This is a genomic window from Armatimonadota bacterium (assembly GCA_013314775.1).
In the GTDB taxonomy this organism is placed as follows: Bacteria; Armatimonadota; Zipacnadia; order Zipacnadales; family JABUFB01; genus JABUFB01.
This window is the reverse complement of the sequence record JABUFB010000015.1, coordinates 1-115,343: the sequence shown is the minus strand read 5'-3', so window position 1 is coordinate 115,343 and position 115,343 is coordinate 1. Positions and strand designations below refer to the sequence as shown.

At 63.5% G+C, this 115,343-nt stretch carries 91 protein-coding genes and 1 pseudogene (1 of these 92 running past the window's edge); 27 read left to right on the top strand and 65 right to left on the bottom strand.

What is annotated here, in order from left to right; translation table 11 throughout:
• From HPY44_18995 to HPY44_18915, 17 genes are all read right to left on the bottom strand, one after another.
• Positions 1-173, bottom strand: the 5' portion of a protein-coding gene (locus HPY44_18995; protein ID NSW58098.1) for a heterodisulfide reductase subunit A-like protein. 214 nt of this gene lie to the left of the window's left edge; 173 of the gene's 387 nt are visible here — the first part of the coding sequence; its start codon is at positions 171-173; its stop codon lies beyond the left edge, outside the window.
• Positions 170-568, bottom strand: a complete 399-nt coding sequence (locus HPY44_18990; GenBank protein ID NSW58097.1) for a putative zinc-binding protein — start codon at positions 566-568, stop codon at positions 170-172. Before HPY44_18990 ends, HPY44_18995 begins: the two co-directional genes overlap by 4 nt.
• A gap of 27 nt (positions 569-595) precedes the next feature.
• On the bottom strand, positions 596-997 hold the full coding sequence (locus HPY44_18985; GenBank protein NSW58096.1) for a putative zinc-binding protein: 402 nt from the start codon (positions 995-997) through the stop codon (positions 596-598).
• 41 nt (positions 998-1,038) lie between these two features.
• Complete coding sequence (locus tag HPY44_18980) at positions 1,039-2,265, bottom strand: hypothetical protein (protein ID NSW58095.1); 1,227 nt, start codon at positions 2,263-2,265, stop codon at positions 1,039-1,041.
• Positions 2,266-2,290: 25 nt separating this feature from the next.
• Complete coding sequence (locus HPY44_18975; protein ID NSW58094.1) at positions 2,291-3,094, bottom strand: prephenate dehydrogenase/arogenate dehydrogenase family protein; 804 nt, start codon at positions 3,092-3,094, stop codon at positions 2,291-2,293.
• Positions 3,095-3,135: 41 nt separating this feature from the next.
• Complete coding sequence (locus HPY44_18970; GenBank protein ID NSW58093.1) at positions 3,136-3,378, bottom strand: TM0996/MTH895 family glutaredoxin-like protein; 243 nt, start codon at positions 3,376-3,378, stop codon at positions 3,136-3,138.
• 18 nt (positions 3,379-3,396) lie between these two features.
• The gene (locus HPY44_18965; protein NSW58092.1) at positions 3,397-4,575 is read right to left on the bottom strand and encodes a permease; all 1,179 of its coding nucleotides are present in this window, start codon (positions 4,573-4,575) and stop codon (positions 3,397-3,399) included.
• Positions 4,576-4,755: 180 nt separating this feature from the next.
• Entirely contained in the window at positions 4,756-5,064 is a 309-nt protein-coding gene (locus tag HPY44_18960; protein NSW58091.1) for a winged helix-turn-helix transcriptional regulator, read from the bottom strand.
• A 305-nt stretch (positions 5,065-5,369) separates the two neighbouring features.
• A complete protein-coding gene (locus HPY44_18955) occupies positions 5,370-6,854 on the bottom strand; it encodes a metallophosphoesterase family protein (GenBank protein NSW58090.1) in 1,485 nt (494 codons plus the stop codon).
• 101 nt (positions 6,855-6,955) lie between these two features.
• Complete coding sequence (locus HPY44_18950; protein ID NSW58089.1) at positions 6,956-7,705, bottom strand: DUF1559 domain-containing protein; 750 nt, start codon at positions 7,703-7,705, stop codon at positions 6,956-6,958.
• Positions 7,706-8,062: 357 nt separating this feature from the next.
• Entirely contained in the window at positions 8,063-11,278 is a 3,216-nt protein-coding gene (locus HPY44_18945) for an AAA family ATPase (GenBank protein ID NSW58088.1), read from the bottom strand.
• A gap of 64 nt (positions 11,279-11,342) precedes the next feature.
• Positions 11,343-14,924, bottom strand: coding sequence for a CHAT domain-containing protein (locus HPY44_18940; GenBank protein ID NSW58087.1), 3,582 nt, complete (start codon positions 14,922-14,924; stop codon positions 11,343-11,345).
• Between the two features lie 659 nt (positions 14,925-15,583).
• The gene (locus HPY44_18935) at positions 15,584-15,724 is read right to left on the bottom strand and encodes a hypothetical protein (protein NSW58086.1); all 141 of its coding nucleotides are present in this window, start codon (positions 15,722-15,724) and stop codon (positions 15,584-15,586) included.
• A gap of 137 nt (positions 15,725-15,861) precedes the next feature.
• Complete coding sequence (locus HPY44_18930) at positions 15,862-18,267, bottom strand: DUF4838 domain-containing protein (GenBank protein NSW58085.1); 2,406 nt, start codon at positions 18,265-18,267, stop codon at positions 15,862-15,864.
• Between the two features lie 129 nt (positions 18,268-18,396).
• Positions 18,397-19,869, bottom strand: coding sequence for a DUF4091 domain-containing protein (locus tag HPY44_18925; GenBank protein NSW58084.1), 1,473 nt, complete (start codon positions 19,867-19,869; stop codon positions 18,397-18,399).
• Between the two features lie 347 nt (positions 19,870-20,216).
• The gene (locus tag HPY44_18920; protein ID NSW58083.1) at positions 20,217-23,819 is read right to left on the bottom strand and encodes a hypothetical protein; all 3,603 of its coding nucleotides are present in this window, start codon (positions 23,817-23,819) and stop codon (positions 20,217-20,219) included.
• Between the two features lie 201 nt (positions 23,820-24,020).
• Positions 24,021-24,353 (bottom strand): hypothetical protein, encoded by a 333-nt coding sequence (locus HPY44_18915; GenBank protein NSW58082.1) that lies wholly within the window; start codon positions 24,351-24,353, stop codon positions 24,021-24,023.
• A 71-nt stretch (positions 24,354-24,424) separates the two neighbouring features.
• On the opposite strand from HPY44_18915, the gene HPY44_18910 reads away from it, so the two are divergent.
• Positions 24,425-24,502, top strand: a complete 78-nt coding sequence (locus tag HPY44_18910) for a hypothetical protein (GenBank protein NSW58081.1) — start codon at positions 24,425-24,427, stop codon at positions 24,500-24,502.
• A 947-nt stretch (positions 24,503-25,449) separates the two neighbouring features.
• Here the strand turns inward: HPY44_18910 and HPY44_18905 are convergent.
• From HPY44_18905 to HPY44_18855, 11 genes are all read right to left on the bottom strand, one after another.
• A complete protein-coding gene (locus HPY44_18905; GenBank protein ID NSW58080.1) occupies positions 25,450-25,824 on the bottom strand; it encodes a hypothetical protein in 375 nt (124 codons plus the stop codon).
• Positions 25,805-26,842, bottom strand: a complete 1,038-nt coding sequence (locus HPY44_18900; GenBank protein NSW58079.1) for a hypothetical protein — start codon at positions 26,840-26,842, stop codon at positions 25,805-25,807. The genes HPY44_18905 and HPY44_18900 overlap by 20 nt, the downstream gene beginning before the upstream one ends.
• Positions 26,843-27,835 (bottom strand): CRISPR-associated protein, encoded by a 993-nt coding sequence (locus tag HPY44_18895; GenBank protein ID NSW58078.1) that lies wholly within the window; start codon positions 27,833-27,835, stop codon positions 26,843-26,845.
• Positions 27,823-28,623, bottom strand: a complete 801-nt coding sequence (locus HPY44_18890; protein NSW58077.1) for a CRISPR-associated RAMP protein — start codon at positions 28,621-28,623, stop codon at positions 27,823-27,825. The genes HPY44_18895 and HPY44_18890 overlap by 13 nt, the downstream gene beginning before the upstream one ends.
• Positions 28,544-29,044: a hypothetical protein gene (locus HPY44_18885; GenBank protein ID NSW58076.1), complete on the bottom strand. Its 501-nt coding sequence runs from the start codon at positions 29,042-29,044 to the stop codon at positions 28,544-28,546. The genes HPY44_18890 and HPY44_18885 overlap by 80 nt, the downstream gene beginning before the upstream one ends.
• 25 nt (positions 29,045-29,069) lie before the next feature.
• The gene (locus HPY44_18880) at positions 29,070-29,849 is read right to left on the bottom strand and encodes a hypothetical protein (GenBank protein NSW58075.1); all 780 of its coding nucleotides are present in this window, start codon (positions 29,847-29,849) and stop codon (positions 29,070-29,072) included.
• A gap of 491 nt (positions 29,850-30,340) precedes the next feature.
• Positions 30,341-31,051: a hypothetical protein gene (locus HPY44_18875; GenBank protein ID NSW58074.1), complete on the bottom strand. Its 711-nt coding sequence runs from the start codon at positions 31,049-31,051 to the stop codon at positions 30,341-30,343.
• Positions 31,052-31,064: 13 nt separating this feature from the next.
• Positions 31,065-32,420, bottom strand: a complete 1,356-nt coding sequence (locus HPY44_18870) for a hypothetical protein (protein ID NSW58073.1) — start codon at positions 32,418-32,420, stop codon at positions 31,065-31,067.
• Entirely contained in the window at positions 32,417-33,190 is a 774-nt protein-coding gene (locus HPY44_18865) for a hypothetical protein (protein NSW58072.1), read from the bottom strand. The genes HPY44_18870 and HPY44_18865 overlap by 4 nt, the downstream gene beginning before the upstream one ends.
• A complete protein-coding gene (locus HPY44_18860; protein NSW58071.1) occupies positions 33,171-34,901 on the bottom strand; it encodes a hypothetical protein in 1,731 nt (576 codons plus the stop codon). Before HPY44_18860 ends, HPY44_18865 begins: the two co-directional genes overlap by 20 nt.
• A gap of 884 nt (positions 34,902-35,785) precedes the next feature.
• Positions 35,786-36,829, bottom strand: a complete 1,044-nt coding sequence (locus HPY44_18855) for a hypothetical protein (GenBank protein NSW58070.1) — start codon at positions 36,827-36,829, stop codon at positions 35,786-35,788.
• A 116-nt stretch (positions 36,830-36,945) separates the two neighbouring features.
• On the opposite strand from HPY44_18855, the gene HPY44_18850 reads away from it, so the two are divergent.
• Complete coding sequence (locus tag HPY44_18850; GenBank protein NSW58069.1) at positions 36,946-37,983, top strand: Gfo/Idh/MocA family oxidoreductase; 1,038 nt, start codon at positions 36,946-36,948, stop codon at positions 37,981-37,983.
• A gap of 51 nt (positions 37,984-38,034) precedes the next feature.
• Here HPY44_18850 and HPY44_18845 read toward each other — a convergent pair whose 3' ends face one another.
• The gene (locus tag HPY44_18845) at positions 38,035-39,099 is read right to left on the bottom strand and encodes a Gfo/Idh/MocA family oxidoreductase (protein ID NSW58068.1); all 1,065 of its coding nucleotides are present in this window, start codon (positions 39,097-39,099) and stop codon (positions 38,035-38,037) included.
• Between the two features lie 169 nt (positions 39,100-39,268).
• On the opposite strand from HPY44_18845, the gene HPY44_18840 reads away from it, so the two are divergent.
• Positions 39,269-40,213 carry a hypothetical protein gene (locus HPY44_18840; protein ID NSW58067.1) on the top strand — a complete coding sequence of 315 codons (945 nt, stop codon included), beginning with the start codon at positions 39,269-39,271 and terminating at the stop codon, positions 40,211-40,213.
• A gap of 67 nt (positions 40,214-40,280) precedes the next feature.
• On the opposite strand, the gene HPY44_18835 is transcribed toward HPY44_18840, so the two are convergent.
• Together HPY44_18835 and HPY44_18830 are read right to left on the bottom strand one after the other, a co-directional pair.
• Positions 40,281-42,425, bottom strand: a complete 2,145-nt coding sequence (locus tag HPY44_18835; GenBank protein ID NSW58066.1) for a family 10 glycosylhydrolase — start codon at positions 42,423-42,425, stop codon at positions 40,281-40,283.
• Position 42,426: 1 nt separating this feature from the next.
• Positions 42,427-42,579, bottom strand: coding sequence for a hypothetical protein (locus tag HPY44_18830; GenBank protein ID NSW58065.1), 153 nt, complete (start codon positions 42,577-42,579; stop codon positions 42,427-42,429).
• Between the two features lie 41 nt (positions 42,580-42,620).
• Here HPY44_18830 and HPY44_18825 point away from each other — a divergent pair, with 41 nt between their 5' ends.
• The 3 genes from HPY44_18825 to HPY44_18815 are packed head-to-tail and all read left to right on the top strand — an operon-like array spanning position 42,621 to position 44,916.
• Entirely contained in the window at positions 42,621-42,929 is a 309-nt protein-coding gene (locus tag HPY44_18825; protein NSW58064.1) for a hypothetical protein, read from the top strand.
• 21 nt (positions 42,930-42,950) lie between these two features.
• Positions 42,951-43,994, top strand: a complete 1,044-nt coding sequence (locus HPY44_18820; GenBank protein ID NSW58063.1) for a YeiH family putative sulfate export transporter — start codon at positions 42,951-42,953, stop codon at positions 43,992-43,994.
• A gap of 31 nt (positions 43,995-44,025) precedes the next feature.
• A complete protein-coding gene (locus tag HPY44_18815) occupies positions 44,026-44,916 on the top strand; it encodes a hypothetical protein (protein NSW58062.1) in 891 nt (296 codons plus the stop codon).
• Between the two features lie 38 nt (positions 44,917-44,954).
• Here the strand turns inward: HPY44_18815 and HPY44_18810 are convergent, their stop codons facing one another.
• The 11 genes from HPY44_18810 to HPY44_18760 all read right to left on the bottom strand — a co-directional run bounded on the left by HPY44_18810 (position 44,955) and on the right by HPY44_18760 (position 58,344).
• The gene (locus HPY44_18810) at positions 44,955-45,899 is read right to left on the bottom strand and encodes a hypothetical protein (protein NSW58061.1); all 945 of its coding nucleotides are present in this window, start codon (positions 45,897-45,899) and stop codon (positions 44,955-44,957) included.
• A gap of 194 nt (positions 45,900-46,093) precedes the next feature.
• The gene (gene murG, locus HPY44_18805) at positions 46,094-47,185 is read right to left on the bottom strand and encodes an undecaprenyldiphospho-muramoylpentapeptide beta-N-acetylglucosaminyltransferase (protein ID NSW58060.1); all 1,092 of its coding nucleotides are present in this window, start codon (positions 47,183-47,185) and stop codon (positions 46,094-46,096) included.
• Complete coding sequence (locus HPY44_18800; GenBank protein NSW58059.1) at positions 47,176-48,393, bottom strand: FtsW/RodA/SpoVE family cell cycle protein; 1,218 nt, start codon at positions 48,391-48,393, stop codon at positions 47,176-47,178. Before HPY44_18800 ends, murG begins: the two co-directional genes overlap by 10 nt.
• Positions 48,368-49,789 carry a UDP-N-acetylmuramoyl-L-alanine--D-glutamate ligase gene (murD, locus tag HPY44_18795; protein NSW58058.1) on the bottom strand — a complete coding sequence of 474 codons (1,422 nt, stop codon included), beginning with the start codon at positions 49,787-49,789 and terminating at the stop codon, positions 48,368-48,370. The genes HPY44_18800 and murD overlap by 26 nt, the downstream gene beginning before the upstream one ends.
• Before the next feature lie 89 nt (positions 49,790-49,878).
• The gene (mraY, locus tag HPY44_18790) at positions 49,879-50,859 is read right to left on the bottom strand and encodes a phospho-N-acetylmuramoyl-pentapeptide-transferase (GenBank protein NSW58057.1); all 981 of its coding nucleotides are present in this window, start codon (positions 50,857-50,859) and stop codon (positions 49,879-49,881) included.
• Positions 50,852-52,225, bottom strand: a complete 1,374-nt coding sequence (gene murF, locus HPY44_18785; GenBank protein NSW58056.1) for a UDP-N-acetylmuramoyl-tripeptide--D-alanyl-D-alanine ligase — start codon at positions 52,223-52,225, stop codon at positions 50,852-50,854. Before murF ends, mraY begins: the two co-directional genes overlap by 8 nt.
• Before the next feature lie 69 nt (positions 52,226-52,294).
• Positions 52,295-53,803 (bottom strand): UDP-N-acetylmuramoyl-L-alanyl-D-glutamate--2,6-diaminopimelate ligase, encoded by a 1,509-nt coding sequence (locus HPY44_18780; GenBank protein NSW58055.1) that lies wholly within the window; start codon positions 53,801-53,803, stop codon positions 52,295-52,297.
• A gap of 141 nt (positions 53,804-53,944) precedes the next feature.
• Complete coding sequence (locus HPY44_18775; GenBank protein ID NSW58054.1) at positions 53,945-55,900, bottom strand: penicillin-binding protein 2; 1,956 nt, start codon at positions 55,898-55,900, stop codon at positions 53,945-53,947.
• A 92-nt stretch (positions 55,901-55,992) separates the two neighbouring features.
• Positions 55,993-56,445, bottom strand: coding sequence for a hypothetical protein (locus HPY44_18770; GenBank protein NSW58053.1), 453 nt, complete (start codon positions 56,443-56,445; stop codon positions 55,993-55,995).
• Positions 56,446-56,921: 476 nt separating this feature from the next.
• Entirely contained in the window at positions 56,922-57,890 is a 969-nt protein-coding gene (gene rsmH / locus HPY44_18765; GenBank protein ID NSW58052.1) for a 16S rRNA (cytosine(1402)-N(4))-methyltransferase RsmH, read from the bottom strand.
• Entirely contained in the window at positions 57,847-58,344 is a 498-nt protein-coding gene (locus HPY44_18760; GenBank protein NSW58051.1) for a hypothetical protein, read from the bottom strand. Before HPY44_18760 ends, rsmH begins: the two co-directional genes overlap by 44 nt.
• Positions 58,345-58,648: 304 nt before the next feature.
• Between HPY44_18760 and HPY44_18755 the strand changes: the two genes are divergently transcribed.
• The 4 genes from HPY44_18755 to HPY44_18740 all read left to right on the top strand — a co-directional run bounded on the left by HPY44_18755 (position 58,649) and on the right by HPY44_18740 (position 62,124).
• On the top strand, positions 58,649-59,368 hold the full coding sequence (locus HPY44_18755) for a hypothetical protein (protein NSW58050.1): 720 nt from the start codon (positions 58,649-58,651) through the stop codon (positions 59,366-59,368).
• Positions 59,369-59,477: 109 nt separating this feature from the next.
• Positions 59,478-60,506, top strand: coding sequence for a GHMP kinase (locus HPY44_18750; protein ID NSW58049.1), 1,029 nt, complete (start codon positions 59,478-59,480; stop codon positions 60,504-60,506).
• Positions 60,503-61,234, top strand: coding sequence for a CPBP family intramembrane metalloprotease (locus tag HPY44_18745; protein NSW58048.1), 732 nt, complete (start codon positions 60,503-60,505; stop codon positions 61,232-61,234). The genes HPY44_18750 and HPY44_18745 overlap by 4 nt, the downstream gene beginning before the upstream one ends.
• A 143-nt stretch (positions 61,235-61,377) precedes the next feature.
• Positions 61,378-62,124 carry a carbon-nitrogen hydrolase family protein gene (locus HPY44_18740; protein ID NSW58047.1) on the top strand — a complete coding sequence of 249 codons (747 nt, stop codon included), beginning with the start codon at positions 61,378-61,380 and terminating at the stop codon, positions 62,122-62,124.
• Positions 62,125-62,194: 70 nt separating this feature from the next.
• Here HPY44_18740 and HPY44_18735 read toward each other — a convergent pair whose 3' ends face one another.
• The 5 genes from HPY44_18735 to HPY44_18715 all read right to left on the bottom strand — a co-directional run bounded on the left by HPY44_18735 (position 62,195) and on the right by HPY44_18715 (position 68,848).
• Positions 62,195-64,246: a hypothetical protein gene (locus HPY44_18735; protein NSW58046.1), complete on the bottom strand. Its 2,052-nt coding sequence runs from the start codon at positions 64,244-64,246 to the stop codon at positions 62,195-62,197.
• Positions 64,247-64,721: 475 nt separating this feature from the next.
• Positions 64,722-65,783, bottom strand: a complete 1,062-nt coding sequence (locus HPY44_18730; GenBank protein ID NSW58045.1) for a YjgP/YjgQ family permease — start codon at positions 65,781-65,783, stop codon at positions 64,722-64,724.
• A gap of 19 nt (positions 65,784-65,802) precedes the next feature.
• The gene (locus tag HPY44_18725) at positions 65,803-66,804 is read right to left on the bottom strand and encodes a M20/M25/M40 family metallo-hydrolase (GenBank protein ID NSW58044.1); all 1,002 of its coding nucleotides are present in this window, start codon (positions 66,802-66,804) and stop codon (positions 65,803-65,805) included.
• Positions 66,805-66,987: 183 nt separating this feature from the next.
• Positions 66,988-68,472 carry a zf-HC2 domain-containing protein gene (locus tag HPY44_18720; protein ID NSW58043.1) on the bottom strand — a complete coding sequence of 495 codons (1,485 nt, stop codon included), beginning with the start codon at positions 68,470-68,472 and terminating at the stop codon, positions 66,988-66,990.
• A gap of 160 nt (positions 68,473-68,632) precedes the next feature.
• A complete protein-coding gene (locus HPY44_18715) occupies positions 68,633-68,848 on the bottom strand; it encodes a hypothetical protein (GenBank protein ID NSW58042.1) in 216 nt (71 codons plus the stop codon).
• Between the two features lie 307 nt (positions 68,849-69,155).
• On the opposite strand from HPY44_18715, the gene HPY44_18710 reads away from it, so the two are divergent.
• A complete protein-coding gene (locus HPY44_18710; GenBank protein ID NSW58041.1) occupies positions 69,156-70,586 on the top strand; it encodes a sulfatase-like hydrolase/transferase in 1,431 nt (476 codons plus the stop codon).
• 157 nt (positions 70,587-70,743) lie between these two features.
• Here the strand turns inward: HPY44_18710 and HPY44_18705 are convergent, their stop codons facing one another.
• From HPY44_18705 to HPY44_18670, 8 genes are all read right to left on the bottom strand, one after another.
• Positions 70,744-71,598: an SMP-30/gluconolactonase/LRE family protein gene (locus HPY44_18705; protein NSW58040.1), complete on the bottom strand. Its 855-nt coding sequence runs from the start codon at positions 71,596-71,598 to the stop codon at positions 70,744-70,746.
• 24 nt (positions 71,599-71,622) lie between these two features.
• Positions 71,623-72,561, bottom strand: coding sequence for a nucleoside hydrolase (locus HPY44_18700; protein ID NSW58039.1), 939 nt, complete (start codon positions 72,559-72,561; stop codon positions 71,623-71,625).
• Positions 72,562-72,665: 104 nt separating this feature from the next.
• On the bottom strand, positions 72,666-72,881 hold the full coding sequence (locus tag HPY44_18695) for a hypothetical protein (protein ID NSW58038.1): 216 nt from the start codon (positions 72,879-72,881) through the stop codon (positions 72,666-72,668).
• A 334-nt stretch (positions 72,882-73,215) separates the two neighbouring features.
• Entirely contained in the window at positions 73,216-74,064 is an 849-nt protein-coding gene (locus HPY44_18690) for a hypothetical protein (protein ID NSW58037.1), read from the bottom strand.
• Between the two features lie 19 nt (positions 74,065-74,083).
• The gene (locus HPY44_18685; protein NSW58036.1) at positions 74,084-76,309 is read right to left on the bottom strand and encodes a hypothetical protein; all 2,226 of its coding nucleotides are present in this window, start codon (positions 76,307-76,309) and stop codon (positions 74,084-74,086) included.
• A 66-nt stretch (positions 76,310-76,375) separates the two neighbouring features.
• A complete protein-coding gene (locus HPY44_18680) occupies positions 76,376-77,977 on the bottom strand; it encodes a glycosyltransferase family 39 protein (protein ID NSW58035.1) in 1,602 nt (533 codons plus the stop codon).
• Positions 77,978-78,189: 212 nt separating this feature from the next.
• Positions 78,190-79,776, bottom strand: coding sequence for a citramalate synthase (locus HPY44_18675; protein ID NSW58034.1), 1,587 nt, complete (start codon positions 79,774-79,776; stop codon positions 78,190-78,192).
• A gap of 531 nt (positions 79,777-80,307) precedes the next feature.
• Positions 80,308-80,877: a biotin transporter BioY gene (locus HPY44_18670; GenBank protein ID NSW58033.1), complete on the bottom strand. Its 570-nt coding sequence runs from the start codon at positions 80,875-80,877 to the stop codon at positions 80,308-80,310.
• 141 nt (positions 80,878-81,018) lie between these two features.
• Between HPY44_18670 and HPY44_18665 the strand changes: the two genes are divergently transcribed.
• The 4 genes from HPY44_18665 (at position 81,019) to HPY44_18650 (ending at position 84,035) form a co-directional block, all read left to right on the top strand.
• Positions 81,019-82,032 carry an exo-alpha-sialidase gene (locus HPY44_18665; GenBank protein ID NSW58032.1) on the top strand — a complete coding sequence of 338 codons (1,014 nt, stop codon included), beginning with the start codon at positions 81,019-81,021 and terminating at the stop codon, positions 82,030-82,032.
• A 3-nt stretch (positions 82,033-82,035) separates the two neighbouring features.
• The gene (locus HPY44_18660; GenBank protein NSW58031.1) at positions 82,036-82,701 is read left to right on the top strand and encodes a hypothetical protein; all 666 of its coding nucleotides are present in this window, start codon (positions 82,036-82,038) and stop codon (positions 82,699-82,701) included.
• 127 nt (positions 82,702-82,828) lie between these two features.
• Positions 82,829-83,668, top strand: a complete 840-nt coding sequence (locus HPY44_18655; protein ID NSW58030.1) for an MBL fold metallo-hydrolase — start codon at positions 82,829-82,831, stop codon at positions 83,666-83,668.
• A gap of 37 nt (positions 83,669-83,705) precedes the next feature.
• Positions 83,706-84,035: a cupin domain-containing protein gene (locus HPY44_18650; protein ID NSW58029.1), complete on the top strand. Its 330-nt coding sequence runs from the start codon at positions 83,706-83,708 to the stop codon at positions 84,033-84,035.
• A 179-nt stretch (positions 84,036-84,214) separates the two neighbouring features.
• Here the strand turns inward: HPY44_18650 and HPY44_18645 are convergent, their stop codons facing one another.
• Together HPY44_18645 and HPY44_18640 are read right to left on the bottom strand one after the other, a co-directional pair.
• Complete coding sequence (locus HPY44_18645; GenBank protein NSW58028.1) at positions 84,215-85,006, bottom strand: sugar phosphate isomerase/epimerase; 792 nt, start codon at positions 85,004-85,006, stop codon at positions 84,215-84,217.
• 149 nt (positions 85,007-85,155) lie between these two features.
• Positions 85,156-86,283 carry a hypothetical protein gene (locus tag HPY44_18640; protein NSW58027.1) on the bottom strand — a complete coding sequence of 376 codons (1,128 nt, stop codon included), beginning with the start codon at positions 86,281-86,283 and terminating at the stop codon, positions 85,156-85,158.
• A 164-nt stretch (positions 86,284-86,447) separates the two neighbouring features.
• Between HPY44_18640 and HPY44_18635 the strand changes: the two genes are divergently transcribed.
• From HPY44_18635 to HPY44_18620, 4 genes are all read left to right on the top strand, one after another.
• Positions 86,448-87,470 carry a Gfo/Idh/MocA family oxidoreductase gene (locus tag HPY44_18635; GenBank protein NSW58026.1) on the top strand — a complete coding sequence of 341 codons (1,023 nt, stop codon included), beginning with the start codon at positions 86,448-86,450 and terminating at the stop codon, positions 87,468-87,470.
• 160 nt (positions 87,471-87,630) lie between these two features.
• Positions 87,631-88,725 (top strand): hypothetical protein, encoded by a 1,095-nt coding sequence (locus tag HPY44_18630; GenBank protein ID NSW58025.1) that lies wholly within the window; start codon positions 87,631-87,633, stop codon positions 88,723-88,725.
• Positions 88,726-88,760: 35 nt separating this feature from the next.
• Positions 88,761-89,300: a prepilin-type N-terminal cleavage/methylation domain-containing protein gene (locus HPY44_18625; protein ID NSW58024.1), complete on the top strand. Its 540-nt coding sequence runs from the start codon at positions 88,761-88,763 to the stop codon at positions 89,298-89,300.
• A 217-nt stretch (positions 89,301-89,517) separates the two neighbouring features.
• Positions 89,518-91,116, top strand: a complete 1,599-nt coding sequence (locus tag HPY44_18620) for a PAS domain-containing sensor histidine kinase (GenBank protein ID NSW58023.1) — start codon at positions 89,518-89,520, stop codon at positions 91,114-91,116.
• A gap of 99 nt (positions 91,117-91,215) precedes the next feature.
• Here HPY44_18620 and HPY44_18615 read toward each other — a convergent pair whose 3' ends face one another.
• The 3 genes from HPY44_18615 to HPY44_18605 form a co-directional block, all read right to left on the bottom strand.
• Positions 91,216-91,992, bottom strand: a complete 777-nt coding sequence (locus HPY44_18615) for a sugar phosphate isomerase/epimerase (GenBank protein NSW58022.1) — start codon at positions 91,990-91,992, stop codon at positions 91,216-91,218.
• 113 nt (positions 91,993-92,105) lie between these two features.
• A complete protein-coding gene (gene amrA, locus HPY44_18610; protein ID NSW58021.1) occupies positions 92,106-92,648 on the bottom strand; it encodes an AmmeMemoRadiSam system protein A in 543 nt (180 codons plus the stop codon).
• 276 nt (positions 92,649-92,924) lie between these two features.
• On the bottom strand, positions 92,925-93,713 hold the full coding sequence (locus HPY44_18605) for a hypothetical protein (protein NSW58020.1): 789 nt from the start codon (positions 93,711-93,713) through the stop codon (positions 92,925-92,927).
• A gap of 229 nt (positions 93,714-93,942) precedes the next feature.
• On the opposite strand from HPY44_18605, the gene HPY44_18600 reads away from it, so the two are divergent.
• Both HPY44_18600 and HPY44_18595 read left to right on the top strand, forming a co-directional pair.
• Positions 93,943-95,949, top strand: coding sequence for a hypothetical protein (locus HPY44_18600; protein ID NSW58019.1), 2,007 nt, complete (start codon positions 93,943-93,945; stop codon positions 95,947-95,949).
• A gap of 117 nt (positions 95,950-96,066) precedes the next feature.
• Positions 96,067-100,824: a M28 family peptidase gene (locus HPY44_18595; GenBank protein ID NSW58018.1), complete on the top strand. Its 4,758-nt coding sequence runs from the start codon at positions 96,067-96,069 to the stop codon at positions 100,822-100,824.
• Positions 100,825-100,924: 100 nt separating this feature from the next.
• Here the strand turns inward: HPY44_18595 and thiE are convergent, their stop codons facing one another.
• On the bottom strand, positions 100,925-101,575 hold the full coding sequence (gene thiE, locus HPY44_18590; protein NSW58017.1) for a thiamine phosphate synthase: 651 nt from the start codon (positions 101,573-101,575) through the stop codon (positions 100,925-100,927).
• Between the two features lie 670 nt (positions 101,576-102,245).
• Here thiE and ileS point away from each other — a divergent pair.
• From ileS to HPY44_18565, 5 genes are all read left to right on the top strand, one after another.
• A complete protein-coding gene (gene ileS, locus HPY44_18585; GenBank protein ID NSW58016.1) occupies positions 102,246-105,047 on the top strand; it encodes an isoleucine--tRNA ligase in 2,802 nt (933 codons plus the stop codon).
• Between the two features lie 182 nt (positions 105,048-105,229).
• Positions 105,230-105,610, top strand: coding sequence for a TraR/DksA C4-type zinc finger protein (locus HPY44_18580; GenBank protein NSW58015.1), 381 nt, complete (start codon positions 105,230-105,232; stop codon positions 105,608-105,610).
• The gene (lspA, locus tag HPY44_18575) at positions 105,607-106,107 is read left to right on the top strand and encodes a signal peptidase II (GenBank protein NSW58014.1); all 501 of its coding nucleotides are present in this window, start codon (positions 105,607-105,609) and stop codon (positions 106,105-106,107) included. The genes HPY44_18580 and lspA overlap by 4 nt, the downstream gene beginning before the upstream one ends.
• A gap of 40 nt (positions 106,108-106,147) precedes the next feature.
• Positions 106,148-107,215, top strand: a complete 1,068-nt coding sequence (gene lgt, locus HPY44_18570) for a prolipoprotein diacylglyceryl transferase (protein NSW58013.1) — start codon at positions 106,148-106,150, stop codon at positions 107,213-107,215.
• Positions 107,178-108,143 carry an RluA family pseudouridine synthase gene (locus HPY44_18565; GenBank protein ID NSW58012.1) on the top strand — a complete coding sequence of 322 codons (966 nt, stop codon included), beginning with the start codon at positions 107,178-107,180 and terminating at the stop codon, positions 108,141-108,143. The genes lgt and HPY44_18565 overlap by 38 nt, the downstream gene beginning before the upstream one ends.
• A 67-nt stretch (positions 108,144-108,210) precedes the next feature.
• Here the strand turns inward: HPY44_18565 and HPY44_18560 are convergent, their stop codons facing one another.
• Positions 108,211-109,578, bottom strand: a complete 1,368-nt coding sequence (locus tag HPY44_18560; protein ID NSW58011.1) for a hypothetical protein — start codon at positions 109,576-109,578, stop codon at positions 108,211-108,213.
• Between the two features lie 28 nt (positions 109,579-109,606).
• Positions 109,607-111,721, bottom strand: a complete 2,115-nt coding sequence (locus HPY44_18555) for a tetratricopeptide repeat protein (protein NSW58010.1) — start codon at positions 111,719-111,721, stop codon at positions 109,607-109,609.
• A gap of 661 nt (positions 111,722-112,382) precedes the next feature.
• Here HPY44_18555 and HPY44_18550 point away from each other — a divergent pair.
• Entirely contained in the window at positions 112,383-113,669 is a 1,287-nt protein-coding gene (locus tag HPY44_18550; protein NSW58009.1) for a glycosyltransferase, read from the top strand.
• Here HPY44_18550 and HPY44_18545 read toward each other — a convergent pair.
• Both HPY44_18545 and HPY44_18540 read right to left on the bottom strand, forming a co-directional pair.
• Entirely contained in the window at positions 113,630-114,493 is an 864-nt protein-coding gene (locus tag HPY44_18545) for an alpha/beta hydrolase (protein ID NSW58008.1), read from the bottom strand. The genes HPY44_18550 and HPY44_18545 overlap by 40 nt on opposite strands.
• Before the next feature lie 480 nt (positions 114,494-114,973).
• Positions 114,974-115,216 (bottom strand): annotated as a pseudogene (locus HPY44_18540) (DUF1559 domain-containing protein).
• Positions 115,217-115,343: the final 127 nt, after the last annotated feature.

Here is a 115,343-nt window from a genome sequence, read left to right as displayed (position 1 = left end):
AGGTAGGTGTCGCCGTCATCCGCACAGAGTTGCGGGTGTATGCCCACCCAGTCAATGAGCTTTTCCCGCCGCAATGCGTTGAGCACCTCGAAGACGTTCATCTGGTGGAAAGAAGGGCAGGTACCCTGGCAGACGCACAGCAGCAGGCCTCGCTTGCCCCGGTCAACGCTCATCTCTCATCAACTCCCTTCGGCTCCTCTTTGAGCATCTGCTTCATCAGCTTGACCGTGAACAACACGTTCTGCTGCACCCTCTGAAAATCGCGAGCCTTGGGGACGTCTTCGCGCGAGAGGTCCAAATGATCCGTGACCGTGATGCCCGCGTGTTCCACAGTCTTTCGCGCGCATTGCAGGCTACAGCCGTCCACAACACAGACGCGTCGCGCTTGCCGGGCAGTCTCAATCATTTCGGGGATGTGGGCTGCCAGGCCGGCCAGGCAGAAGATCTCCCCCACACCCTCCCGCGTGAGCTGAACTGCCGCTTCACTGGTGGCCTGGCCACAGTTCGACGCTCCGCCACATGGCACGATCAGCACTTCCGCTGGTTCACAGAGACACTGCTTGCTCACCGCCCTCACCTCTCTCCACCCGCAGCATCAGGGGAGGATATCCCGGACGCGGCCGCAGATCGCGTCCAACTGCTCGCAAGACATCTCGAAATGATGCCCTTTCTCAATCCCCTCGTCAGTCACTACCAGATAACAGGAGATAGGCAGTCCCGCACGCTCCAGGGTCATCTTCGCGCAGGCAACACCGCAACCGTCGAGGGCGATGATCTTGTCGGCTCCCGCGGCGTTCACTTTCATCGCCTCGATGTCTCCACCAATACCGGCCAAACAGTAGAACTTACCCAAGCCCTCCTGGTCCAGCTTCTTCGCAGCTTCGTTTGTCAGTTGACCGACATTCGACCCGCCGCTGCAGGCGAAAATGAGCACATTGTCGCCAGAGCAGGCACAATCACTCACCGCATTAGTGGGTTTGCTGCAGCAATCAGCCATCTCGGTTATCTCCTCGCTGTCCTGGGGCGTCGCGCCTACCCCTACTTCGGGGCACATTCCCCGATCTTGCAGGCTTTCTGGATCTGTTGTGGCGATAGGGCCATTTTGTCCGCCAGAGCCTTGTGAATGGTGATCATCTCGCCCGTCTCGCGCGGATTGGCGTCCAACCACTTCTGCAGGCTCTCGGGTGACACGAAGAACCCCTGGTGGAAGCACCCGGCTGACACATGGCTACCATCGGGCTTGGTGAGCTGGCCGTACCATGCCACAGCCGTCGGAGGCTCAATCGATTCCACGCTCCCGTTGAGCGTCCGGACCACGATCGGCTCACCGGTGACGGGGTCTTTCGCATGCACCTCAATGTCGGCGCCGGTCCGCGCGGCCACGCCCACGGCGCAATGCGAACAGCAGCCCCATGTATAGACCCCACCGACCTTCACCAAAGCAGCGTCTTCAGGATAGACCGCGCGGTCGCAAAACCCACAGCGGCTAGCCAACTCCTTGCTCTTGAGAACATCGTAGCCGATGATGCTGCCGCCCTCAGCGTTCCTTTGTGCGGCCGCCGCTTCGCGCTGCGCGAAGGCTTTCACGATGGGCCGGCCGGTAGTCTCATCGAGTGTATACAGATACACCGCTGATTGAACCGGAACCATTTCGCCGGTAGCCCAGTCCGCGACTTTCGCGCTGCCTTCCGTGGACGCGACGTCTGATGTGAGGCATGAGATCATCACGAAGAAATGGTGCATGCCTGACAGGTTGACGTCACCCTTCTGCGTGCTCACCGTCACCTTCAGACGCGGATCAATGTCCCCGTCGCACATGTAGCAGATGTCCTGCGGCGCGCGGGTGTCCGCAACAGCCGGCGTCCAGCGGCTGATTGTCTTCGCTCCATCGGCGAAAGTGAAGCCCAGGTCACGCCACTTGGCGAGGATGTCTTCGCGGGAGAAAAAGCCCTCGTGGCGGAACAGTTCCTTGCCCTCTGGGCTGAAGAAGATCTGCGTAGGGATGAGGCGAATATCGTACTTCTCCCCCGCAGTGGGGGTCTTCCAGACATCAATGAACTCCACGTCGAACTGTCCTGCGAAATCAGTCTTCAGCGCCTCGAGGATCGGAGCCATCTTCTTGCAGGGGATGCATTCCCCGGCCCCGAGGTCAATTAGCCGGGGAAGCGCCTGCTTGGCCGGCGCGTCTGCGCCCAGGACGCCGCTTGCCCCGGAGCCGAACAGCACTACCGCGCACAGCAAAGCACTCACTGCGGTCTTGCGCATGTGGTATTCTCCTTCGTGTGGTTAGCTAGCCCGACAGCTTGGACTGCACGTCGGCAAGCTTGCCGCTGACCGCGCAGTATGCGTCGCCGACAAGCTTTCGCACAGCGGCTGCGTCCATCGGCTGCATGCTGATCATATTGAGCAGAGCATCCACATCGGCATCTGTGTCCCGAAGCAAGGCGCCGACGCCGACGAAAAGCTGCGCTGTGCAGACACGGGCGTCCGACGCGGAGATCCCGGCCGCTTGCGCCGACTCGATCAACTGGCCCGCCATTGGGAAAAGATAGGTCGGGCCCACAGCCAGAAGCGCGCAGAACGCATTGAGCAGACCTTCGTCGATCTCCAGGCTCTCGCCCCAGATCTCGAGCATAGCGTCCAGCACCATGCGCAGGTCCTGTGGCATTCCGGGCGCACAAACGAAGGTGTTCATGCCCTCGCCGACCAGCGAGGGGGTGTTCGGCATAACCCGTGCCAGGTGTACGCCTTCGGGGACCGCGCGCTCCATCGCAGCCAGAGTGACCCCGGCCGCCACGGAGATGACGAGCTTACCCGCACCCAGTGCCGGCGCGACCTCGGCCAGCACGGGCAGTACCGCTGGGGGCGGAACGGCGACGATGACCACGTCCGCAAGTGCGGCCGCCTCCGCATTGTCGGACGTCGTTCTGACGCCAAGGGACCCCGCCAGCGCCGCCAGCTTGTCCTCGTCCTTGTCCGAGCAGACGACATTCGATGCTGGCACGGCACCGGCGCCCACCAGCTGCTTGACGAGCAACCCTCCCATGATTCCACTACCCACGCAGGCGATGCGTAAGTCGGCAAGCTGTGACATGATCGGAGCCTCTCTTTCTGGCACGCTCTCCGCGCGCATTCTCAGGTCTCGCTGGACTTGATTAGCTCAGCTATCTTTTCCGGCGGCAATACCTTCCCCGCGACCTTGAGCTTTCCATCGATTGCCAGCGCAGGGGTGAACATCGCGCCAAACTTCGCGATTTCGGCCACACTGGTGACCTTCTCGATCTGCGCTTCCACACCTGCCAATTTCAAAGCGGCCTCGGTGTTCTCGGCAAGTTTCTTGCACTTCGGGCAGCCCGTGCCCAGAATCTGGATCGTCATTGTCAGGCCTCCTTCAGGCTATGCCGCGATGGCTCCGTAAATCATTCCAGTCAGTGTCGCCAAGACGACGATAATTGTAACAAACGCTAATGTCTTCTTCGTTCCCAGGACGCTGCGGATCACCAGCATGTTGGGCAATGAGAGCGCAGGGCCGGCCAGAAGAAGCGCCAGTGCCGGGCCCTTGCCCATGCCGCTGCCCATCAAGCCCTGGAGAATGGGAACTTCGGTGAGGGTCGCGAAATACATGAATGCCGCCACGATGGATGCGAAGAAATTGGCCCGCAGGGAGTTTCCACCCACCAACTTCGCCACCCATTCGTTGGGGATCAGCCCGTTGTCGCTGCCCGGCATGCCCAAAAGCAGGCCCGCGGCGAGCACGCCCACGAATAGCAGGGGCATGATCTGGGCGGCGAAACCCCAGGTGGCACTGGTCCACTCGCTGATCTCCTCGCGGGAGAACCAGCGCCAGAGCATGAGGCCCAGGATTGCCAGGAGCGGCAGCACGATGAACCAGTGTATTTTGTACACTTCCCACCAGAAGCCCGATTGCTCTGCAGGCTTCGCCCACGCCGCGAAGATGAGGATGAAGACCATTGTGGCCACATACGCCGCCGTCTGCCAAAGGGGCCGCACCTCATCGTCATCCATGTCTCCGAAAGCGGCTTCGGTCTCAGCGGCGCGCTTCTCCTCATCCTTGCGGAACAGGAAGTGCATCGACAGACCGACCACGATGGAAAAGACGACCGCACCGACTGCGCGGGCGATGCCCATCTCGAAGCCGAGAATCCTGGCGGTGAGGATGATGGCAAGGACGTTGATCGCCGGGCCGGAGTACAGGAAGGCGGTGGCCGGACCAATACCCGCTCCCCGCGTGTACAGGCCCGCGAACAGGGGCAAGACCGTGCACGAGCAGACTGCAAGCACCGTGCCCGAGACGGAGGCGACGCCGTACGACAACACCTTATTGGCCTTGGGGCCGAAGTACTTGAGAACTGACGCCTGGCTGATGAAGACGGCAATCGCGCCTGCGATGAAGAACGCGGGCACCAGGCAGAAGAGCACGTGTTTCTGGGCGTAGTCCTGGAGCATCAGGAACATGTCCCAGATGGCGCTCTGAACGCGAGGGTGCTGCAGCGGAATGAAGTAACAGACGAGGAAGACGGCAAGGATAACGAGGAACTTCGCTCGATCGGACAACAGAGATCACCACGATTACTTGTCGAGTGTGTTTGGAGCTGCAGCTATCTGCCGGGTATCCGAGCAGACCGATCCCGCTCGCCCGGGGCCGCCGAGGCCATTCGGCATCAGCGCAGGTGGTTGTTTGGCATAACAGGCAAATATGAAGGACCTTCTCGGCGAGCATTCCGCGTCGCCGGATCAGCTCGGGAATCCGGATTTGCTCCCGAGGACTTCGTCAACGCATTCGAAAAACCGTGCGACGCACGGCATCCGCAGGCTGTAATACACCTTGAGGCCTTCCTTGCGATCGGCCACGAGATTTGCGTTCCGCAGAACCGACAGGTGCTTGGAGACGGTGGACATATCCGAACCGACCAACTCCTGCAGTTCGCAGACGCATTTCTCCCCCTGCAACAGAGACTCAACCATGGCGAGGCGACTGGGGTGGCCGAGCGCTTTCAGAACCTGGGCACGTCGTTTGTAGTCGGCGTCGTTAACAGTTTTCATAGTCTACTTGGCAATATAACCATATATTATAGCGTTGTCAAGCATCATAGGAAAGATTTTTCGCCGGTGCTTTCCGTGGCGGCAATAGTTGCCAGTGAGGATCGGTGAGCAAGCAACATTCATGGGTTTCAGCGGGCAGGGAGGTTGGCAGCGCCCAGGGGGTGGGTAGCGCCGGCAGGGCTAAGCGCTGGTGGAGCATAGGGCGTGAGTGACTGCGGTCACGGGTTTTTTCCAGGTCGTCGTGAAAGTGTCTGCCACCTACCAAACCGGGCGCGGGCGATCCGGCTCCGCTCTTTTCGAGATTCTCAGCCCCCGACGGGGTCGCGACGGGTCAGAATGAACTCATTGAACTCAGCCACTTCGCCTGTATCGTCGTCCCGGCGCACTATTGAGAAAGTGGCTTCCCAGGTCGCTCCGCGCTTGATCACGCGCAGGTCAAGGTAGCTGGCCATCTGGCTCAATCCCACCCACGGGTAGAAGAACCGTGAGTAGAATGTTCCGACTGGTGCCTCAGGGTCATCGCGATGGATATCCATCCAGTCAGCCCAGTTGGGGTGCGCCCCGCGGCTGGCCTCACCTGAATTGCCGATCACCAGGTAGTTCAGGTTTGCGGGATCGTCCAGCCAGGCGGAGTGCTGGGGATGTTCCGGCTCGAACGCCCCCTTCTGTCTCCACCAGCCGGGAGGTCCTGTGACGCAGTGCTCCACCAGATGGTCGTGTGATTGGATTACCGCATCAACCCCGTACTGCCGGAATACCGGGTCCAGTGTACGCAATTCGTAACCCGTCTGGTAGTCGGTGCCAGGATTGTCACTGGTCCCGTGAACCCCTCGGCTGTAGGACGCGGGGTGCGACATGACGATGGTGAACGCAGACTCCGACCGCGCTTGCTCCAGGCGCTCAAGCATCCATAGGTACTGCTCGCTGCCTGGCTCCCAGTCGGGGCTGAACCCATCGGGGATATCACGGTGATTGTCCAGTTCGTCGGCACTGGTGTTGTTCGCATCCAGCACGATGAACGTAATCGGCCCATACTTCAGGCTGTAGTATCGCTCCGCCCAACGAGGATCCGTGGTCTCGTTGTCGGGATTGCTTACGATAGCCTGATACCGCGGCATGGTATCGGCCAGTCCGCCCTTCGCGTAGCCTCCCTCCCCACCGTAGATTTCATGGTTTCCCACTGCCATCAAGTAGGGCACGAAGCTCGCCGTTGGGCAGTCTGCGTTCTCGGGGTCGCTCGTAGTCAGGACCCGCTGCATCAGGAAGTCCCAGTGTGCCCGAGATCCGTCGTAGACCATGTCACCGATCTCGAAAAGCAAGTCGGCACCGCGACTTCGAGCGAGGTGCGCGATCTGGCGGTGTCGCCGGCGGACGGCCTCGTTATCCGTCCTCCCGTCCCCCAGTATGCCAATGTGCACCCCGTGCACTGCTGCCTGGTCGGCAGAAGGCGAGGTGGCGAAAGTGTACTCACCGCTGGTCTCCTCGCCCGAGATCACCCGGTAGGGGTATGGTGTCCCGGGGGCAAGGCCGGTGATTGTCGCCTGGCACAGGTAGCGCCCCATCGTCGGCACGAAAACGGGTGTGACGTCAACCCGGGATTGCCAGCCGTCACCATACTCCACTCGGTTGTCAGCGCATTCCGTGTCAGTCCACCAAAGAATGTCCATGGTGGTCTCGGTCGGGTTCTGCAGGTAAGGCTGGACTACAATGGCGGCGTCGGCTGCCGAAAAGAGCGCGACCACGAGGACTGAAAGCACGAATTGGGGGCAATACCGGAACGCGCGGAGCATGGCTCGCCTCCATGCGGTGACACGGGAGAGTGCCACCGAGAGAAAGGGCGGTGCGGCCGTTTCGCTCGCCGGCACCGCCCTGAAGTAGTAACAAGATTGCTCTATGGAGTTGACGGGTAGGTGTAAACACCTGCGTTCTGATAGGTCGTCAGAACCGTGCCGGCCGCCGTACCCGCCGCGCAGAGCTCCTTGGTCCACTTGGCATGCCCGTCGCAGAAGGCGTAGTTGCGGCCTTCATTATGCCGGGCCCCCGCTTCCCATCGGGTCGGCGTCCCGTACCCAGGGTACATGTACCACACTGAGTATGCGTAACTGCCCTTGCCCAGCTCCGAAACAAGGAAGCACCTTGCCGGGTTCTGGATCTGAGCCATCGAGTTGGCGTTCTGGCTCCAGCCCAGGTACACGTTGGCGGCGTAGCTCAGCGGGAAGGCGGCGGCAAGGTCGGGCTGAGTGTCGGATGCGGGGTTGTAGCCCGCAGCCTGGAGCATGGGGAAGTAGCCCTGGTTGCCACCCGGCTTGGAAAAGCACGCCTTCTCCGCGTCGCTTGGGCAGACTAGCATCTGCCGGTTCTTGATGTACGGCTGCAGGGAGATTGCCCAGCCCATCGCGCCCGGTCGCCAGTTGTTGGAAGCGTCGTAGCAGTCATACCAGGTTGTGAAACCCCAGCACTCGTCATAGTCCTGAGCGTACATCATGAACGCAAGGCCGATCTGCTTGAGGTTGGACAGACAACTTGCTTGCCGGGCCTTCTCCCGGGCCCGGGCGAACACGGGGAACAAAATCGCCGCCAGGATTGCGATGATCGCAATCACGACCAACAACTCGATGAGCGTGAATCCGCGTCTTTGCATGGTCGTCCTCCTCCAGAGATTGCGAAGCCCACAGGGCTCCAACTCCAAATGACAGGCCAGCGCCTGGCATCAAGCAGAGGGAAGCAAGGGACGTCTTCCGCGCAGAGATGACGGAATACCATGCCATTCGATTATGAGATACGACGTCGCGGGCAAGTTCTCCTGCTGTTGAATCCGAAAGAAAGTCGAATGCTGGGGCGTGAGTTCTGGTGAGAACGCAGGGAGCTAGCCTTGTTCGGAGAACGGTAGGTTGTCCCCCAAACCAAGCCCTGAGGGGGTAGCTCCGTGGGCCCTGATGAGGAGTTGTCACGCAGCGCACGGAGCTTCAACGCTCGGTCAAGCCTGGGGAGGTCCCCGTCACCGGCCCAGCGCCTCGCGCAGGCGCCGAGCCCGGACATTGAAGATGGTTCCGGGATCGGTCGCGGAAACGCTGTCAGACTGCGGCTGGTCCGCGAAAGGCGGAACTTCCTGGCCCTGGTCAGCAAGGCTCAGGAGCCATTCCGCATACCTGCGGAGATGGACATCCACGGCGGAGTCTGCATGATCGCGCAGCCTGTCGAACCACGGGCCGGTGGTGCGGTGTCCGGAGAGCAGGGCTCCTTCAACGCCCACGCACAGGATCTCCACGTAGGCATTCTGGCAGACGGCGCTGACCTGGCCAGGGCAGGCGGGCCAATTGCTAAGAGCTCGCAGGCCGCGCGCCTGGGCGCGGGCGGCCTGGTCCGCTGCGACCACGGCGCAGGGGAGCGTGGCCTCGAGTTCTGCCACCCGCAAGGGGGCTTCCACGTCGGGCTGGAGCACTTCGACATCCCGGGCGATTGCTGCCAGCAAAGACCGTGCCACAGACGCGCCACCCGAGGCGGACAGCACCCGCGCCAGGTATGCCGTCGCCAGGGGCAGACACGATGCATCCTCGATCTCGCCGGCTTCTGCGACGGCCTGCTCCAGCAATTCTCGAGCAACGTCGAGGCGGCCCCGCCGGTAGTTGAGTTCGCCCAGGCTCGTCTTCGACTGCGCGCGCCCCCGCCGATCGTCATCCCGCTCGTTCGCGTCAAGCCCAGCGCTAAGGTAGGGCTCCGCTTCCTCGTACCGTCCGTCCTCAAGCAACATGATGCCCGCGTTATTGACCGCAGCCGCGTGTACCCAGGGTTCCACGCGCGGGTCGGCGGCCGCGCGCTCGAACAGCGCCAGCGCGCCTTCCCGGTCACCTGACTGCCCGGCGCACAATCCGCCGCCAACCAACGCCTGGGCGGCGCGGGTCGCGTTACCCAGTGCCTCCCACATCTGATGCGCCCGCGCGAAGCCTGCGCTCGCCTTGCTCAGGTCGCCTTGCATCCACTGCAGTGTCGCCGATGCCAGCGCGATGCGCCCATTGATCTCGCAATCCGTGCAGTCCTCAGCGAGAACCTCAGCCTCTGCAAGTGCCCCTTCTGCCGCACCCAACTCCCCGACAACCTGGTGCGATTGAGCAAGCAACAACAACGCTTCCAGTCGCTGCACAAGTCGGGTCGCGGGATCGGGTAGAGAAACGATTATCTCCAGCGCTCTGCCGGCCGCCTGGATCGCATGGCGGTTTGCGTACTGCGCCCGGTACTGCTCGGCGGAACGCATCAGCAGGTCCAGGGCACGCTCGTCTCCATAGCCCAGATAAGCATGGTGTGCTGCCGCATGCACTGCAGATGCGCCCATAGTGCTCAGCTGCCCAGCCAGATGAGTCGCGATCCTCGCGTGCAGGTCGCGCCGGCGTGAAGGAGGGATCGTGGCGTACGCAGCATCAAACAGAAGGCGCGGGCCGAAGACATACTGTCCAGCCCCGCTACCCGGCCTTAGCAGGCCGGCTTGAGCGGCCTGCCACAGGATGCCATCGGAGACAGGCACGTCGCCCTCCAGACAGGAGGCCAATAAGGACGCCGAGAAAGGTTCCCCGACCACCGAGGCAGCCTGAACGGTCTGGCGCAGGGGCAGCGGCAGGCTGTCAAGCCTGGAGAGGAACAGCTCCTGAAGTGTGTCCGGCAGTCCCCCGTCTGATCCGGCAGAAGGTGTGGCGCGCTCACGCAACGCCCGCACCAGTTCGCGCGCGAAATACGGATGGCCGTCCGCCCGGTCGCAGATTGCCCGCACTGTTGTAGCTGGGAGAATCTGCGGCGATGCCCAGGACGCCACCAACTGTTCCATCGCCCGCCGCGCAAGTGGTCGCACGTCCACGAGTGTGACAGGCAGCGCCGCCATCATCCAGTCGGGCAGTGGAGGGCGCGCGGTCAGCAAAACCAGCAGGGGCCAGCGCGAGTAACTGGCCAGCGCCTCAACCAGCACCTGTTGTGTGCCCTCGTCGCACCAGTGAATGTCCTCCAGCACCAGGCAAACCGGGCCGGAAGCGGTGATTCTCCCAATCAGCGCAGCCAGACTCTCACCCAGCCCCTGGGCATCCGAGGCCTCATATTGATGAGGGCGGACAGAGAAGTGGCTGAGCGCACCGCACAACGATCGGCGGTGAGATTCCGCCAGCCCCAGAGCGGCCAACCCCGCCCCAAAGTCCCCCACCACCTGGGGCGGCCAGTTTTCCACGCGGAGCCCGGTGACTTGGGAGAGTATGTCTGCCAAGGGAAGTAGCGGGAACTGCTGACCGCAAGCGTGGCAGAAGGCGGAGAGGATCCGGAAATCCGAGAGCGCGTTGCTCTGCAGCCAGTGAGCCACCAGCGCCGACTTGCCGATGCCGGGCGGGCCTGTCACGCAGGCGACCCGCACGTTGCCTGAGCTGGCCTCCTCCGACAGTCGCGACAACTCGGCCAGTTCTCGTTCCCGAGGGACTGTCGCCCGGGCAGGTGACGCCTCGCTGCTCAGTGAAGCCTTCGACCTTCGCCGCGCCCCAAGCACCCGGAAGACTTCCACAGGCTCCCGGCGTCCCCGTAGCGACACACTGCCGACCGACTCGAAATCGATCTCAGTTGCCGCGGCGTCACGCACTGCCCTGCTGACGTACACCTCCCCCACCGGGGCCTCACTCTCCAGCCGCTTGGCCACGTTCACCGTGTCGCCGATCACGGTGTAGTCGGCGTGTTCGCGGTGCCCCACGGGACCGACCATCACGGGCCCCGCATTGATCCCGGTGTGGATGCCCAGAGGCACGTTCCCGAACCGTCCTGCCCGGTTCAGGCGGTCCAGGCGTTCCCGCATGGACAGGGCGGCGAGGATGGCTCGCACCGCGGATTTCTCCTGGGCGAAGGGGACCCCGAAGAGCGCAACGATCTCATCACCCACGTAGTTGTCGATGTGGGCGCCGTGGGCAACGAGGCAGTCGACCAGCTCTTCGAACACCTGGTTGATCAGGTGGTACAACCACTCGGGCTCCACGCCTTCCGCGAGACTGCTGAACCCAGAGACGTCAGTCATGAGAATGGTAGCGGGCCGCTGCTCACCGGAACGCAGGTGGGCGAACACCTCGCCGAGCGAAGCCCGGGCAGCCCGGGGAGCCGACGCCGGCTTATCCGCAACCGCGGTCCCACAGCGGCCGCAGAAGCGGTCGTCGGGTGCAATCGCGCGACCGCACGCAGGGCAATGGTGCTCCTGTGGCAAGTGATACTCCCTCGCGCACACTGCGGTGATCGACAGCAACCTGCGGCGACAAAAATGCGGCCCCTCACTCAGGGCCTCGCACCGCCGTAAAGCCTGCCCAGAAGAACGGGTGATTGGTCTCTGTCACCTGCATCAGCGCCCTCTGAGCACTGCGCAGCGCGTTCTCGACCGACTGGCCTTCCGCCAGGCCCTTGTAAAACGCGGTCATCAGCGTCTTCGTGCTCTCGTCCGACACCGGCCAAAGGCTGCACAGCACGTCCTGCGCTCCGGCATAGATGAATGCCCGCGACAGACCGAGAAGTCCCTCACCCTCCACGTCCTTGCCCAGCGCCGTCTGACATGCCGACAGGGTGACCAGCCGCGCCTTCAGCGGCCACGTGTAGACCTCCTGGGCTGTCAGCACATCGTATGGCTTCACATCATCGCCGGAAGCCAGCAACAGGCCGGAGAACTCCGGGAAATCCGGGTCGGCGTAGCCGTGGGTAGCTATGTGCAGCAAGCCGCAGTCGCTGCCCTCGGCAAGCAATCGCTCCTTGGTTGCCTCCTTGCCGCTGACAAGTTCAGACCCCGGAATCATGTCCGCAATGGCCTCGCCCTCGGCCTTCGCACCGGGCAGGGGGATCATCGCCATGGCAGTCAGAGCGCTGCTCACGCCCTCCTCGCCGCGGATTGGCATGTAGGCTCCCCGGACCGGCATGTACATCCCCCGGATCGGCATGTACTTGCCACGGGTGTCATCTCCGGCCAGAGACAATGCACCCGTATCCGGGGCCGCCACCACCAACGCGGGCTTCCCGGCGGCCGGGCGTTCCCCACGAGACACGAGCGCCAGCGAGAGGGACGGAGCAGTGGCCACTGCGCAATGGTATGCCAAAAAGACCTTGTCCAGGCCCAACAGAGCCCCAAAGGGCACGAGTTGCAGAGCCCCGTCGGCGATGACCCAGACCCGTTCCGCCCCCGGAAGGACGCCATACACCGGCAAGACCAGTAGCGTGAACAGGTCCGCGGCTTCCTGAAAGGCCTCCACCTTGCGTTCCCAGATCATCTCTCGGAACTTGCCGATACGCTCCCACAGCGCATCCCCGCTTACTTCAATGTGCGCGACTTTCGGCCCGCCACCCGGCCCCATCGCCACCACTGCCAGGCCCTGGTCCGTGAAGGTGTAGTGAAGAACGCCCAGCTTCGGGTGGGCCGCCACCGCATCTGCTATCTCCTGTCCCGTCGGGACCCGCGTCGCGCTGGCCATCTCGTAGGCTGGAACCTGCTCGCGGACTGCCGACTCGATGGCCGCTTCTTCGCTGGCCAGCTTACCCAGCAGCTCCTTCAGGTGTGCGATGTCTGCCTCACTGGCCAGGACGTTTCGATCCAGTGGCCCGCGGATGGGCATATACATCCCACGGATCGGCATGTACTGGCCGCGGATGGGCATGTACTTCCCGCGCAGGTCATCCGTCTCGACCTCAGGCTTTCCTCCCCCAAGCGCCTGCTGCAGGAGCCCGTAGGCCTCTTTTCGCATCGCCCGCAGTCGCTTGAGACGCTCTTGCGTTTCCGGCGCCAGGTTCACCGCCATATCTACCTTCTGCCACGAGAGCTGATCCACCAGTGCCCTCGCCCGCATGCGCTCAGCGCAAGACAGCGCAAGCAACGGATCGTTCGTCAGCGCGGCGACCCGCATCAGCTTCCGGTAAGGGCCGATGTTGTCAGCAAACCAGTGCTGGCGCAACACTGGGTCGAATGCGAGTTGCTCCCGTCTGGTCTCGGTGCGATCCACGATCTGGATCAGCGCGGTCTTCGCCGTCTCCAGGTCTCCACCGACCAGGGCGACATCGGCCAGTTGACTGCTGATTTTCTCCCGCAGCAGGTCGAGCCCCGCTTCCTTCGCCGCGGCCTCGGCCTGCTGCAACAGGAAGGTCTTGCGCTCAATGCAGGCCGCATCCCCAGTCGCCAGGTCACACAGCGCTGCCATCGATACCAGGTAATTCGCCTTCTCAGCGGCGCTGAGAGGCAGAGAGTGAACCAGTTGATGTGCCCGCGTGAACCACCGCTCAGCATCGTCGGCCCTGCCCAGGCGCAGGTACGCTTCCTGCAGTAGCAGCGCAGCCTGGAGCAGTTCCACTGAGGGCCCTTGCGTGGCGGCAGTGACGTCGGCAAGCCGTCGGATAGCGGCGCCCCAATCACCTGCGGATGCGGCAGAGCGTGCGGCCATGAGGCCCGATTGCAGAAGTGCGGTCGGGTCACTCGACGCAATCGCTGCTGCCAGCGCCCGACATTCTTCCGCGGGATCTGTCCAGCTGCCTTGCTCGTAGACATCCGCCGCCCGATTGAGTCCGTCAGCGACCGCTGCAGCGTCCTCCAGCGAAAGCGCCATGTCCTGCAGCGCCTCGGCGCACTTGCGGGCCCAGACGGGACGCCGCTCGTCGGGAGCGAGACGCGTGATCTCCGAGACCTGCCCCGCAAAGTCCTTGACGAAAGTGAGAGGGGGGTGAGGGTACCAGTTCGGAGGGTTGGTGGCCATGTCGCACCCCTCGCGCACCGTTAGGTCGAGTACCTGCTGCAGGACGCTGTCGGGCGAGCCGCGCCACAGCAATCGATGGGCGCCCCAGGCAGGGAGACCAGGGCCACGTTGTGCAGCCATCCCCATCAGCCGGTGCACCAGCGTCACCGCTTCACCCTCGCGCCCGAAGACTGCCAGCTTCTGGCACCATAGCCCGACCCCTGCGACCGGTGGCTGGTGCCTCGCAGGACGGAAATGCGTGAGGCTCCAGTAGAATGTGTCCCGGAAGACGTCGTCTCGACCGGACCACCGCCGGGCGCAGGCTTCCATAACTCCCTCCAGCGTCATTCCGCCGGTGTTCGCATCGCCGCAACGGTCCACCAGTTGGCGCAGAGGGGGCACCACTGCTTCGCCGCCCGGCTGCCCAATGTGAGTTCCGATGTAGTGGGCAAGCCGCGTGTAGTCGCGCAGCGACAGATCACTCCCCCCGGCATCAAGGGCGCCCTCAAGCTGCTGGATGAGGCGCAACACACCGCGATGCATGTCAGAATACTGGGCCGCCGCGCCGGCCTCCTCCACAGTCCGGATGATGGGCAGGAGTATGGCCGAGACAGGTTGGGTCTCGATCCAGTAGCTCGCCGGGTCGGCCTCGCTGAGCGCCCGGAGTTCCTCGTAGAGCCCTTCGTAGGACGAAGCGCTCGGGGGAAGCCCGGCTTTCTGCCGCGCTTGGCGCGCAGCCTCGAACAAGCGGACGAAATGCTGCCCCCTACCCCAGTACGGAGGGCGCAGCCCACCCGGGACGTAGACCTGGCACTGGACCCGGGCGGTCAGCAGTTCCTCCACCGCCTTCCAGTCGCCCCGTTGGCGCGCCATCGGTTCGACACGAGCCGCCATCGCGTCCCACGGAGCCCAAGCCTGCAGTTGCGCGGCCCGGCTACCCACCACCCGGAACACTTCCAGCGCCTGAGCAAGATCCTCCGTAGCCAAGCATGCGTCGAGGAGGTCCGCAGCCTGCTGGAACGCAAGGGCCGGATCGGCGGTGAACAGCGTCCGCAGGTCGTCGAGCGGTGCAGCAGTGGCGGGATGGGCAGTGGGCGCCCAGAGGGAAAGCATGAAAAGAAGCGCGGCGACGTGCCTGGCCTTGGCCGACATCGATGCCTCTCCCGGAAGAGCCCCGCACCATCCCGCCCCGCGCAGGGGCAAATGCCGAAGGGAGCGGCGCTGTGTGGGGAATGCGACTGGTAGTCCTTCGCCGCGACGCTGCTGAATCCTTCTGCAGGACCGTCAGGTACGCGGATCTACACCCGCCGCTTCTGGCTGCACCTGGCGTCCGGCCGGCCCCACGAAGACCTGCCGCGAAGTGCCTTGCGCGACGTGGGGCAACTCCCGGTACCCACACAAACCCTCGCCGCATTTGGTCCATCCCTGGCCCCGATGACCTTTCCGCTTCTCATCTCAACCGGGTGACAACCCGGCAGCCTGAGCGCGCCTGCTGCACGGCGAGCAGGGGCTCAACGAGCTCGTTTTGACACAGCAGACCTGCTCGCACCTGCTTTGTGGCACCATCCGCCTCGACACCCCGACGGATGCACCATCGAGACCGCCAGACGGCCACGCTCCAGGCCATCGCGCGAGAGTTTGTGCATAGGGCGGGCTAAGACCGTAGGCCGATGGGCAAGGGGCGGTCTGCAGTCCGTGCTGTGAACGCGGGAAGTCTCCGAGCCCACCGACGCAAGGGGCGCCTTCTTGAGCTGCTCACCGGTGAGTTGTACATGGGATCAGTCTGATCCAGCGCAATCAGGAACTCGACCCTACACGTAGTTCTGCCCTGCCATAGGCCTGATGCGGTCCGGGTGCATCTTCCCGTCCGCGCTCACGGTGTGTTGGTACCGGGTCACCGCCTGGTGAGGCGTCGCGCCGGTCTGTTCCGGCCTGAACTGCTTATAGCTCATCACTCCCGCCCCTGTCTGACGGCACACAGTGATCAGGTACTCACGCAGTGTCCGGCCCGGTGCCCGGGGCCTAACTTCAGTACCGTCTTGAAGCGCGGTGGGCGTGGGGGATAACTTGGCAGATGTCTCCTCTCGTCTCAGCGGCCCGCGGCACCCGAGGCTTCGCCCCGGATCCTGACCACGTCCTCGAAGTTGTCGGCTGTCAGGCCCTTGCCCCAGGCGAAGTAATGCGGCCGCCAGATGCCTCCCTGCATCGTGGAGTCATGCACACGCACTGCCAGTACGTTGCGCCCCGGTTTCAGCCACGGCTTCGGGTCGAACATGAAAGGCTGCTTCCAGAGCGCCGCCACGCTCCGACCCGTCGAGGCGGTTGTGTGCTCGAAGACCTTCTCACCGTTGATGAACACCTCCGCCTGCTCGTCCACAGCCAGGAACAGCATCTTGAGGTCATCCCGCGCCAGCACGTCTGCGGGCACTTCGACGATCTGCCGGTACCAGCCGTATCCGTCGTAGCCTGCGAAGCCCTGCTCCTCCCAGCCCCGGTCCGAGCTGATCGTCGTCCATTGGGTGTCGTCGAAGTCCGCCGCGAACCACCGCTGCTCCAGTCCCACATCGCCGGGATCGCGAGCGAACCGCCAGGCATCGCTCAGTTCCACCCACCCGATGTCGTCCACTTTGACAGCGAACAACTCCCGCAGCTTCGCGAAGTAGCGGTCCACGTTCGGCCCGGCGCCATCAATGTGGATGTAGCGCATGCCGGCGTCGCGAGCGGTTTTCTCGAAGTCGTCCAGGTCCAACGCCTCGGAGTCCTGGCCTGGGCCGTAAGTTGCCATGGTGTACATGAGCGGCAGTTGCGCGGTCTTGATGCGCTTGGTCAGCGCCTCGTCGCCCTGCGCCAGCGCTTCCGCTTGTTTCAGTAGCCTCCACCCCCGCGCGACAAAGGCTCGATCAATGGGGCTGTGGCTCTTGTCCTTGCTCCACTGCTCCCACGCCTCCCACAGCATGTCGTCGTACTGCTGCATGTACGGCGCGGCGGCCCCATAGTAGCCGTAGTTGAAGTCGCGGATCAGCGCACACGTGTCGCGGGATGGGTCCCACATCTGTTTCGCGACGGTCCAGCTCAGCATGAAGCTGTGGTCCGCGCCGTGGTTAGACTCCGCATCGGCGTACTGGTACATCACCCCGGTCGCGCCGTGCCTGATGTAGAATTGTAGATTCCTTTGGTAGACCGGCATGTTGTGGTTGATCTGCAGATAATGGAAGGAGGACGGGTAGTCCCAGACGATGATGTTGGCTCCCAGGGCGCTCCATCCCTCGAAGGCCTTCCTGATGGCCTCGATGTCCCCCACATAGTCATTGAGCCGCGACCAGCGGGCATCAGTGCAGAGCCAGAAGCATACGTTGGGCCGGGGCTTGATTGTCCTCGGCGGGGCAACCGTTCCCTGGTAGGCGAGGGTGTTGATTTTGGTCTCAGGGTAGTCATCCTTGATCGCGTCCGCCACTGCGTTGATGAACTGCAGGAGCGGACCCATGAAGCTACCCTCTGCCGCGGTGAGACGCTTGCAGTCCGGGCAAGTGCAGTAGGAGCTGGGAGGCAGGTCGTTGAGCGAGATATCCAGTACTCGCGTCTCAGGCCGGTCCCGCAGTTGGGCGCGCACTTGTCGAATGACCAGGGCAAGAACGTCCGGGTTGCTCAGGCAGGGCTGGGCGGGGTTCCTGGTGCCGGCCACTTCGGCGAAGTACTCCGGATGGTCGCCGAAGAGCGATGGAGGCACATAGCGCTGGAAGGTATGCGCCCCCGGCCAGCCGGGATGGCCACCCCACTCCGGCGGGACCTTCGCCCAGGCGCCCAGGGTCTTGTTACGCAGCGACCAGTCCACGTCAAACATCGTGTCGGCGTTGTAGGGGTCGCGGCGGTCCTCAAGGGCCGGGACGTAAGTGCGCTGAACGGGTCTGAACCGCAGTGTAGATCGCCGGGGGATGTACTGCGTTCCGGGGGCATACCAACGGCAGCCGAGGTCCTCCTCCAGCAGGCAGTACACGCCGTTGATGACCCCGCGCTGCCGCCCGCCCAGGATGAACAGGGAGCTGCCTCTGACGGCGATGCTGTAACCGCAGCGGCTGAGGTCGGTCTCGGGTTTCGCGACCCCGGTGCGCAAAGCGAAGCGGGTGTTTCCGATGCTGATTTCGCGTCCTGTGACTCGATAGCCAGGGCGCTCCCGAACGATGCGGAAGGTCGCACCCGTCATCTCGCCAAGCCACTTCGCGAGATCCTCGGCGGCCTTCTGCTCCGGGCCGGTCGGGCGTCCCGGAACCAGGATCGTGTAGGCGGTCTTCCCGCTCTGCGCCAGCGTGAGCATCGGGCCTGACTGGCCGCGCGGGACCAGCGAGTTGCGCCACTCGGGATGAGGCGCAACGTCGGCTCCTGCAACACCCGGAATCGCCGGCAACGGTGCGAGAATTGTCGCCCAGACGGCCAGAGCACCAAGACGTGCACGGACGAACGGCAACACGCCGCCGACAATTGTCCCCCGATCAGCCATTGACACACGCTTCACTGTGATCCCCTTCCGGTCCGCGGTCGCGGCGCATCTCGTTTCCTGGTCGGTCAGTGCGCCTGCGCTTCGCCGGTACTGAGACGATGCACGATCCCCATCCACTCATCAAGCGGTTCATTCGGCCCGTAGCAACTCACCCAGAGCTACAATCGTGCTTGCGATGCGCTCTCGCTCCGCCCTCAGGGTCGCCGGGTCGCGACTGAACCGCGTCTTGTCTGCCACCAAGTGAGGGCGAACCGCCATCAAGCGCCGCGCCGACTGCAGCAGTGGGGCGGCCCCGGGATCAGAAAACTGCTTCATCTCTGCTAGGGCCTGAACCCGTTGGCGGAGCAACGTGTAGTACTCAAAATCCTCTAACCCGTCCCGCACATTCTCAAGCCGCACCGAAGACAGCGGTCCGTCCGGCCCGGGGTACACCAGCAGGCCCTCCCCGTGATCGCCCTTCCAACCGGGGGCGATGTCAGGAAACAGCGGCCCGCCCTCAAGGGGCCGGGCAAGGCCGCCGTTGGTCCAGGAATTGATGGACCAGTAGAGCACTCCGTCGGGGCGATAACGCGCGGCCATCGTGCCGAACAGCATGCGAACGTCAATAAGCGGGTACTGCAGGTACCAGTTGATGTTCGGGAGGTAGGCTCCCTGACAGAAGTACCACCAGACCTTCTTGCCTTTGGCGCGCGCGAGGTCCGCACGCTCGAGATCGTAGCTCGCAACGCCAGGGCAGAACGCGGCGATCGCCTCACTCAGGACCCCATCGGCGCCGTAGGCCGGGTCTGCGGCAGTGGTCAGGATCGGTAACTCAGGGAACTCGCCATGGATGGCGCCGGCAATCCGCGCGATGTCCTGCGCCCTGGACGGTGGCAACTCGTCGAACCCGTACAGGTAGGCATACTTCAGCAGGCCCCTCTTGTCCAACTCCGGCACAACGTTACGCAGCTGACTCAGCACGAAGCTGACGTGCGGCTCCGACTCCTGAGGGCTGATCTCGGCCATGTAGCGGTTGAGGCCCAGTATGTTGAAGCGGAAGGGCCGCACATTGTGGTGCAGCTCAGCCAGGAGCTCGAGGTCGGGCGGGGTTTTGCGGTAGATGCTGGTGAACTCGATGCGGTTGCGCAGCAGGAACTCCGCATACCTGCGCACCATTTCCCTGTCAGGCTTCCCGTAGACTGCCGCCACTTGCCCTTCATCGAAACTCAGCGCGTTGTCCAGCGAAGGCCGTTCGGGCAGCGCGAAGGGCCAGACAGTCACGGCCAACGGGAAAGCAATGGTGACCTCCGAGCCCGCCCGGATCCTGACTTCGCCGCGGTAGGTGCCGGGAGGCTGGTCTCTGGGCGCGCGAATTCGGACCCAGAATGCCTGGAAGTCACCCGCCGGGATGTCAACCGGTGCGGGTGGCAGCAGCACGTCCGCGTGCCAGCCGTCGTAGTCAACCGGGTAGGTCCCGGGTTTCCCCGTGAGGAACGAGCCGACCACGGACACTTCGGGCGCAGCCAGAAACGCCTCGCCGGGACCGGCGAGACGCTCGCCCGCTAGTTGGCAATTGTGCAGGCTGCGGTCTCGGCTGTAGACCACAAGCTGGATGGCTTCCATTTCGCCCTGTGCCAGCTTGATGTGTCTCCCAAGGGCAGGGCGAACTGGGGACCAACGGAACCGGGCGCATCGATCATTCCGGGGCCTCCATCGCAGAGGTCAGCCGCTGCATGCGCGCGCCCTGCCCCCTGCAGCTCCAGCGCCAGCCCTGATAGGACCGCCGTCCCGCCAACCTCTTCCCGCAGCGCGCCCCGTGGCACCGCTCCCCGCCCGGAAACTTCGAAGTCCCCCAGCAGCAGCGCCCGGGCCGCGCGCTCCACGAGTGACGATGCTGAACCGAGCAGGAGCGATCACGCGCATGAGAACGGTGTTCCATCTGCCATCCGGTTACACTCGGGCGTCTTTGTCTACATCAGCCCCCGGATCTCCTCCGCAGATAGAGCACGCGGGTAGACCACAACCTCGTCAATGACCCCTGCGGTCCCTGTCCCGATACGCAGTGGCTCATCGTTGGTCAGCATGGCCCCCTCCTGTGTTCTCCACTCCGCAACAGTCTCCCCGTCCACATAGAGCCGCACGGTTTCATCAAACATTGAGTAAGTCATCACCAGGTGGTACCACTGTCCCGGCGTCAGGCGGACCAGGGATACCACGTCGGTATTACGGCTGGCTCCGTGTTCTAGGGAGGCCGAGAAGCACGGGGAGAGGCGGCCTGGCCACAGGTAGACCCCGTAGTTGCGCAGCTTGTCGGTCTCCCGGTATTTCGTCACTGGGAACTGCCACGTGCCGGTATCTGCCTCCGGTCTGAGCCAGAAGGCCAGCGTGACTTCATCCCGCAGGTCGAGAGCGGGTGCATCGGGTACCACGGCATAGCCGTCGCCGCGGAAGCGCAACCCCCTCCCCGCCTTGCCCTCCACCCACTCCGGCTGCGTCACAGAGCCGTGGTGGCCCATACCGGAGCTGTCAGTCAGGACCTCGCCCACTCCTTCGTCCAGATGCCAGACCCCCACCGGGCCCGCATCATCGGCGGTTCCCCGGACGCCGACCCGCGCCGTCAGTTTCAGGTCCAGTCCCAGGAAGTGCACTTGCAGGGGCAGTTCCAGCCAGCCCACAGGCGCATTGTCGCCCACTTGTACGGGCAGGGCAAGTTCCACCTTCCCGCGACCTGGCGCCGTGAATGTGTGCTCAATTCCCTCCAGGCGGATCACCCCCCGCTCTTCCCCTGGGAGCGGGTTCGCAATGGCGACTGGCACTACGCCGTTCTCACCTGGACGCAGCCTGATGGGACTTGCCACCACTAGCGCGCCCCGTGGCCCTGCTGTCTCCGGCAGCCCCGATAGGTACTGCATGTCCTCCCCGACCTCCAGCACCAGGACCCCATCCCGCGTGGCCACGGTCCGCTCGTTCCCCATCAAGTCGACGACCTGCACCGACCGTTCGCCCACGTCAACTGCCACTGTTTCCGTCCCTTTGGGGCACCACAGGGCGGCGACCCGGCCCCGCGGGGTGCGGAAGCACCGCCCCATGGCCTTCGGCCCCAGGTCCCAACTCGCCTCCGGTCGTGCTCCCTCGAGAAGCTCGGCTATCGTTTTGTGCGCAAAGTAGGCAGGTTTGGGCGTGAGGTCCGAGTAGCAAAGGCCGTAGTTGTCCTCATCATAGAACCGGTCGGTCCCAGAGTCGTGCAAGCGGAACCAGAAGAACCGCTCCACGCTGCCTGTACCAAGAGCGATCACATACGCCCGTGCCAGCAGGCGGGCCTGGCGTTCCTCGGTTGACCCTCCCGGTATCTGGGTCGGCCAGGACCATTCCGTGAACCACAGCGGACGCCGCCCGCCGTTGCGTTCGGCCATCTCCATGATGTGCCGCAGGTCCCCCTCCAGATCGGTCTCCTCAGGTGTTCCGTGCCGGTATGGATGGACGGAGATGGCATCGCAATACCGCGCCGCTCCCTGCTCCAGCAGCGCGTCCAGGAAGTCGATTCCATAACGCCCCTCGCACGGTCCCGCGAGGCCGGGCATCAGCACGGTGCAGTCGGGGTTGCCGCGCTTGGCCGCCTCATAAGCAACTCTCAGGACGTCCATGTACTCCTGCGGGTCCGGCTTGGGCTTCCAGAACACTGGGTTGTTGGGCTCATTCCAGATCTCCCAGTGCTGGATCACGTCTCGGTACTCCCGTACGACGCCCTCGACATACGCTGCCCAGGCTTCTGGCTTCGGCTTGGAGGCGCCGACTCGGATGGCTGCCCAGGCGGGAGGATGCGTCAACTGCGCCAGCGTCTTGATGCCGACCGCGAGCGCCGCACGGGCGGTGTCCTTGTTGTGGGGCTCGGTTCCCACAATGTCCAGTCCATTCCCCGAGCGGTCCTCCACTGCCCGCCCGTCGCCCTCCCCGTCCCACCATGCCACCAGCCCCTCCATCGGCGGCGCCTTCCTGGCTGCCAGAGCGGCCACCTCCGCGCCGCTCAGCGCCCGACGGTAAATCATCACCTCATCCATGTCGCCCGGGAAGCCGCTGCCCAGGGTCAACGGCCCATCATTCGTAGCGAGGTCGCCGCCGTCTATCTCGTACTGCCGCACCAGCGCACCGTCCGCATACAGCCGCACCTGTCTCGCCTCGCGCGAGTAACTCGCGGCCCAATGACGCCAGTTGTCTCCCCAGCCCCGGACGCCCGCGCCGAAGTCCGACCATTTCCCTGCAAGTGCTGTGAACGTACCCGTAAAGTGGAACTCGCCCGTCTGCGCGTGCAGATACACCCCATAGTTGCGCGGGCCACCGCTCTCCCACTTGCTCAGCAGGAACTGCCACGCGCCATTCGCCCCGGCGCAACGGGTCCAGAGCGCAATGGTCACCGCATCGGGGCAGTTGAGCGCCTCGGCGTGGGGCCGGCTGAGCCCGGTCTCCAGCGCGGACAGCGCCCTTCCCACGGCCCCGTCCACGCGCTGCGGCACGTTCCATGCGAACAGTCCCTCTCGTGGGTTGACCAGGGGCCAGACGATACCAAACCGCGTCCACCGTATCCCGGCATCGCGATTCAGCCTCGGCACCAGGGGACGCTGCTCCGCCTGAAAACCGACCCAATTGCCGCAGGCACCGAACATGGCGTCCGTGTCGGCGGGGCGCTCAGCCACGGCACGGGTGACGGCGTAGCGCGCTGTCCACTCCCGGGTGCGGTCTGCGGTGACGAGGAGGATGCGGACACTGTGGGAGCCGAGGCGATCCGTCGGCAGACCAACGGTGACCTCCGTTGCGGTGCCCGGCAGAAGACTCACATCCCTGGGCTCCGTCGCGACCTCCGGAAGCACAAGCTGACCCGTCACCGGCTCCTGTCCCGAATTCGACAATGCAACAGTCATCCGGGCAATCTCCCCCAGTTCAAAGAGGTTGCCCGGGCGGTCCGTCAGAACCGCAGCCTCGACGCGGTCCGCGGCAAGGACGTCACACCGCGCCGTCAGAGCCCCCAGGTAATAGGTCTGCATTTCCTCGGCGTCAGCGTGGCGCTGGAAGGCGATCTGGCGCAGGTTCACAGGGTGCAGAATCGGCAGAAGTTCTTCGCCCCGCCGGAGAAGCGGGCGCCAGTCCGCTCCGGAACCCACCTCAACGCGTATCTGACGCCAGCCCGTCCAGTCCACTGAACCGAGAGCGCGCTCGAACCAGCGACCCCGCGCGTCCTCCAAAGACAACTTCAGATCGGAGCCGCCCCCCTCGGCGTAAAGCCAGAAAGCCAGGTCTTGGCAGACACCCGGAATGGCAGGCCCCGTGTGATACGCCGACACCCGCGAACGCCTCTCGCTGAAGTCGCAGACCAGCTTCAGGGCGCCATCCCACCCTGGTGGGGATTTCTCGCGGGAGGCCTCCAGCCCACTGCGGCCCAACCGGTAACCCACCCGTGCGCCACCCACCTGCCATCCGTGCGCATCCGTGAAGGGGTCTACCACAAGGTCCTGCGGCTCAGCGACCACCGGGACGAGCAGACCTGCCAGCAGAACTGCAGTCATGAGTCGCGTCAGCATGGAAAGACCTCCTCTGAGGGTACTCGCCCTGCTTGCCCGACCACTGAAACGGCATCATGATGAAACCAGGTCTCGGCGTGGCCGGTATTCCCTTCCCTGCCTGGATCCACCTGTGCGGCCTGTCGTACTCGCGGGACGGATGGTCGCAGCGCGTGTATTTGCCGCCGCTCCATCGCGCACGGGGCACCAGGTCGTGCACGCCTACTCAGCCGCCACCAGGAAGAAGCGGTCTACGTGGGTCTTGCCGGTCTCCCCGTAAGGCCTCGGGCCGTTGGGCTCCGCACGATGGGTGTATGCCACATGGTACCAGTTTTCAGGCTCCACATCCACGCCCTGCGAGACACACGTCCGGGCGATCCGGAAACGATCCCTGGACGAGTCCGCCCCGCGCTCGTCGTACTGGGCTCCGGACACGTTGGCGATGAAATGCAGGTACTCCCCTCGACCGCCCGTGGGATCCAGGAACATTTCGACGCAGTCATCGTTCCAGACTGCGCCGTCACGCTCGGTGACCCGCCGCTTCAGGTTCGCCACGCCGCTGTCATTGGCACTGGAATCCCACGTAAAGCTCCTGGTCGGTCCGGTCCACGCGGGCGGCGGCGCTGATGGCGCGCTTCGCGGGGTACTCAGGGGTCGGGCGTAAGACCACCGTGGGCATGGGGCAGGTGGTTGTGGAGGGGTGAGGGGTAGCAGGCGGGGAAGAACGTGTCTTCGACCGGTGGTACGGCGTCTTTCCTTGGCTGCTGTGCGGACGCCGCGGTCTTCCGGGGGCAACCGAGACACATATCAGGGTCTTCCCTAAGGCAGAACCGTTCGTGATAGCGGACCTGGGAGTAATGGATTGCCCCCAAGCGCAGCTGGTGCTCTGGGTCTATCTCTGCTGAAAGCAGCAGGCAGAGCCCGGGGAGCATTGTTGTGTCCACGTATAAGAGAGGCGCGATGGCCGCCTCGGCGCTCCGCAAGCAGGCTCGCAGGAGCGTCCGCCTTCGCAGGGCCTGCGCCTGTCGAGCGAGCTCGATCAGACGCGACCATTCGACAAGGACATCGCAGACAGGGAGACCAAGCTCTTCGTCGCCGTCACACCCGAAGGACACATCCCCGAAGAAACGGTCCCTCCACAGGTCGAGGCGCATACCGTCCAGCAGTGGCCCGGGGCTAGTGCTGACCATCGCCTTGATTTCATCAAGAATCTTCTCGTCGGCCAACTGTCTTCGCAGGCGTGGCGAGATCCGCTTGAGATGCTTCACGGTCTCTGTCGGATCAGCCTGTGGATCCTGCAACAAGTTCTGAAGCATGCGCTCCTCGGCGCAGGTTGTGGACGCGTCGATTAGCTTTCGCTTTGCGCGTCGCGCGGCTGTCGATCTCCGCTGGTACCAAACGAAGGAGGCAAAAGCCGCCAAGAGGGTCGCGAGCGCGCCGAATACGACGTCGCGTACGAACTGACCTCCGCACTGAGAAAGCCAGATTAGGAGGCCAACAGCGGGCGGGGGCAGCAGTAGAGGCACCAGGTGCAACCAACCGCCCCGATAGGGACGCGTGCCGCCCTTCAGCCCGGACCAAGGTGGTTGCCTTCCACGCGTCAACCATAGCCATTCCCAGACGGTTCGGCGTGTGATAGATGTGCCGGAAGTCACCGTCCCCTGTTCTGCTGCCATTGCTTGCGCCCCCCTGTGGTGAGCGTGCGCGGCTTACCCATCAGGATGCGCACCGCCCAGCCTAGCACCAGCGCTGCGCGATCCGGGGCCATGGATGCGAGGGGTCTGGTCGCCTGGTAGACCGTCTCCCAGTAGCCGCTCGTGGACGAACTGCGGGCGAGCGAACGCCGATGCTGCAGGCGCAGCTTCTGCAGCTCCATAATGCTCTCCATGGTGGCGGCGCTCTGGGCTTCGCGGGTCATTCCGAGGACCTTGCGCAACTCATTGTGGTCGCACCCGGCACGATGCAGTTCGTTGGCAATGCGCTCGGCGTGAGCCCATTCAGTATCGTCAAGGTGCCGCTTCCTCATAGCCGCACAACTCCAGTTGGTTCAGGTCTCGTGGGAAATCCATGATCTCCGCAAGCCTTTCGAACTGCGCGCCACCATCGGAAAGGAGCTCCTCGGCTGCGGCGAGGTACCGTCCGTAGTCCTCGGCGGTCATGGGCTGCGGGGCGCGGTCGAAAGCCAGCCAGTCTTGTTCGGTCCACAAGCGCGCCCCCATCTCGATGAACTGAGCGCTGCCGCAGCAGGCGCATTTTATGCCGCCGAGCTTCAGCAGGATTCGGTTGCCGGTTGAGGGCCGTTTCGCGCCAAGAGCCAATAGCAGGCAACCCAGCTCCGACTCGGTGAGTGCCTCAAAGCCGATTCGCACGTCGAAACGCGATCCCTTATCAGCGACCTCGACCGGCACTGGGCCCGACCGTAGACGACCATGCCTGTAGAACTTCCGGCCCTGGATCGGATTGTACCGGTCGCTCGTGCTCACCGGTGGCCACATGTGTGGCAAGGCAGCCACACGGACCGTCACCTGCGGCTTGCCTGTTTCCTTGTCCCGGGCGGGTACGGCATCTGAAAAGTGCAGATTGCCCTGGTAGCCCATTGCCCCGAAGACACGGCACGCGGGGCACAGATCGCGCTGGTGCTCTCTGCTCACGCATGCTCGGTCGACACCACCCGCTTTCGATATGCATACGCACGAGCCCGTGATGGCCTCAAAGACTGAGCGGACTGCTCCTTTGATGGACATGCCCGGTATGATGAGCCGGTTCGCCCCTGTGCGTGCCGATCCGCCATCTGACTGTGGATTGCGTACCCAGGACCTCATTGCACCCTTGACGATTGGAGGGGCGCTGTCACTGCGCAGTCGTTCACGTCCTGACCCGATATGGATAGGCGTCAATGCGAAGAGTACCGCTCGGATCTCGCCCGAAACGCGACCCTTCACGAATACGATATGGTGTCCAGCCGGTTCGAGACCCCTTGCATGCTGCTCGGGAAACGGCACGAAGCTGTAGGCTGCGCTGACCTGATCGCCGTCGTGGACCACCTACCCACCTCCCATCGACTGCGCGGCGGATGCCCAATTTTCCGCCGCATTGGTCCAGAGAAGCTTCAATGCATCTCCGCTAATCTCGGCGGTATCGATGCCGAGATCGTCGGGTTTGAAAGCGACAGGCAGGTCCATGCGGTCATTTGCCAGCGCGACATCGGACAGGCCAAGTCTGTAGCGCTGTTCGACGGAGGGGTCCAGGAAGCCAACAAGCCTCTGATTGCCAGAATCCAGCGGCGCCCAGCGACGCAGGGTCACGGACGCAACCTCTGCCTTCACGCGCCCCAGCCCTCTTGACTTGCCAAAACCTACCAGGAGGCGCTGGTCATTGAGGTCCCTAAGCGCCAGTCCGATCAGGCCCAGGTGGGCACAGGTGAAATTCCTCAGTTGGATCGTGGCCTCGAAGGTACCGCGCGTTACCACCTCAAACTGGAACAGCGCTCCTCCCGCGACTGATCCGTAGATGCGATCGATGGCTACCCCGTTGCGTTCCTCGGTCAGGTTCGGGTCATCATCGTCGGCGAGCCCGTCGATCGGGACCGCGTCGCCGAAGCTGCTGTGGGAAGCGAGGCTGGTGTTGCCGAACAGCCTGCAGACGAAGCACGATCGCGCATACATCTCCCAACCATCGGCGTTCTTGTGACGCTCCTGTAACCACTTGCAGCACGAGACGACGCGCTTTTCCTTTGGATGGATGCGAGGGCCGCCCCGCTCAAGCTTGTCGAAAAGTGGATCGCAGGCTGCGGGGCTATCCTCGCTGAGCGGCACGCAGGTGCGCACGATGCGTTCGCAGTGGCTGCGGATCACTCCCTTGAGCGATGAGCCGGGGAAGTAGACTGTTTCGCGTCCGCGGTGGAACGTGCGCACGAATGCCATATCGGGCAGGTCGGGCTGGATGCCCGACAGGGCATCACCTGCTTTGATGAGCACCGGTCCGTCAGGCGTGATCTTCAGCCTGACGAAAGCTTCGTTGACGACTACTCGGTGCACAATTCTTCCCCCCTTCTGAGACAATCGATTGCTTCTCGAGCCCACTCTTCCAGGTCGTCAGGCCCTACCGGGCTGCCTCCAGACCCGAGAAGCCCAGCGACGAGATCGTCGGCGGATGGGTCAAACCGCGTGCACTTCCACTCGGGCTCAACCAGCTCAATTAGCCCCGGACCACGGCTGGTCATGCCCCCCAGTGCAAGCTCCTTGCGCTGGAGCGCCGATATGCCGAGGTAGAGCAAACCCAACTCCCGGTCAGAAGCGTTGTCGGCTCGCAGCTGGAAGTTGAACTCAGTCCCGCCAGGGACGATCTCGAAGTCGAACTTACGGGCATCTGCGGCGGTTCCGGTGTCGCGATCGATGGAGACGCCGTCCCGAATCAGGTATCTACCAAACCAGGTCTCGCCGACCACGGTGGCATCAGCAAAGGCAACCTTCGACGCGAGCCAGGGCGAGCCGAAGAGCCTGCAGACCGGGCAGTGGGCGTCGTGGATCTGCTGGTCGTCCATGTTGGTAATCGACGTCACGCATCCGCCATCTCTGGCGGTTGGATTGCAGGTAGCCCAAGCCTTTCGCTCGGGACACGCCACGGTGCGAACAATGCGCTCGACGTAGCTCCGGACGACGCCTTTGATGCTGGAGCCCGGGATGAACGGCCTGCCAAACAGGTCCCGCACCACGGGAAGGTCGCTGGCGTCGATGCTGGTGTCTCTACCTGCGCCGATCCTGATCGCGCTGACCACCCTGAGCTTGGCGCTGAGGCGCGCGGTCGCCTGCAAGGTCTCGAACATGCTGCCACCTCCCTACTTGTTCAGAATTGTCTGCCCTTTGGACGTAGGTGTAGAGGCGGCGCACATGGCCCAAGTAGGCACGCACGGCCTCCATCACACGCTGTGGACTGGAGCCTGCATCGGACACCCCGGGCAGCTTTTCAGCCTCCTTCAGTTCGGCGAGTATGGCCTGGCCGAGCGCGCCCCACTCCTTCTTCCGCGCAATCTGGTACATGAGGAATGCGCGTACTTCACGCGGGTCCTGGGCCAGGGCTGCGACCCCGAGCAGACCGCTCAGCTGTGTCTTGAGGTCAGGGAAAGAGTTGGCGTTCTCCAATGCGAGAACGGCGGCGGCAGACCGCTCAACGATCTCGCCGAAACGCGCTGCGAGACGGTTCCTGGCGTCCAGCTCCTCCCGCAGTGCATACAGGTCCTGCTCCACGCGGCATCACTCCCCTGTGGTGCGTTCAAAGCGGCTCTGTCACAGCATCACGTTCCCAGAGCGTCTGGGTTAGCAAGCCAATCGTCAGTGCAAAGGGCGACAGTTTCAGGATAGTCACGGACGAGCTGACCAGCGGGGCCAGCAGATGGTTTCCCGTAACGGTATCTGTCACACATCCAACCAGTGTGATGCCGAGGAGGCCCGCGGACAGCGCATGCAGGGCACCGACCAGCCAAATCACCCCTGCGCGACGGGTCAGTTCCCGACGTTCCACCGTGCTTTCCCCGAGACTGATATGCCTGCCGACCTCACCAAACAGAACGTACCACAGACCGGCGCACACGAGCAGCGCATCGGTGATCGCACAGCATGTGGCGTGGCGCTGCTCCGCGGCGAATTCCCAGGCCCACCCGGTGGTGCTCAACGCGAGCCAGCCAATCATGACGGAGGCGAGGAGCCTTGGCGCCCAGACGCGGCCGAACTTCGGGCTCAGGACCACCAGTATTCCCCAGGCGACCGCAAGAAAAAGAGCCGCGACAGGCAATAGCCATGCAAGCAGGGCCAGGACGACTGTGGCCCCCAGGAGCCACGGCCAGTGCAAGTGGCGGCAGACACCGAATGCGGCTCTGCTTCTGGCGAACTCGCATCGCCACGCCGTCGGCAGATCCAGACGCCGCCTCAAGAGCCACTCCGAGATGAGAAGGTCCATGAACCGACCGTCGGCCAGGATCGCATCACGTACGACCGGAGAGCTGTCTTCGCCCAGAATGAGGTCGCTAATATCCTGCTCCTCGCGTCGTGTCACGCGGGTTCGACCGATGGCATGCTGAAGCCATGTTCGGGCGCACCAGGCAATCTCCGCCGTTTGCTTGCTCTTTCCAATACACTCGAGTTGCTTGCTCTTTCCAATACACTCGAGTAACCAGCGGAAAGCGGTGTGAGCTTCGCGTTGGTGGTACTCCGAAGCCGAAAGACCAATGGCGAGTAACAGAAGAACTGGCCTACATTGGCGCAGGTGTTCCTTTTTCCGTTCGAGATCAACTTTGGCGCAGTGCCCTCCGGACTGGGCGAGGTCACCTCCGCCACCGGCTTGCCTCGAAGGCTCCCGGCCTTCCCACTCACGCAACAGTGACTCCATGAGTCCCTTCACGAGTCTGTCTTTCTCGCTTAGGGTGCCCTTTGTGATCTGAGCATCCCTTATTCTAGCAGCGGCCTCGGTCACGTAGCGAGAAGAGAGTGTCAGGTCCGCCGCAGGGACGCTGGACTCCGGACAGTCTGCGTTTGACATGGGTTCATTCATGATAGATATAGTTGTCGGTCGTACCAGTCATCGAAGCTGCTCGCTTCAAAGGTGGCTTTCAAGAGCGCAGTCTGGATATCTGGACTAAGCTGTTGCCTGATCATCGCTGGCGTCGGCAATTCGATGAATGTCCTTTCACCACTTGGAGGGTGCCAGTGGTGATCGTGCGTCTCTTGATAGTCATGGGTGACAGTCACATGACACAGCCGAAGTGACGGCGCGAAGAAGAAGGATGCCGTATGCGCCAGGGCCGACATGGACTTCCGACCCCCCGCAAGGCTGAGCCAGCCTGTCAGCTCACCGTTCTCCCCCACTTGTGTCTCCACATCCGCCAGCACCCTTGCGCAACCCTGGAAGAACCGGAAGTGGTCATCACTGTCGACCAGGTCTGGCCGTTCGATGTTCAGCACGTGCCAATGAAGCTCTGGATTCCACGGGTATCTCTGCGTCCATGCGTTGTCGTCCGTTGCACGGTTAAACAGCATCCGCTCTATGGCATCGACACGCGGGTCTTCCTCGGTCCGGAATAGCTCGTTTCCAACACGTGTGACGCCGGCTCTAGGGAGCGCGAGGCAATGGACCATCTGCGTCTCATATCCCCGCTCATACAGCGCGTCAATGGTCGTGGTCACCACCCCGGGGCTCTTGCCCAGTGTGGCCACCAGGATGCATGGTTGCTTCTCTGATGCGGCGGAGTGCTTGTCCATATGGTTGGTCCTCCTAAGTCCCGCGCGTAGCGCACATTAGGTGGATCGGTGAACTGAACTCCACGCGTCCGTACCCCATCTCGCGCCAGTCTCCGACCCCCCCGTCTTCCAGGTTCTCTAGCGCGTCTGCCAGTTCATCTATTTTCCCTTGGAAAGCGCACAGATAGACGCTCCCTGCTGCGACCGCCGAGCGTGCCTCACGCTGACCGAACTCCCCTTGGCGGGGCATGTTGGACCAGCCGGAGACTGTAGTGACCGCCTGCCGAACGAAAACTGTTTCGACGCCGCTCAGCCCCAGCGTCCTCGCCCAGTCGGGTGGGACGCCCGGGCAAGCGACCAGTGCTGACCAGGCATCAATGGAGAAATAGACATAGCCCGGACGCGGCGCCACATCCTGGACGGCCTTATCGAGATCGCACAGTCTGCTGCGGAGTGAGTCGTCGTGCTCCCGGCCCATGCAAATGGTCCGCGTACGTCCCAACCCAGCCGATCCCCCCCTGCCGAAGACCACGACGGACTCACTGCCGGGCCCGAAAGCGCGCGACACCGCCCTGAGAAGGTCTTCCCGGCCCTCTGGACCGATAACGTCGCCACAGAACTTGCTGCCACAATGGACGGACTCCCGCGAGAAGAGCAGACCCTCCTCCGCGGACCTTCGGCTGCGATTGAGGGCTACGTGCACCCGGCGCTGTACGCCGGGCGTGCAACTCATCCAGTACGTTCGACTCCCTTCGCGGACCTGAAGCACATAGCCCCTCACCGGCTCAGCCTTCGAAAGACAACGGGGACACTTGCTGCCATGGTCCACATCATCCTGCGTCGCCTGCTCTGGGGTGCTGGGGCTCTGCGGAATCTTGCCTTCGTCGAGTGCGAGGCGCTCTCGGCACTCAAGAGCATAGCCGGAGATCAGCGTGTCCCACAGCCCGTGGGGCGGGTCCTCCATGTGGACACTGTCTTCCGCATCAGCGTGGGCCAGCCTGCGTTCGTACTCGCCCACTGACCCAGGATGCAGGGAACACTGCCGCAGTGTCAGTGGCGCGGGACGCGAATTGGGCAGGGCATCATCTCGACACGGCATGGCGTAAGCGTTGGAGAATAGGAGGGCACTGTCACCCTCGAACATCTCCGTGAAGAGACAGCGGCCCTGTTCACCGTCCCACGCGGGGCAGTTGGCAGTCTCGCGTGGGCATTCGGGATTGTCGTCGCCTGGCCGCCGGTTCGGACAGTGCTTCAGGATCACTTCGGCGCAGGCTCCGCGCACGACGCTGCCCGGAACGTAGTCCGCGCACTCCATGAACCGGCCGTATGGCTTGCGGGTACCAGCGTGCATGGGACTGTCGAGTACGTAGCGGTAGGCGTCACGGATCATGCGTCCTCACCTGCCAGTTGGCGCAGAGCGTGCAGGTCGGACTCTGCCTGTCCACGGTCATAGGTCTGGCATCTGAAGGTCAATACGCTTTCTGTATCCGGCCGGAAACCGACACTCGGATCAACCAGCCACCCGTAGCCTCGAGTGTTGTGGCCGCCTACCGCGTAAAGCTGACACATCGCCGCCACGAGCAGGCCCATGAGCGCCTGGTCCTCGGGCGGCAGCGATACAGTCACGCTGCCCTCGTAGCTCACCGAAGCCAGTCCGGGCGAGCTCGCCTCAACTGCGAATAGCTTGCCATGCTCCGCGGTTCGTCTCTTCCGGTTGATCGCGACGTGATTGCGGACCCGGGTGAACTGATGAGCTGGGATCTCGTCCTTTTTTTTGCCCGGCTTTTTCAGGCGCACATCCGATACCATGACCCTCGACGGCAGAGCCCCGGGGCTACCGAAGAGCCGACAGACCGGGCAGACACGGATTGGCGCTCCCTCGGAACCGAGCACTGAAGCAACGCCGGGTTGGTCTGCATCGGGCTGGTTGCTGCCGCACATTCGTTCAGGAGTGGGCTCATCGCACGTGAACAACCCTATCGCCCTGGCGACGCCCCGGGTGATGTGCCTCAGTCGCCCTCGCAGGCTCGTCCCCGGGATGACGGGGTACCCTTCTTCATCCACCGTGGTCGCCAGATCAGCGCCCCAGCGAGGGCTGCCTGATGCGATGAGCAGGGACGTGTCCAGACGCATCCGGACATCAATCACATGGCGTATCACTGGGGGCCTCCTTCTTGACCACGCCGTACATCTCCACCAGATCGCCCAGCATGGTGGAGTAACACAGGCGGCGTACACCGTCGCGCGCGTCCAGCTCCGTGACTCGCCACGGAGGAGGCGCGGAGGCACACAGCTCGCTCGCGACGCGTGTGAGGGCGGCTCGCTCTTCCCTCTGTGCCCTGGCAACCTGGTACACATACAGGCTGGATCCCTCAAGCCGGCTCTTCAGGGCCTCCGACGCCATCGAGATCAGTTGGCCCTTGGGATAGTCGGCACTCCGGAGGTCTCGGTAGACTGCGAGCAGACGGTCCAGATCGCTCCAGGTGTACGGCCGCATCGTTAGTGACCGACCTTCTACTCGGTCTGTACCCCCGCCAACCACAGCAGTTATGCGCTGTCGCAACTTCGCCGGGTCCGTGCTGGCGACCGCACCCGAACGCAAGATTTCGAAGTCCACGCCACCACCGCCTCTGCGCTTGGCGCTGGCGCAGAGCGCCTTGGCCATGCGGTGGAGGAAGTAGATCGGGTAATGGGGGTGGCACATGACGACGCCGGCGGAGACGGTCAGAGCATACTCGGCCATCAGCTGAGCAAATCGCTGCGCAATAGCTCGGGAGACGTCCAGCGCTCGCGCAGCCGGGACTAGCAGGAAGAGGTCGTCTCCGCCGATGTACACGATCTGGAATGGCCACTCCTTATGCTCAATGGGGGGGTGCAGGCGCACCAGCGTCCCCAGAACGGCGCGTTCCATGGCCTCGCCAAGTCGCTGGGAGAAGAGGCCGAGGTTCGCTGCGCTCGTGGCCTGACTCTCCACTCGCCCACCCATGCCGTCCCCGTCCATATAGATAGCGGCCACGTACTTCCGCTCACGTGACCCGTCGTCAGAGTCGCACCGGGCAGCCACATCCTCGAGGTCCTGGGCGAATGGGTATATGCCCGCCCAGTCCTTTCCCATCTCCTTGGCCGTGTCTCGGAGCTTCTCAGCCATCTTAGGCAGGTTTCTGGCCTGAATCTTGATCCGGCACGCCGCGCAGATGGGCCTCGGACGGTCGTTGGATATCCAGTCGCGGACGTACTGCCCGATACTCACCCGCAGGTCGCAGGAGGAGCATCGCTCTTCCCGGGCTCCGGGGAGGAATTCCGACGAGACTGCCTGCGGTTCGCGGTCCTTCTTGCGACGCAGTTCGCGACCGAGGACGCGGAAGCAGTGCTGGAACTGGCTGTCGTCGTAGGGGACGAAGGCGTAGGTGGCGCTCGCAACGAGGGTGACGTCCCGGTATAGCCGCGTCAGGCACTCGCCGATCGCGTCGGCCTGGTCGTAGGGGACGACGGCCAGGAGGCTGCCGCCGGCGGAGTAGACCACATCGATGGCGCCGCCAGTGGGGAGTAGTGCCTGAAGGTCATCGAGGACCGCTTGTGTCCGGCCCTTCACAGGTTCGGGAACGTAGGCTCCAGTGAAGTCGGTAACGTCCTCTCGCGGATCGAGCGAGAGACGGTTCCCGCGGCTATCAGTAAGCGTGTCCAGAACGCCTCCCGGACCGCGCTCCAGGAGGTGGCGCACCGCTTCCCCCAGCCAGTCCAATAGTGCGCTGGCGCCGCGGACTTCCGGCAATCGCGCGGACTCATACACGTAGTCCTGCACGCGGTCGGTGTCCACCGCCAACAAGGCTCTGCGTTCGTTCGCGGGGCGTGCTTGGGTGTCCAGCTTCATCCCCCCGTTCAGCAGCTATGGATTACGTTGAATTGCGTGGGAAACCTACAATGCGGCCCCGGTATCCGCATATAGTGCTCATTCGCCCAGACCGTCAGGCACTCCTTCCGGCAGTGCAGTTTTTCTCTGAGAATCTCTGCCCCAGGCGCCAGATCCTGCTATTTGGTATGGCCCGTTTGCCGATAGAGCCCCAGATCCCACGTGGAGATGCGAGGCTTCGGCAGCGAAAGCTAACCTGGCGGCTATAGGGAGGTCCGGGGTGTTTCAATCCCCCGCGGGGAGATGAGGCTTGGACAGACAATACCCATGGAAAGCGCCTCTGTCAAGGCTTTCAGACGCGTTTTCCGCCAACGTCACTTACTTCGCTTAGCAGACGCGTGCGGTTACGGAGGTCGGTAATGTGAATTGCTCCTAGATTGTCCGTCGAGACCACTCGATGGGCTTCCGCTAACCGCCAGCGGGGGCTGCTTCTTGGGGTCGGCGCGAAGCCTCAGGCGCGCCACACGTGGGGCTCGGCGGGACGTGCCATGAACCGCCTCGCTCTGTCACGCGCGCTGACTCGGAACTCATGCCACAGCACACGTCCCCCCCCGATTGCCGCTCAGCCGTTGGTCGTCGGTGCCCCGGGTTGAAACCCGGTATCCTTCATCCGCGTAGGGCGGGTGTCTCGACGCCGCCGTTTGCCGTCGGTGCCCGGGGTTGAAACCGGGGGCTCGGGGGCCTGCGGCCGGGCGTCCTCAGCGACGCAGAGGTCGAGCATCTCGCAGGCGCCACAATACATTGTAGGAGCAGGCTTGCCCGCGAACGCCTTCCATCGAAACGGATCACGACTTCGCGGGGCGACCGCAGGTAGTCGCTTTGGCCCGTCTCAGTCGCCTTGTCCCCTACACTTCCGCACTCCCGCACGTCCGGTAGATCGCCAAGAGGTTTTCCGCCGGGATGTCGATCATATAATCCTGGCTGCCGCAACAGATGAACCCGCCGTCCTCGAACAGCTCCAGCCGCGACCGCACCTCCTCCTCAACGTCTTTCACCGTCCCGCGTGGCAAGGTCTGCTGGGTGTCGATAGATCCATGAAAGGTGATGTCCCTGCCGAAGTCTTTCTTCAGGCGTTCCGGCTCCATGCTCGCAGCTCGAACCTGGACCGGGTCGAGAATGTCCATCCCTGCGTCGATCATGTCCGGGATCAGCGCCCGCACACTGCCGCACGAGTGCATCATCACCAGCAGGTCGTGCTTTTTTGCCAGCCCGTAGAGGCGTTTGAGGTGGGGCACCAGGAACCTTCGGAACATTCTTAGACTGATCATCGGCCCGGTCTGAGTGCCGAAATCATCGCCCATAAAGAAGATGTCCAGCACCCCGCGGGTCGCCTCAAAGTATCGGCGGCTGTACTCGTAGAAAAAGTCCGAAAGGTGGCTCAGGATCGCTTCGGCCACTTTCGGCTTCATCGCCATCAGCAGGAAGAACTCCTCCATGCCCGTCAGGTGCATGGCCGTGCACAGGAGCGGGCTCCACGCCCCTCCGCAGAGCGCATACTCCGACAGCCCTTCGCACGTCGCGCGCAGGTTACTGTAATCGAAGTCATCCGCATCGGGCCAGTGAAAGGCCTCTACATCGGCGACTGTCTCGGCGTGGGCAAGCGGGGGATTGTAGACTGTGGACGAGTACGTGCCCTTGCTGTCCGGAATGCCCCAATAGCTTACCGGGGTGCCGTCGGCCATGGGCGGCCGGGGTTCGCCCACATATGGCGCGGCGCTCACGAGATTGCGCAGATCCACTCCGAGTGCCTTGCGGAGCGCCTCACCATCCTGCAACCCGAGCCGCTCGCACAGCATCTGGGTCACGTCGGCATTGGCGCCGTAATCTACGCAGGGGCGATCGACGGGCTCGCGGCGAATGGTGGCAAGGACGCGTTCCTTTGAGGTCATCCGTCTGGGCCTTTCGCGGTGGATAATCGTGATTCGTCAGAAGAGGTTAGGCCTGCGGCAACAGCGAATTCTGCCCGACACCCGGGGCAATTCAGCTCAACTCAAGGAGCCAGGAAATGGCGCGCAGGACGCCGATCAAGGTCGCAATCGTCGGTCTCGGACGGTCGGGCTACAATATTCACGTCGCTCGACTTCGCAATGATGAGCGTTTCCAGATCACCGCGGTCACAGATCTCATCCCCGAGCGTTGCGCAGCAGTGGCGGCCGAGCTGGGCTGCGAGCAGTACCCCGATCACCGCGCCTTGCTCAAGTCCGCCGATGCCGAGGTGGTGGTTGTCGCCACGTTCTCCGACACCCACGTGCCCGTATCGAAGGACGCACTTCGCGCAGGCCGCCACGTCGTCTGCGAGAAGCCGATCTCCGACAGCTACCAGGCGGCCCGGAGCCTGGTGCAGGCCGCCGAGAAGTCACCGGGCATCCTCTTCGTCCACCACAACACCCGCTTCCGCCCGGATACTCTGCATATTCTCGATATCATCCGCACGAAACGAATCGGCGACGTGTTCGAGATCCGTATGCGAGCCCTGGACTTCAGCCGCCGTAACGACTGGCAGACGATGCTCTCACACCACGGCGGCGTCATGAACAATACTTGCTCCCATTTCATCGACGCGGGCCTGCAGTTTCTCGGAGCGCCAGTGACCGAAGTCTTCTGCGACCTCAAACACATCGCCGCCGCGGGTGATGCCGAAGACCACGTGAAGCTGCTCCTGAAAGCCGCCAACGGCCGAGTGTACGACATGGAAGTCTCGTCGGTCTGCAAGTTCTCCGAGCCCAAGTGGACAGTCCTCGGCAGCCACGGCACGCTGGTATCGGACGGCTCCACCAGCAAGATCCAGTGGTTCGATAAGAAAGCCGTGAAGCCGCTAAAGGTCGTCGAAGCACCCCACCCCGATCGGGAATACGGAAACGATGACCAGCTTCCCTGGCAGTCGGAGGAGGTGCCATCCACCGCCCCGTCCATCGGCGACTTTTATGACAATGTCTGGTCCGTCCTGCGCGAGAAAGGCAAGCTCATCGTGACGCCCGAACAAGCGCTGGAGGTCGTGCGCATCACCCAGATCGCCAAGCGCAAGAGCGGTTTCGGGCAATAGAGGTGAGCTGATCGTCAGGCCGGGGACGGGCAGCCGCTCCCGGCCTCTCCCCTACTTCTTTGCCGCTTTCTTTGGCTTGAGTTCCCCGGACTCGAGCATGGACAGAAACGCCGAGTCCTTCGTCTTCAGCGGCAGGTCGACGCGCCCGCGCCTGCGGCTGGATTCATAGGTCGCAAAGATGATCTCCGTGGCCTGCAATGCCTTGCGTGCCGAGAGCTCGGGTTCATAGCCGCCCTTGAGCGCGTCGATCATGTCCCAGATCGCCATGCTCACTGCGTGCCCTCCATGCAGGCTCTCCGTCACCTTGGGGTTCTTCCACTTCGCGCCGCCCGCGCGCACCCACAGCGGCGGATCCTCATTGCGCAGTTCTATGACCCCTTCTTCTCCGGTGAGCCGGATCTGGCACCCAATGTCGGAATCTTCGCCCGTGAACAACAAGCCCCGCACTCCATTCTCGAACTTGATCTCGCAGATTGCCTGGTGCTCGTAGGGCAGACCGAAGACCTGGTGGAACTCGCGCGCATCGATTTGCCCGAGCACCCAGATCGCGGGGATCTCTTCGTTCATGAAGAAGAACATGTCGAGCCAATGAGTGCCCCAGTCGATCATATTCGAGCACGATCCCTCCAGCCGGACCAGCTTGCCGATAGCACCCTCTCGGACAAGCTCCCGCGCTTTCCGAAAAGGCGCGAGGAACCGACGCTGGTGGTTGAAGGTCAGTTGCGTACCGCTCTTCTCGCACTCCGCAGCCATCCTGACTGCCTCGCCCCAGGTGGGCGCCATGGGCTTCTCGGAATGCACCGCCTTGACACCGGCTTTGGCACAGGCGATCACCGCCGGGGCATGAAGGTGCGGCCACAGGCAGACGCTCACCAGGTCCAGCTTCTCCTGCTTGAGCATCTTCTTCATGTCCGTGTAGATCGCGGCGTTGGGGCAATGTTGCTCTGCGAAGGCCTGTGCGTTCTCGGGCTTGATGTCGCACAGGACTGCAAGCTCCACATCCTCGCGGCTGGTATAACCTGCGGCATGCAGGTGGGCCATGCCCGAACCGGTCCGTTCTTTGTGGTTGTACGGCCTGCCACAACCGATGATTGCTGCGCGCAGTTTCTCTGACATGTGCGGCCTCCCGGGGCCTGAGACTTATCCGTCGACACGAAATTCAGCCGCATTTCTCCACGCCGTGGATGAGTCCTTCCGGGAAGGCATAGCGCAGCCATTCGAGGAAGTCGTATTGTTACTCGAGACTTATCATCCGCCGTCGCCATTGCCGGAACCAGGAGAACACATGCCTATCCTGCCCATAATGATCATGCTCGCCTTGGGTCTGTCCTGCCTCGTGCGCGCGCAGGAGCCCCCCGGCACCGAACTTCTGCGCGATCCATCATTCCGCAAGGGTTTTCATGTCCTCGACCCCGCGCCTGGCAGGAAGGTCCGTACCGGCACTCTCCAGCCCCCCGGGGCTCCAGCCGAACCCGTCTGGGAACTGGCCCAGTGGCACAGCCGCTTCACGCTCCTGGGCGCGGAGCCGATCGCCGGCCCCGAAGGCTCAGTCGAGTTCCGGAACGAGGGCAAGTCCATCATCTTCGGCGAACCCGAGACATCGCTCGCCGACCTGTCACTGGGAGTGAATGCAATCGCTGAATACGGGGAACACCTGCGGGTGCCGCCCGAGCCCTGGCCGCACCTTCTCGTCTCGCAGGAGCTCGACGGCATGCCCCGCCTGACCGACTTCTCCCGCCTGCTCTTCCACCTCGAGGCGAAGCTGCTCAAGTGCGAGGCCGGGCCGCATGAGGGCATCGTGCGCAATCGCCACGCTATTCAGTTCGTGGGATTTATCACCGTTCAGAACCGTAACCGCGCCTCTGAAGGATACGGGGATTTCCTGTGGTTCGGCATCCCGGTCTACGACAACCGGACGGAGTTCGCGAAGCCTTTCATGGCCCCGGATCAGGCCCATCAGAAGTTCATCTACACGCCCGGCGGCGAGGCATACACGGGCACGAGCGTGCACAGCGGGGAATGGACCACGCTTTCCGCCGACCTGGTTCCGTTGATCCGCAAGGGTCTCGAGGAGGCGTGGTCACGAGGGCACCTGCCGACTTCGCGCAACATCGAGGACTTCCGCCTCACAGGGTTCAGCCTGGGCTGGGAGGCCCCCGGCCCCTATCATGCGGCGATACAGATACGCGATCTGAGCATCAGGGCCATCGCGGATCCGCCGGAGCCGTAAGTAGACGTGCCCGTGGACTCGAAGCCCGCGGGCACCACTCGCCTCCGCGCTATCGTCAGCTGTGCGCTCACTCGGGCTTCGGGTACTTCACCGACACCGCCAGGTCATACACCGCCGACGCCGGGGTGGTGAACCGCACAGATTTCCAGAGCGCCTCACCTTTCTCCGGGCTATTGGCCGCACCAAACTGAACCGTGTTGCGTCCGCCGGCGCTGGGCGCGGTGAACTTGCCTGTTCCGTCGATCACCAGCTCTCCGTCCACCCAGACCTTGATATCCGAGCCCTTGACCGACACCCGGTATGTGTGGAAGCGGTCGGTGGTGTCCATCATGTGCCGCAGCTTGCCACTGTACAGTTCGACCCGGTCCGGATAGAGCGACAGGCGCTCCGTGGACTTTCCGTCGCTGATGATGATGGTGTTCCAGCCCGACACCACTTTCGCCTCGGCCTCGACCACATTTTCAAGCTCGCTGGATGCCGCCCACGGGTAGTAGAAGTAAAGGTATTCCCCACCGCCTTCACCACGGTCGGCCACAAGCAGTGCGCCGTCCCGAAGCTCAGCCACGGTTACGTCTTTCTTGTACGCGTCGTGATACCACGGCGCGGCGGGGACCTTCTCCGCTGTCCACTCAACATTCCAGGCATCTTGTCCCGGCGCGGCTTGCTTCTCCCGGGTAGTGAACGAGAACTCGTTGGCACCGGGCTTCAGCCACTGGGGCTGCAGGGCATACAGGCTCCATGCGCCGTCCTGGCCGGTACAGGTGAGGGGATGGCCGTTCACCGACACCCCCATGTGGTCGCTACCCATCGCCACGATCCGTGCCGTCACTTCAGGTGCGAGACCAGCGGCCTGCTGGGCTGCGAAGTCGTCGCCGATCTGGAGAGTGATTTTTCTCTCTGTCCCCGGCTCGACCGTCGCAGCGTTCTCCGGGGTCACAATGGGAATGTTCTGGAAGCGAACTCCGTCGGGCACGTAGTTGTTCGGATCACCATTGCGCACGGTGGTGAAGTAGAGCTTGTCCAGTCTGCTGAGGAGCTCCGGGTCTCCAAGTTCGCTGAGCATCGGCGCTTTCGGGTTGAAAAAGTTGAACAGGTACACCCCGTCCGCACCCGACTGCCACACCCGCGCCGCGCGAGCCCGGTAGCTCTCCTGCGACTGTCGTCTCAGCGGGGGTATCTCCCCGCGGACCCGGCTCTCGCTCAGACCGGGATAGACCTTCACCCCGTACTTGTGCCCCAGGTCCACCAGGTACTCCCACGGGTTCAGCTGGAAGTAGCAGGTAGCGATGAGAATATCCACGAGCCCCTCAGCCAGCCATTTCTCCAGGTCGATGCCCACGAGCCGACTGTAATCAACCGAGTCCACCACCCGCACCGCGACCAGAATCGGCCTGCCCCGCCTGCGGCCTTCGCGCTCCGTCATCGCACGCACGCGGCGCATGAGATCCGTCATCATGTCCAGCTCTTCCTGACTGGCTGGGTTTCCATTTGCGGTGCTCTTGAAGAAGTTCATGTGCCGGAAGAAGTCCAGCTCAACGCCGTCCACGTCGTAGTTCTGGCAGACTTCCTCGATGAACCGGAAGGCCAGATCGCGGATCTCCGGCACCGTGTAGTCCACCGATGTCCACGAACTGTACCGCGGCTTCTTCCCGTACTCGCCCACGAGCCATTCCGGGTGCTGCTCCTTCAGCGGCGGAAAGAGCGGGTAAGGCGCGTCTGGCCTGTGCGCGCCGTCGTGGGTGTCGTTCATGCGCATCGACCAGAAACATTCCATGTCATTCGCGTGGCAGAAGTCCACCACGAGCTTCAGGCAGTCGTTGCCCTGGTCGATGAGCTGCCGGGTGATGTTGTGGTCCTTCGCGTCGGGGTCGAAGCTCTTTTCCAGGATGTTGCCCACCTGCGTGTTGTGGGTGAAGTTGCTAAACCCCGCGCTGATGGTGCAGTAGAAGACCGTGTCCACGTGGGTCCCGGCAAGGGCGGTGGTGCGCAGCTCCAGGAAGTTTTCCGGAGTGATCTCCTTGCTCTTTGGAAAATACAGACAGTCGCACCCGTCGTTGTTCAGGATGACCCGGCGCTGGCGGTTGAGCATCTCCTTGCGCTGGGTTTCGAAGTCATCCTGCGCCCGGGCGCAACTGCCGGTGAGGAGACTGCCCAGGGTCACGGCGGAAGCGGCGATGAGAATCGGCATGGGAATGCGCATCAGGTGTCGCACCTCAGCTGTCCTGCTCCGTAGAGTACTCTTCGGCCTGGGACGCCGGCCGATCTCCAGCATGGGGCTTTTCTCGCCCGTGCCCCGGGCGACCTTCCCGCGCCTTGCCCTCATTCCCCTCCAGGAGTATCCTGAACTGTCGGTTGGTCGCATCCATTGCTGCGTCTCACAGGGGGCACGGACATGAATGGGCGCACGATGCTCAGGACATTGGGAGACGCGGCAGGACTTGCACTGGCGGGGACGGGCAAGGTGTTCGCGCAACCGAGAACCGCCGCGGACAGTGTGTTCGTAAACGGCCCGTTTTTCACGATGAGCTCTTCCGCACCAGTTGCGGAAGCCGTTGCCGTGAAGAACGGGCGGATCCAGGCCGTCGGCTCACGGCTGGACAGCGATGCATTGTGTGACGACCGCACCAGCATCATCGATCTCGGTGGGCGGTCACTGTCGCCGAAAGCGACGGACCTCACCGGGAAGCGCATCCATCCTGCCTGCAGACCGTGCTGAAAAACGACTGAGGTGTCCGCGTTGAGTTCCGAGCCAGCCAATCCCGCACCTGAAACAACAACCGAACGCGAAGCACGCCGGCAGAGCGCGTCCGCGCTTCCCGGGATAGCCCTGTGCGTTGCAATCGCCGCCGTCGCCGTGGCACTGGGCCACCTTGTCCCCATCGTGGGCGCCCCGGTATTCGGGATACTCCTGGGCATTGCAGTCGCCAATTTCCTGCGACTACCTGCCGCCACCCAGCCCGGCACCAGGTTCTGCAGCAAGAAGGTTCTCCAGGCTGCCATCATCGTCCTGGGCGGCAGTCTGAGCCTCATGCAGGTGGTGAAGACGGGCGAAGAGTCATTGGCGGTAATGCTGATCACGCTTACGTCAGCGCTCGCGGCGGCCTGGCTTCTGGGCCGGGCTCTGAAAGTGGGTGCTACCCTCACCGGACTCATCGGAGTGGGCACCGGGATCTGCGGCGGGTCGGCGATTGCCGCCGTGGCGCCCATCGTGGATGCCGACGACGACGAAATCGCTTTCTCAATCTCCACCGTCTTCCTCTTCAACGTCGTCGCGGTCATCATCTTCCCCGTGCTGGGACATCTCATGGCCATGAGCCAGACGGGCTTCGGCCTCTGGGCCGGCACCGCCATCAACGACACTTCATCGGTCGTCGCTGCCGCTTACTCGTACGGGCAGGACGCCGGCGATTACGCGACGGTGACCAAACTCGCGCGCACCACGATGATCGTCCCAATCTGCATCGGGCTGGCGTTTCTTATGAGCCGCCGCCGCTGTTCCGACACGAAATGCGACCTGGGCAAGACTATCCCCTGGTTCATCCTCGGCTTCCTGGCGCTGTCTGTGCTGAACACGGCGGGGGTGTTCGGGGAGCAGTTCGCGGGGTACTGCGGCATCGCCGGCAAGCACCTGATCGTGGTCGCTCTCGCCGGTGTGGGCCTGGGTGCGAACATGCGGAAGATCGTGAAGACCGGTGCCCGGCCGATCCTCCTGGGCCTGTTGGTCTGGATCATCGTCGCAGCCACAAGCCTCGCGGTGCAGGCCCTGGCCCGTCAGCTGTAGGGGCCGGGCGCCCGAATGAGGGGAGTGCGGAATGCGACCGACAATCGGGCTGCTCACCATTCCGTATCTCTGGGCGGCATGTGGCAGCGCGGCGCCGCTGGTGCCCGCGCTCACGCCCTACCCCCGCGATCCGGCACTAACGGGCTTCCAGGCGGTGGAGATCCACCTGCCCTGGGAAGATGCCGGGCGACTTGCCCTGCGCATACCCGAAACCCTCGCCTGCGACCTCGGATTGCTGTTCATCGACCACGTGCGCGCCGACATGCCCCCGGTTGTGGCCGCCGAACGCCTCCCTGACTGGCGGCGCGATGACCAGACAGGGGCGCTCTCGTATGACTTGCGGTTGCCCAATGGCGTGAGCTTCGGTGCCTCGGCCATCCCCGGAGACGGGCGAGTGGACTTCGACTTCTGGGTGCGCAACGAGACACATAGGCCCCTCACTGACATCAACACCCAGTTCTGCCTGATGCAGAACACTTCCCCTGCTTTTTCGCAAGGAGACCTGACGCGGACGCATATCCATTCGGGGGGAAGGTGGCTCGCACTTGCGGGCACGACCCACCAGGTGATGAACCCGGACAGAGGGCCCTGGATCACCACGGGAGTGGGCACGGGTGGGATGGCCCCGCACTCGAAGCTCGAGGGGTGCTGGTACTGCTGCCCCGAACGCGGCGACTACCCGGTGATCGCAACCACTGCCCACGACGGCAAGCGGGTCATCGCCCTGTCGTGGGAGCGAGGCGTCTCGCTCATGAGCAACGGCTGGATCCCCTGCCTGCACTGCGACCCACAGTGGCCGGACTGCCCGCCGGGCCAGACCGTGCGCCTGCGCGGTCGGCTGTACGTCACGGACGCCGGGCTTGATGCGCTCTGGGCCACCCTGCCCGTCAATCCGTCGGATTCGCCGAAGCTGCCTGACTGAGGCGGCCCCGAAACTGTGCTGTCTCGGATCACTGGGCCCTAATCCACCCGGGTCAGCTTCCACACGTCCGGGAACATGTTGTTGCCCGCAACTACCCACAGGGCATTGTCATGCACAAACAGGCTCGACGCGTGGCGCACAGCCCACGGCGTGTCGGGCACCTCGTACCAGTTCACCCCGTCCGCCGAATGCCACACATCATTGCGGTTGCCATGGTTCCAGCCCTGGGTCACCCAGAGCCGCCCGTCGAACACCGCCACATCATGGTACTGCCTCGGCTTCCACGGCGGGTTCGCATTGTGAAGCTCCCAGTTCACGCCGTCAGCGGTGCTCCAGACCTCGTTGTAGAAGAGCCGCTCCGGCCTCTTCGGCGTGTCATAGGTGCCGCCGCCCAGAAGCCACATACGCCCGTTGAGCACCGCCCCGCCCCCGATCATCCCGCGCGGGCTCCACGGCGCATGCTCAATTACTCGCGTCCAGTTGGCGCCATCCTCGGAGCACCAGACGTCGTTGTAGAAGATCTCCTCCTCCGCAGGCACATACTGGGTGAGATTCTGCCCACCCATCACCCAGATCTTCCCGTCGAAGGCCACCGTGTGATGCAGGACACGGTTCCCCCAGGGCACGTTGTCGGTTACCAGCTCCCAGTTGACCCCGTCCGCGCTGGACCAGACGTCGTTCTGGTAATGCCGCTGGTTCGCGTCCCCTCCAACGACCCACATCCGGCCCTTGTGTACCACATAGCCGGCCGTGTGCCGGCCTTCCCACGGTGCCTGCGGGTTCTCGAGGGTCCACGTCTTCCCGTCCACCGAGGACCACACTTCGCTGTTGCAGATGTTCGGGAAGTGCACCTTGTCTCCTGGATTCCATCCACCCAGCAACCACATGCGCCCGTTGAACGTGATCGCTCCGGCGCCGTCACGTCCCGCGAAATCCGCCTTCAGTGTCACGCACTCCCACTTGTACTGCGGCGGCTCGGGCATTGTCTCGCCTCCAGCACCCTGCGCAATGCAGGTGGTGAGGATGACAAACATGAGCGCGGAAGCAGAAATCGACCAAGCCATCGCGGTCACCGGATTCCCCTCGGAACACGAGCGGAACACGCCAGGCGAGCCCCAATTTGGCCCCCGGCTTTCAGCCGTTCCACCGTGCCTTATTCGTATCTATTCCCTATGCACTATCCTCCCGCCAGTTCCGCAATGATCGCCGCGATCCTATCGGCTGCGTCCGGCCGGCTCACACTGCGCGCCGCATCGGACATTTCGCGCAGTATCTTCGGCGCGGACCGCAGCCGCTCGACTTCCAGCGCGAGGCGGTCTGCAGTGAGGTCCGCGTTTTCGATCACCAGCGCCGCACCGGCTTTCTCGAAAGGCTCTGCATTCATCCTTTGGTGAGCTGCGGCGTAAGGGTACGGCACGATGATCATCGGCACGCCCAGCAGCGAGACCTCCGCCAGACTGCTGGCCCCACCGCGCGTGAGACACAGGTCGGCCGCGGCGATCGGCACCCAGGGAGTCTCGCAGAACTCGTGGCAATGATATCGCTCCCTGCCCACCACGCCCGCCGTCCGCGCTTGCACTTCCTCTCTGTCCAAGGTGCCAGTGAAATGCACCACGTGCGTCCCGGGGTCTTCGAGAATATTCGCAAGAGCGCCGGCCGTGGCGTCGTTGAGCGTGCGCGCACCCTGGCTCCCCCCCGATACCAGCAGCACGAATGCGTCGCCTGGGATTCCAAGCGCAGACCGGGCGTCTTCCCGAGTTATCTGGGCGAAAGCTTTGCGCACGGGTTGGCCAACTACCGTTGTCTTGTCAGGCGGGAAACTCGCCGCAGCGACCTCGAAGTGGGTGGTGATCCGCGTTGCCCAGCGCGCAAGCAAGCGGTTCGCCCGGTCCGGGTGGGCATCCGACGCGTGGCAGACGCTGGGAATACCAAGCTGCGAGGCCGCGATGACTCCAGCCACGCTCACATACCCGCCGGAACCGAAAACGACATCGGGCCGGAAGGCCTGCAGGATTTTCCGACAACGCCGTATGCTGCGGAGCAGCGCCCATATTGCGCGGGCTGCGTCGAGTGAAATGCCGTAGGGGAAAGGCCGGGCGGGGATGAGCTCGAAGGCCATCGCCTGCTCGGACAGAATGCGTTCATCGAGCCGCCCCTCCGCCCCGATGAACAGCACCTCCGCACCCATATCATCCACGAGGCGTTGTGCAACGGCAATCGACGGGAACAGGTGTCCCGCAGTCCCGCCGCCCATCAGCGCTACCCGCAATCCGGGTCACGTCCTTCGCCACGGCAGGCCATCCTCGACACGGCAAGCACCACACCGGCCGCGGTGAGCGATGCCACGAGACTGCTTCCACCAGCGCTGATGAAGGGCAGCGTCAGCCCGGTGCAGGGCATCATCGCCGTGGCCACAGCGATATTGATCACCGCCTGAATTGCCAGCAGCAAGCCCATGCCCGATGCAAGGTACCACGCCGTGATGTCCCCGGAACGCAGGCCGATTCTCAGGCTGCGATTTGCGAGCATGAACACCAGTCCCAGAACCAGGAGCGCGCCGAATAGCCCCAGTTCCGCACCCACCACGCAGAAGATCGAGTCAGTGTGAGGTGTGGGGAGCGCGCCCCACTTGTCAGGGCACATCCCCAGCCCCGATCCCTGCACGCCGCCCCGCGCAAGGGTCCCAAGCATCTGCCGCACATGCTCCCCGCCCTCGCGGTATCTGACGAACGGATCCAGGAATACCAGCACCCGCTCCCAGCGTTCCGGGAAAAGTGCCCGGGCCAGGAGACCTCCCGCCGTACCGAGGCTGATTGCCAGGCCAACCAATTGCCACCACGGGATTCCCCGCAGGAAGAGGATCGCGAGGGTTGTGGCGAACACAACAAAGATCATCCCGAGGTCCTGCTGGATCAGCAGCGTGCCGCACATAGCTCCCATCGCTAACAGCGCCTGAATCCAGACTCTCTTCTGCGCGGGCCAGTCGGTCGCCTGGCGTCGATCGGAGGCCATGAGCATCGCAAGAAATGCCACGTAGAAGACCTTCACCATCTCGCTGGGCTGCACAGTCTTCCCTTCCCCGAATTTCAGCCAGCCCCAGCAACCGTCTACATAGTGCGCCCAAGGTGAGACCCGGCACATCAGCATGGTCAGCAGGCCCAGCGGAAATGCCCAGCGGGCGATGCCAACCAGCGCCGCAGGAGCGAGGTAACTCGTACCCAGCATGACCAGAAGCCCGACTCCCCCGAACGAGAGTTGCTTGGTGACGAACTCATGCTGGTCGTCGGCGTTCAGGCTCTTATCGGCCAAAGGGAAGGTGGCAGACAACACTGCACCCAGGCCCAGAAGCACCATCACCAACAGAAGGCGCCGGTACGTCTTGTCCGTCGGCCCGAAGACAAATGTCCGCGCAACCCACGCCCGCACCCCGCCGCGTGGCGATGTCCTGTGCCTAGGCAGAGCGGCCTCCCTTACCATCTCGGCCCACCCGCTCCCTCACCGCCCGGGCGAATTCGTCACCCCGGGCGGCGTAACTTGCGAACATATCCAGCGAGGAACACGCCGGACACAGCGTTACCGTGTCCCCAGCCTGGGCCACCGCAATCGCTCCGGCCACCGCTTCGTCCATGGAGGTCACCACGGTGCATCGGGACGGATCACCCATCGCATCCATGATCCTCTGCGCGCACTCACCCATCAGGAACACGTGCTTTGCCTTCTTTGCGAGAAGCGCCCCGTATTCGGCGAAGTCCGTGTCCTTCTCCTTGCCCCCTGCGATCACGATCGCCGGTCCATCAATCGACAGCAGGTCCGCGATTGCCGACGCCGGATTGGTCGCCTTCGAATCATCGATATACCGCACGCCGCCGTAATCAGCCACGAGCGTCATCAGGTGCGGTGCAGGGCGATACCCCCGGACCGCTTCCGGGAACCTGTCCGGCGGAACTCCAAGGATCCGCGCCGCGAGAGCCGCCGCGAGGGTGTTGATCAGGTGATGCTCCCCGGGCAGCTGGATATCGCGCCTGTGCGCCAAGGCCTCCGGCGCTGCACCCGGCAACTGAACCACCAGTGCGTCCCCGTCCAACCGCGCATTCGCCGTGGGGTCCTCCAGGCAGACCGTGAGCACCTTCGGCCCGGACAGATCCCTCGCAATTTCCCGAACCTGTGGGTCATCTACGCAGAGAATCGCCCAATCTTCACTCGTCTGGTTGCGGAAGATCAGGCGCTTGGCCTGCACGTATGCCTGGAAATCTGCGTAGCGCTCCAGATGATCCTCGGTGATGTTCAACAAGACCGAGATCCAGGGGTGGAAATGGGTGGTCGTCTCAAGCTGGAAGCTGCTGATCTCCGCCACGATGCAGTCGAGACACACAGACCCCTCGGCAAAGTCGATGAGCGGGCTGCCGATATTCCCGGCCACCGCGTGAGGCGCCCCGGCGGCATGAAGCATGGCCCCGAGACTGGTCACTGTTGTGCCTTTCCCGCAAGTCCCGGTGACTGCGACCATCGGCGCCTGAGAGAACCGGTACGCGAGTTCGACCTCGCCGATGATCTCCGCGCCAGATTCCCGCGCCGCCCGAACGATGGGCGCCTCTGTCGGCACCCCGGGGCTGATCACCAGCGCATCAAGGGGCAGGAGTTCGTCGATCGACTCGTACGGCGCGACGATGCGCTTTGCAAGCCTGCCTGCCGCCCGGGAGTCGTCGGACCAGTCAGCTTCCGGCCGCAGGTCCAGTGCGAAAACATCGGCGCCCCGAGACACAAGAAACCGCACTGCGGCCGCGCCTGTCCTCGCCATTCCGAGGACCGCGATCCGCTGCCCGGTCACATCCCTGGGCCCGGTGTATAGACAGTGCTGCGCTTCCGACTTCATGCCGTCCGCATCCGTCCTGTATTCACGTTTCGCCGTTCACTGCCTTCGCCCCGCGACGTCTTTCCTCTATTCGCTATTCACTACGGTCCTCATCCTCTGGCCAACACGAACACGCCCACCGCGATCGCCCCGAAGACAATGCCTGCCAGCCAGAATCGGCTCACGACCGCCTGCTCCTTCATTCCGCACAGTTCGAAGTGATGATGCAGCGGCGACATCTTGAAGATCCGCTTGCCGGTGGATTTGAAGCTGATGACCTGGAGAATCACCGACCCGGCCTCGGCCACGAAGACCAGCCCGGCGATGGCGTAGAAGATCTCGATGCCGGCGCTCACCGCAGTCGACGACAGCGCCGCCCCCAGTCCGAGGCTACCCACGTCACCCATCCAGACGCTCGCGGGTTTGGAGTTGAGTAGCAGGAACCCCGCTGCTCCCCCACCCACGGCCATCGTCCAGACTGCAAGCTCCAGCGAACCCATCCAAAGGCACATCGCGCCCAGCGCGACGGACGCAATGGCGGTAAGCCCTGCGGCCAGCCCGTCCAGCCCGTCCGTGAGATTGAGGGCGTTGCCGGACCCCAGGATGACGAACAACCGGAACGCCAACGCGACCCCAACCGGCCACGTTGCACTGCCCATCCACCATGGATTCTCCGGCGCTTCGCCCCGCATCTGAAGCAAGTACAGGAACCCGGCGGCGATCAGGATCTCCGCGAGGATACGGTACCGCGCCAGGATGCCTTTGGATTTCACATTCCCGAGTTTCCGGACGTCATCTGCAAGACCGACCAGTGCAAAACCCACCACAAGCAGTGCGCAGGCCCAGAACTGAACCGTCAGGCAGTCGCCCACGGCCAGGAAAATGAGAGCCGCCAGTAGCGTTCCGAGCAGCATCGGTATGCCGCCCATGGAGGGGGTGCCGGCCTTCTCCAGATGGGTGTCCGGCACGTCCTCACGCACATGCTGTCCGGCGCACACCCGCCGCAGCCACGGCAGCATGAGCAAGGTGGCCCAAGAGCTTAACGCGGCGGCCAGGATGAAGGCTCCCGCAGCCAGCATCCAATCAGACATCGGCAAGCAGCCCCTCGACAATGCGTTCCAGCGCCATCCCGCGCGAAGCCTTGACCAACACCGTGTCACCAGGTTCCAACGCACCGCGGAGAAGTTCTAGTGCTTCCTCCACGGTCTCGACCGTGTTCGCTTGCACGCCCGCCAGGTCTGCCTCCTGCGCCGCGAAGGCCGCATCCGGTCCAACCGTGATGAGCCAGTCCACCCCGCGTCTTGCCGCCAACCTGCCGATCTCCCGGTGGGCGGCCTCGGATTCCACACCCAGCTCTAGCATGTCGCCGAACACGAACACGCGCCGGCCACTGCACTGGCCCAGCATATCCAGCGCCTGCGGCGTAGACAGCGGGCTTGCATTGTAGGCGTCGTTGATGATCGTCAGTCCACTCGGGGCCTTGACTACCTGCGACCTCATCCGCGACCCCTCGTAGTCCTCCAGGCCCGCCACGATCGTGCCTGCTTCGATCCCCGCCGCCAGCGCGGCTGCGGCGGATGCCAGAGCATTGCGCACATTGTGTATCCCCGGCACCCGAAGTGCAACCGGGAAAGACGCGTCTCCCAACACCAGCCGAAACCGCGCCGGTTCTACTCCCTGCGCGCGCACATCGGTCGCCGTGACATGCAGTTCCGAATCCCGCGCATCTCCCAGTCCGAAAGAGAAGACTTTGCACGGCGCGAGTTGGGTGTATAGCCCATAGAAAAAGTCATCCGCATTGAGTACCGCAACGCCGTCCGGCTGCAGCGCCGCCAGCAGTTCACCCTTCGCCTGTGCAATTGCCTCCCGGCTTCCCAGGCGCCCCACATGGGCATCGCCAATGTTGGTGATGACCCCGATGTGAGGCCTGCAAATGCGTGCCAGGTACCCGATCTCCCCCGGGCCGCGCATGGCAAGCTCGGCCACACAGTAACGGTGTTCGGGCGTCAGTCTGAGCAGAAGCCTTGGGACGCCCACCTCATTATTCTCAGTGGCTGGCGTCACCAGGGACGGTCCCGCAAGATGGGCAATGGTGCCCGTCATGTCCTTCGTGGTAGTCTTCCCCGCAGAACCGGTGATGGCGATCACCGTTGCGGTCGCGTCATTTCGCGCCAGACCACCGATCTCTCCGTATGCCCGGAGCGTATCCTCCACCACGATCCGCGGGGAGGCGAGTTCGTTGCTGCGACTCACCACTGCGGCCACCGCGCCCAACTCCATCGCACGGGCCACGTAGTCATGGCCGTTGTGCTTCTCGCCCACGAGCGCGACGAAAAGGTCACCCGCGACGAGCTCGCGGGTGTCGGTGGTCACGTTCCTGACTTTGGTTTCGGGGTCTGCGTCAAGCAGTACGCCCTTGCACGCATCTGCTATCTGCTGGAGTGAGTGGGGGGTCATCGGTCTCGTCCCACGCGTTCTACGAACAGTCGGCACATCCCGGCTTGAGCCGCGGGGTGCCGCGGAGCTTTACGCCTCCCGCGCCTCGATAGCCTCTCTTGCCACAATCCGGTCATCAAAGTCAATACGGTGATCGGCGAACTCTTGATAAGTTTCATGGCCCTTACCTGCAATAACCACTATATCTCCAGGTTCGGCAAGCTCAACCGCCCTGAAGATAGCTTCCCTGCGATCCGGCACCACTTCGTAGGTCCCACCGGTGAGACCGCCTTTGATGTCCTCGATGATCGCCAGTGGGTCTTCGGACCGCGGGTTATCGCTGGTCACAATTGTGATGTCCGCAAGATCCGCGGACACCTTGCCCATCTTCGGCCGTTTGCCCCTGTCGCGGTCGCCCCCGCAGCCCATTACACAGATGATGCGCTTTGGACCGATGTTCCGCGCGGCCCTGAGAATATTGTCGAGAGCCATCGGTGTGTGGGCGTAGTCCACGATGACCGCGTAATCCCGCGCTCCCGAGACCCGCTCGAACCTGCCCGGAACCGCCTCCAAAGCTTCCAGGCCGGCGATGATGTCCCCCATTTCGACGCCCAATCCGTAGGCGCATGCGGCTGCCGCCAGCGCATTGTACACGTTGAAATGCCCGGGCATCTTCAGCTCGACGGCAGCTGCCTTGCGCCCGATCAGCAACTCAAACTGGGACCCGTTCGGCCCAAGGCTGATACTGCGCGCCCGGACTTCGCTGCCGCCGTTGGTGCCATACATAATCACCCGGGCCCGGGCGGCCTGGGCCACCTGCCGGCCCGCCGGGTCGTCCGCGTTGATCGCGGCCACCATCGGATGCCGGGGATCGGACTCATCGGCGCAGGCCGTGAACAAGCGCAACTTTGCCTGCAGATACTCATCCAAACTTACGTGGTAGTCAAGGTGATCCTGAGTAAGATTGGTAAAGATCCCGCCGGCAAACCTGCACCTGACAACCCTGTCAAGGTCCAGGGCGTGTGAGGATACTTCCATCGATACGTGCGTGACGCCGCACTGATGCATCTCGGCCAGCAGCCGCTGAAGCTCGATCGCGTCCGGCGTGGTACGCTCTCCACCACGCCACTCCCCAGCCACGCTTCGTCCGAGGGTGCCCACGACCCCGGTCTTGTGCCCGCAGGCCCGGAATATGCTGTCCATCAGCAGTGAGACCGTGGTCTTTCCATTGGTCCCGGTCACGCCGACGAGACACAGCTTGTGGGATGGGTGCCCGTAGAACTCTGCGGCCAGTTGCCCGGCGGCTTTGCGAGAGTTAGGCACCACGATCACCGGTAACCCCGGTGCGCCCACAGGCGCGTAAGCCTCGTCTTCAAGGACCACCGCGACGGCGCCCTTCACCACCGCCTCGCCCACGAACCTGTGCCCGTCGGTCGCGAACCCCCGAATCGCCACGAACAGGTCTCCGGGCCGCGTCTCGCGCGAATCTGCCGTGATTCCGGTAATCACCGGGTCCGATGGCAGCTTTATCTGCAGTCCCAGTCCCGGCACCAGCTCAGCCAGGCGTCGCGGCGTCTGCCCGGAAGTACGTGCTGTCATGGGGCACAGAGTGCGTCGCTGGATGAAGGGCAGTACCATCTCCGATCCCGTGAGCCAGTGCGCATCAATCATTCGTTCCACTTCCTTCGTACTCGCCTCGTCGCCCGTCCGTAATCATCGGGGCCACGGCCTGGCTGGTTATCACACCGGGGGACGATCCGGATCCGGGCTCTCAGTTTGATCCGACGGCGTGAACAATTCCGGTTGCCGCAACAGGTGCTCGGCGATCCGTCTTGCGATGGGTGCTGCGACTTCCGAACCGTGTTCTCCCACCTTTGGCCGCTCAACTGTCACGAGAATGAGGAAGTCCGGCTTGCGATCCACTGGCGCTGCGAGCATGAACGCCATCACGTAGTCGCGCGGCCCGTCCATCCATCGGCCCGCATCGGGGTCCCATATCTGGGCGGTTGCCGTCTTGCCGCCCACCGCCACGCCATCGATCGCTGCCTTCTTCCCTGTGCCTTTATCCACTACATATCGCATCATCTCGCGCACAAGGCGGGATGTGCGCGGGCTGCACACGCGCCGGACCGCCTTTGGCTCAACCGGGTACCGGACGCCTCGTGCGCTGTCGTAGATGGACCGCACCACGTGGGGTTGAACCATGATCCCGTCGTTCAGGATCGCCGACACCGCAACCGCAAGCTGCAGGTCTGACACCTGAACCCCCTGACCAAACCCAAGACAGGCGATGTCGCGTTCCCGCATCGTCTTGGGGTTGCGCAGCTTCCCCGGGTGCTCCTCAGCCAGTCCCGAATGGGGCACCTGACCGATCCCGCAACGCCTAAGGAACTCGCAGAACCATTCCGGATCAAGCCGCAGCGCAATCTCGGCAGCCGCCAGATTGCATGAGTTCGCCAGCACCTGAGCAGGAGTCTGCGCACCATGACCCTGATGCCGATACTTGCCCCAGCAACCAAGCGGGTGCCCACCGACCTGCCGGGTGCCTGAGCAGTGGAGCACCGAGTGCTCGCTGATTACCCCGGCCTCAAGCGCCGCGGCCACCGTCAGGATCTTGAAAGTGCTGCCGGGGTCCATCGGTAGGTTCGTGATGCGATTGCGCGTATGTTCCAACGGATCGGGCGGCTTCCTGCCTGGCTCTGCTTTGACCACGTGGGGCTTCAAGTCATTGGGGTCGAAATTGGGGCGGCATGAGATGGCCAGGATTTCGCCCGTCTGCACCCCGATCACAGTTACGTTGGCGCCAACGGGATCCCGCAGCTCACAGCAACGGTTGAGCTCTTCTTCCACGATCTCCTGGGTGCCCATGTCGATGGTGAGCACGAGGTCTTTGCCCGGCAGCGCCCGGGGTCTCTCGCCCATGTCTCGCCGCATGATGCGCCGGCCCCAGGCATCGAAAGGCTGCCGAATCGCCACGCTTTGCCCTGCGGTGACACTGGCGTACAGGAGCTCGATGCCCTTTGCAGGGAGAGCCGGTGAGAGCGGGTCATCCGGAATCCGACAGTAACCAAGGGCATTTGCGCACAGGGGACCCGCTGGGTAGTACCGCCGAGTGATGGGTCGGTACGACAGGCCGCCGAATTTGAGAGCGGATAAGGTCTCGCGCAGTTTCTGGACATGCTCCGGGCGCACTTGCTGCGCGATCACCACGTGCTCAGCCGCCTGATAGGTTTCCACAACTTTCCTTCTCTTGCCAGGGCGTTCCTTGTCCTCAACCATCCGGACCTTGGGCTCGCACAGCTTCCGGAGCACCTCGCGCTCATCCAGCCCTAGCGTCGCCGCAATCACCTGTGCCGCTTGCCGGATACTGCCGACACGCTGCAGGTCAACCTGCGGGACCTGCTCGGACTTGACCTCGCGAGCCTTCAGCGTCCGTTCACGAATCGCTTTCGGGGAGGCCTCCACGCGCACGAAAGCCACGGTCTGCGCAAGTGGGTACAGATGCCGATCTGTGATGCGTCCACGGGCCCCGTCAAGCACCTGCGTGGACGTCCCGGGATGCCGGGCATTTTCGATGTAAAAACTGCGAGCGTAAGTCTGGATGTGCGCGACGCGGAGGAACAGTATGAGGCATGCGCAGCCGAGGGCCGCGAGCATGGCCCGCGCCCGACGGGACATATCGCGCGAAGCAGTCACGGCGCCCCTCCCTCCCTCTACCGAACGGCGCCTGTCCACGGCAGGCTACCCTCTTGCGGCGAAAACGGCGCGCCGTGGCGCGCCGCGTTTTCTCATTGCCCCGTCCGGGCAATTCTCTCCGGGTCTGTTCGAATTTCGTGACCATCGCTGCGAGCCAGCGCGGGACCGCCAAGTTCAGGAGCATCGCCACCCGCTACACTCAGCATCACCGAGGGCTCCACAGGTGGCAATGGCGGCGTGACCACCGGCTCACTGTCTTCGGGTGAACGACTGGCCTGCACCGCGTCCGGATCGATACCCAGCGCCTGGGGCGTCAGTACACTGTATAGTTCCTGCTTTGCCAGCACAAGCTGGCCCTCAAGCTGGGTGATCTCTCGCTCCATCTCGCAGAGCTGCTCATCAAGACAGACTGCCCGAGACATCAGCAACAGGTAGCCCAGGGCAAGCCCGGCGATGCACAGCGCCACAATGTCCCAGAGGTACCCGGACAGCTTCGACTCCCCGCCATGCCTGCGATCGTCAAACTCGATGGTTATCCCGGCCATGCCCTCCGGACCCCCAGTCTCGACAGTGCCTTCCAGTTCGGCGAGTCCTCGACGGATGTCGCCGCGGCCCAAGCATCATGTCTATTCAAGGCACGTCTCGTGGATTGCTGTTGTCGGATTTGGCAATGTCCCCGACTGCGCGGATCGGTCTCTGCTGCCTGTCAGCGCATTGTGTGGAGGAACGGGCGAACGACTGTCGTGCAATATAGGGTTCGGTCGGGGCTACGATGATGGGCTGCGTTCCTTGGGCGCTTGACCGTCTGAGCTTCGATGTGCTACATTTTCTGCAGTGTTGGGTTTGCGTCGGCTGCGATGATGGGCTGCGATGTTATAGTGCGGCCATTGCTTCGTGTACGGTCGTCGCCCGTTCCTCGTGGCTCCCGAGGGGGTTGCGCTAAAACTCCCCCGGAAAACTGAAGTCGCGTACCGTCCTGTCGCGTAGGCCGTGTTGACCGTTCTTCCTGTTGGGAGAACGTCTACCCCTGCCGGGCTTCTTCGTCTGGCTCCTCCAGACGCACAGCGGCATAGAGTCTCGCCGAACGTGCAGCGGGATTCTCTCGAATCTCCTCCTCAGTGGGACTCACCAGCTTGGGAGTGGTAATCCGCACCAAAGGCTTCCTCCCGCAGGAACACACGGCGAGAGCCGGGGGGCACACGCATGGCTTCTCGAGCTGTCTCAACGCCTGGCGCGACACGCGGTGCTCACTACTGTTCCAGGTCAAGACGACCAGGTTAGCCATGCCGGTTGTTCGGAGGAGGTGTACGGCCGCCTCAATGCCCTGGCGCAGTTCGGGGAGCGTCTGATTCACCTCATCAAGAATCGCTTTCAGGTACCGCGCGGCATCCATCGGTTTGGCCGCGGGCCCCATCGCCGAGGTGATTACCTCTGCCAGCTGCGCCGTGGACTGGATGGGGCGTTTTTGCCGCGCTCGCACGATGCGCCTTGCCACCGCGCGTGCCTCCCGCCCTCGCCCAACGACGGACAGTACTCGGTTGAGGCTGCTTTCAAGGTACTCATTCACAATCCTGTACGCCGTCAACGACCCTGCTTCTGATCTATCCTGCCTCATGTCCAGCGACGTCGTACTCGCTGCGCTGAACCCGCGGTCCATATCAAACATCTGATCCATCGAGATTCCCACGTCGATCAGGCAACCATCCACCGAGGAAATCCCGAGCCCCCCCAACAACTCCCTCGCCTGTGACATCCTCCCCCACACATACGTCACTCGATCGCCGTACTCGGCCAGCACTCCCCGAGCCCTCTCCAGCGCTTCCCTGTCCCGGTCAACACCGATGACAGCCGCACCATGCTCCAGGATGTGCTTGGCGTGCCCGCCCGATCCGAGCGTCAGGTCAAGGATCGTCTTGCCCGGCTGCGGCTGAAGGTGCCGCAGGACCTCACTGACCAGGACCGGCTTGTGTCGGATCGATTCCCTGCTCATGGGAGGTGGCCGGCGCACCCCCGTATATCTCCTGCGCCAGTTCTTTGATCTCCTCGGCCTCCGCGCGACTGAACTGGATCCACCATTCCTCTTCCCAGCACTCGAGGTACTCGCCCGCGTCGTAGATCACCACGTTCCGGTTGTTCTCCCCGAGACCGGCCCATTGCATCAGGGGGTCCGAAAAGCGGAAGCGGTTGTTCGTGTCAAGCTGGATGGTCTGGGCCATTGAGCGAAAGAAACGGGCGTACTTGGCGTGCTTGGGATTGTTCAAGTTGAGCTTCTGCAGTTCAGCCTCGAACTTCTCCCACTTGTCCGTCCGATAGATGCGGATCGATCGGTCGAAGCCACGGCAGAGGACGAGCTTACGGGGGTAGATGTCTAGCAGCGGCTCGGGCATCGCTACCCGCCAATTGGTGTCCAGTTTCCGCGAGAACGCCCCGACGGGCTCAGACACCGCTTTTCCTCCCTGTGGTTTCTCCCTCTGCCGACGGCTCCTGAGCAATCTGCCCAGCCCCGTACCCCTGCATAGTAGCGCAGTTCGGGGTAGCTGTCAAGCAAAATCAAGCAAAATACAGCGGATTAGTTCTTTAGCTCAAATCTGCACGGGATATTGTGTGGTGCAAGCAACAATTCTTGGAGTCAGTTCCCACGTCTCCCCGGAAGCCAGGCCCCCCTCCCACACATCTCACCGGGAAGGTCCCTCCGATGCGCGGGGCGAACTGGTGTCGTCGGAGCAGCCGAAAGCAGGGAGGAATTGCATGAGCAACGGGGCACTGCGAACCGCCAAATTGTCTTTCGCGCTCATGGCCGTAGCGGCAATTTCCCAGGCGGACTGGAACACCAGCAAGTTCCAGATCCTTCTCAGCGCCACCGAGACCAAAGGCGGCGGAGACACCAATACCACGCTATCATGGAGCCTCGACGGAGGCTGGGACCGCGAGATGTGGGACCGCACTTTCCAATTCACTCTCGATTCCGACTACTCCAAGAGCGATACGGCCAAACTGGACCGCCTGCGCACAGGCACGCGCCTGCTGGACACGGATTACGGCAAAGTCCTGCGCAAGTGGTCCCCGGTTTACCTGATCCAGACTGAGGGCGACCACAGCCTCGACAGCGTCCACACGCTTGTCGCCGCCGGATTCCGCCAGAAAAGGCGTTACGGCTTCTTCGAGGCCACTGCGGGCGTGAGCAAAGACATCCAGACCGGCGAGAGCTGGGTGGGCGACATCGGCTTCGAGGTCGGCTTCGAGAAGCAAATCGGCAGCCAGTGGAAGGTGCGGACCGGGCCCAAGGGCGAATACGGCGCCCTGGGAAGCGTGCGCCTGCGCGAAGACCGCTTCCGCTACTCCTGGGACGTCAACGTGGATTACCAGGCCAGCGAACGCATTGGCGTCGGCTACCGTCTGTGGTATGGAAACACAGTCCCCAATTCAGACCGGACCCAGTGGATCGGCCTGACATACAAGCTCAAGTAGTGGTCCCCGGATTTCCCACGGAATGTTGGGGATCTCCACGGGTCGAGAGGACGAAGGCAATCTGCCCCCTCTGCAACCCATTGCCGGAGCAATTCAGGAGATCGGATCGATGCCAATACGCGCCCGCGCACCCACACGAATCGACTTCGCAGGCGGCACCACGGACCTGCCCTCCTTCCGCAAGCGCGAGGGCGGCGCGGTGGTGAGCGCCGCAATCGATCGCTATGCCTACTGCTCCCTCACACGCTGCGAGGGCAACGGCTTCCGGATCGTCTCCCAGGACCTCGAACAGTTCGTCGAGGCCGCGAACATCCGCGAGCTTGAGTATGACGGCAATCTGGACTTGCTAAAGGCTGCCATTCGCGCCCTGGACTTGCCGGGCGGGATCTGCGTGAACGTACGCTGCGACGCGCCTCCAGGTTCCGGCACGGGCTCGTCGGCATCGGTGGGCGTGGCGCTGCTGGGCCTGCTGGACCGGCTCAAGGCATCGGCAACAGACAATCGCCGCCAGTGCCTGAGCCGCTTTGAGATCGCCGAAATGGCCTGCAATCTCGAGCACGATCTGGGCATCGTCGGTGGGAAGCAGGACCAGTACGCGGCGGCAGTGGGCGGCTTCAACTACATGGAGTTCTACGATGAGCACCGGGTGATCGTGGAGCCCCTGGAGTTGCGGCCTGAAGTACGCCTGGAACTCCACAAGCACCTGCTGCTGTGCTATTCGGGGCAGTCGCGTCTGAGCGGAGACACGAATCAGCGCATGATCTCCGCCTATGAGTCCAATGACCCTGTGGTCTGCGGAGCCTTACGCACGGTGAAGCGCGTTGCCATGGACATCCGTCGCGCTCTGATCGGCGCAGATATCGCGTGGCTGGGTGAGCTACTCGAAGAGGAATGGCAGGCCCGGTCAATGCTCGCCCCCGGCGTGGTCACCGAGCGTCTCCAGGCATTGCGCGACGCGGGCATCAACGCCGGTGCGGTGGCTGCAAAGGTCTGCGGAGCGGGCGGTGGAGGCTGTCTGCTATTCTTGTGCGCGGATGACGCCGAAGCCGCAGTTTCCCGGGCCCTCGAAGCCGCCGGCGGCCGCATCATCAGCTTCGGGTTTGACTTCCGGGGTCTGGAGGTCTGGCAGGCCCCATGAGCCAGGACCCGCCGCAGGTTCCCGTCGACCGGCCAACACCACGCGAACCCCTCCTCGCGCGCCTTGGCCTGCTCCGCGATGCCGACCAGGCGCGCGAGGCCGTGTGCCTGTTTTACGCCGCGGTCGGACTGAGCCTCGTCTTCTTCCACGGCCGCCCGCGCAACATGGACGCTGACTGGGGCCTGTTCGTCTGGTTCGGCGTCAACTTCCTGGTGCTGTTCTGCGTCCCGGCCCTCATCATCCGCTTTGGCTGGAAAGAGCCGCTGACGCGCTACGGCCTGCAGTGGGGCGACTTTTCCACGTGGGGGCGCTATTTCGCTGTCTTCTTTGTCGGGATGGCTCCGCTGATTATTCTCGTCTCCCGCGACCCCGGATTCGCCATGTACTACCCGCGGTTCAGCCTGGCCCGGATTCACGCAGGCTACCTGCTCTTGTCCGCAGGCGGATGGCTGGTCTATTTCTTCGCGTGGGAGTGGTTCTTCCGCGGGTTCATGCTGTTCGCCCTGGCGCCACGACTGGGGCCGGGCACCGCCATCCTGGTGCAGACCATTCCCTTCGCGATGATGCACTATCCGAAGATTGAAGCGGAGGCCTGGTCATCCATCATTTGCGGCATCGCCCTCGGCCTCATGGCCTACCGCGGCCGCTCCTTCGTGGGCACGTGGCTCCTGCACTGGCTGGTGGCGACGTCCATGGATGTGCTCGTCGTCCTGTGGCCCCTGCGCTGATGAGGCGCGGCGTGTGTCGTAGCTCCCCCATCATCCCAACCGCCATCGCGGCGAGGGAGATGAGGAAGCGTTCCGGCCACGGAACGCGGGGATGAGACCGCCGTCGCCGTCCCATATCCGATACGCCCAAACGGAAGCCTGCCATGATAGCCGCCGTCTGCCAGATCCTATGCCTCCCCAGTGACCTTGAGGGCAACATGCACCGCATGGATCGCGCGCTCATCCAGGCCCATGCGGCAGGCGCGCGCCTTGCGTGTTTCCCCGAAACCGCATTTCTGGGCTGGGTAAACCCGGACGCCTACCACCGCGCTCCCGCAATCCCCGGCGCCTGGACTGATCACCTCGCTGAGCGCGCCCGCGAGCTTTCCATGTTCATCTGTGCAGGGCTTGCGGAGAAGTCCGGCGCCGACCTGTACGACAGCGCGGTCCTTGTCTCACCCGAGGGCGAGATCATCCTGAAGCACCGGAAGATCAACACCCTCACCCACCTTTTGACGCCGCCCTACACCCGCGGCAGCATCGCCGACATCCAGGTGGCGGAAACCGAGTTCGGCACAGTGGGCTTGCTCATCTGCGCAGATACATTTCTCTCCCCTGTCCTGGATCGGATGGCATCGCTCAAACCCGACCTTCTCCTGGTCCCGTACGGCTGGGCTGCTGAACCCCACCAGTGGCCGGAACATTCCGAGAAGCTGGCTGAAGTCGTGACGAATGCAGCGCTGCGAGTGGGTTGCCCGGTGGTGGGGACGGACTGCGTAGGGATCATCGGCCACGGGCCATGGACGGGATACACATTTGGTGGATGCAGCGTGGTCTCAAACGCCCACGGGGAGATAGTGGCCCTGGCCGCAGACCGCGAGCCGGAGGTGCTGATCGTGGACATCGCGTAGCGCCGGAACCCGCGCCGGAATGACGGTCTCCAGTTTCCTTCTCGCCACACCGTGACAACGCCGGTTCGCCTTAGTAATAACTCCCCGAGCCGCTCTGGAACTGGGCTCCACGCGTGCTGCCAAAGTTAGCCTGCAGTGACGGGAAGGCCTTGATGCCCAGGTTGATCTGCCACTCGCCATCCGGTTCGCTGTACGAGATCGAGCCCTGCCAGCAATGCAGGTCCCGCGTAAGGCGGACGTCCATCTGGTCGATCTTGTGGGTGAAGCCGCTGTAGCGCCCAAGGAATTCAAGCTGCGTTCGCCTGTCGATGTCCCAGTCCAGGTCGATGCTCCCCTGCTTCAGCTTGCCGTCCTCAATGTCATACTGCGCCCCCAGCCCAAGGTAAAGCCGCCGCGGCTCGACCAATACCCACCTCGCCTGCAGATCGCGCCATTCGGACTGCTCGATGTCGTACCCGGTATCCAGCGACAGCTTTGAGTTGCGCGAGGTCATCAGTTCGTACTGCACCAGCGCCGTGCGCCAGCGGTCCAGGACTGCGTCATAGCCGGTGCTGAAATCAAGTCGTGACCGGTTCGGCGCCACATGGGTGAGCTGGAAACTGGCATCCCGGTTACGCCCCCAGTAGTCCAGACGCAGCGGTGAGTACCCCTGAGGAGCCGCCCAGTTGAACCGGTAGCGTGCGGTCCAGCGCTTCCCATCATTTTGCCGGATTTCGGTGTCAATAGCCGCGAGATACGCCGCGCTGCCCTCATCGTAGAAGGCTTGGTAATACCGTCCGGCGGTGCGAATCGTGGTGTCGCCGGTGAGCCTGCGTGTGGAGCCGCCGAAATCCAGTTTCGCCGCTGCCCGGCTGACCTCAATATCATCGGGGTCTTGCGTATAATGTGCCACTTCGAAGCTCGCCCGGGTGGAGACTCGCCCCAACGGCTTCCACCCTTTCAACCGATCCGTGTCCGTCCGCAAGCGCAGTTCCGGCAGGCGATTCAGCGAGCGGTAAGTGTCATCGCCGGTGTAGCTGTCACGGTCTGTGTCGAACCGATCGTCCATCAGGAAGCTCCAATCGTACTTCTCCCGCCGGTTCTGGAACTCGAAGGCATAGGTGAACTCCTTGTCCAGCGGATCCGACGCCGAACGGCGGTTTTCCTGGAGGTTCGCACGGAAATCCCAGCTCGTGTTCGGGCCGTTCTGCTGTCGGTGTGACAGGCTGCCGTCGAGCCGCCGGGACCGAAAACTGCTGCTGGAGTTCATCGAATGTCGCACGCCGAGGGTGGTGTCCGCTCCCGGCTCGCGCCGCGTGAGGCTCCAGTCGTTGGAGAGCGTCTCCGAGGTTCCGTAGTACCCGCTATTCTCCTGAAGATTGGAGCGGAGGTCCCAGGTGTACGTGTCGTCGATCTGCCATCGGTGGCTCACCCGCGACACCAGGGCATCTTCACTGGGCTCGATGAAGAAAACCACCTCTGCGGTGTGGTCTTTAGTATCCACGAAATGATCCACGCCGTAGCCGGTGCCTCGCCTCTCCGTCAGGTGCAGCCGCAGGATGCCATTATTCGCTTCGTTCATCAGGTACGAGTAGGCGAACTTGGCGAACTTGCCCTCTACTGTGTTTTCGCCGATGACCGGGATCAGCCGGTTGTCCTTGCGTTTGAGGGACAACACCAGGTCGAAGGGGTACTTGAACACGCGGTTGCCTGAGACGTAAAGCGCGGGCTTGCGGAAGAGTATCTTCTGGTCCGGGACCACTCGGACGTAGTCTGACTGGAGCCCGAAGTGGGGATGGAGCTTGTTGCAGCTTGTGGCCATTGCGCCGAAAGCCTCGATGATGTCGCGGTCTGGGGGGGTCTCGATCTCCGCCGCACTGACGTAGATTGGTTCGGCAACCGTGCCGTCGAAGAACCCTGGCCGTATCTCGGTCCGCCCGCTTTTCACCCGCCAGTCATTGGTCTCGACATTGATCGCCACGCTGGTTGCGGTGGTGCGCATATGCTCCGAGCCGACAACCACCTTGCCGGTGAGTTCGACCCATATCTGGTCGGCGTCAATGACCGCGGTATCCGCCGTGGCCCGGAAGTCCTTGCCGACGATTTCTACATTGCCCTGGATGCGGGTGCCGTCCCGCTCCATCCGGGCCTTGTCCGCGCGGAAATTGAACCCGTCCCCGGGAGGCGGCTGCAGCGAGCCATCCGTCGGGGAAGCGACGGACTGCCCCGCTTGTGGGGGCAATCCGGGCAGCGGAGCATTGGGAGAAGGAGGCCTGCCGTCAGGGCCTGCAGGCGGCGGAGAGCCATCCCCCTCGTCCGGTGTCAACTCCGGGAGGCGTTGGATCGGAGGCGGAGCCTGCCCCGGCTCGTCCTGCGACCAGCATATGCCGCAAGCCGCGTCCAGAGACGCGACCAAAAGCAGCCCCACCCGGATTGCCCTGCCGAGAGACCCTGACATGCGCACCAATCAAACACGTGGGCTCGGGTCGTGCAGCGAAGTGCCGAAGCGAGTGCGATGATCCCCGAGGATGTGAACGACATCTATCGCGGCAGACGAACGGGGGCGGCGAGTCGCGGCGAGACCCGGGTGAGCAGCGCGGAAGTCTGACCCGGCATCATCAAAAGCGTCGCATCCCCCACAGGGACAGAACCAGCACCACGGCATTCTCGGCCCACGCAGCCAAAGGCACCGGCAAGACGCCGTTGCCGCCGAGAATACGCATCCCCATCATCACCACATAGTAAACGAAAGCGACAATAAGCGTCGACAAGACCCCTGCCAGACTCTGACCTCTACCGAACCGCAGCGCAACCGGCGCTGCCAGCAGCGAGAATACGAGGCAGGCCGAAATCAGCGAGAGCCGCCCGTGAATCTCCAGGTCATATTCCCGGGTTGCAGTCGGTCCACCTGCGGCGACCTGCCGCCGCAGTTCCAGCAGACGCCGAAGGCTGCGGTTTTCCATGCGTTCTCCGCTGAACGACGCCCCGCTGACTTCCGTCAGGTCCACATCCAGGTCACCCGACAGGGAGTCCAGCGAGTCAGGCCAGGTGACGCCGTGGAACCGGGCGTTGTTGGCCACCAGCCGCCTGCCCGAGAATCTCGCTTCCGGGGCATACACCACCCAGGGCGGCTGGTCCGGCCGCTTCATGAACCCCAGCAGGCCCTTGAGCGTGTCCCGGTCATTATCTACATCCTGCGCAACGAATATCCACTGGTTACCGGCTTCCACGAACTGCCCGGGCTTGAACGCCAGGGTCTTCTGCTGGACGAGGATCGAGCTCATCAGACGCTGAGCTTCCTGGTCCGCGCGGGGTACTGCATACTCTTTCAGCGCGAAAGACGCACAGGTTGCCACAACCCCAAGCACGAGCGCCGGGGCCATGAGCCGCACGCCGCTGATACCCGAAGTGAGCATGGGGATCAGTTCATGGTCCGAAGCCAGGCGGTTCAGGGCCAGCGAGCACCCCAGAAGCGCCGCTACCGGCATGGCAAGAATCGCCGCATCCGGGGCCTTCAGGGCAGCGAACTTGACAATACTCGCCACAGGCACACCCTTGCCGGCGACTACATCGACCACGGTGTACAGTACATGCCCGGTGATGAGCACCACGAAAGCCGCCAGCGCGGCAAGCGCCGGCCCCACCATTTCGCCCAGGATGTATCGGTCAATGAGCTTCATGGTTCACGCCCACGTATGCCTACCAGATCACATCAACAAGCGTGTCTCCCACCTGGTATAGTGTGTCTGCCGAGCAGTGCTCCGGAGTGTCGTCCACCGTATGCCACTCCGCCGGCACGAAATGGATGATGTCCACCGCCGGGATGCCCCGGTTGATGAAGGGCACATGGTCGTCGGTAATCGTCTGGCCGGTCACGCGCTTGAAGGCCTTGTGCCCCCGCTGTTCCGCCGCCGACCAGATGGCGTTCACCAGCGAGGGATTGGACCGCAAGGAGTTGCCTTCCAGCCTGAACTCCGGCCCGCCCGTGCTCCCGTCTTTCTGGAGGCGGGGGTTGTTGAGCTGGTCGGTACCCACGATATCCAGCAGGATCATCTCGCCGGGCCGCGCGACGTTTGCGGGCCAGTGAGATGCCAGGTATTCCGAACCAATGCAGAACCCTTGATGAGGGAAAGTCGTGGTTCCGCCGACGCCGGAATCCTCGGCGTCGAAGAACGCGACAATCACCGGGCGCGGGGGGGGTTGGTGCTTCATCAGCCGGCCCAGTTCCAGCAGCACTGCCACGCCGGAGGCGCCATCGTTCGCTCCGAGGATCGGGGTGTTCCGGTTTGCGGGGTTTGGGTCCTGGTCAGCCACCGGACGGGTGTCCCAGTGTGCCCCGAGAAGCAGCGGACTTCCTGGCTGGCCCGTCCCGAACAGGCCCAGGATGTTCTGAAACTGATACGGCCCTCCCATGGGTGTGCGCGACGTGAAGTCCTGGGTCACGACACTGTCAGCAACTGCGGTGAGTTGTTGCACGAGCCACGCCCTGCAGTCCTCGTGACCCTGCGACCCGGGTTCGCGCGGCCCGAAATCGCACTGGGCGGTCAGGGCCGAGAACGCCAGGCTGCGGTCGAACTCGGGGCGCTCCACAGGAGGTGGAGGGGGAGGTGTCACTGCGGAACTGCCGCCGCCGCAGGTGGTGCATCCGGCCAGTACGCCGAGGGCAATAAGAAAAAGCGCGGCGAGACGTGGCTTGCTCATGGGCGACCTCGAAATGCATCGCATACCGGCCCCGGATCGGCGCAAGGACGGCCCCCGTGACCATTCGCTGGAATGTGGACTTGCCGGAGCCCGCGCGGGTTCCCTGCTCCGGCGGCACAAATGAAACGGCGCCCTCGACCGCAAACCGTCGAAGGCGCCGTGGGTACAGCTATTTTGCCGCCGCTACTCGTCCAGGTCAACACCAGGCGCAGAGGTTGCGCGCCGATCCCGGCTGATCTCGCGGTTGATCTTCTCGCTGCTCTCGCGCAGCCGCGCTCCCACTTCTTCCGTGTCACGGGCGCTGTAGACGGTGCGACTGGAAGTTCCCACTGTCGCCACAAGACTACGATGCGCCAGGGCGCTCTCGGGCGTCTCCTCGTACCGCTCTTCAGCGGGCCGCGCTGCAATGACCGGGCGCTGCGCGGGACGTGTCAGCGGGTGGGCCGTGGCCAGCATTCCTTCAGCGCCCGGTCGAAGGGTCGTGGGGGATCCACCGGACGGCGGGAGCGGACGGATAGCGGCCACTCCGGTGCCCATATCTACAGGCATGGGCGGCGCGGGCATCTCGCCACCGACCCCGGCTTCACTGCCCCGGCTCACCGTGCGCCGCGCGGTGCGCTCCGAGGTGCGCAGACCCGCGCCCCGGTGCTCACCAGCAGGCGGAACCATGGCGATCTCGGGCGGCTCGATAACCCGAACAGGGCGGCTTGTCGGCGCCGGAGTAGTTCCCGCGGCCGGTCGCGGCTTTTCCGGAGTGGTCCGGGAAACGGGCCGCTCGGTCCGTGCGGCCCTCACCGAATGACCCGCCGCCTCCAGCACCTCGGCATATCGCGGAGAGCTCTCGGCAGCATCAAGCGCTTCGCTGGTCAGACCTTCGCTTTCCTGCGTCTTGTCCTCGGCCGCAGCCTCATCCTCCGGGACCGTACCTGCGTCCGCAAGCGCGGCCTCACCGGCCACATCTCCGGTTTCGTCCCGTGTCTCGATGGGTGCCGCGCTCTCGTCGGCGGTCGCATCAAGCATCGGCTCGGACGTCACAGGACGAACCGCCGAGACGCTCGCAACATGGGCCGCGGGTTCGCTCGTGGGACTGTTCATTGCCATGAAGACCCCGAAGGTCAGCAGCGCAACCGCCGCTATCGCTGCAGCCGGAGCGAGAACCCTGCGCACGCGCCAAGCCGGGAACTCCACCACAGCAGGGGCAGGCGCCGGGCCGGCCGCTTCCTGACCAACTGCCGCCAGAATACGGTCCTTCAGGCCTTCGGCAGGTACAACCGCGGGAGCACTGCGCATGGCTTCCGCCGCCGTGCGCATTGTCACATACTCGTAGAAACAGTCATCACATGCGAACAGGTGGGCTTCGAGGGTCTCGCGCTCCAGTTCGTTCAGTTCATCATCGATGTACTGGGAGGCCAGTTCCAGCGCCTGCCGGCAGGTCAGCTTCCGGACGGGGATCACGGTGCGCAACAGGTCCAGTATGCGATCCAAAAGGCCCTCGGGCGCGGAGACTCTGCGCTCGAGCAACAATTCGTGAAGGCGCTCCAAGTCACGTACCCGCGCGGAGCAGGCTTCGCACTGGGCCAGATGCTCTACAACCTGGCGTAGTTCCCGCGGCCCCAGAGCGCCGTCTACCAGGCTCTGCAGGTCATACGGATGTGGACAGGTCGACATTTCTGCTCTCTTTCGCCCCAATCCCGGTCTGGCCCGGCAATTCGGCAGACCGGCGTCCACCGACCAGAAGCCACCAACAACCGGCTACCCTGATCTCGTGATTCATAGACACGCGCGGTGCCGTTGAGTTTCGCTTCTCACCACTTTTCCACAACTCAGTTCACATGCCCCGCGTCTCGCCCTCGCCGGAGTTCGCATCACGCTCCCGCAGCGCTCTGTCGACCCTTTCGGTAAGCTCTTGTTCGGGAGTCGCCGGTGGCGTCGCGAGCTTCATTCGCTTGCCGAAAATGTGCAGAAGGAGAACGATGACCACAAGCGCCACCACTACCACGACCATCATCTGCAGGGCCGCCTTCTGGCGCATTTCATCGGGCAATGGAGGGAGCCCCTCGTCCGGCGGCGGCGGGCCGGCAATGGGCACCTTCGGACCTGGATCACCCTCCGGCGTTTGAGCCCAACAACACTGCCCCGCAATCATCATGCCAAGGGTGCATATGAGAGATATTAGGGTAAGCCTGCGCATAGCGCACCTCCGGATGACATTCCGTTCGCAGCAGTCTTCTCAGGCACCTCCCCATCTGCGCAAGATCCGAGAAGGTCGTGCAGTCTTAGGGGGAAAATTACCTGCGACAGGACATGCGTCGGCTTTCGAACCTTGGACATTCGCGGAAAGGACCTGCTTCATGCCCGCCCCCAATGTTCTCATGTTCATTACCGACGGCCACCGCGCCGATGCCCTTGGCTGCGCGGGCAGCCCCATCGCCCGCACACCCGCGATAGATGCCTTTGCGAGTCAGGGCGTGATCTGCGAACGTGCCTTCTGCACCCATTCCGTCTGCATGCCCACCCGAAGCTCGATATTCACGGGGCGGTACCCCCATATCCACGGTACCTGGGCCAATGGCGTGCCCCTGCGCCGATCCGAGACCACCCTGCCCGAAGTGCTCGGGGCGCACGGTTACGCCACCTGCGCCAGCGGGAAGGTGCATTTCCAGCCCCAGCAACCATACGTCCAGCAGTTCGGAGGCCTGTCGCCGCGCATCGACACGTCGCGGGAGCCGTACTACGGTTTCCAGGAGGTACATCTGTCCGAGAACCACATCGGGCAGGAGTACATCGATTTCATCCGCGACAACCGCCCGGAACTCGAGCAGCGTGCCCGCGCCCGTGATCGCATGCCCGAGGAACTCCACGACCTGCAGTGGATCACCGACCAGGCCATCGATTTCATACAGCGCCAGGTGGCGGCAGGAAGACCCTTCTTCTGCTCCTGTTCATATCACGAGCTCAGCCCGCCCTGCACGCCGCCGGAAAACTACATGGGCTTGTTCGACCCCGCGGACATGCCGGTGCCCGAAATGCGCCCCGGGGACCTGGACCTGAAGCCACCGTTCTACCGGGAATGTTATGAAGGCTACCTGGCGCGTAACCGCCACCCTGATAATGCCACGCTCCAGCGCTATCTGGCGAGTTACTACGACCAACTCGCCTTCATCGACCGGCAGTTCGCGAGGCTCATGGGCGCCCTGGAGACTGCGGGAGTGCTGGACAATACCATCGTCCTTTTCACTGCGGACCACGGCCTTTCGCTCAATGACCATTACCAGTGGCGCCATGGCCCATTCCTGTTCGACCAGGTGATCAATGTGCCCATGATCTGGCGGGTTCCAGGCGGTCTTGCCGGAGCGCGCAGTCGCGGGCTAATCGAGGGCGTGGACATCATGCCCACGATTCTCGATTTGTGTGGGGCACCGCAACCCGCCGGGGTTCAGGGCCGTTCGCTGGCGCCGATGCTCACGGGATCCGCACCCGATTGCGGCCGAGACTCCGTCCTGGTGCAGGAGCGCCATGCCCCAGACCTGCTGGCACGGGGTCTCGATCCGAACCTGATCTGGCAGATCGGGGTGCGGACCGATGACTGGAAGCTGATCCACTACGTGGACTATCCGCATGGGGAATTGTACGACCTGCGCGAGGACCCAGGGGAGTTCCACAACCTCTGGGCGGACCCGGGCTACCTGCCCCGGCGGCGCGAGATGGAAGAGCTGCTCATGGACCGCCTGGCCAGGTCTCAGGACCCACTGCCGGTCCGAGAGCCGGACGTCCACTACTGAGGGCGCGGGGCCGGTTACCCTCCGCGCGGGGCGGGCGTCTCACCCGCCAGTTGTTCGTCATCCAAATCAGCAGCGACTTTCGCAACCGGGGACAGTCACCCATCGCGCAGGCGGGTGCGCAGAAATGACAATCCCCGGGTTCTTTCGATCGATCCGCCTATAACCCCACCCTCGACAAGAACTCCGGCACGCCTCTTATGCCGAGATTCACCCGAAACAACGCGCCGGCACCTTCACCCTCGTCCGGTTTGTTGTCTCCTCCGGCGGTGGTCACGTATATGTCCGTGTAATCCTCGCCCCCGAAAACCACGCTGGAGACCTTTTTCGCCGGGAAGCTCACCCGCTGCAGCTCCTGCCCGTCCGGCGAGTACCGCACCAGGCACCCGCCATCCCATCGCGCCGACCAGACACAGCCTTCCGCATCCACTGTCATGCCGTCCGGTGCGCCTTCGCCCTCGGTCTTCACGAAGACCTGGCGGTTAGTGATCTCCCCAGTGGACTGGTCATAGTCGAAGACCGATATCTCTCGCAGCGGCGAATCCGTGTAATACATCTGCTTGCGGTCGGGCGTGAACCCCATCCCATTGGAGCAGCCGATGCCGTCCAGCAATTGGGTGATAGTGCCGTTCAGGTCCAGCCGGTAAAGCCGCCCCAGGTGGTTGGGTGACGCCATGGTGCCACAGAACACCCGGCCCTCGGGGTCAGCGATCACGTCATTGAACCGCGAGTCCTCTTCCCCGGGCAAGCCGTCCAGGATGCTCTCCACACTTCCCTCGCGCCAGATCTTCACCATGCCCTTGTCCATGAAGAGCAGGAGCGCGCCGTCAGCTTGCACCGTGAACCCTCCGATGGCCACATCCTGATAGCACTGCTCGTGCTTCCCAGTGGCCGGGTCGTACCGGAATAGCTTGCCGGCCGGGATGTCCACCCAGTACACCCGCTTCTCCAGGGGATGCCACATCGGGCCCTCGCCACAGACGCACTGATAGTCCGCGATCAGTTCAGGGGTCATTTTCCGCCTCGCTGTGTGGTGTCTCTACCCGGTTGCCACGGACTTCGCGCCCGCGTGCAGGACGCTCAGGACCTCGGCCATCCGCGCGGCCGCATCGATGTCCACGGACTCTGTTACAAGGCCGTCTTCCGCCGTGCGCACCGTCATCCCGCGAGTGTACGTCCCGCGCAATTCCACGTGAACCGTTGACTTGCAGGTGGCGATGCAATCCGGGTCCGCGAGCCACAGGAGCGGCACGAGATCGTACAATACCGGCCCCTGCTTGTGTCCGCGATGGGGGCCCCAAAGCTCGCTGCAGGCGACAAGGGTTTCGTACACGGGATTGGTCTGGTCCGCGAACTCCCGGCGCACGTCGTCCATGGTCAGTCGCAGCCGGGCGGTAACGTCAAAGGTCCCCAGAAAGCTGGGAATGCCGCAGTTGAGCACGATCTCACATGCGTCTGGATCGCATACCACGTTGTACTCGCGGAACATGCGCCGGGTCTCGCCGGCCATCAAGGCGGTCTGGCTGATCTTCGCTCGCAGGTCTGTCTCCGGCATGAGCACTGCTTCGGCCACATTGCTGGCCGCGCCAATGCAGACGATGGCCAGCGGTCCATCGCTCTCGCGCAGGACTTGCTTCATTACCTGGATCGCCGGCGGGAACTCCCGGCTGAACTCGGGGTCTTGTTCGGTAACGAAAGTGCAGTAGCCCTTGCCCATATGGCTGCCTGGGGCCAGTTCGCCCAGCGCAACCCGGGCCTGCGGCACCCCTATCCCCGCGCCGATAGGGATGTTCGTTCGCCCTGCCTTTCGCAGAGCCTTGGCAACCAGCTTCGCTTTCCACTGGGTGTCGCCGTACGCCGTGGTCACGGCAAGGAGCTCAATGCGTGGGTCAAACAGCGCGAAATACAGGGCATACAGGTCGTCGATGTCGCCGCCGATGTCGGTGTCCAGGATGATGCGGACGGGCTTGTCAGGCATGATGGCCTCCCGTGGTCTGGCGCATCGACGGTCAAACGCGAAGACGCCAGAACAGGCCTGCGCCAACTCCCCGCGCAGACCCTCCTGGCTGAGCTTTTCTCAGTTCAGAAGTAGTAGTAATTAGCCGCGAGATACGCTCCCGCAGCCAGGGCGGCACCAACGCCCATCATCCCGTACATCACGCCGCCAGAGCCCTTGGCGGGCCCACCTGCGAGCCCGAGCACAAGTCCCAGCGACATGATGCCGATCCCGATCAACACCATCCCATGGAGACCGGGGTTGTACGACAGCCAATCCAGGAACAGGTACCAGAGCGACATTTCAGACAAGCCTCCCTTGCGGCCGGCCCGACACGGCCACACGCAAGCCCCCCGAGCCAACGATGGGGAGGGTCCGAGGCCCAGCAACGTCAGACTGGAACCCGGATCGCGCCCCTTCACCCATTCGTGAGCCTTACTTGACCTATCCTAGACAGTATCTTGAGAAAAAGTCAATCGGTGTATTCCCACCTGTCCCCCAAGGATAGTATCGGTCAGTACCATCGCCGCCGAATCCCCGGCCAGATACGCCCATCGAACGCTCCATTTCCGGCACAGCCCGAGTGAAGGGCAGCAGTTGGTTCCGGCAACCGTCGCGCTCCCCAGTACGGCAGGCCTAGTCCGCGTACTGGACCAGCGACTCCTTGAACTCCAGGTACTTCGCTTTGTATTTGCTGTAAGCCGCCTGGTTCCGGTACTTGATGCCGAAGACATGGTTCGTGTTGGTCATCTCGTCGACGGTCTCTACCCATGCGCGGGTGTACCCTCCGGGCCCGGTTACGCTGGTCCATGTGACGGTCTTCGAGCCGCGGCGCTCTGTGCGGACCTCACCCAGCTTCTCGTCTGCGCGCGGCTGCGCCCACTCCGACTTGCCGCTCCACTGGGGCGAGTAGACGTAGAACTGCACGGGTGCCCCGCCAGGCGACAGGAACAGTGCGGCGTCCGAATAGAGGCGCCCCCTGGGGTCCAGATCGAAGGTGTCACCGGAGACGGAGAAGCCCGCGGGGTAGTCGATGTCGAACCAGGGGCCCTGGTAGGTGCGCCAGGCACCCTTGTCCTTCACCACCACCAGCCCCCACGAAGGCTTTCCGGGCGCGGTGATGTGCACGGACCGGCCATCCCCGGCGTACTCCACCTCTGCCCCAAGGGCCTCCGAGACAAACCGCAGAGGCACGTACAGAGTGTAGTCGACGATTCGCGGAGCGGTGCTAAGGCGGACCGGCTTGCCGCCTATCCGGGCGATCTTGCTGCCCACGGTGAGTTCCACGATGGTCCCGCGCCGGGTTGCTGTGGCCTTGCCGTCCACGTAGTCCACCGTCGCTCCCAGATACTCGAAAACGGGCCGGAAGGGGACCAGCGACGTGCCCCGGCTCAAGAGCGCGTACGGCATGGACTCCTGCGCCTGCGCCGGGATCACCACCACAGCAACGGTGAGCGCTGCGCAAAAACAGACGAGAGTTCTCATGCCCCACGCCTCCTGTCGACTATTGGAAAGGTGTGACCACGATCTCCTCACCCGGTTCGGTCTCTATGGCGATGATGGTGCCTTCCGGCGTTCTCGTCTGGCCGCGGGAGGTCTGCACGCGACAGGGGCCACCCCACGGATTGGCGAGCTTGAGGGGTGCACCGGCTTCGCTAAGCAGCCGGATCTCCTCGATGACGCCGTCGCGCATGCGCCCGGAAACAAGGAACGCGCCCTCTGCTCGGACGCCCTGAAAGCTCACATCGCGCCACCAGTTGGGCACTGCACCGAACACCCGAACCACACCCTGCGCGCACTGGACCACCAATTCCAGCACTGCCGCGGCGGCCCCCATGGAGGCCTCGATCTGCATGATCTCCGGTCGCCCGGCCATCACCGTGAAGCCTCGGAACCGCGCGTCATGCCCCGTCGCATAACCTGGGTTCATGAATACCCGCCGGAATGTATCCAGGAGCACCTGGGCCATTTCGCCGTTCCCGGTGCGGGCATACAGGATTGCCGCCCAGGGCATGCACCAGCCCGTCCACAAGCCCATTCCCTGCCGAGTGAGAGTCGCCAGTGAGGCGTCGATCAGCGCCCGGTGCTCGGCTTTGCCGAAATAGTCGAAGATGTCGAAGGGGTACAACCCGGCGAGGTGCGAGTGATGCCGGTGGCTCTCGGTCAGAGGCTGGCCCTCCCACAGCCACAGTTCGCGACCATCCGGGCTCGTGCAGGCTTCAGGCAAGCGCGCGGCGATGTCCTTCCAGCGTGCCCGGTCAGCCTCGTCAACGCCGAGGATTTCCGAGGCCTCGATGAGAGCTCGGCATGCGAAGTGGATGTTCGCAAGCTGGAAGCTGGAGTTAGCCCCCCACGCGTTGAGATTGGCCCCGCCGAACTCGGGCGACACACTCACCGGCAGGCGCCAGCCGTCCTGTGTCTCCTCAAGCATGGCCTCGTAGACCCGCATTGCGCCCTTGATAAAGGGATAGGCGGTCTTTGCCAGAAAGTCGCGGTCCATGCTGTAGCGCCAGCGCAGCCACATGAGTTGCCCGGTCCACATGGTGGACCCGTGGTCCACGGAACCCGTCCAGAAGCCGCCCATGCAGGTGCAGCGGTCATCCACCGCGTGCGGCAGCTGCAGGCCGTCGGGAACACCCGCGAACACCCGGGCATTCTCGCGCAGTCGCGGCTCCCAGCTGGCGAGCATCTCCCACAAAGGCTCCAGACTGGGCAGGTAATTGCCCGCGTACGCCGGCCAATAGCACTCCTGCACATTGATGTTGAAGTGGTAATCGCTGGACCACGGGGGCATGCAGTACTCTTCGACCCAGGGGCCTTGGAGCGTGGCCGCCGGACTGCCGGGGACGGAGAGCCCCGCTAGCTTGTACATGCCCAGGTAGTACAGAAGGAGGTCATCGCGGCTGGGCAGGTCAAGCGCCGCAATGCGCGCCCAGTACCCCGACCACCAGTTCGCGGTCCGCTCCGCGCACTGACGGAAGCCCGCCTCCGCGTGTTCCTCCAGGCTGCGCTCTGCGTTCTGCCGCGCCTCCCGGGCCGAGTCTCCGTAAACGCTGGTGATGAACATCTCGGTGTGCCCGTTGCGTCTCCACATGCGCCAGGCCACGCACATAGCCGGCTCGCCAGGGCACTCCTGCACCCACCCGCCACGATCTTCATCATCAAAGACTTCGGCCGGCGGGAAGCCGTACTTGCGGAAATGTTCGATCACGGCTTGCGCATCGGGAGGCCTCGATGACGCAGTGACCTGCATGTCCTCGATCACCAGCGCCAGCACGGGATCGTGCCGCACCAGCACCCCTCGCACATTCCCTTCGGGCATCGCTTCGATGCAGGCTTCCGAGGTGGAAAGGTCCAGGTGCCCGATCTTCAGCCGCGAGCCCGCCGGTAGGCGCAGATCGACGCGGCCCATGGGCAGGCGTGTGGGCCGGGCTGGTTCGTCGTCGCCCGAAGTGCGTTCACCTTCGAACACTCGGCGCAAATTCTCCTCGTCACCTGTTTCCAGCCAGGTCTTGAGGTTCTGATAGGTGGCCTCTTCGGTCCAAACGACCCCGCCACGGTGGTCCCAGTAATCAGCCCGGTTCACCGTGATGCGCAGGTCCTGGCCGCCGCCCCAGATGAGGGCGCCGAAGGTCCCGTTGCTCAGGGGCATCCCGTGGTGAGTGTGCACCAGCGGGAAATGCCAGGGGAGCGGCTCGGCCAGGAAGGGATGGCGTTGTGAGCTTGACATGCGTGAACTCCCGATAGGGATTGGCGGTTCGGGTAAAGCACCAGCGCGGGCCATTCAGGCCCATTTTCACGAGGGTTCGTCTGCCAACACCGTCTCACCTTCTGCCCCGCGGGCTCCCCGAGGGTGACCGGGCAGCAGGAGCACCCGGGCGCTCAGAAAGATCAGCGTCGCCAGAGAAGCCACCACCAAGGCAAGAAGGACCTTGGGCACGCCCTGGTAATAAGCGAGCACCCACCAGAAGTTGAGCACATTCACCGCTCGTGAGCCGGCGATCAGGTCGTCCTCTTCCACTGCAAGCGCCTCCCCCTGCATCCGGTGTGGGTCTCCGCGGACCATTCCAGCCAGCACTTTTCCAAGATACACCGGCTGTCGCGCCAGCGGGAACGTGTACGGCAGGCTCCCCCGAACGCTATCGGGCAGGTCGGCTCGCTCGGCATAGTAGCGCTGATAGTGGACGCTGACCGCCAGCAACTGCACGGCGACTGACACGGCAAGCAGCAGGCCGGTCATTGCCCGCGCGAGCCGTTTCCCGCGTGCCGCCACGGCCTCGAACCAGGGAAGGAACCCCAGCGCAGCCAGCGGGAAGAGGGGCACCAGATACCGCGGTCCCCAACAGGCGCCGCGAAGCCCCACGTCATCCAGCCGCGCCGTGAGCAGAATCCCCACGAGAACCGCCAGCATCACCCCGATACACGCTGCGCGGTTCCTCTTTCCCACGCCCGGCAGGAAAAACAGCGCCGCAAGCACCGGCGGGGCATACCACAGGAGGCCTTCGGTCAGGCCCGTCGCGAGGGAGATCACTCCCGGCAGGATATCTCCGTGCTGGAGAGCGCCCTCGTACTTCGGATGACGCTCGGCGGCGGAGGGGAAGGCCGTTCCGTACCGGACATAATCGCTCCAGCCGTTCAGTGCCAGCAGAGGCAGGGCGCCCAGAAAAACGCACAGAACGAGAACCCACCGGCCGGGACGCCTGTTCCGCTTGCGATCCTTTGAGGCCAGCGCAAGCACCAGGGGCGCCGCGATGGCGAGATTTGTGAGCTTGGTCAAGACCGCAAACCCGAAGCAGAAACCGGCCGCGAGGGCTACCCGTGCGCTGCGGTCCTTGCCGGCCTTGAGAAGCAGGAGCAGCCCTGCCACCAGGCAGACCCCCTGCAGCGGCTCGTAGAAGGCATCCTGAGTGTACGGCCACCAGGTTGTCGCCACACCCAGCGCCATGGCCGCGGCGACCGACACCTCGCGCCGGTAACCCAGCCCCCGGCCGACAAGGTACACCAGAAGGACGCCCAGAGCGCCCAGCGGAACGCTGCTGAAGCTGGCGAGGATCTCCCCCAGCTTTTCGTCCGCATCCGGGCCCAGGAACCGACTGGCCACGGGACCGAACCCACGCCCCACCAGAACCGCCGGGGACAGGACCAGCGGGTGCCCGAGTCCCCAGACCAGCTTCCCCCCGTGCACCCGAAGGTGAGGCTTCAGATCGCCCGGCACACCCACCGTCCCGGTATCCAGCAGGTGACGCGCCATTCCAAGACGCATCGCGGCATCGCTGGACCAGATGTTCCCGCGGTTCGTCAGGGCATACAGGCACAGGAACATCAGGAAAAGCCACAGCCCGGAGGATGTGGCGAGACGCGCTGCAATGTGCGGCTTCGTCCCGCGCGCCGACTCCATGAAGCCGTACCCTCCGGGTGTGGGATCGAGTGCCCGCTAACGGGTTGGATTATGTTAGCCAGTCTGTTCGCGAGTAGCAAGGAACGGCGCGAAGGCGTGCACACCCATCAGGTATGCAGCCGCGCGAGCTTGAGCACCCGAATCACAAACCGGGGACTGCGCGCGTTCCGCCGTGCGCCCGTCCCCGGTTCCGCTCGATATCTGGGCAGCAGCTACTGCGGCTTGTGTCCGCCGTTTCGCTGCAGGCCGTAGGCGATACTGTCCACCAGCGCCTGCCAGCTTGCCTCGATAATGTTCTCGTGCACCCCCACCGTGCCCCATGTCTCCTTGCCGTCGGTGGTCAGGATGATGACGCGGACGCCGGTTGCCGTGCCGTGGGTGCCCTCCAGCACGCGCACCTTGTAGTCGATCAGCTCAAGCTGATCCACTTTCGGGTACTTCTCGCGCAGAGCCTTGCGCAGAGCAAGGTCAAGCGCGTGCACCGGGCCGGTTCCTTTGGCAGCGGTGTGGAAATGTTCGCCATCCACGTCAATTTCCACGGTCGCCTCGGCGAAAGGCTCAGTGCCTTCTTCATGTTTGCCGGACAAGACCCGGAAACCGTGGAGCGTGAACAGGTCCTTGCGCTCGCCCCTTAGTTCCATGGCAAGCAGCGCGAAGGACCCCTCCGCGGCCTCGAACTCGTACCCGCGATTTTCCAGGTCCTTCATCTTCGTGAGCACTTCGCCCACCAGCGGGTCGCGGCGGTCCAGGTCGGGCCAGAGCTTGCGCAGCTTGCTGACCACCGTGCTGCTGCCGGCTACATCGCTCACCAGAATCCGCCGTTCATTGCCCACCAGTTCCGGATCGATATGCTCGAAAGAATCCGCCCGTTTGAGCACCGCGTTCACATGCATGCCGCCTTTGTGCGCGAAAGCCGAGTCCCCCACGTATGCCTGGCGGTGGTAATGCGGCAAGTTCGCCAGTTCACTTATGTACCGCGAGGCAGGCTTGAGATCCCGCAGACTGCCCTCGGGCAGGCAACGGATGTCCAGTTTGAGCTCGAGGTTCGGGATGACCTCGCATAGGTTGGCATTCCCGGCCCGCTCTCCATAGCCGTTCATCGTCCCTTGCACCTGGGAGCAACCGGCGATGACCGCCGCGAGTGTGCTGGCCACCGCTGTGCCGCTGTCATTGTGACAGTGAATGCCTACCGGCACGGACGCCTGCTTCAGCACGACCTGGCAAATCTCCGCGATCTGGTGGGGCAGCCTGCCGCCGTTGGTGTCGCAGAGACACAGAGCATCAGCGCCACCGCGAACCGCGGCCTCCAGGGTCTTCATCGCGTACTCGGGGTTGGCGAGATAGCCATCGAAAAAATGCTCGCCGTCGAAGATAACCTGAGGCACATGAGCTTTGAGATAAGCCACCGAGTCCTGGATCATTGCCAGGTTCTCTTCAAGACTCACCCGCAGGACATCGGTCGCGTGCATGTCCCAGGACTTGCCAAAGATGGTGACGACCGGCGCGCCCGAAGCGATAAGCTCATTGAGATTGGAGTCTTCCTCGGGCTTGATCCCGCCGCGCCGGGTGCTGCCGAAAGCCGCTATCTTCGCATGCTTCCAGGTATCCCCTTTCGCGCGCTGGAAAAACTCGCGGTCTCGCGGGTTGGTCTCGTTGGGCCAGCCGCCCTCGATGAATGCCACGCCGAGGTCATCCAGTCTGTGGGCTACCCGCAGCTTGTCTTCGACGCTAAAGGCCACTCCTTCGCCCTGACAACCGTCGCGCAGCGTGGTGTCGTAGATCAGTACCTGTCTGCTCATTGTGTTTCCCCTTGCTCCTGTGTTCGGCAGCGCGCGGGGTGAAAGTTGGACCGCAAAGCAAAAGCCCGTCCCTGCGACAGAGACGGGCCATGAAGGCTCGCGGTACCACTCTGCTTGATGGCGCAGGCTAACACCTGCGCATCCCCTCGTCCGGCACGGGCCGAGCTGGCCGATGCCGTCTGTTTGATAACGGAGCAAGCCTCCGGCGGAGCCTACTGGAGCGGCTGTTCGTGTCCGTCTCGTTGGGTCCGCGGCTCAGGGGTGATATTCCCCGCCGGGTTTCCTGCCGGGCTCGCACCGTCCCCGGCTCGCTCAAAGGGCGTTCGGCGGGTACTCGTCCCCTTCGCTGCCGTTTGGTATTGACGATAATATAGCATGACAACGGGTTTTCGGCAAGCGATGTGATGCGCGATGCGGGCACCTGGTCGGCCGAGTCATGACGTCCGCCGTCTGAACCCGTGGGGCGGGGACCTCATCGCATGGGCCGGACACATCGGCCGCCACTGACCGTCTCATCACCTCGCTGCACCCTTACTCACCCCTGCAGGCGAGAAACCCCTTGCGACCCAGCCTTGCCAGACCCATCACCGCGACCAGTTTCATCAAATCCCCGGGGATGAAGGGCAACGCACCGAGCGCCAGCGCTTTCGCGAAAGGCTGCCCTGTCCAAGCCGCGAGCCATGCTGACCCGAACAGATAGATCAGCGTGGTCGCCGCCAGCAGGCCCAGGGGGAGCGCGGTCCGGGACTCACGGGCCGCCGCAACACCCACGATCCACGCCGCCACCGGAAAGGCCGCGAGATACCCGGCGGTGGGGATAGTCAGAAGTGTGGGCCCGCCTGCAAACACCGGCGCACCCGCGACGCCGAGGCCAAGATACAGAACCTGCCCCGCTACTGCCGCTCTGGCGCCCAGAATGGCCCCTCCGAGCAGGACCACGAAAGTCTGGAGGGTCACAGGAACCGGCGAAAATGGCAGATGCAGGCGCACCTGGGCCGCAAGAGCAGTGGCCAGCGCCAGGCCGCAGACTGCGGCGACTGTGACCCAGGTTCCGCGCTCAATGGCGGTTGCCCGCAGTGAAACAGTGAGGGTTCTGAGCAAGGTGGATCGTCCTTTCGCAAGCCCGCCGCTGTGGGGTATAATGTCACCGCAAGCATCCATTCCGGGCTCCCGCGCGGCAATCGGCGCGGAGCCGAATTGTAGCATGCTACGTGGCACGCGACAAGCGAGGACGAATCGGCGATGTACAAAGCGCGATTTCTTTATGACACTTTGCAGGGCCGTCCCCGGTGTCACGCCGGGACCATCGTTGAACTCCCAAGCGGCGAGTATCTGGCAGCTTTCTACGCCGGGACCTTTGAAGGGCATCCCGATTCGGCGATTCTCACCGCCCGCCTGGCGAATGAGATCGATGGCTGGCAGGATGTCTCTGTGGTTGTGGATAATCCAGGGTGGTCCGACGGCAATCCGGTCCTGCACGTCGATCACTACGGGCATGTCTGGCTCTTCTATGCCACCCAGCATAACCCGAAGTGGAACGCCGACGGTACCCGCAAGGAGGCCGGCGCGGAGCCAATCGGCTGGGACAGCGTCTATCTCTACAGCATGAAGTCCGAGGACGAAGGACGCACGTGGGAGCCGGCCGTCCAGATGGCCCCGAACCAGGGGTGGATGGTTCGCAACAAAGCCATCCGCCTGGATGACGGCCGCACGCTTCTGCCCTGCTACGATGAACAGACCTGGAAAGGCTTCTGCCTTATCAGCGACGATGAGTGCATCACCTGGCGGCAGTCAGGGCTCATGGAAGGCCCGTGCGCGGTGATCCAGCCCTCGCTGTTCGTGCGGCGGGACGGTGCGATCGAAGCGTACCTGCGCAGTGGCGCACCCGAAGAGAACATCGATCAGCGCGTACTGTGGCGCAGTGTGTCCACGGACCGCGGCGAGACCTGGTCTCCCTGCGAACCCACCGGCCTGCCTAATCCCAACTCTGCCGCGGACCTGGTCCTTTTGGATGACGGCAACCTCGCCCTGCTGTTCAATGACTCGCGAACCGCCCGGACTCCGCTTACCCTCGCTCTCTCCCGTGACGAGGGCAAGACGTGGCCCATCCGCAAGACTATCGAAAGCGAAGAGGGCGAATTCTCCTACCCGGCCATCATTCAGGGCCACGGCGGGCGCCTGCACATGATCTACACCTACCAGCGCACCCACATGAAGCACGTGGCTGTCACCGAGTTCTGGCTGACCGGAGAGTGAGCCTTGGACGACCGGCAATCCGCGGCGCCCGAGATGCAAGGAAATGGAAAACCGGCGGTCGCGCCCGGCGGGCGGCTGGACCGGTTCGCCTTTGCGGTCTCCGCGGTGACAAGCCCGTTCCTTGTCGCCGGCTTGACGGCGCTGGCGGTTGCGTGGCTCCTGCACCCGACGTGGCTGGATATTATCATCTGGGGCGGCATCACTGGCCTGTCCACCGCCGTCATCCCCTTCCTGATAGTTTTCCTCCTGTGGCGAACCGGACGCGTCACCGACATGCACGTGGCCTTGCGAGAACAGCGCACGATCCCTTTCATCGGCGCCCTTGTGAGCGCTGCATGTGGTCTCGTTGCTCTACGCGCTGCGGGCGCGCCGACGGAGTTGATTGCGCTCGGGGCGGCCTTCATGGTCAACGGCATGGTGCTCACGGTGGTGACCCTTGCCTGGAAAGCCAGTATCCACGCGGCTACCCTTGCCGGGTGCATTCTCGGCCTGACTATGGTGGGATCGCTGCAGTTCCTCTGGCTCGGCCTGGCGCTTCCCGTGGTCTTCTGGGCGCGCATGCGCCGCAATAGACATACGCTGGCGCAGGGGATCGTGCCGGTGGTATTGGTGTCAGTGCTCACCCCGATTGTGTACTACTGCGTGACGGGCTGGCTGGAGTCGGGATGATGGCTCAAGTGGCTCGGTCTGTAGCCACTGACGTTCCGTCCGAAAGACGGATGGCCGAAGGCCCGCAGACCCGTGCTTCAGCGCGGGGCCCACTGCGTTCCGTGGCACTTCCCGGGAGGTCTTTCTCATGCCCCCACACTCCCTGCGCATCCAGGTTCTCGGCTCATCCTCCTGCACTCCCGAGCCGGGTGGCGAGACCGCCTGTTTCCGCATCAACGACTCAATCCTGGTAGATACCGGCTGGTGTGCGGCCCGCAGACTCACCGACCTGTGCGTGGACCCGCGGTCGATCAAGGCCGTGCTCCTCACCCACTGCCACCACGATCACTTCATGGGCCTCGTCTCTCTGCTCTTCCACATAGGGCTCCACTCTCCCCAGGCCAACCGCCCGCGCGTGCATGTCTTCGGCCCGGCGGGAGAGGTTGAGCGGGTGGTCGAGGACGCCTGGCGCTTCCTGCAGATCGACCGCTACCCGCATCTTGGCTTCCCGGTGGAGACAGGTGACCTGGCACACGGGGAGGAATTTCATCTCGAGGGGCTCAAGGTCACGGTGGCCAGCGCTCGACACAATGTGCCGGGGGTTCACCTCAGGCTGGAGAACCCCGCCGGGGCCAGTGTGGTCTTCAGCGGGGACACGGCGTTCAGCCCCGCGCTGGTGGAACTGGCGCGAAACTGCGAATTGCTGGTGCATGAGGCGTCTCACGGCCCGTCATCCACGGCCGGTGACCCCCAGGCTGCCCATTCCGGAGCCCCGGATGCCGCGAACGTAGCCCTTCAGGCCGGAGCGAGGCGTCTCGCGCTGGTGCACCTCAATGAGGGTTCGCACGCGACGGCGACCGAAGCAGCGCGGGCCATCTTTGACGAAGTCTTCGTGCCACGCGCGGGAGATATCATCGAGTTACAATCCCCCGGTGCCCGACGGACCTTGATGCAGGGACCGGATCAGGGTACATTGGCCAGTCCGTAAGCCATTGCAGCACGAACCGATTCAGGGAGCGATGAACTTGAAGTCCATTCACGAGTGCGAAGTGCAGCAGACAGATTTCGCCGACCGCTGGAGCAAGAACCTGGTGGGCACCGACCAGATTCCCACCACCAACGGGTTCAATCTCGGGGTGGCCGAATACCACGCCACCGATTTCTCCCAGGTCCAGGTGCATGACGACCAGGAGGCGCTCTATATCATATCCGGCGAGGGCGAGATCAAGCTGAACGATGAAGTGCTGCCCTTGAAGCCGGGGACGGCGGTGTACGTGGGGCCAGGAGTGTCCCATTCGACGCGGCGTACGGGTGACGCGCCCGTGAAAGTGATCTACACCCACGGGGCGGTGTGAGGGGACGGCCGGCCACGGGTCACAAACCCGTGGCGGCACCGAGATCGCGGAAGCGCATGGGTGCCACACCAGGCCTCCCTGGTGTGCTTCGTTGCAAGCGCTGCTTCCGCCGCGACGGAGAACGGTCGCCGGCGGTAAGCAGTGGCACCCCTTTCCCGCACGTCCCTCTCTCCCCTCCCCTAACCCTCCCACAACCACTTCCACGTCTCCAGGCTGTCTCTCGAGCGTGGGCGTGATTCTGCCGGGTTGCTGCCGTGGAACGTGGGTGCGATCTCGATGGTTGATATCCCCCGAAATCCAATGGCCTTGAGCGCTTGGGCCACCTGCCCGAAATCGATGTTCCCCAGCCCGAAATGCCCGTGCTCATCCTTCGGGCCGTTGTTGTCATGCAAGTGGACTTCCACCACCGGCAGCGGCAGGCGCCGGAAGTAATCCATCACCGACTGCCCCTCGAAATACCCGCCTGCCCGAAGCCGCATGTTCATGTGGCCCACGTCAACAAGCATCCCGTAGCGCTCGCTTTGTATCAGCTCGCCCAGATGCTCCCGGTAGAAGCCCAGCGCGAGGGCATCCAGCGGGTAGTCCTCCACCGCAAGCCGGAAGCTGGCATTGGGCGTCATATCCAGCAGGGCCTGCACATGCCCCGCCATTCGGGTGGAATCAAATACCATGCCCAGCGATGACGGGCGCATGGCGGCGTCGAAGGTCATGGCAAGCAGGCGGTCGCCCAGGAGGTCGATGATCCGCCGGGCATCGTCCAGCGGGGTGTCGAAGTTGCCGTGGACCGTGGCGGCAAGTCCGCGCTCATCCATGAGCTTGATGACATTCTGCACCTGGGAGGGTTCGCAGTTCATGAGCTGCCAGGGCAGGAAGGAAATGGTGTCATAACCGTAATCGGCGAAGTCACGGACCAGGTCCACCAGGGGAATGTGGGCTTCGGCGTAGTTCCAGATCGCGGTCGCATAGCGCATGTATGTTGGCCTCGCTTCGTTTGGTTGACGGTGACGGCGAACAGGCAGGATTGCCTGTTCCACTAGCGACTGACGGCTCGACGCGTCCGAAAGGACGCCTGGCCCGAGGCCCCCAGCCCCATGCTTCCGCGCGGGGCGCCTCACGCCCACTACCCAATCCCCCCGTGCCGCTTGCCCGACTCGTAGAACGCCCGGGCGTTTTCCAAGGGGGTGTCCCGGAAGAGGAAACCCATGATGCAGAACCGTCCCGGCACCCTTGCGGACTTGGTCAGCATTTCCCGCATCATCGCGTCGATGTCCTCCGCCGGGCCGCGATCCAGTCGCGTGTGGTCGCACTGGGCGCTGATGCTCAGCTTCGGCATTTCCGCCAGCAGCTGACCGTGGTCGGCGAATGTCCCCGGTCCGTCCAGGTGGGTCATGCCCAGGTCGTCGTAGAGCGTGCGGAAGTGCTGGGTCGCGCGGCCGCACAGATGAAAGCGCCGGCCGCCAGTGGTGAGTGCGTCGAACATCCGCTGGTAGTGGGGCAGGACGAACTGACGGAATCCCGCCTCGGAGATGAACTCAAGGGCATCGTCGGCGGTACCCCAGCTCGCTGCCGAGGGCAACTCCTGTCCGGTCTCCGCCAGCCGGTGCCAGACCCGGATGCGCTCAAGCGTCAGGTCCGCGATGAGCCCAATGAACTCGAAAGCGAAATCCGGGTCTTCCATCATATCCAGACAGAGCGCCTCCGCACCCCGGACCCGCCCGGCAATGGTGAAGATGCCGTGGGTGCCGCCACCCGGGAAGAAGATCTGCACCGGGCGATCGCGGAACCGCATGTCTGCAGCAATGTCCTGCATGTCGCGGTAGAGCCGGTACAGGCGGCTTTCGGTGACCATCTCCTCGATGTCGATACTGCGCAGGTGCGCCAGGAGCTCCGTCTTCGGCATGTCCAGCGGCAGGCTCCAGGCAAAGTCGTTCTCCTGGATCACCACATCACAGCCGAAGCATTCCGGTTCATCCATCCAGAAGCGGGGGACCACATTCCAGATATCGGGCGGCCCCAGCGCGCGGTCCTGGAGGATCTCGTCGCGCATCCACGCGTCTCCTTCGAGTTGCACCCGCAACTGGATCGCCGGGTCGGTGTAGAACTCCCGGAAACTGTTGCCCGTGAGCTTCAGCCAGAGGAACTCGTCGGTGGCGATGGTGATGGGCACTCGGGCGTTCTCACCCCGGGAGTACGCCTCCCACAGTTCAGCCACCTCGCGATTGTGAGCCTCAACTTGTTGCGTTGTCATGTCGCTCCCACGCTGCCGGTATTCCGGGGCCAATTGCCCCCGGGCCGCGTTGAATCCTCCCGGGTTCGCCGGGGAAGGTCCCAGGCAGGCCGCGGCGAACCGTGTCCCGTCGGACGAGTACCCGTCCGCGTTGCAGGAAAAAACGCTGTGCAGGAGAGCTTCCGATGTCCTTCCGCTGCGCAATGCTGGGATGCGGCCCCCGGGCCAACGGCCATGCAAATGCCTATTCGCTCATTGATCGGGGCGAGATCGTGGCCCTGTGTGACATGAACACCGAGCGCCTCAATCAGTTCGGCGACACGTATGGTGTGGCCGCCCGGTACACCGACCTGGACGAGATGCTGGAGCGCGAGAAGCCCGATGTGGTGCACTGCGTCACCGACCCGACCCTCCGCGTTCCGCTGATGACGAAGCTGTCCGAAGCCGGCGTCCCGGGGGTCATCGTGGAGAAGCCCGTCTGCATCGGCGCTGCCGACTACAAGGCACTGCGCAGGCTGGAAGCGGAATCATCCACGCGGTTTGCCGTGAACCATCAATTGCGCCATCATCCGCGCATCCTCGAGTTCCTGGGCGACGTCGCAAGCGGCGCTATTGGCGAGGTCCGCTGCATCGACGCATCATCTGTACTACCCATGTCCGGCCAGGGAGTGCATGTGCTGGACCTGCTCTTCGCCTTCAATGGTTACGCCCAACCCACTACGGTTTTCGGCGCGGGCGCGGGTTACGATGACATCAACGGCACCCACCCCAGCCCGAAGACAGCCGAGTTCATGATCACATTCGCCAATGGCGTGAGGGCCATGCTGCAGGCCGGAGCAGGCGCACCGCAATTCATCGAAGGGCCAAGCTGGATGCACAAGCGGATCGCGGTCTACGGCACCCACGGCTTCCGGCACTGGTGGATGGCCGGCTTCGAGCGCTCCATGCCGGATGGCACCCTGGACAGACAGGACCACGTCTACGCGGATGAAGACATCCAGGGCCAGGCCGGGCTGACCAACGCCATGTTCGACTGGCTGGAAGACGAGGCGAAGCCTTCCCCCACGAATCTCGCGACCTCCCTGAACGAATGGGCGGTGATCCTTGCGGGATACCTGAGCACCGTGGAGGCACGACCGGTGGACATGCCCTTCGACCCGCCGGACGACCTGCTGGACCGCTACAGGGCGTTCGTGGGAGTTGCCTGATACTGGCGGCCACCCCAGACGAATGAGGGGCTCGATTCCGGGACGGAACATCTCCTGCCGCAGAAGGTCCATAGGATTGTGCATGGCCCGCGCGCGAACAAGGCGTGCGAGTTATGCGTCGATAAACGCGTCACCAGGCACTTGGGAGGTGTCCCGCATTATGCGTGGATTGTGCATTTTCTGCGTGTTCGCCCTGACCCTCTGCGGAACCGTCCTCGCCCAGAATGAGGGCGCCGCGCAAGCCCCCGACGACACGCTCACCGAGCCCCCCGCCGGGGTGACGGTAGAACTCATACAGGCTCCTGCTCCTCCAGCAGAGAAGCCGGTTGACGAGCCGGCGGGCGCCGAAAAGCCCCAGACCGCGCTGCAGGAGGCTGTCAAAGCCCCGCTGATCAAGCTCCAGTACTCGGGCGTTCCTTTCCGCGATGTCCTTGCTGATATCAGCGAGAAGCTGGGCTTGATCATCATCTGCCGGGACCAGAAACTGCTGGAGCGCTCATACTATAGAACCCTCAATGTGCCCGACACCATGGCGATGGATGCCATCTGCCGCCCGGTTCTGCAGGAACCCCGACGCGCCTTCATCATGTGCGGCATCGACGAGGTCTGGGACAGCGAACTGCTGCCCAAAGTCTCCTCCGACAAGTGGGTGAAGATCACACTGGAAGATGCGGTTCTTGGCGATGCGCTTGACTACATCAGCGAGGTGACGGGAACAACCGTCGACTGCACGGACCAGTGGCGCAAGGAAAAGGTGACCTGCGAGGTCGAGGGCAAGCCGCTGGAGGATGCGCTGAAAGAAGTCGCGAAGGCCGCGAAACTCGAACTGACCACGGGCTATAAGCTGCAGAGGATGGATATCGAGAAGGGCATCGAGCAGCTTGAGCAGATGTCGGACGAGGACCTGGAGAAGATGTTCAGGCGCGGCCTGGGAATGATGAAAGAAGCGGAGGGCACAGTCCCCAATCTGCAGCAGGAAGTGCAGGGGCGGGTTGCCCAGGGCATGATGGACGGGGTGCGGATGTTCAACGACATGGACCCCGAGGACCAGCGCGAACTGGTGCGCCAGGGCGCGAGCGCCATCCGGAGACTGGCCGCGCTGACCCAGCGCCTGACGCCCGAGACCCAGGCGGAGTTGAAGAGCCGGGTGAAGCCCTTTATGGGGCTGGTGCTTGCAGGATACATGGCCATGCCCGCGCCTACTCGCGCGCAGCTGGGCCCCATCATGCAAGCGCTCAATTCATTCGGATGGTAGGCCGGCACGGAGACCCGCACTGGAGATACACGGTTATGCACACCCGCAGGGGTTTCACGCTTATTGAGCTTCTGGTGGTCATTGCCATCATCGCGATTCTGGCCGCCATACTCTTCCCTGTCTTCGCGCGGGCCAGGGCCCAGGCGCGCAAGACAAGCTGCCTGTCGAACCTCAAGCAGATCGGCCTGGCGATGACCATGTACGTCACCGATAGCGATGGCTATCTGCCCTACCCGTCACCCAAACCAAGCGTGGAAGTATCGGGGCGCCTGCCCCTGTCGTATATCATCTACCCGTACGTGAAGAACCAGCAGATCTTCCGCTGCCCCTCAGATAGCGACTACTACAAGACCGAATACTCCAGTTACCAATGGCTGGAGATCTTCGAAGGCCAGCATGTCGACTATCCCGTCTTCTTTGGCATCGACCTGACGGATGTGCCGTACCTCTTCGACGCCGACAGCAAGTTCCACGGCGGCGACGACTCGGCTAGTCCACCGGACTTCAAGAAAAACTGCCTGTGGCTTGACGGGCACGCGAAGTTCGTCCCCAAGATCCCTTCGCAATTGATGTAGACGCAGGGAAACAGAGCTTGCTCCACGGCACCCGCGCGACGGCTGTTCGCCCCCGGAGACGTCGCTGACACCCCCGCTCGTTCATCAAAATTTCCCCTTTTTCTTGTTTTCTCTTTATTGAAGTTCAATCGTTGACAGTATAGCCTGTTCCCTGGTTAGCCCAAATGGCAGGTTGCGCGATAGCGAACATCACACTACGGCCTGTCGGGGGAACGGTATGGATCTACCTCGCAGGAGCCTGGAGTTTCGGCTACTGGACCAGGCAGACAAGATCCGGCTTGTCCTTGTTGGACTATTCCTCGTCACCCTCTACACACTGCCCCGTTCCGCGGTAGCCCACTTCCCCATTGCCGCAACCGTAATCACCTTCTACTGCCTTTACGTCCTTTTCGGACACTTCGTGCTCAACTGGCATCTGATCCGGCGCGAGGGCCGCGTACATCTCATGGCAGCGCTGATGGTGTGCGTGGACGTCCTGTTCATGAGCGTCTTCGTCTGGGCCCTGGGGCCGGACTTCAACAACCTTTCGCTGCTCCTGTTGCTGGATGTCGTCTTCGCCGCAGCGTTCTTCAGTGGGTTCGAGCTTCCGCTGGTAACCGGGCTGGTATGCGGCGCGATGATCGCGCTGGGCGCGTCTGCGCCGCCGGAAGCCCACCGCCTCCACGCACAGGCCGGGATGGTGGGCGCTACGGTCGTGGTGGCTTGGCTTGCATATGCGATGGCCGAAGTCGCTCGACACGAGAAGGCCACCAGCGACCGCATTGTTCGGTTCCTCACGGAGGGCGTCATGCTCATTACGGGCAATGGCGAGATTGCGGTGGTGAACCCACGAATTGAGCACATGTTCGGCGTCGATGGGTCGAAGCTGGTGGGGCTGAACATACGGGACCCGGCCAATGCCGCCGCCCTGGAGCCGCTGTCTTGCATCCTCGAGGATATCCCGACCGGACCGGATGAGTCGGAGCGAACACGTGCCCGACAGTTGCACATTGAGAACCCCAACCCCATGGACGTTGAGACACTCATCGTGCCCTGCGCCGCTCCTGGCACGGGACAGTCGGCTTGGGTGATCGTCTGCAAGGACATCACTCAGGTGCTCACTAAAGTTCGGGTCAAAGAGGAGGGCCTGGCGGTCATCACCCACGAACTACGCGGGCGGCTCCACAGTGTGCGAGCCAGTTCAGAGGTACTGATCCGCATGGCCGACCACCTCACGCCGCAGGTCAGGGCCGAGGCGCTCCGCCTCCTGGACAGCGAGACAAGGCGCCTCAGCCGGCTCATCGGCCGCACCCTCGAAGCAGCCGCGATGGAAGACGGTTCGGACAATATGCAGTTCGAAGACCTCTGCCTGAACTCCCTGGTGAGGGAGGCTTGCGGCGGGCTGGTATCCCTCGCCAGAGAGAAGAATCAGACCATCACTGTAGAGACGTCCCCAGCAAGACCGCGCGTCTGGGCAGACGCAACACGCCTGGACCAGGTGGTCTGCAATCTGGTGGAGAATGCAGTGAAGTTCACCCCCGAGGGCGGCAGGATCCAGGTCACGGTGTCTTCGGACGGTGACTCAGCCAGGGTCTCGGTGGCCGACAACGGCTGTGGGGTGGAGCCGGAAATGCGGGAGGCGATATTCGAAAAGTTCACACACGGGGAGTCCGGCGCAGCGGGTTATGTCTCAGGCGGTCTCGGCTTGGGGCTCTTCCTGTGCCGGGAGATCGTCCACAAACATGGAGGCGAAATCACCTGCGACAGCGTGCGTGGGCGCGGCTCAACCTTCACCTTCACGCTGCCCCTGGCACGGGCAGCAGAAATCGCCAGTTGACTCGCGGCTTGCCCATGGAGACAGGGCTACGGAACCGAGCTGACCTCACGGGTGGATCGTGCAGGGCAGCCCGGTTCCTGTCTCGGTTGCAGCGCTAACCTACTTGCCCATGTCCTTCAGGATCTTCAGCGTCCGCTCAACGGCCTCCAGTGGCGGATACAGATCGCTTTCGTACTCCACGATGTACCAGCGCGTTCCCCCGATGGTCTCCGACAGGTTGAAGATGGTCTCCCAGGGCACACTGTCGTCGCCGATCAGCGGCCGGAACCCCGCGTGTTCGCCCTGTTTCGCGGCCTCGGTGGAGTACGGCTTGAGGTGTACAGTCAGGGCGCGGCCCGGGTAGCGGGTGATGAAGGGGGTCACGTCGGCACCCCCGTGCAAGGCATTGCCGGTGTCAAGCTGCATCACAACATCCTGCGGGGTGTTGCCGAAAAACGTGTCCCAGGGCATCTCGCCGTCCAGCGCTGTGAACTCGGTATGATGATTGTGGTAGCCCACCCAGGCGTTCACGAGGCGCGCCTTCGCCGACAGCTCATCGAAGAGGTCGGCGGTTTTTTTCCAGGCATCGCGGCTGGCGGTATACTCGCCGGGCAGCCCGGGGCAGATCAGGTAGGGGTTGCCGAGAACAGCGTTGAACTCGGCGGTCTTCGCGAACTCGTCACCCAGAAACGCGTTGATGCCCAGGTGCGAGCCGCAGCAGGTCAGGCCGTTGTCGTCCAGCATCTTGCGCAGGTCGCAGGCGCTGTAGTCATAGTATCCGGCAAACTCCACGCCTTCGTAGCCCATCTTTGCGACCTTCTCGAGGGTCCCGGGCAGGTCATTCTTACAGTCCTCGCGGACCGAGTAGAGCTGCAGGCCAATGGGTACACGGGCCATCTTGCGGTTCTCCTTTGCGCGTGTATGGTTGGTGCCCGGTGAAAGGTGGCTCTCTGCCGATCACCGGGGTGACGTCTGTATTCACGGGCAAGCCAGGCGGTTCCTCCTGTCTTTCACTCCTCCTCCCCGAACACTTCCGCTTCGAACCAGTAGACCTTCGCCCCGCGCTTGTAAGCATCGGGCGGAAGGCCGGCTTTCATGCAGGTGTGTGCCAGGAACTCCTCGCGGTTCCAGCCCCATTCTCCCGGCACCTGGGGCAAGAGCAGCCCCCTGCGGCCGCCCTGTTCCACCACAAGCCCGTGCCTGCCGACCTCGATGAGACCCAGGTCCGGGACAGGCTCGATGGGCGACATCACAGAGATCTCGATGGTGATGCGAGGCTCTTCGCTCGCCACCACCGGGTCGAATCGCGGATCTTCAAGAGCCGCCGCCCGGGCCATGCGCGCCACAGTTTCAATGAGCGGGGCGACGGGTTCGATGTACCCGATGCAGCCCCGCAAGTGGCCGTCCATCTTCAGGGTCACGAAAGCACCGCTGTCCCGGGTGAGGTCGGGGTCATCCGTGGTAAGGTCCGGCGCGGGCCCCTTCCCCACCGCGTGGCGCAGTGACTCCCGGGCGACGGATAGCAGTCGGGCACGCTGTTCGCGGCTGAGCATGGTTCTCGCCTCCAGAGATCGAGGTTCAGGCATCTTGTTCCCCGCCGGATCGGGAAGTCCTGCGTGGGAAGGGTGGGGAGGAGACGGCAACGGCGGACGGGGTAAAGAAAGCGGCAAAGCGGAGACCGGCATCGCTTTTCGGGGGCCTGTACACGCCCCGTGCCTGCACCCGTTTACCAGGAGGCGCAATACACCCACGCCTCGGGCACACGCGCCGCATCCAACATGAGACCCGAAGCCGGATGCCGGTCCCTGATTACACACGGACGGGGCGGACTATCCCCCTGAAGTCGGCCTCGGGCTGGTTGCGGGTTTCATGTTCTCCGCGACCTTCCAAAGAAGGTTCAGGCCCATCAGAACCATGATCCCGATGGCCACGAGCGCCATGGTCCCGCCGAGCCCGCGCAGGTCCGGGTTGCGCCCGAACTTCATCACCAGGCCGATGATGAGGCCGAGCGGAGGACAGAAGAGGCACAGGAGAAACAGTCCGGCTAGAGTGAAACTGCTGACCCGGGCGATCTCCGGCTTAGCATTGTTCTTCACGTCGCGGATTGCCCGTGTGGCACTCACAGAAAGGCGCCACTGGCCGATTGCCACCAGGATCGCGCAGATACCCATGCCCAGCATCATTGTATCCATCACGGGCACCGCAAACATCCCGCCGTTGCGGAGGGCTTGAGGATTGAGTGCAGGCCACACAGCGCCGAAACCGCCCCCGGCTTTGATGCGGTTGAGTGCGAGAAGCACCAGGACCAGCCCGATCACGAGGGCCATCCCGGATGTGACCCAGGCGGTGAGGCGCTCCTGCTGAAGACGCTCGGCTTCCTGCTTATCGAAGACCCGGATGCGGGTTTCGTCTGAGGACTTCTCCCCTACTCCCACCACACCGGCGGCAGCGGCGTTTGCGGGCACGGACGTTGGACCGGTGCCCATACGCGCCGCGATGCTCTGTTCGCGCATGATCATGCGCTCTTTCTCTTTGGCGGCAAGCAGATCCACGCCGCATTTCATGCAGTGGGTATCGGTCTTCGCGACCTCTTCGCCGCATTCGGGGCAAAGTGGCATCTCGGGTCCTCCTGCTGCTGGGACTACCTCCCCGCCGGCGCATGTCCCGGCGTGCCCGCGAGGGCTTCGCGCCAAGTACTGTCACGGGGGTAGATTATGGAAGACAGCCTGCCGGGTTGTCAACGTCTCCAGGCATGGGGAGGGAATGACGCGCTGGGTAGCGAATAATCAGGGGCGTGATCGGCCGAGTCATTCCTGCGAGCCGCGACAAAAGCATGGGAGTCGCGCCGTGACCAGCTTGGACAATCGGAAGGACAGCGAGGCGTCTGAAGCCCTGGAGGCTACTGCATCGGCAGCAGAGGGCATAACCGCGAGAGCTGTGATCCTCGCCATCCTGGCGCTTTGGGGATCAGTGCTGTGGATGCGCCATGCCGGGCTTGTCTCCCACGGCGCCCAGCTTGGCGAGAGCGTACCGGTCGTGCCCGCGGTCGGGGTGCTTTTCGTACTGTCGCTGATAGCGCCCCTATTGCGCCGATTCTGGGGCAAACTCGACCTGTCGCAGGGCCAGATCCTGTTCATCTACTGCTTTCTCTGCGTCGCGGTGACCATGTCCTCCGTGGGCGTGGCGCGTATTTTGTTCCCGTCCCTCACCGCACTGCAGTATTTCGAGTCGCCGGAGAACGACTTCGCCCAGTTTCAGAAGTATCAGCCTGACTGGTTGGTGCCCAAGGACCCGCGAGTGGTGCAGGAGATGTACGAGGCGTCGCTCACCGAGACCGTTCCGTGGGCCGCCTGGGTGAAGCCGTTGTTCTTCTGGTCCCTGTTCTTCCTCGCCTGGTTCCTGGCGATGCTGGGCACCATCACCCTGTTTCGCCGCCAGTGGGCAGACCGCGAGCGCCTGACCTTCCCTATCGTGCACCTTGCAATGGACATTTCGGACCAGGGGACGGGGCGACTCGTGGGGGCATTCTTCGCCAACCCCATCATGTGGGCGGGGTTTGCGGTGGCTGCCATCTACAACGTCGGCAATATCCTGAACGCATGGAACCCAGGGGTGCCGGCGCTGGGGAAAGTCTACGACATCGGCGGCCTGTTCACCGAGCGGCCCCTGTCTGCCATTCGACCACTGTCCATCGCATGGCGGCCCGAGAACATCGGGCTCGGGTACCTGGTGTCCACGGAGATTACCCTGTCGGTCTGGGTCTTCTACCTGCTCCTGCGGATCTCTAACGTGGTCGCTACCGCTGCGGGCTACGAGATCGCGGGTTTCCCCTTCGACCAGGAGCAGGCGACCGGATCATACCTGGCCATGGGTATCTTCCTGATCTGGGTGGCCCGGGACCACTTGAGGCAGGCGCTGCGCAAGGCCTGGGGCACCGCCGTGGAACTGGACGATTCCGGAGAGCCCATGCCGTACCGGTGGGCGGTGATCTGGGCGGTTGTCGGGATTGCGGGAATGCTTCTGTTCGCGACCCAGGCAGGGATGGCGCTGTGGACGGCGACCCTGTACTTCGGCCTGGTGCTGCTGTTCGGACTTGTCTACGCACGGGCCAGGGCCGAAGCCGGGGCGGCGATGGTCTGGCTCTTCCCGTTCTACCAGCACAAGCGCGCTCTCCTGTATGTACTGGGTTCGGAGCCTTTCGCACGCGGCGGCAACTGGAGCAACCTGACTATCCTCTCGACCATGATGTTCTGCTCGCGCGGATATTTCCAGTCCGTGATGGCGTACCAGATCGAGAGTCAGAAGATCGCCACCGAGGCCCGCCTGAAGCAGCGCACGATGTCAACGTGGCTTACCTGGGGCCTGATTCTCGGCATGCTGTTCGCGTACTACATTCACCTGACCGCGTATTACACCCACGGGGCCAACATTCTTGAGGGCGGTACCACCCAGGGCGGATACCGAACCACGCTGGCGCGGCAGGAGTTCGAGACGCTGGCATCGTACCTCAAGGGCCACACCCCGCCGGACAAGGCGCGCACGGGCGCGCTGGTGAGTGGGTTGCTGGTCACGGGCATCCTGGTGGTGCTGCGCAGCATCTTCCTGCGCTTCCCGCTGCACCCGCTGGGATTCGCCATGGTGGCGTCTTACGGTGGCCCGCTGTGGGGACCGTTCCTGCTGGTTTGGATTGTGAAGACGCTGGTGCTCAAGTTAGGCGGCATGCGGATGTACCGGCAACTGATCCCGTTCTTCCTGGGGATCGTGATCGGTCACTTCTTCGTGGCCGGATTCGTGTGGGGGTGGCTAAGTCTGATCAACGAAATGTACCGCCGCTACACGGTGCATTTCGGGTAAGAGAAAAGACGTCGTCGAGTGGGAACTCGGCCGGCGCGGCGAAGTGGAACATGTCGCGTAGGCCGGCCGTTCCGTCGGCGGATGGACTCACAAGACGCTCCGCAGGAGAGATCGCGCATGAGACGCATCCCACATTGCAGGCGCTGGATAGCCGAACTCGGCCTGCTCATCTCGCTGGTGGTTACCGCGTGCCCCACATTCGGCGCCGGGTACGTCGAAAGAGCCCAGCGGGTCGATGAGAACCGCATCTTCGGTTGGATCGAAGATTTCGCGGATCTTGGCTCGCGGGTGTCCGGTTATCCCGGGAATGCCCGCGCCGCCGACATGATCCTGGCCGAGTTCAAGCGCCTGGGCCTCGAGACCATGGTCCAGGAGTTTGACCTGCCCGCGCCCATGGATGAGTCCGCTTTCCTGGAAGTCGACGGGAAGCGCTACGAACTGGCCGGCATTTGGCCGAACCTCGTGCGCACCAGCCAGACCGCGCGCGCCGGGGTGACTGGACCAATCCTCTATGTCGGTCCTGGCAACCTGTCCGACTTCAATGGCAAAGTCGTCAGAGACAGCATTGTCATCATGGACTTCAATGTCGGGCAGAACTGGATCAATGCGCCGCTGCTGGGAGCGGCGGCCGTGATTTTCGTGGAGCCGGGTCTCACCACGCGCGGCGAGGCCGAAGTCAAGTTCCTCCAGTGCCCCGTCGACGTGCCGCGTTTCTACCTGAGCGGAGACGACGCCACCGAGATCATCGCCGCAGTACAGTCCAGACGCACCGAGGGCCGATTGGTTTCCCGCATGCCCTGGCGTAGCAATGTGAACCGCAACATCATCGGCATCCTGCCGGGCTCCGACCCCGACCTGCGCCAGGAAGCCGTGATTGTGCAGGCCTATTATGACAGCATATCCGTGGTGCCGGCCATCTCACCCGGCGCCGAGAACGCCACCGGAATAGCCACCTTGCTGGAGCTGGCCCGGGTCTTCTCTGAGGACCCGCCCGCGCGCAGTGTGGTGTTTCTGGCGACCAGCGGGCATTTTCAGGCGGCAGCAGGAGCGCGGGAATTCGTTCGTATGTGGGGGCGCGAGCCGAGGAAAACGAGCGAACGCCAGCGCGCCCCACGATTACGGGAACACAATCGAGAGCTGGAGGCACTGCGCGCCGACCGCGAGCGTGTGCTGGCAGATATCGACGCCGCTATCGCGCGGTCGAAGGAGCGCGAGGCCATTGCAAAGGCCAAAGGCATCGCGCTAAGCCGCCACGAAAGGCCGCTGGTCAACGTCGGACAACTTCAGCTTGCCCCGGAGATGGCCAGGGTCCGGGCGGGACGTCTGCAGCAGGAGATCGCTCGCAAGGAGAACGACATCCGGATCTGGAAGCGACTGAACGAGTTCGATAAGATCAGCATGTTCGTCTCCCTCGACCTGAGCACCCAGAACACCATGTTCGGCGTGTTTCAGGTGGGCTGGTACTACAACCAGTCGCACCTGCTTCGGTTCTACTCGCCCCTCGGCAAGCAGTTCACGGAATACGCCACCCGCGCATGCGATGAACTGGGCTTGGTGGTGGATGAAAGCTTCGTGGACGGTGTGAATCCGGTGAAGGGCCGGGAATGGCACACCTTCTTCCCCGGAAAGATCGGCTTCGACCACGAGATGGCGATCCGCGGTGGACGTCCGGGCATTGTGTTCGCCACCGTGAACGATGCCAGGTCCCTGGTGGACACCCCGCTGGACACGCCCGACCGGGTGAACCGGCCGAATCTCTTGAAACAGGTGCGGCTGCTGTCCTGCCTGCTCTATGACTTCCTGAGCGATAGGACACTTGAGGAGAACGCCCTCAAGCGGGTCAACGCGCTCAAGAAAATGGATGAGCTGAAGGACGTGAAAGGCACCGTCCTGCAATTCCGCCGCACCGAGAGCTTCGTGCCCAACACCCCGGTTCCGTACTCGCTGGTGCTCATCCAGGGGCAGTATCGCATGATGATGGGCATGCACACCGAGGTCATGACCATGGCCAATGAGACCAGTGAGTTCCTGCTTCGCGGTGAGCGCGCCGCCGGCGGGACACTGGAAGCCTACGCATTCGACCCCGACAGCGGGCAGATCCGGTGCGCTCCCGACATGGGCCCGGATGGCGATCGCAAGTACCCGCGCGATGTGTACGGGCGCGCCGGTCTCAAGCGCCCTGTGGTTGTGTTCGAGTGCGTGCCCACCGACGTTTATGACCTGGTGGACGAGCGCTACTTCCAGACCCTGCAGAAAGTCTTCGTGTACGACGCGCGCGACTACAGCGAGCCGATCTCCTTCGGCTACTCGCTATCTCAGGCTGCGGCGACGGCAGCTGAGTTCCCGTCGTATGTCGAGCCCTGTGCCGTGGTCTACTCCCAACCCACCGTGGACTTGCAGATCACCATGGGCATGGGGCTTCTCGGCGTGCGAATGGTGCTGATCAACGCTACGCCCGAGCATCCTGAAGGCATCGGGTTCCCTGCGGCGCGCACTCCCCGCATTCCGCTCACCCCCATCCGAGTTGCGGCCGATATGTGGACGCTCGATGAAGCGCGCATGGCCAAGTTGCGCAAGAACGGGATTGAGAACGAGCGTCTCAGGGAACTGCATGACCTCGCGAAGGCATCGCTGGAGAAAGCGACCAAAGCCCTGAGCGAGCGCCGCTACGACGTGGCGATATCCGCCGGGCGACACGCATGGGGGTACGAGTCTCGGGCCTATCCCGAAGTGCAGAAGACTGCGGTGGACGTTGTGAAGGGCCTGCTGTTCTACTTGGCGATCCTGCTGCCATTCGCGTACTTTGGCGAGCGCCTGTTGCTTGCCGGGCGCAACGTGATCCTGCAGATCGCCGGAACGGTCGGGGTGTTCATCGTGGTCTTCTTCATGATCGCTCTGGTGCACCCGGCCTTCGCGCTCACCACGGCTCCACCCGTGATCCTGTTGTCCTTCATCATCATGGCGCTGGCCGTGCTGGTTATCGCCATCGTGACCATGAAGTTCAACACGGAACTCAAGGCCATGAAACAGCAGCGTGGCGGGGTGCATGAGGCCGACGTGGGACGGCTGTCGGCCGCCACCGCCGCCTTCGCCCTGGGTATCGCGAACATGCGGCGGCGCAAGACCCGGACGGCATTGACGGCCATTACCCTCACGCTCCTGACCTTCACGGTTCTGAGCTTCACGTCGGTGAAGTCATACCTGCGCTCCAATAAGATCGCCCTCTCCCATGCCCCAGCGTACCCGGGGATCATGCTGCGAGACCGCGCGTGGCTGTCTCTCGAGGAACCCACCGCCGACATCATCGCCAACGAGTTTGCGCGCAATGCAACGGTGGCGTCCCGCGCATGGTACACGTCGGCAGACATCGAAAAAGAGCTGGTCATCGACCTGACCCTCACCAATGACCCGTCCAAGCGTTACTCGGTCAGTTGCATCCTCGGCCTGACCGCTGATGAGAAGAAGGTCATGGACGTAGAGGAATTCACCATCGCCGGGAAATGGATCCCGCCTGGAGCGAGGAACGTCTGCCTCGTTCCCACGTCCGTAGCACAGGGCCTGGGCATCACCGCCGACAAGCTCGGCTCGGTGAGCATCACGGTTTTTGGCACGGACTTCCGGGTCATCGGCCTGCTCGACGAGGCGAAGATGCGCAAGATGGCGGACCTCGACGGCGAACCGATGATGCCGGTCAACTACGCGCTGCTGCGGCCGGAGATCATCAAGGAACTCCAGCGCCAGGCGGCCCAGCGTTCCCAGCTCGGCACCAGCAGCGCCTCATCCCTTCTCCAGGAGTACAAGCACTTCAGCCCCGAGAAGGTCATCATCATGCCGTATGACCGGGTGCTGGAGTTCGGCGGTACCCTGCGCTCCGTGGCCATTCGCTACAACAAAGGCGAAGATGTTGCCCAGCAGGTTGAAAGCATGATGAAGCGGTTCGCCCTCAGCCTTTACGCCGGGATTGGGGACCGCACATTCCTGTTCAGCTCCGTGGGCATGACCTCCTTCAGCGGCGTCGAAAGCCTGATCATCCCCATCCTCATCGCCGCGCTAATCGTCCTCAACACCATGCTCGGATCGGTCTATGAGCGTAGTCGGGAGATCGGAATCTTCAGCTCCCTGGGTCTGGCGCCCAGCCACATCTCAATGTTGTTCCTGGCCGAAGCGGCGGTGTTCGCGAACCTGGGGGCGATTGTCGGCTATCTCATCGGGCAGACCTTCGCCCGGATCTTGTACGTCACCGGCAATACCGGCGGCCTTGAGCTGAACTACTCGTCCATGTCGGCAGTTGCGGTGACGATAGTCATCGTGGCCGTAGTCCTGCTGTCCACTCTCTACCCCAGCCGGAAAGCCGCAGAGATCGCCTCACCGGGGATCGAACGGCGCTGGTCGTTGCCCGAACCGGTGGGCGACGTCATGGATGTACTGCTCCCATTCACAGTCACCGGCCGCGACGCTTTCGGCGTTTCCGCGTTCCTGAAGGAGTTCTTCGATGAATACGTGGGATACGCGGGCGGAGAGTTCCTGGCCGAAGACGTGCGGCTTGAGCCGGTGGACCATGACCACACCGAGGACGCCGGCATGACCGTGAAGCTGCGCATGTGGCTGGCCCCGTATGACCTGGGCGTGAGCCAGGACTTCGCGCTGGAGTGCCGCCCAACAGGCGACTCGCAGATCTATGAGATCCACATCCGCCTGACGCGGCTGGCCGGGGATATCACGTCATGGAAGAAGACCAATGCGCTGTTCATGTCGGGGATCCGCAAGCAGTTCCTGATCTGGCGCACTGTGCCGCACGGTGAGAAGCTGAATTACGCGGACCGCGCAGAGAAGATCCTGAAGGGCGAATGGGTGGAGCAGAGGGACCTGCTGTAAATGCAATGGGTGGGGTAAGCCGCAGGCGCCGGCATGCGTGGGCAGATCGGGTCCCAACTCACCGGCCCCACCCACCCCTCGCTGCTGCTGCCCCGTGCACTCACGGAGCAACATGCCGCGGTGCAAGATGCTCCAACGCCATGGCAACGGCGTCCTGAAGAGCGCGCGCGACAATCTCGGCTTCTCCGTCAAGATCAGCCACGCAGATCATCTCCACGCCCAGGGCCCGCAGTTTGCGCAGGCCTTCGACGGTCACATCTCCGTGCACGCAGACGGGAAGGCCTGTGGCCTTGCGCACCTGCCGCACCCGCTCCAGCCCCATTTCTCCGACTTCTCCCGATAGATCGCCCACAGGCCCCACAAGTACATACGTCGCCCCGTCTGCTTCAGCGACACGGGCGTCCATGGGGGTGACGCAGGTTGCCCCGATGATCGCCGCGGGCCCCAGAAGACGCCGCGCATGGCCCACCGGCATGTCGTCGGCGCCGAGGTGAACGCCGTCTGCGCCCACTGCGAGGGCAAGGTCAACGCGGTCATTGATGATCAGCGGGACGCGAGCCCTGCGGGTCATGGACACCAGCACCGTAGCCTCCTCCACCATCTGGCGGGTGGTCAGGCGCTTCGGGCGGAACTGCAGGAGACCGATACCGCTGTTGATAGCAGCATCGACGAGGCGCACAAGGTGCCCATTCGGTTCGGATTGCTCGGGAGTGACGTAATACACGCGCGAGTTCAGGTTGCCGATAAGCATACACGCAAGTATATCTCTATGGGACACTCAAGGGAAGACGACGGACCAGGTCCGAGAGTGGCGAAAGTGTAACGGCGCGGACCGTGAGCCCGGTCGCTGCGCGCGGGTGCATCTGGCCGACCAACCCCACGAGCAGCGGTCTTGGGGAATGCCTGCCGGCTGAGACCGCATCCGCTTCCAGCGTGCCCTTCACCCTTAGCCGTTGCCTCACAGCCCGCGGAGCGAGCGACAGCCTGTAGCCGGGGGGGGAGCCCCCGGATTGCCGCCCCGCGATGGCGCCGTGAGCCCCAACGGGGGCGACAGGCCGTTCTCCCTGCCCCGGGGCGGGCCGCCGATCCGGCGCTTGTGGCCCATTCCTGGGGACGGAATCCTCCAGATTCCGCCGCGGACTCCAGGCGGACGGCTCCTTCCGGAGCCTGACAGTACACGCCACGGCCCCAACATCCCCGGCACGGGACGCCGGCCACACATGAGGCAGGCACGCATCCCACACGACCGATGGCCCTGCCACTCGCGGCCCAACTCGCCTTGACTTCGCACACCGCAGAGCTTAGAATCGCCTCCTGACGTTTTCCTGCGTGATTTGCATCGGCGGGTCGGCCCCAGGGCCGGCGTGCCGTTGTTCTTGCCCGTTGATAAGCCCACAGCCCTGTGAACTGGGGACGGCCCCATGGACTACCGAGAGACGCTCAACCTGCTGAAAACCGACTTCCCAATGAAAGCTAACCTGCCCCAGCGCGAGCCCGGTCTGGTTCAGTGGTGGGAAGAAATCGACATCTACCGCAAGGTGCGCGAGAAGGGCGTCGGTCGGCCCAAGTGGGTTCTGCACGATGGCCCGCCGTATGCGAACGGAAACATCCATCTCGGCCAGGCGCTCAACAAGATCCTCAAGGACATCGCCATCAAGTACAAGACGATGCGCGGGTTCGACTGCCCCTACGTTCCGGGTTGGGATACACAGGGCCTGCCCACCGAGCAAGCCGTGCGCCGCGAGATGGACGTGGACCGCCACGATGTATCGCCCGTTGAGTGGCGGCGCATGTGCCGGGAACTCGCTCTGCGCTACGTGGACATCCAGCGCGGGCAGTTCAAGCGTCTGGGGGTGCGCGCCGACTGGGATCACCCCTACCTGACCCTGAGCAGAGAATACCAGGCCCGGCAGATCGAAGCATTCGGCAAGATCGCCCTCAAGGGCCTGGTCAACCGCAGGTTGCGGCCGGTGTATTGGTGCCACCACCCCGAGTGCGTCACTGCCCTCGCGGAAGACGAGATCGAGTACCACACCAAGACCTCGCCCTCCATCTACGTGGCCTTCGAACTGCCCGGAGCCGCCGAGCGGTTCGTCATGGAACAGCCCCTCCCCGAGGGCTCGCGAGCCGAGATCGTCATCTGGACCACGACTCCCTGGACAATCCCGGGCAATACAGGGATCGCGCTGGCGTCCAGCGCCGATTACGTGCTGGTACAGGCTGAGCATGAGGGCCGACGGCGCTTTCTGGTGATGGCCGCGGAACTCATGGGTGCCACGGTCGCAGGCTGCGCGCTTGCCGACCCGAAGGTCATCGGGCGCGCCCAAGGCAAGGACCTCGAAGGCCTGATCGCTATCCACCCGCTCTACGGGCGGGATTCGCGGCTGGTTCTTGCGGATTACGTGGTGCTGGATCAGGGCACCGGTTGCGTCCATACCGCGCCGGGTCACGGTCTCGAAGACTTCCAGACCGCGCTCAAGTACGGGCTCGACGTCATCAGCCCGCTTGATGATGATGGGAAGTACACCGACGAGGCCGGACCGGAACTGGTGGGCAAGGTCTGCGACCAGTCCAACAAGATCGTCATGGACATGCTGGCTGCCAAAGGCGCTCTGTTGGCCGCAGGTACCCTGGAGCATGAATATCCCCACTGCTGGCGCTGCCACGAGCCGGTGATTTATCGCGCCACCCGCCAGTGGTTCATGGACATCGACAAGCTGCGTGAGACGGCGCTGTCCGAAGTCGAGAAGTGCGAGTGGATGCCCAAGTGGGGCCTGTCCCGCATAAGCGGCATGATTGAGGCACGGCCGGACTGGTGCATCTCCCGACAGCGCGTGTGGGGCGTGCCGATCCCGGTCTTCTACTGTGCCGACTGCGATGAGACCATCATCACCCCGCAAACGCTGGACCACGTGCGAGACCTGGTGGCCGAGCATGGCGCCGACGTTTGGTTTGAGCGGGAGGCGGCGGAGCTTGTGCCGCCCGGAACAGTCTGTCCGAAATGTGGCGCGCAGTCCTTCACCAAAGAGCCCGATATTATGTCGGTGTGGTTCGATAGCGGTGCCAGCCACTACTGCGTACTGAGCGCCAACGACGAGCTGGGCTACCCGGCTGACCTCTACCTCGAGGGCGACGACCAGTACCAGTGCTGGTTTCAGACATCTTTGTGGGTAGCTGTGGCACTGGGGCGGCCCGCTCCTTTCAAGATGGTGGTCGGGCACGCGTTCTTCGTGGACGAGACCGGCATGAAGATGTCCAAGTCCAAAGGGAACATCATCTCGCCCCAGGAAATCTATGAGAAGTACGGGGTAGATGTCCTGCGCCTGTGGTTCACGTACGCCGACTTCCGGCGGAAAATGTACTGCACCGAAGACATCTTCAACCAGGTTGCCGACGCCTACCGGCGCATCCGCAATACTGCGCGATTCATGCTGGCCAACTTGCAGGATTTCGACCCGGCCAAGGATTCGGTCGCGCCCGATGCGATGCGCGAGGTGGATCGCTGGGCGATCGCGCGACTGGGGCAGATCGTCCAGCGCATGACAGATGCATTCGACAACTGGGACTTGCACCTGTTCTACCATGACCTGCACGCGTACTGCGCCACAGACTTGAGCGCTTTCTACCTGGACGCCCTCAAGGACACGCTGTACGTTATGAAGGCCGATTCACCGGAGCGCAGATCAGCCCAGACGGCGCTGTGGAAGATTCTCATCGCGCTGGCGAAGATGGTGGCGCCGGTGCTGACCTTCACCGCGGAGGAACTGTGGCAGGAATGCCGCAAGCTCGATCCTTCTTTGCCCGAGAGCGTCCAGCTTGCCGATTGGCCCGAGGCCGAAGGGGTGCAAGATACCGCCTTGCTGGAACGCTGGAGCAGGCTGCTCGCGATCCGAGACGTGGTTCTCTCTGCGCTGGAGAAGGCGAAGAACGAGAAGGTCGTGGAGAAGCCGCTGGAAGCGCGGGTCGAACTCTACGGGACTGCCGATGCGCTGGAGTTCCTCGAGAGCTTTGGGCCGAGTCTTCCGAACCTGTTCATTGTATCCGCTGTTTCTCTGAACCCGGCGGAAGGTGCGCCGGTACCTGTTGACGAACATACCGGTGTCTCGGCAGTGGCGGTCCTGTCGGACGGCGACAAGTGTCAGCGATGCTGGCTCCGGTCGTCGACCGTTGGCACGATCGCTGAACACCCAGCCATCTGTGAGCGCTGCGCGGCCAATCTCTGATCTCTGGCCCGCAGCGTGTTTAGGTAACACACAGACGGGAAAGATGCCCTTCGGGATGCGCTTGTGGCTGGCGCGTCCCCATGTGCGAGTAGTGAAAACGGCGTGGGGGTTGGAACGATCCGCCTGCTTCAAGGTTGGGGCCGATGGCTGCCAGGGCGGATGCATCGCAGGAGGACAGCAAGGTGGCACGCAAGCGAAGCCTAGACATGGAAAAATTCAGGGAACGCCTCGAGGAAACGCGCAATGAACTGGTGGTCGAACTGCAGCGCATCGAGGACCGCGCGTCCGGCCGGGATCCGCTGAACTCCGACACTGCCGGGGAGGACTTCGACGAGCCGGGTGGTGATGCCGCACAGGAAACACTGGAGCGCACCCAAGCCATGGCGCTGAGTGAGAACCTGCGCGAGATGCTGGATAACGTCAACAATGCGCTCAAGCGAGTGGAGGAGGGCACCTACGGGATCTGCGAAGTCTGTGGGTGCAATATTCCCAAGGCGCGCCTGGACATCATGCCCTTCGCCACAATGTGCACCAAGTGCCGCGAGCGCCTGTCAGCGCGATGAGCGAAGAGCCAGCCCCCACCGGGGAGATCCGCTGCCGGCTGCTCCTCATCGGAGTAGCCGGTCTCGTATTAGTCGGTGACCAGTTCACGAAATGGCTGGTCACTGACCAGCTTCAGCCCGGCGAAAGTATCCCGGTGCTCGGTGCGGTGATGAGCCTGTCACACCGCACCAACACCGGCGGCGCCTTCAGCATTCTCGCCGGGAACACCGCAGTGCTGACGGTCATCAGCGCCGCAGTTCTGTGCGCCTTGGTTCTCTGGGGCCCGCGGCTCGCGGGAAGCAACCGGGCAGCCCTGACCAGTGTCGGCCTTATTGCAGGCGGCGCGGCGGGGAACCTGCTGGACCGCGTGCGTCTCGGCCACGTTGTGGATTTCCTCGACTTCCACGTCTGGCCCGTGTTCAACGTGGCCGACATTGGTATTACCGTGGGAGCGGGCCTGCTCATCATCAGCATGCTCCTGGAACTGCGGCGTCCGGACGGCCCCGCGGCGGAGTAGCGCTGGACCCACCCGAACGTCACCGAAAGCCTGGTACTTCATGCGTTCCGTTCTCGTCGAGCTAGGTCCCTGGCAGTGGCCCGCGGTGCTGGTAATCGCTGCGGTGTTCCTGCTTGCGGTGCTGGCATGGCGGAAAGTCGAAGAGCGCGTCGAAGGGGACGTCGCCCCTCTAGACGCCCGCTGGTTCCTGAGCACCGGCCTGATTATCGCGGTCCTGTCCGTGGGGCTTTTCCTGCTCGTAAACCATTTCGGTCCAGTCAAGATCCGCTCCTACGGGGTCATGCTGCTCGTGGGGTTCATCTGCGGATTCATCTACCTGACTCGCGTCGGTCCTCCCCGTGGCCTGCAGATCCCGACGCTCCTCGACCTGCTGCTTGTGCAACTGGTCTCCGCAATTGTCGGCGCGCGACTGCTGTTCGTATTGTTGATGCTCGGTGAGTATGCGGAAAACCCGGAGACGGTGCTGGACGTCTGGCAGGGCGGGCTGTCATTCCACGGCGGTCTGGCCGGGGCAATCATCGCGACCGTCTGGTTCGCGCGAGCCCGCAAGATCCGGTTCGCGGTGCTGGCTGACATCTGTACACCGGGTATCCCCATTGGCTACGCGCTCACGCGGATCGGCTGCTTCCTCAACGGGTGCTGCCACGGCGGACCGACACACAGTTTCCTCGGGGTTGTGATGCCCGAGACCGGCTACACCGAGCCCCTGCACCCCACCCAACTCTACGCCTCTGCTGGAAGTCTCCTGCTCTTTTTCATCCTCGTCCGGGCCTGGCCGCGCATGCACCGCCCAGGTCAGCTGCTGCCCCTGTACATGATTCTCTACTCCGTCCTCCGCTTCCTGTGCGAGTACACGCGCTTGGGTTTCTCGGCGGAAGCGTCCGGGCTCATCCCGTCGCTGTCCGTGGCTCAGGTGGCCTGCATTTTCATCGCTGCCGCGGGCCTGGCCATCTTCGCCTATCTGCAGCGCCTGCCGGCCGAGAATCCCATCACCGCGATGGCGGTGGAGCCCGAGAGCGCCGGCGTCCCTCTGCCTGAGTTCAGTCCCGGATCCGAAGGGCACGCATCCCATGCATCCCACCGCCGCCGGCGATCCAGACGCAAGTAGTCCGAACCGCCTGGTCGCACCCGACAATTGCGCCGGCATGCGTCTAGACCAGGCGCTTGCCGGGCTGGTGGATGGTCTGTCGCGATCGCAGGCCGGCGCACTCATTCGTGCCGGGCACTGCACGGTTGACGGTGTCCCGGGAAAGCCTTCAATGAAGATCAAGCCTGGAAGCGTGATCTTGTTGGAGGTCGCAGAGCCGAAGACTGACGTGTTCCCTGCGCAGATTCCCCTGGACATCGTCTTCGAGGACACTTCCCTCATCGCGCTCAACAAGCCCCCCGGAATGCCTTCCCACCCCGCGCCCGGCACCGGCGACGAAACGCTCCTCAATGGTCTCGTGGGCTACGCGAAGGGCGCCTGGCGGCCGGCTTTGATCCACCGCCTGGACCGGGACACCTCGGGGATCATCATCGCAAGCAAGACTGCATCGGCGCATCGCAACCTGCGGGGGCAGATGGATTCCGGAGTACTGAAGCGCACATACCTGGCCCTGGCGTGGGGACAGTTTGGGGAGAACGCGGGAACCGTGGACGCTCCCATCGGGCGCGACCGGGGACGGAAGACGCGCATGGCAGTGCTGGATGCGGGCGACCCCGCGCGCACCCACTACCGCGTTCTCGGCAGCGCGCAGCACACCGATGGCCCCGTGTCACTGGTCGAAGTCAGGCTGGAGACCGGCCGGACCCACCAAATCCGGGTGCATATGGAGTACATCGGACACCCGCTGGTCGGAGAACGTGTCTATCGCGGCGGGACTGACGCACGTGGGTGGGAGCTTGATCTGCCCGGACAGATGCTGCATTCGTGGAAGGTCGCCTTCGTGCACCCGGAGACCGGCGAAGCAATGCGCCTGGAAGCGAACCTGCCCGAGGCGTTCAACAGCCTGGTGGATGAGTTGGGACTGGGCGGCTCACTCGGCCGGACCTGAGCCGGCGCGAAGCGTCGAGGTGTCCCTGCGCACCGCCCGGTCTGTATCGAACCAGATCGGCGCATCCTCACCGCGCCCCGGCCTGCTTCAGCAGTTCCCCCAGGTCGATCAGGTGATAGGTCTCATGCCACGCCGGGCGCGGATTGGGCAGTGCGGAGGCGTTGGCCACCCACATCCGCAAGCGTTCCGGCACAAAGACCACGCTGTGCAAAGTATTCCCCGCCGAGATCGGCTCGCTCTGGAGCATGGCCAGCGCGGCGCGTTCGTCGATCTTCCCCGCGTATCGCTCGGTGGTCCACAGTCGCAGCGTCTCGTATCGCTGCCATGTGTCGAGACTGCGCAGAAGCACCTTGCCCAGTTCGAGATTGGTGATCCCGTGCTTGCGGGCCACCTTCTCGAGGATCAACGGACTCGTGGGGTGATTGGTTCTGTAGATGGCGTTCGGGTGCCCCTTGCTCACGGGCGGGTCATTCTCGCCCGGGTCGCCCGGGAGCATGATAGCCCTGTCTCCGGCGTCCACCTCGCAAGCCCGAGCGGTGTGCTCCGGCCCCGATGCAATGACGAAGTTCCAGCCCGTCGTGCCCGGATACTCTCGCACGATCCGCATCGCGGACTCGATATCGTCGCTGTATTGCAGGATGCGGCGGCAGACGATAAAGAGAGGCTCGCCCGCGAGGGTCTCGTCCCCGGTCTGACTGGTCATCTCGCCGAAAGTGATGCCACGGGCGCTCATGCCCGTGACCGCCCCGATCATCCCGGCATAGGTTACCAGAGCGAAAGGATGGCCGTTATCCGGGATGCCCACGTAGACCACTGCGGCTTCCTGCACCCCCGAACCGATGGTCCAGTCCAGATTCCGGCCGTGGAAGAGAGTTCCGTCCACGGTGAGTGGGCCCCAGACCGCAAAGTTGGAACACCCGGCCGCCTGACCGGGCTCGCGCTTCTCCTTGCCCCAGCCGTGCCCGTAATGGACGATATCCGCGTGGGCATGCATCGCGAGAACCTGGTCGAAGGTAACCCCGGCGCCCTCGGCAACGCCTTTCATCTCCTCGATGTACTCGGGCGAAATGTGGGGGAGCATGGCTCGGGCGCACTCCAGCAGGTATTCCATGCTGTAGCCCTGATCCTGGATGACCCGCTTGACCAGGTAATCGTTCATCCCCTTGTGGATCAGGTCCACGACTGCTTTTCCGTACCGGCGACCCATCTCTCGTGGCGATCCGCTCACCACTACAATGGGGAGGCCGTCCGCCGACCACAAGTCACCGGAGACGTGCGAAGGAGCGGCAACCGGGAGAGTCTCAGGAACCCGCGAGTAATTGAGCGCGGGGACATCCCATTGGGTCTGGTCGGCAACGAGAGAGGTGACGATGGAACCCAGGGCGAGAAGAGCGCCACACAGGATGCACGCAAGCACCAGCGACCAGTTGCGCAATCACAATCCCTCCAGTGGCGGCCGTAGCTCAGGCCGCAGCCTTCAAATCCCTGAGCATGCGCCGGGCGGTTTGGTGGAAGGCGGTCTCCCCATTCTCACCGGCTAGTCGCTCCAAGATCCGTAGCGACTCAGCTCTCTTGCCGGAAGCGTTCAGGACCTGGGCCAGGTGAAGCCGGAGTTCGGGGTTCTTCGGGTCACGTTCGACTGCCTCGCGGATCAGCGGCACGGCCCGGTCCGCCTGCCCAAGCAGGTGGTAGATCCAGCCCAGGGTATCCAGGACCGCGGCGCCTTCCGGTGCCAGTTCCCGGGCCCTCAGGGCATACTGGAGTGCTTCCCTGGGCTTATTGCGTTTCACGGCCAGCAGGTACGCCAGGTTGTTGAGAGCGCCCGGGTGCTCGCCCATCTTGATGGCCTTGCGGTAGACGCGTTCGGCCTTCACAAAATCGCCAACCTGTTCGTGGATGACCCCCAGTCGCGCGTACGCCTCCACGTTGTTGGGATCCTGGGCGACCACCTGCTTGAGTTCCGTGAGCGCGTTGGCGAAATCGCCCTCGGCGATGAAGGCATCGGCAAGCCCCAGTCGTGCGCTAATAGACGCGCTATCGTAGGCGAGTACCGCCGAGAACTCATCGCGCGCGGCTTTCGGGTACCCCATCGCAAGATAGGCCTGGCCGCGTATGTCGCTGGATGCCCTCGAGGAGCCGCCCTGCAAGTCCAGCTCATCGGCTTGCTTGATTGCCTCCTCATTCCTGCCGGTCGCAAGGAGAGCGCTTGCCGCGAGCAGACGGGCCTCGAGATTGCGGGGGTCCAGCCGAACCACGTCGAGAAGCAGGTCAGCGGCGCGTTGCATGTCCCCACCGGCCTCGTAGTAGCCCGCCAGCGTGGCCAGATTGCGCACGGTGCGGCGACGATTTCCCGTGCGCTGGCCCAGCTTCCGCGCCAGCGTCTGATGGATACCCTCATCGGAGGCCAGCAAGTACCCCTCGAAATAGCTCAGGGTGACCGAGTCGGGGTCGACATCCCGCATGCGGTCACGCAGAGCCCGGGCTGCGGCCACGTCGCCAGCCGTCAGTTTCGCCACTGCATCACGCAAGAGCGCCCGGGAACTCTCGGCGTCAACAATGCTCGGACGGGGATTCAGGAGGCTGAATGCCCAGACCGCTCCGAGCGCCAGGAGAGCGATGAGCAGTCCGAGACCAAGCAGGGGCATGATGCGCCGGGCCGCGCCAGGATCGTAATCAGGGACGCGCCGCAGTTCCGGTGGTACGTAATCCACCCGCGCGTATTCCCGGAGGCGGCGGAAGCCCATAGTCGTCAGGACCGGGTCACAGACCGCACGCAGCACGCGCCAACCCAGGGGCTCGGGGAGGCTATCCGGCAGCGCCGTCTTTCGTCTTGGCGCGGGACGGGCCGGGTGCGGCGGAGCCGGCGCGGTGGAACCGGGCAAGCGGCCGGCCCATTCCGCAGGCCATGCAGGCGGGTCGTTATCGGCCTGCACAGGCGTGCGGGGGGATGAGTCGCCTGCTTCGGACCTCGGCACACGGGGTTTGCGGCCGGACGGTCGCGAAGGCGGTTCTGATCGCCTCGGCGGAGCCTCTGCGGCAGCAACCTGCTTTTTCGGGCGAGCGGCCGGAGGCAACGCTGTGTTCCATTGGTCGGGCCACGGCGGCGGATCAGCATCCGAAGGCGGGGTGGCGTCCGCATTCCCTGCGGCCCAGGGATTTGCGACCGGCTCGCGCTCCTCTTTCTTCGGCCGCTTCGGCGGCTGCTTTCGCGGCGTATGCGGCTTGATGATGCCCCAATGCTCAGGCCACGGCGGGGGCTCATCATCGGCCGGCTTCGCGTCCTTCGCCTGCGCGGGGATGCTCTTTCGTGGAGCACCCGGGGCCTTCCACTGTTCGGGCCATTGCGGCGGTGCTGGCTCCTGCGCAGGCTTCAGTGGGTCGTCCGGTTCCCCGACGGCCAGGTGGGCGAGGTCCTCCGGCCTCAACCCGCCCGTGACATCCTCCAGCTCCTCGCTTTCGTCGGCTGCGGGCGGTATGGCGGCATCAAGCATGCCGCGCAGACGAGCCCACATGCCCGCCCGAGAGGGCGGGCGATCCTGTGCCGATTGATTGCCCTTGGTTCCGGGGTCTTCAGTCATTCCTGGGACATTCACCCGCCGACGGCGTGCGCCGTCCGGCTCCAATTCAAGTGTCTGTACAGTTTACTACAGCCGCCACGGTCTATCCACTGTTTTGGGGTCCGACGGGCCGACAGCCGGCGAGACCGACCGTCCGTTCGCCTGCTCTGCACTCGGTTCAGGGTAACGCGCCAGGAGCCTTGGTTCTGTGAGATACGTGCCGGCTGGGGCCGAATTGGCGTTCAGCATGCCATTCGGCCCGAGCCGTTGCCTCACCGCCCACGAAGCGGGCGGCAGCTTATAGCCGGAGGCGGAAGCCCCCGGACTGCCGCCACGCGATGCACTCTGACCCCGAAAGGGGGCGACAGGCCTTTCCCCTCGCATCGGGTCCGACCGCCCCTCTGGGGCTTATGACCCATTTCTGAGGCCGCAATCCCCCGGCCTCCACCAGAGGCTATTTCATCCGGAGCCTGACAGCACGCGGCACGGCACCGCACCGCAGACGCCGGACGCTGGCCGCACACGGAGGAGGCACGCATCCCGAAAAACCGATGATCCTGTGCAACGCGCTTGATTGGCTTGACTCCCCCTGCCGCGCGGTGCATACTCCCGCAAGCGCCTGAACAGCCGGCCTGCTTCGGTAGTCGCGGGCCTGCGGAACCTCTGCCACTTTGGAGGGAGCATGGCGGATTGCCCGCGCATTGTGCAACTGGTCGAAGAGGGCTCTGATGAGCTGCGAAGACACGTGGTCGCGCTGGCTTCGGGGCTGAAGGCGCGCCGCGTTGAGGCCCACGTGGTCGGACCGCTCAGTCGCCAGTTCCGCGACGAACTGTCCCACCAGGGGATCCGCTGGGTGAACCTGCCCTTTCCCTCCGGGCTATCACCCAGGTCCCTCGCGCCGGCCACACAGACGGTCATCCGGTTCCTGCGCAACACGAAGCCGGTCATGGTTCACGGTCACGGATTGGCGGCCGGTACCACGGCAGCGCTCGCTCTCACAGGCCTGACCAGTACATCGGCAGCTCCGCCGCTAGTCTTCACGCCCCACGTTGTTCCGCGAGATTCCGGCGCCTTTCGGGAGCGTCGGGCCCGGAGGAACGCCCTGGGCCGGACGCTGGACGCGAGCCGCGCAGTGATCGCCTCCACGCAGTCTGAGCGCGAACAGATCATCCGGTTCGCAGGGAAACGCAAAGATGCGCTGGATGCCCGACTGTACGTGGTACCACCGGGCGTGGAGCGCCGCAGGCAAAGCAGCCTGTTTGACGTAGGCGAGAAACGCTACTCCGTGGGCCTTCACCGGGACACTTCCATCGTGGTCACGGCGGCCCCGCTGGACGGCTCTGCGCCCGTTGCAGATTTCCTTGAGACTGCCGCTGTGGTCAGTGCGCTGGTTCCCAGCGTTGAGTTCGCCGTGCTCGGTGGGGGCCCGGAGCTTGAGGGCCTGCAGGCGCTTGCCCACGAACTCGGACTGTTCGGCTCCACAGTCTTCCTCCCCTGGCGCCCCGATACCCTTGACATCATCTCCACCTGCAATGTCTACGTAGCCCTGACGGATGACGCCGCGGGTATAGCCTACACCCTCGAGGCTCTCGCCCGGGATCTGCGCGTCGTTGGCCGGGACCTGCCCGCGATCCGCGAGGTTTTCGGCCAGGCGCTCAGCCTCCCCCTTGTCCCTCTCGACGACCGCCAGGCCTTCGCGGATGCCATACTCCAGCAACTGGAAGGCATGTCCGGCGACGAGGATGAGCGGGTGCGAACGGCCGAAGGGTTCGCATGGGGAATGGACGAAGTACTGGCCTCTCAGGACGAGTACGACCTCGATCGTCCCGGCCTGGACCCGCGGGACCGCCGCGCACAGGAGGAATCCGACATCGAGCGGCTGCTTTCACGGTACTCCGTGGCCAACATGGTGGAAGGCGTGGTCGAGGTCTATAACCGGGTGTTGTCCGACGCGCCCTGCGCGATCTGAGCCTGACCGTCCCCCACACAATCGTCCACGAAACGAGACAAAGCCTCCGGGTAGTCCCGCGTGCCGTCGAGGTGCGCCTCCAGGTGGTCCCCGTGCAGTTCGAGGAAACGCTTTGGCTCACGCGCTAGCTCGTAGAGCCGCTTGCCGTGGGAGAATCTGATCACTCGGTCGCGAACCCCGTGAGAGACCATCACAGGACAAGTCACATCCCGCAGCCAGGCGACGGTGTCGTAGCGGTGGCGCAGGAGCAGGCTCACGGGCAGGAAGGGAAACATCTGCTGCCCGGCTTCCGCGGCAGATGTCGCCGCAGCCTCCAGTGACAGACCGGCGGGTCGGTGCTTCGCGGCAATGTGGGCGGCGATGGGCCCACCCAGCGACCGCCCCACCAGGATGATTCGCCCGGGATCGATCCCGCGCTCCTCCACCAGATGATTCCAGGCCGCCTGCGCGTCGAGATACGTCCCCTGCTCGGACGGTCTGCCCTCACTCTTGCCGTAGCCCCGGTAGTCGAACAGCAGGCTGCTCAACCCCAGGTCGCGATACCCTTTGATCACGTCCACGCGGTGCGCGAGATTGCCGCCGTTGCCGTGGCAGAAGAGCAGGACGGCGCGCGGGTTTTCCGCCGGAGTGTACCAGGCGCAGATCCGAACCCCGTCCTCAGTCACGAGCTCCAATTCCTCAAAGTCCAGCCCGTGGGCCTTTGCGGGATCAGTGAACACATCTCTCGTCGGGGCGTAGATAAGCTTCTCCTGGAAGGCCCACACGGTCAGGAGCACGAGTCCGTACATGCCGAAAGCGCCGGCAAGGGCGATCCAGATCATCATTCTGATCCTCCGTACGCGTCCGTTCATGCGGATCGCAACCCGTGCGGGGTCGCACAACGGGGCCGGCATCCGTGGACACCGGCCCCGTGCGCAGATGGGAGGGTGTGACTACGGCCAGGGCCAGGCGGGCGGAGCCGTGGTGGGCACCGCGCCCGTCTTGTCGTACAGCCACAGGTTGACGCCGGTGTAAGTGGAACTGTACTTCATCCACTTCACGTGTCCGTCGAAGAACGTGTAGTTGGTGCCGTCATTGTGAATCTCGGGATGAACATACCCGTAGTAGGTGGTTCCCGCGTGCCAATGCGGGCACAGGCGGTGACCATTGCCGCGACCCCAGTCCGCGAAGGCAATCGTCTCGGCAGGTTGCTTCAGGTCGCGTGTCGCGCCGTACCAGAAGTCAGAGCTGCGCTCGCCGGCAAGGGGGCTGTCGCCGCAGCCGCGCTTGCCGTAGTTCACGCCGTTGTAAATATTCACACTGTTACTTGGGCAAGTGAACACATTCCAGTTGTTGACGTACGGCTGCAGCACGCTCCACCACTCAACCCAGCGCCCATTGACCTGTGCGCCGCTGTGGTTCATTGGGAACCGTTCATCATAGTCCTGGGAGTACATCATGCCCGCAAGGCCGATCTGCTTGAGATTGCTGGCACAACTTGACTGCCGCGCTTTCTCTCTTGCCCGGGCGAAGACTGGAAAGAGAATCGCCGCCAGGATGGCAATGATCTAATCGCTGAACAACCCCATTGGCGGGGTGTTACGCGTCGCTCTGGCCGTCTTTTTTGAAGGCCCGGGCCCTTTTCTCTCAACGTGAGCCGTTTACAGGCGCTCTGAAGGCCATTCTGTTGCGGTC

Bases quoted from the DNA above. Each gene is read 5' to 3' on its own strand.
- HPY44_18985 (NSW58096.1), bottom strand. From the start codon at position 997: ATGGCTGATTGCTGCAGCAAACCCACTAATGCGGTGAGTGATTGTGCC.
- HPY44_18980 (NSW58095.1), bottom strand. From the start codon at position 2,265: ATGCGCAAGACCGCAGTGAGTGCTTTGCTGTGCGCGGTAGTGCTGTTC.
- HPY44_18975 (NSW58094.1), bottom strand. From the start codon at position 3,094: ATGTCACAGCTTGCCGACTTACGCATCGCCTGCGTGGGTAGTGGAATC.
- HPY44_18970 (NSW58093.1), bottom strand. From the start codon at position 3,378: ATGACGATCCAGATTCTGGGCACGGGCTGCCCGAAGTGCAAGAAACTT.
- HPY44_18960 (NSW58091.1), bottom strand. From the start codon at position 5,064: ATGAAAACTGTTAACGACGCCGACTACAAACGACGTGCCCAGGTTCTG.
- HPY44_18955 (NSW58090.1), bottom strand. From the start codon at position 6,854: ATGCTCCGCGCGTTCCGGTATTGCCCCCAATTCGTGCTTTCAGTCCTC.
- HPY44_18950 (NSW58089.1), bottom strand. From the start codon at position 7,705: ATGCAAAGACGCGGATTCACGCTCATCGAGTTGTTGGTCGTGATTGCG.
- HPY44_18940 (NSW58087.1), bottom strand. From the start codon at position 14,924: ATGTCGGCCAAGGCCAGGCACGTCGCCGCGCTTCTTTTCATGCTTTCC.
- HPY44_18935 (NSW58086.1), bottom strand. From the start codon at position 15,724: ATGAGCTATAAGCAGTTCAGGCCGGAACAGACCGGCGCGACGCCTCAC.
- HPY44_18930 (NSW58085.1), bottom strand. From the start codon at position 18,267: ATGGCTGATCGGGGGACAATTGTCGGCGGCGTGTTGCCGTTCGTCCGT.
- HPY44_18925 (NSW58084.1), bottom strand. From the start codon at position 19,869: ATGGAAGCCATCCAGCTTGTGGTCTACAGCCGAGACCGCAGCCTGCAC.
- HPY44_18920 (NSW58083.1), bottom strand. From the start codon at position 23,819: ATGCTGACGCGACTCATGACTGCAGTTCTGCTGGCAGGTCTGCTCGTC.
- HPY44_18910 (NSW58081.1), top strand. From the start codon at position 24,425: ATGGCGCGCTTCGCGGGGTACTCAGGGGTCGGGCGTAAGACCACCGTG.
- HPY44_18905 (NSW58080.1), bottom strand. From the start codon at position 25,824: ATGAGGAAGCGGCACCTTGACGATACTGAATGGGCTCACGCCGAGCGC.
- HPY44_18890 (NSW58077.1), bottom strand. From the start codon at position 28,623: ATGTTCGAGACCTTGCAGGCGACCGCGCGCCTCAGCGCCAAGCTCAGG.
- HPY44_18875 (NSW58074.1), bottom strand. From the start codon at position 31,051: ATGGACAAGCACTCCGCCGCATCAGAGAAGCAACCATGCATCCTGGTG.
- HPY44_18870 (NSW58073.1), bottom strand. From the start codon at position 32,420: ATGATCCGTGACGCCTACCGCTACGTACTCGACAGTCCCATGCACGCT.
- HPY44_18860 (NSW58071.1), bottom strand. From the start codon at position 34,901: ATGAAGCTGGACACCCAAGCACGCCCCGCGAACGAACGCAGAGCCTTG.
- HPY44_18855 (NSW58070.1), bottom strand. From the start codon at position 36,829: ATGACCTCAAAGGAACGCGTCCTTGCCACCATTCGCCGCGAGCCCGTC.
- HPY44_18850 (NSW58069.1), top strand. From the start codon at position 36,946: ATGGCGCGCAGGACGCCGATCAAGGTCGCAATCGTCGGTCTCGGACGG.
- HPY44_18845 (NSW58068.1), bottom strand. From the start codon at position 39,099: ATGTCAGAGAAACTGCGCGCAGCAATCATCGGTTGTGGCAGGCCGTAC.
- HPY44_18840 (NSW58067.1), top strand. From the start codon at position 39,269: ATGCCTATCCTGCCCATAATGATCATGCTCGCCTTGGGTCTGTCCTGC.
- HPY44_18830 (NSW58065.1), bottom strand. From the start codon at position 42,579: ATGGATGCGACCAACCGACAGTTCAGGATACTCCTGGAGGGGAATGAG.
- HPY44_18825 (NSW58064.1), top strand. From the start codon at position 42,621: ATGCTCAGGACATTGGGAGACGCGGCAGGACTTGCACTGGCGGGGACG.
- HPY44_18815 (NSW58062.1), top strand. From the start codon at position 44,026: ATGCGACCGACAATCGGGCTGCTCACCATTCCGTATCTCTGGGCGGCA.
- HPY44_18810 (NSW58061.1), bottom strand. From the start codon at position 45,899: ATGCCCGAGCCGCCGCAGTACAAGTGGGAGTGCGTGACACTGAAGGCG.
- HPY44_18800 (NSW58059.1), bottom strand. From the start codon at position 48,393: ATGGTAAGGGAGGCCGCTCTGCCTAGGCACAGGACATCGCCACGCGGC.
- murD (NSW58058.1), bottom strand. From the start codon at position 49,789: ATGAAGTCGGAAGCGCAGCACTGTCTATACACCGGGCCCAGGGATGTG.
- mraY (NSW58057.1), bottom strand. From the start codon at position 50,859: ATGTCTGATTGGATGCTGGCTGCGGGAGCCTTCATCCTGGCCGCCGCG.
- murF (NSW58056.1), bottom strand. From the start codon at position 52,225: ATGACCCCCCACTCACTCCAGCAGATAGCAGATGCGTGCAAGGGCGTA.
- HPY44_18780 (NSW58055.1), bottom strand. From the start codon at position 53,803: ATGACAGCACGTACTTCCGGGCAGACGCCGCGACGCCTGGCTGAGCTG.
- HPY44_18770 (NSW58053.1), bottom strand. From the start codon at position 56,445: ATGGCCGGGATAACCATCGAGTTTGACGATCGCAGGCATGGCGGGGAG.
- rsmH (NSW58052.1), bottom strand. From the start codon at position 57,890: ATGAGCAGGGAATCGATCCGACACAAGCCGGTCCTGGTCAGTGAGGTC.
- HPY44_18755 (NSW58050.1), top strand. From the start codon at position 58,649: ATGAGCAACGGGGCACTGCGAACCGCCAAATTGTCTTTCGCGCTCATG.
- HPY44_18750 (NSW58049.1), top strand. From the start codon at position 59,478: ATGCCAATACGCGCCCGCGCACCCACACGAATCGACTTCGCAGGCGGC.
- HPY44_18745 (NSW58048.1), top strand. From the start codon at position 60,503: ATGAGCCAGGACCCGCCGCAGGTTCCCGTCGACCGGCCAACACCACGC.
- HPY44_18740 (NSW58047.1), top strand. From the start codon at position 61,378: ATGATAGCCGCCGTCTGCCAGATCCTATGCCTCCCCAGTGACCTTGAG.
- HPY44_18735 (NSW58046.1), bottom strand. From the start codon at position 64,246: ATGGAGCGGGACGGCACCCGCATCCAGGGCAATGTAGAAATCGTCGGC.
- HPY44_18730 (NSW58045.1), bottom strand. From the start codon at position 65,783: ATGAAGCTCATTGACCGATACATCCTGGGCGAAATGGTGGGGCCGGCG.
- HPY44_18725 (NSW58044.1), bottom strand. From the start codon at position 66,804: ATGAGCAAGCCACGTCTCGCCGCGCTTTTTCTTATTGCCCTCGGCGTA.
- HPY44_18720 (NSW58043.1), bottom strand. From the start codon at position 68,472: ATGTCGACCTGTCCACATCCGTATGACCTGCAGAGCCTGGTAGACGGC.
- HPY44_18710 (NSW58041.1), top strand. From the start codon at position 69,156: ATGCCCGCCCCCAATGTTCTCATGTTCATTACCGACGGCCACCGCGCC.
- HPY44_18705 (NSW58040.1), bottom strand. From the start codon at position 71,598: ATGACCCCTGAACTGATCGCGGACTATCAGTGCGTCTGTGGCGAGGGC.
- HPY44_18700 (NSW58039.1), bottom strand. From the start codon at position 72,561: ATGCCTGACAAGCCCGTCCGCATCATCCTGGACACCGACATCGGCGGC.
- HPY44_18695 (NSW58038.1), bottom strand. From the start codon at position 72,881: ATGTCGCTCTGGTACCTGTTCCTGGATTGGCTGTCGTACAACCCCGGT.
- HPY44_18690 (NSW58037.1), bottom strand. From the start codon at position 74,064: ATGAGAACTCTCGTCTGTTTTTGCGCAGCGCTCACCGTTGCTGTGGTG.
- HPY44_18685 (NSW58036.1), bottom strand. From the start codon at position 76,309: ATGTCAAGCTCACAACGCCATCCCTTCCTGGCCGAGCCGCTCCCCTGG.
- HPY44_18680 (NSW58035.1), bottom strand. From the start codon at position 77,977: ATGGAGTCGGCGCGCGGGACGAAGCCGCACATTGCAGCGCGTCTCGCC.
- HPY44_18675 (NSW58034.1), bottom strand. From the start codon at position 79,776: ATGAGCAGACAGGTACTGATCTACGACACCACGCTGCGCGACGGTTGT.
- HPY44_18665 (NSW58032.1), top strand. From the start codon at position 81,019: ATGTACAAAGCGCGATTTCTTTATGACACTTTGCAGGGCCGTCCCCGG.
- HPY44_18655 (NSW58030.1), top strand. From the start codon at position 82,829: ATGCCCCCACACTCCCTGCGCATCCAGGTTCTCGGCTCATCCTCCTGC.
- HPY44_18645 (NSW58028.1), bottom strand. From the start codon at position 85,006: ATGCGCTATGCGACCGCGATCTGGAACTACGCCGAAGCCCACATTCCC.
- HPY44_18640 (NSW58027.1), bottom strand. From the start codon at position 86,283: ATGACAACGCAACAAGTTGAGGCTCACAATCGCGAGGTGGCTGAACTG.
- HPY44_18635 (NSW58026.1), top strand. From the start codon at position 86,448: ATGTCCTTCCGCTGCGCAATGCTGGGATGCGGCCCCCGGGCCAACGGC.
- HPY44_18630 (NSW58025.1), top strand. From the start codon at position 87,631: ATGCGTGGATTGTGCATTTTCTGCGTGTTCGCCCTGACCCTCTGCGGA.
- HPY44_18625 (NSW58024.1), top strand. From the start codon at position 88,761: ATGCACACCCGCAGGGGTTTCACGCTTATTGAGCTTCTGGTGGTCATT.
- HPY44_18620 (NSW58023.1), top strand. From the start codon at position 89,518: ATGGATCTACCTCGCAGGAGCCTGGAGTTTCGGCTACTGGACCAGGCA.
- HPY44_18615 (NSW58022.1), bottom strand. From the start codon at position 91,992: ATGGCCCGTGTACCCATTGGCCTGCAGCTCTACTCGGTCCGCGAGGAC.
- amrA (NSW58021.1), bottom strand. From the start codon at position 92,648: ATGCTCAGCCGCGAACAGCGTGCCCGACTGCTATCCGTCGCCCGGGAG.
- HPY44_18605 (NSW58020.1), bottom strand. From the start codon at position 93,713: ATGCCACTTTGCCCCGAATGCGGCGAAGAGGTCGCGAAGACCGATACC.
- HPY44_18595 (NSW58018.1), top strand. From the start codon at position 96,067: ATGAGACGCATCCCACATTGCAGGCGCTGGATAGCCGAACTCGGCCTG.
- thiE (NSW58017.1), bottom strand. From the start codon at position 101,575: ATGCTTATCGGCAACCTGAACTCGCGCGTGTATTACGTCACTCCCGAG.
- ileS (NSW58016.1), top strand. From the start codon at position 102,246: ATGGACTACCGAGAGACGCTCAACCTGCTGAAAACCGACTTCCCAATG.
- lspA (NSW58014.1), top strand. From the start codon at position 105,607: ATGAGCGAAGAGCCAGCCCCCACCGGGGAGATCCGCTGCCGGCTGCTC.
- lgt (NSW58013.1), top strand. From the start codon at position 106,148: ATGCGTTCCGTTCTCGTCGAGCTAGGTCCCTGGCAGTGGCCCGCGGTG.
- HPY44_18565 (NSW58012.1), top strand. From the start codon at position 107,178: ATGCATCCCACCGCCGCCGGCGATCCAGACGCAAGTAGTCCGAACCGC.
- HPY44_18555 (NSW58010.1), bottom strand. From the start codon at position 111,721: ATGACTGAAGACCCCGGAACCAAGGGCAATCAATCGGCACAGGATCGC.
- HPY44_18550 (NSW58009.1), top strand. From the start codon at position 112,383: ATGGCGGATTGCCCGCGCATTGTGCAACTGGTCGAAGAGGGCTCTGAT.
- HPY44_18545 (NSW58008.1), bottom strand. From the start codon at position 114,493: ATGATGATCTGGATCGCCCTTGCCGGCGCTTTCGGCATGTACGGACTC.